Source organism: Priestia sp. YIM B13551, assembly GCF_042787905.1.
In the GTDB taxonomy this organism is placed as follows: domain Bacteria; phylum Bacillota; class Bacilli; order Bacillales; family Bacillaceae_H; genus Priestia.
In genome coordinates, this window is record NZ_JBHZOX010000009.1 from 1 (window position 1) to 115,343 (window position 115,343).

At 34.1% G+C, this 115,343-nt stretch carries 111 protein-coding genes, 7 pseudogenes and 2 riboswitches (1 of these 120 running past the window's edge); of the genes and pseudogenes, 51 read left to right on the forward strand and 67 right to left on the reverse strand.

Annotated features, from left to right (window positions below; all coding sequences use genetic code 11):
• Nucleotides 1-381 precede the first annotated feature (381 nt).
• Nucleotides 382-1,230, reverse strand: a complete 849-nt coding sequence (locus ACFX4N_RS26375; protein ID WP_199866544.1) for a pentapeptide repeat-containing protein — start codon at nucleotides 1,228-1,230, stop codon at nucleotides 382-384.
• 362 nt (nucleotides 1,231-1,592) lie between these two features.
• On the opposite strand from ACFX4N_RS26375, the gene ACFX4N_RS26380 reads away from it, so the two are divergent.
• The gene (locus ACFX4N_RS26380; protein WP_098278165.1) at nucleotides 1,593-1,958 is read left to right on the forward strand and encodes a DUF3888 domain-containing protein; all 366 of its coding nucleotides are present in this window, start codon (nucleotides 1,593-1,595) and stop codon (nucleotides 1,956-1,958) included.
• Between the two features lie 172 nt (nucleotides 1,959-2,130).
• Here the strand turns inward: ACFX4N_RS26380 and ACFX4N_RS26385 are convergent, their stop codons facing one another.
• Nucleotides 2,131-2,487, reverse strand: a complete 357-nt coding sequence (locus tag ACFX4N_RS26385) for a hypothetical protein (protein ID WP_199866543.1) — start codon at nucleotides 2,485-2,487, stop codon at nucleotides 2,131-2,133.
• A 709-nt stretch (nucleotides 2,488-3,196) separates the two neighbouring features.
• Between ACFX4N_RS26385 and ACFX4N_RS26390 the strand changes: the two genes are divergently transcribed.
• The 4 genes and pseudogenes from ACFX4N_RS26390 (at nucleotide 3,197) to ACFX4N_RS26410 (ending at nucleotide 7,150) form a co-directional block, all read left to right on the forward strand.
• Entirely contained in the window at nucleotides 3,197-4,378 is a 1,182-nt protein-coding gene (locus ACFX4N_RS26390) for an Alp7A family actin-like protein (protein WP_057274227.1), read from the forward strand.
• A 17-nt stretch (nucleotides 4,379-4,395) separates the two neighbouring features.
• Nucleotides 4,396-4,770 (forward strand): hypothetical protein, encoded by a 375-nt coding sequence (locus tag ACFX4N_RS26395; RefSeq protein ID WP_053488554.1) that lies wholly within the window; start codon nucleotides 4,396-4,398, stop codon nucleotides 4,768-4,770.
• Nucleotides 4,771-5,088: 318 nt separating this feature from the next.
• Nucleotides 5,089-5,990, forward strand: a pseudogene (locus ACFX4N_RS26405) (Rpn family recombination-promoting nuclease/putative transposase).
• Between the two features lie 515 nt (nucleotides 5,991-6,505).
• Entirely contained in the window at nucleotides 6,506-7,150 is a 645-nt protein-coding gene (locus ACFX4N_RS26410) for a hypothetical protein (protein WP_029320968.1), read from the forward strand.
• A 21-nt stretch (nucleotides 7,151-7,171) separates the two neighbouring features.
• Here ACFX4N_RS26410 and ACFX4N_RS26415 read toward each other — a convergent pair whose 3' ends face one another.
• The 4 genes from ACFX4N_RS26415 to ACFX4N_RS26430 form a co-directional block, all read right to left on the reverse strand.
• Entirely contained in the window at nucleotides 7,172-7,456 is a 285-nt protein-coding gene (locus tag ACFX4N_RS26415) for an AbrB/MazE/SpoVT family DNA-binding domain-containing protein (RefSeq protein WP_013060057.1), read from the reverse strand.
• Nucleotides 7,457-7,560: 104 nt separating this feature from the next.
• Nucleotides 7,561-7,773 (reverse strand): hypothetical protein, encoded by a 213-nt coding sequence (locus tag ACFX4N_RS26420; protein WP_013060056.1) that lies wholly within the window; start codon nucleotides 7,771-7,773, stop codon nucleotides 7,561-7,563.
• Between the two features lie 241 nt (nucleotides 7,774-8,014).
• Entirely contained in the window at nucleotides 8,015-8,215 is a 201-nt protein-coding gene (locus ACFX4N_RS26425; protein ID WP_013056497.1) for a cold-shock protein, read from the reverse strand.
• 1,236 nt (nucleotides 8,216-9,451) lie between these two features.
• Entirely contained in the window at nucleotides 9,452-10,354 is a 903-nt protein-coding gene (locus ACFX4N_RS26430) for an AraC family transcriptional regulator (protein WP_098197472.1), read from the reverse strand.
• A gap of 240 nt (nucleotides 10,355-10,594) precedes the next feature.
• On the opposite strand from ACFX4N_RS26430, the gene ACFX4N_RS26435 reads away from it, so the two are divergent.
• The 3 genes from ACFX4N_RS26435 to ACFX4N_RS26445 all read left to right on the forward strand — a co-directional run bounded on the left by ACFX4N_RS26435 (nucleotide 10,595) and on the right by ACFX4N_RS26445 (nucleotide 12,414).
• A complete protein-coding gene (locus ACFX4N_RS26435) occupies nucleotides 10,595-11,068 on the forward strand; it encodes a carboxymuconolactone decarboxylase family protein (protein WP_244659773.1) in 474 nt (157 codons plus the stop codon).
• Entirely contained in the window at nucleotides 11,047-11,349 is a 303-nt protein-coding gene (locus ACFX4N_RS26440; protein ID WP_244659772.1) for a carboxymuconolactone decarboxylase family protein, read from the forward strand. The genes ACFX4N_RS26435 and ACFX4N_RS26440 overlap by 22 nt, the downstream gene beginning before the upstream one ends.
• An 84-nt stretch (nucleotides 11,350-11,433) precedes the next feature.
• Nucleotides 11,434-12,414: an aldo/keto reductase gene (locus ACFX4N_RS26445; RefSeq protein WP_098278898.1), complete on the forward strand. Its 981-nt coding sequence runs from the start codon at nucleotides 11,434-11,436 to the stop codon at nucleotides 12,412-12,414.
• A 254-nt stretch (nucleotides 12,415-12,668) separates the two neighbouring features.
• Here ACFX4N_RS26445 and ACFX4N_RS26450 read toward each other — a convergent pair.
• Nucleotides 12,669-13,934 (reverse strand): annotated as a pseudogene (locus ACFX4N_RS26450) (Y-family DNA polymerase).
• A 156-nt stretch (nucleotides 13,935-14,090) separates the two neighbouring features.
• Between ACFX4N_RS26450 and ACFX4N_RS26455 the strand changes: the two are divergent.
• Entirely contained in the window at nucleotides 14,091-14,333 is a 243-nt protein-coding gene (locus ACFX4N_RS26455; RefSeq protein ID WP_098547516.1) for a hypothetical protein, read from the forward strand.
• Between the two features lie 273 nt (nucleotides 14,334-14,606).
• Here the strand turns inward: ACFX4N_RS26455 and fabF are convergent, their stop codons facing one another.
• Nucleotides 14,607-15,842, reverse strand: a complete 1,236-nt coding sequence (gene fabF, locus ACFX4N_RS26460) for a beta-ketoacyl-ACP synthase II (RefSeq protein WP_029320986.1) — start codon at nucleotides 15,840-15,842, stop codon at nucleotides 14,607-14,609.
• 121 nt (nucleotides 15,843-15,963) lie between these two features.
• Between fabF and ACFX4N_RS26465 the strand changes: the two genes are divergently transcribed.
• On the forward strand, nucleotides 15,964-16,818 hold the full coding sequence (locus ACFX4N_RS26465) for a helix-turn-helix transcriptional regulator (RefSeq protein ID WP_029320988.1): 855 nt from the start codon (nucleotides 15,964-15,966) through the stop codon (nucleotides 16,816-16,818).
• Between the two features lie 742 nt (nucleotides 16,819-17,560).
• On the opposite strand, the gene ACFX4N_RS26470 is transcribed toward ACFX4N_RS26465, so the two are convergent.
• The 6 genes from ACFX4N_RS26470 to ACFX4N_RS26495 form a co-directional block, all read right to left on the reverse strand.
• Nucleotides 17,561-17,785, reverse strand: a complete 225-nt coding sequence (locus ACFX4N_RS26470; protein ID WP_011106165.1) for a hypothetical protein — start codon at nucleotides 17,783-17,785, stop codon at nucleotides 17,561-17,563.
• Between the two features lie 65 nt (nucleotides 17,786-17,850).
• Nucleotides 17,851-18,441 carry an HMA2 domain-containing protein gene (locus tag ACFX4N_RS26475; RefSeq protein WP_011106164.1) on the reverse strand — a complete coding sequence of 197 codons (591 nt, stop codon included), beginning with the start codon at nucleotides 18,439-18,441 and terminating at the stop codon, nucleotides 17,851-17,853.
• Nucleotides 18,413-20,527 (reverse strand): heavy metal translocating P-type ATPase, encoded by a 2,115-nt coding sequence (locus ACFX4N_RS26480; RefSeq protein WP_194719283.1) that lies wholly within the window; start codon nucleotides 20,525-20,527, stop codon nucleotides 18,413-18,415. The genes ACFX4N_RS26475 and ACFX4N_RS26480 overlap by 29 nt, the downstream gene beginning before the upstream one ends.
• On the reverse strand, nucleotides 20,527-21,060 hold the full coding sequence (locus ACFX4N_RS26485; protein WP_011106162.1) for an HMA2 domain-containing protein: 534 nt from the start codon (nucleotides 21,058-21,060) through the stop codon (nucleotides 20,527-20,529). The genes ACFX4N_RS26480 and ACFX4N_RS26485 overlap by 1 nt, the downstream gene beginning before the upstream one ends.
• A gap of 18 nt (nucleotides 21,061-21,078) precedes the next feature.
• On the reverse strand, nucleotides 21,079-21,387 hold the full coding sequence (locus ACFX4N_RS26490) for an HMA2 domain-containing protein (protein ID WP_102055962.1): 309 nt from the start codon (nucleotides 21,385-21,387) through the stop codon (nucleotides 21,079-21,081).
• Nucleotides 21,388-21,704: 317 nt separating this feature from the next.
• Nucleotides 21,705-21,995, reverse strand: a complete 291-nt coding sequence (locus tag ACFX4N_RS26495; protein WP_240530883.1) for a hypothetical protein — start codon at nucleotides 21,993-21,995, stop codon at nucleotides 21,705-21,707.
• Nucleotides 21,996-22,727: 732 nt separating this feature from the next.
• Between ACFX4N_RS26495 and ACFX4N_RS26500 the strand changes: the two genes are divergently transcribed.
• The 4 genes from ACFX4N_RS26500 (at nucleotide 22,728) to ACFX4N_RS26515 (ending at nucleotide 26,941) form a co-directional block, all read left to right on the forward strand.
• Nucleotides 22,728-23,714 (forward strand): permease, encoded by a 987-nt coding sequence (locus ACFX4N_RS26500; RefSeq protein ID WP_057275065.1) that lies wholly within the window; start codon nucleotides 22,728-22,730, stop codon nucleotides 23,712-23,714.
• 10 nt (nucleotides 23,715-23,724) lie between these two features.
• Nucleotides 23,725-24,687, forward strand: a complete 963-nt coding sequence (locus tag ACFX4N_RS26505; RefSeq protein ID WP_057275066.1) for a TIGR03943 family putative permease subunit — start codon at nucleotides 23,725-23,727, stop codon at nucleotides 24,685-24,687.
• A 517-nt stretch (nucleotides 24,688-25,204) separates the two neighbouring features.
• The gene (locus tag ACFX4N_RS26510; protein ID WP_057275067.1) at nucleotides 25,205-26,074 is read left to right on the forward strand and encodes a permease; all 870 of its coding nucleotides are present in this window, start codon (nucleotides 25,205-25,207) and stop codon (nucleotides 26,072-26,074) included.
• 15 nt (nucleotides 26,075-26,089) lie between these two features.
• Entirely contained in the window at nucleotides 26,090-26,941 is an 852-nt protein-coding gene (locus tag ACFX4N_RS26515) for a TIGR03943 family putative permease subunit (RefSeq protein ID WP_057275068.1), read from the forward strand.
• Nucleotides 26,942-27,672: 731 nt separating this feature from the next.
• Here ACFX4N_RS26515 and ftsW read toward each other — a convergent pair.
• Nucleotides 27,673-28,863, reverse strand: coding sequence for a putative lipid II flippase FtsW (ftsW, locus tag ACFX4N_RS26520; protein ID WP_192101085.1), 1,191 nt, complete (start codon nucleotides 28,861-28,863; stop codon nucleotides 27,673-27,675).
• Nucleotides 28,864-29,745: 882 nt separating this feature from the next.
• Here ftsW and corA point away from each other — a divergent pair.
• Nucleotides 29,746-30,705, forward strand: a complete 960-nt coding sequence (corA, locus tag ACFX4N_RS26525) for a magnesium/cobalt transporter CorA (RefSeq protein WP_057275072.1) — start codon at nucleotides 29,746-29,748, stop codon at nucleotides 30,703-30,705.
• A 347-nt stretch (nucleotides 30,706-31,052) separates the two neighbouring features.
• Here corA and ACFX4N_RS26530 read toward each other — a convergent pair whose 3' ends face one another.
• From ACFX4N_RS26530 to ACFX4N_RS26555, 6 genes are all read right to left on the reverse strand, one after another.
• The gene (locus ACFX4N_RS26530; RefSeq protein ID WP_082611984.1) at nucleotides 31,053-31,253 is read right to left on the reverse strand and encodes a hypothetical protein; all 201 of its coding nucleotides are present in this window, start codon (nucleotides 31,251-31,253) and stop codon (nucleotides 31,053-31,055) included.
• Nucleotides 31,254-31,922: 669 nt separating this feature from the next.
• A complete protein-coding gene (locus ACFX4N_RS26535) occupies nucleotides 31,923-33,023 on the reverse strand; it encodes a GerAB/ArcD/ProY family transporter (RefSeq protein ID WP_057275073.1) in 1,101 nt (366 codons plus the stop codon).
• Nucleotides 33,024-33,044: 21 nt separating this feature from the next.
• A complete protein-coding gene (locus ACFX4N_RS26540) occupies nucleotides 33,045-34,271 on the reverse strand; it encodes a Ger(x)C family spore germination protein (protein ID WP_328126445.1) in 1,227 nt (408 codons plus the stop codon).
• Between the two features lie 1,107 nt (nucleotides 34,272-35,378).
• Entirely contained in the window at nucleotides 35,379-36,734 is a 1,356-nt protein-coding gene (locus tag ACFX4N_RS26545; RefSeq protein ID WP_192101083.1) for a TrkH family potassium uptake protein, read from the reverse strand.
• 258 nt (nucleotides 36,735-36,992) lie between these two features.
• Complete coding sequence (locus ACFX4N_RS26550; RefSeq protein WP_192101082.1) at nucleotides 36,993-37,925, reverse strand: alpha/beta hydrolase; 933 nt, start codon at nucleotides 37,923-37,925, stop codon at nucleotides 36,993-36,995.
• Between the two features lie 364 nt (nucleotides 37,926-38,289).
• A complete protein-coding gene (locus tag ACFX4N_RS26555) occupies nucleotides 38,290-38,505 on the reverse strand; it encodes a hypothetical protein (RefSeq protein ID WP_057275077.1) in 216 nt (71 codons plus the stop codon).
• 193 nt (nucleotides 38,506-38,698) lie between these two features.
• Between ACFX4N_RS26555 and ACFX4N_RS26560 the strand changes: the two genes are divergently transcribed.
• A complete protein-coding gene (locus tag ACFX4N_RS26560; protein WP_057275078.1) occupies nucleotides 38,699-39,250 on the forward strand; it encodes a YhcN/YlaJ family sporulation lipoprotein in 552 nt (183 codons plus the stop codon).
• A 340-nt stretch (nucleotides 39,251-39,590) separates the two neighbouring features.
• Entirely contained in the window at nucleotides 39,591-40,016 is a 426-nt protein-coding gene (locus ACFX4N_RS26565) for a phosphatase PAP2 family protein (RefSeq protein ID WP_321175227.1), read from the forward strand.
• A gap of 226 nt (nucleotides 40,017-40,242) precedes the next feature.
• Here ACFX4N_RS26565 and ACFX4N_RS26570 read toward each other — a convergent pair whose 3' ends face one another.
• Nucleotides 40,243-41,049 (reverse strand): alpha/beta fold hydrolase, encoded by an 807-nt coding sequence (locus tag ACFX4N_RS26570; protein ID WP_057275079.1) that lies wholly within the window; start codon nucleotides 41,047-41,049, stop codon nucleotides 40,243-40,245.
• A gap of 450 nt (nucleotides 41,050-41,499) precedes the next feature.
• Here ACFX4N_RS26570 and ACFX4N_RS26575 point away from each other — a divergent pair, with 450 nt between their 5' ends.
• The gene (locus ACFX4N_RS26575) at nucleotides 41,500-42,084 is read left to right on the forward strand and encodes a YitT family protein (RefSeq protein WP_082611985.1); all 585 of its coding nucleotides are present in this window, start codon (nucleotides 41,500-41,502) and stop codon (nucleotides 42,082-42,084) included.
• A gap of 55 nt (nucleotides 42,085-42,139) precedes the next feature.
• Nucleotides 42,140-42,218, forward strand: a riboswitch (ZMP/ZTP riboswitch).
• A 48-nt stretch (nucleotides 42,219-42,266) separates the two neighbouring features.
• Nucleotides 42,267-43,433, forward strand: coding sequence for a phosphoribosylaminoimidazolecarboxamide formyltransferase (locus tag ACFX4N_RS26580; protein ID WP_192101081.1), 1,167 nt, complete (start codon nucleotides 42,267-42,269; stop codon nucleotides 43,431-43,433).
• Nucleotides 43,434-43,562: 129 nt separating this feature from the next.
• Here the strand turns inward: ACFX4N_RS26580 and ACFX4N_RS26585 are convergent, their stop codons facing one another.
• A complete protein-coding gene (locus ACFX4N_RS26585; RefSeq protein WP_055991461.1) occupies nucleotides 43,563-44,141 on the reverse strand; it encodes a cysteine hydrolase family protein in 579 nt (192 codons plus the stop codon).
• A gap of 248 nt (nucleotides 44,142-44,389) precedes the next feature.
• Here ACFX4N_RS26585 and ACFX4N_RS26590 point away from each other — a divergent pair, with 248 nt between their 5' ends.
• Nucleotides 44,390-44,926 (forward strand): cysteine hydrolase family protein, encoded by a 537-nt coding sequence (locus ACFX4N_RS26590; RefSeq protein WP_057275081.1) that lies wholly within the window; start codon nucleotides 44,390-44,392, stop codon nucleotides 44,924-44,926.
• Nucleotides 44,927-45,276: 350 nt separating this feature from the next.
• Here the strand turns inward: ACFX4N_RS26590 and ACFX4N_RS26595 are convergent, their stop codons facing one another.
• Together ACFX4N_RS26595 and ACFX4N_RS26600 are read right to left on the reverse strand one after the other, a co-directional pair.
• Nucleotides 45,277-45,885: a class I SAM-dependent methyltransferase gene (locus tag ACFX4N_RS26595; protein WP_057275082.1), complete on the reverse strand. Its 609-nt coding sequence runs from the start codon at nucleotides 45,883-45,885 to the stop codon at nucleotides 45,277-45,279.
• A gap of 10 nt (nucleotides 45,886-45,895) precedes the next feature.
• A complete protein-coding gene (locus tag ACFX4N_RS26600; protein ID WP_328251839.1) occupies nucleotides 45,896-46,483 on the reverse strand; it encodes a GNAT family N-acetyltransferase in 588 nt (195 codons plus the stop codon).
• Between the two features lie 385 nt (nucleotides 46,484-46,868).
• On the opposite strand from ACFX4N_RS26600, the gene ACFX4N_RS26605 reads away from it, so the two are divergent.
• Both ACFX4N_RS26605 and ACFX4N_RS26610 read left to right on the forward strand, forming a co-directional pair.
• A complete protein-coding gene (locus ACFX4N_RS26605) occupies nucleotides 46,869-47,693 on the forward strand; it encodes an MBL fold metallo-hydrolase (RefSeq protein ID WP_192101080.1) in 825 nt (274 codons plus the stop codon).
• Between the two features lie 48 nt (nucleotides 47,694-47,741).
• Nucleotides 47,742-48,254, forward strand: a complete 513-nt coding sequence (locus ACFX4N_RS26610) for a DMT family transporter (protein ID WP_098278619.1) — start codon at nucleotides 47,742-47,744, stop codon at nucleotides 48,252-48,254.
• A gap of 382 nt (nucleotides 48,255-48,636) precedes the next feature.
• Here the strand turns inward: ACFX4N_RS26610 and ACFX4N_RS26615 are convergent, their stop codons facing one another.
• Complete coding sequence (locus ACFX4N_RS26615; RefSeq protein WP_057275084.1) at nucleotides 48,637-48,930, reverse strand: hypothetical protein; 294 nt, start codon at nucleotides 48,928-48,930, stop codon at nucleotides 48,637-48,639.
• Between the two features lie 469 nt (nucleotides 48,931-49,399).
• Between ACFX4N_RS26615 and ACFX4N_RS26620 the strand changes: the two genes are divergently transcribed.
• Nucleotides 49,400-51,085 carry a NucA/NucB deoxyribonuclease domain-containing protein gene (locus ACFX4N_RS26620; protein ID WP_192101079.1) on the forward strand — a complete coding sequence of 562 codons (1,686 nt, stop codon included), beginning with the start codon at nucleotides 49,400-49,402 and terminating at the stop codon, nucleotides 51,083-51,085.
• Nucleotides 51,086-51,394: 309 nt separating this feature from the next.
• Here the strand turns inward: ACFX4N_RS26620 and ACFX4N_RS26625 are convergent, their stop codons facing one another.
• A complete protein-coding gene (locus ACFX4N_RS26625) occupies nucleotides 51,395-52,315 on the reverse strand; it encodes a DMT family transporter (protein ID WP_057275085.1) in 921 nt (306 codons plus the stop codon).
• Between the two features lie 120 nt (nucleotides 52,316-52,435).
• On the opposite strand from ACFX4N_RS26625, the gene ACFX4N_RS26630 reads away from it, so the two are divergent.
• Both ACFX4N_RS26630 and ACFX4N_RS26635 read left to right on the forward strand, forming a co-directional pair.
• Nucleotides 52,436-53,776: an aminotransferase-like domain-containing protein gene (locus ACFX4N_RS26630; RefSeq protein WP_057275086.1), complete on the forward strand. Its 1,341-nt coding sequence runs from the start codon at nucleotides 52,436-52,438 to the stop codon at nucleotides 53,774-53,776.
• Nucleotides 53,777-54,104: 328 nt separating this feature from the next.
• Entirely contained in the window at nucleotides 54,105-54,221 is a 117-nt protein-coding gene (locus ACFX4N_RS26635) for a hypothetical protein (RefSeq protein ID WP_274588453.1), read from the forward strand.
• Between the two features lie 210 nt (nucleotides 54,222-54,431).
• Here ACFX4N_RS26635 and ACFX4N_RS26640 read toward each other — a convergent pair whose 3' ends face one another.
• Entirely contained in the window at nucleotides 54,432-54,854 is a 423-nt protein-coding gene (locus tag ACFX4N_RS26640; protein ID WP_057275087.1) for a hypothetical protein, read from the reverse strand.
• Nucleotides 54,855-55,750: 896 nt separating this feature from the next.
• Nucleotides 55,751-55,972 carry a DUF3006 domain-containing protein gene (locus ACFX4N_RS26645; RefSeq protein ID WP_057275088.1) on the reverse strand — a complete coding sequence of 74 codons (222 nt, stop codon included), beginning with the start codon at nucleotides 55,970-55,972 and terminating at the stop codon, nucleotides 55,751-55,753.
• 131 nt (nucleotides 55,973-56,103) lie between these two features.
• On the opposite strand from ACFX4N_RS26645, the gene ACFX4N_RS26650 reads away from it, so the two are divergent.
• Nucleotides 56,104-56,448, forward strand: a complete 345-nt coding sequence (locus ACFX4N_RS26650; RefSeq protein WP_192101078.1) for a hypothetical protein — start codon at nucleotides 56,104-56,106, stop codon at nucleotides 56,446-56,448.
• Between the two features lie 184 nt (nucleotides 56,449-56,632).
• Here ACFX4N_RS26650 and ACFX4N_RS26655 read toward each other — a convergent pair whose 3' ends face one another.
• Nucleotides 56,633-56,860, reverse strand: a complete 228-nt coding sequence (locus tag ACFX4N_RS26655; protein WP_053488564.1) for a helix-turn-helix domain-containing protein — start codon at nucleotides 56,858-56,860, stop codon at nucleotides 56,633-56,635.
• A 259-nt stretch (nucleotides 56,861-57,119) separates the two neighbouring features.
• Here ACFX4N_RS26655 and ACFX4N_RS26660 point away from each other — a divergent pair, with 259 nt between their 5' ends.
• A complete protein-coding gene (locus ACFX4N_RS26660) occupies nucleotides 57,120-57,641 on the forward strand; it encodes a hypothetical protein (RefSeq protein ID WP_053488460.1) in 522 nt (173 codons plus the stop codon).
• Nucleotides 57,628-57,792, forward strand: coding sequence for a hypothetical protein (locus ACFX4N_RS26665; RefSeq protein ID WP_156322662.1), 165 nt, complete (start codon nucleotides 57,628-57,630; stop codon nucleotides 57,790-57,792). The genes ACFX4N_RS26660 and ACFX4N_RS26665 overlap by 14 nt, the downstream gene beginning before the upstream one ends.
• A 637-nt stretch (nucleotides 57,793-58,429) precedes the next feature.
• Here ACFX4N_RS26665 and ACFX4N_RS26670 read toward each other — a convergent pair.
• The 5 genes from ACFX4N_RS26670 to ACFX4N_RS26690 all read right to left on the reverse strand — a co-directional run bounded on the left by ACFX4N_RS26670 (nucleotide 58,430) and on the right by ACFX4N_RS26690 (nucleotide 61,479).
• The gene (locus ACFX4N_RS26670; protein WP_192101077.1) at nucleotides 58,430-58,876 is read right to left on the reverse strand and encodes an RDD family protein; all 447 of its coding nucleotides are present in this window, start codon (nucleotides 58,874-58,876) and stop codon (nucleotides 58,430-58,432) included.
• 185 nt (nucleotides 58,877-59,061) lie between these two features.
• The gene (locus ACFX4N_RS26675; RefSeq protein ID WP_053488462.1) at nucleotides 59,062-59,409 is read right to left on the reverse strand and encodes a hypothetical protein; all 348 of its coding nucleotides are present in this window, start codon (nucleotides 59,407-59,409) and stop codon (nucleotides 59,062-59,064) included.
• 273 nt (nucleotides 59,410-59,682) lie between these two features.
• Entirely contained in the window at nucleotides 59,683-60,102 is a 420-nt protein-coding gene (locus tag ACFX4N_RS26680) for a hypothetical protein (RefSeq protein ID WP_057275091.1), read from the reverse strand.
• A gap of 71 nt (nucleotides 60,103-60,173) precedes the next feature.
• Nucleotides 60,174-60,617 carry an SMI1/KNR4 family protein gene (locus tag ACFX4N_RS26685; RefSeq protein WP_098548922.1) on the reverse strand — a complete coding sequence of 148 codons (444 nt, stop codon included), beginning with the start codon at nucleotides 60,615-60,617 and terminating at the stop codon, nucleotides 60,174-60,176.
• A gap of 79 nt (nucleotides 60,618-60,696) precedes the next feature.
• Complete coding sequence (locus tag ACFX4N_RS26690) at nucleotides 60,697-61,479, reverse strand: ParB N-terminal domain-containing protein (protein ID WP_053488464.1); 783 nt, start codon at nucleotides 61,477-61,479, stop codon at nucleotides 60,697-60,699.
• 160 nt (nucleotides 61,480-61,639) lie between these two features.
• On the opposite strand from ACFX4N_RS26690, the pseudogene ACFX4N_RS26695 reads away from it, so the two are divergent.
• A pseudogene (locus ACFX4N_RS26695) lies at nucleotides 61,640-61,724 on the forward strand.
• Between the two features lie 66 nt (nucleotides 61,725-61,790).
• Here the strand turns inward: ACFX4N_RS26695 and ACFX4N_RS26700 are convergent.
• From ACFX4N_RS26700 to ACFX4N_RS26710, 3 genes are all read right to left on the reverse strand, one after another.
• Nucleotides 61,791-63,092 (reverse strand): replication protein, encoded by a 1,302-nt coding sequence (locus tag ACFX4N_RS26700; RefSeq protein WP_192101076.1) that lies wholly within the window; start codon nucleotides 63,090-63,092, stop codon nucleotides 61,791-61,793.
• Nucleotides 63,093-63,574: 482 nt separating this feature from the next.
• Nucleotides 63,575-64,150, reverse strand: a complete 576-nt coding sequence (locus ACFX4N_RS26705; protein ID WP_029321043.1) for a MerR family transcriptional regulator — start codon at nucleotides 64,148-64,150, stop codon at nucleotides 63,575-63,577.
• 1,076 nt (nucleotides 64,151-65,226) lie between these two features.
• Entirely contained in the window at nucleotides 65,227-65,355 is a 129-nt protein-coding gene (locus ACFX4N_RS26710) for a hypothetical protein (protein WP_255260822.1), read from the reverse strand.
• Between the two features lie 1,008 nt (nucleotides 65,356-66,363).
• On the opposite strand from ACFX4N_RS26710, the pseudogene ACFX4N_RS26715 reads away from it, so the two are divergent.
• The 3 genes and pseudogenes from ACFX4N_RS26715 to ACFX4N_RS26725 form a co-directional block, all read left to right on the forward strand.
• A pseudogene (locus tag ACFX4N_RS26715) lies at nucleotides 66,364-66,742 on the forward strand (L,D-transpeptidase); the annotation flags it as partial.
• Nucleotides 66,743-66,888: 146 nt separating this feature from the next.
• On the forward strand, nucleotides 66,889-67,101 hold the full coding sequence (locus ACFX4N_RS26720; RefSeq protein ID WP_029325149.1) for a hypothetical protein: 213 nt from the start codon (nucleotides 66,889-66,891) through the stop codon (nucleotides 67,099-67,101).
• A gap of 477 nt (nucleotides 67,102-67,578) precedes the next feature.
• The gene (locus ACFX4N_RS26725; RefSeq protein ID WP_053488467.1) at nucleotides 67,579-67,860 is read left to right on the forward strand and encodes an AbrB/MazE/SpoVT family DNA-binding domain-containing protein; all 282 of its coding nucleotides are present in this window, start codon (nucleotides 67,579-67,581) and stop codon (nucleotides 67,858-67,860) included.
• Nucleotides 67,861-68,007: 147 nt separating this feature from the next.
• Here the strand turns inward: ACFX4N_RS26725 and ACFX4N_RS26730 are convergent, their stop codons facing one another.
• Both ACFX4N_RS26730 and ACFX4N_RS26735 read right to left on the reverse strand, forming a co-directional pair.
• Entirely contained in the window at nucleotides 68,008-68,280 is a 273-nt protein-coding gene (locus tag ACFX4N_RS26730) for an HU family DNA-binding protein (RefSeq protein ID WP_029325150.1), read from the reverse strand.
• 178 nt (nucleotides 68,281-68,458) lie between these two features.
• Nucleotides 68,459-68,671, reverse strand: coding sequence for an alpha/beta-type small acid-soluble spore protein (locus tag ACFX4N_RS26735; RefSeq protein ID WP_025753343.1), 213 nt, complete (start codon nucleotides 68,669-68,671; stop codon nucleotides 68,459-68,461).
• Nucleotides 68,672-69,261: 590 nt separating this feature from the next.
• On the opposite strand from ACFX4N_RS26735, the gene ACFX4N_RS26740 reads away from it, so the two are divergent.
• Entirely contained in the window at nucleotides 69,262-70,446 is a 1,185-nt protein-coding gene (locus tag ACFX4N_RS26740; RefSeq protein WP_192101075.1) for an Alp7A family actin-like protein, read from the forward strand.
• Between the two features lie 17 nt (nucleotides 70,447-70,463).
• On the forward strand, nucleotides 70,464-70,841 hold the full coding sequence (locus ACFX4N_RS26745; RefSeq protein ID WP_057275097.1) for a hypothetical protein: 378 nt from the start codon (nucleotides 70,464-70,466) through the stop codon (nucleotides 70,839-70,841).
• A 126-nt stretch (nucleotides 70,842-70,967) separates the two neighbouring features.
• Here ACFX4N_RS26745 and ACFX4N_RS26750 read toward each other — a convergent pair whose 3' ends face one another.
• Nucleotides 70,968-71,399, reverse strand: coding sequence for a VOC family protein (locus ACFX4N_RS26750; protein ID WP_029325153.1), 432 nt, complete (start codon nucleotides 71,397-71,399; stop codon nucleotides 70,968-70,970).
• Nucleotides 71,400-71,820: 421 nt separating this feature from the next.
• Between ACFX4N_RS26750 and ACFX4N_RS26755 the strand changes: the two genes are divergently transcribed.
• Nucleotides 71,821-72,699 carry an Rpn family recombination-promoting nuclease/putative transposase gene (locus ACFX4N_RS26755; RefSeq protein ID WP_053488471.1) on the forward strand — a complete coding sequence of 293 codons (879 nt, stop codon included), beginning with the start codon at nucleotides 71,821-71,823 and terminating at the stop codon, nucleotides 72,697-72,699.
• 560 nt (nucleotides 72,700-73,259) lie between these two features.
• Here the strand turns inward: ACFX4N_RS26755 and ACFX4N_RS26760 are convergent.
• From ACFX4N_RS26760 to ACFX4N_RS26770, 3 genes are read right to left on the reverse strand one after another with little or no spacing between them, the layout of a single operon-like run.
• Nucleotides 73,260-74,420: a Ger(x)C family spore germination protein gene (locus tag ACFX4N_RS26760; RefSeq protein WP_377263341.1), complete on the reverse strand. Its 1,161-nt coding sequence runs from the start codon at nucleotides 74,418-74,420 to the stop codon at nucleotides 73,260-73,262.
• Nucleotides 74,396-74,749, reverse strand: coding sequence for a DinB family protein (locus ACFX4N_RS26765; RefSeq protein ID WP_274598761.1), 354 nt, complete (start codon nucleotides 74,747-74,749; stop codon nucleotides 74,396-74,398). The genes ACFX4N_RS26760 and ACFX4N_RS26765 overlap by 25 nt, the downstream gene beginning before the upstream one ends.
• The gene (locus ACFX4N_RS26770) at nucleotides 74,700-74,900 is read right to left on the reverse strand and encodes a DinB family protein (RefSeq protein ID WP_274598762.1); all 201 of its coding nucleotides are present in this window, start codon (nucleotides 74,898-74,900) and stop codon (nucleotides 74,700-74,702) included. Before ACFX4N_RS26770 ends, ACFX4N_RS26765 begins: the two co-directional genes overlap by 50 nt.
• Before the next feature lie 430 nt (nucleotides 74,901-75,330).
• Here ACFX4N_RS26770 and ACFX4N_RS26775 point away from each other — a divergent pair, with 430 nt between their 5' ends.
• A complete protein-coding gene (locus ACFX4N_RS26775; RefSeq protein WP_192101073.1) occupies nucleotides 75,331-76,164 on the forward strand; it encodes an STAS domain-containing protein in 834 nt (277 codons plus the stop codon).
• Between the two features lie 370 nt (nucleotides 76,165-76,534).
• Here the strand turns inward: ACFX4N_RS26775 and ACFX4N_RS26780 are convergent, their stop codons facing one another.
• Nucleotides 76,535-77,653, reverse strand: a complete 1,119-nt coding sequence (locus tag ACFX4N_RS26780) for a GerAB/ArcD/ProY family transporter (protein WP_029325179.1) — start codon at nucleotides 77,651-77,653, stop codon at nucleotides 76,535-76,537.
• 753 nt (nucleotides 77,654-78,406) lie between these two features.
• Between ACFX4N_RS26780 and csaA the strand changes: the two genes are divergently transcribed.
• Nucleotides 78,407-78,736 carry a chaperone CsaA gene (csaA, locus tag ACFX4N_RS26785; RefSeq protein ID WP_053488567.1) on the forward strand — a complete coding sequence of 110 codons (330 nt, stop codon included), beginning with the start codon at nucleotides 78,407-78,409 and terminating at the stop codon, nucleotides 78,734-78,736.
• 353 nt (nucleotides 78,737-79,089) lie between these two features.
• On the opposite strand, the gene ACFX4N_RS26790 is transcribed toward csaA, so the two are convergent.
• The 4 genes and pseudogenes from ACFX4N_RS26790 to ACFX4N_RS26805 form a co-directional block, all read right to left on the reverse strand.
• Complete coding sequence (locus ACFX4N_RS26790; protein ID WP_053488483.1) at nucleotides 79,090-80,190, reverse strand: GerAB/ArcD/ProY family transporter; 1,101 nt, start codon at nucleotides 80,188-80,190, stop codon at nucleotides 79,090-79,092.
• Between the two features lie 208 nt (nucleotides 80,191-80,398).
• Nucleotides 80,399-81,511 (reverse strand): GerAB/ArcD/ProY family transporter, encoded by a 1,113-nt coding sequence (locus tag ACFX4N_RS26795; RefSeq protein ID WP_301264887.1) that lies wholly within the window; start codon nucleotides 81,509-81,511, stop codon nucleotides 80,399-80,401.
• 21 nt (nucleotides 81,512-81,532) lie between these two features.
• A pseudogene (locus ACFX4N_RS26800) lies at nucleotides 81,533-82,761 on the reverse strand (Ger(x)C family spore germination protein).
• Nucleotides 82,751-84,373, reverse strand: coding sequence for a spore germination protein (locus tag ACFX4N_RS26805; RefSeq protein ID WP_192101107.1), 1,623 nt, complete (start codon nucleotides 84,371-84,373; stop codon nucleotides 82,751-82,753). The pseudogene ACFX4N_RS26800 and the gene ACFX4N_RS26805 overlap by 11 nt, the downstream one beginning before the upstream one ends.
• A 132-nt stretch (nucleotides 84,374-84,505) precedes the next feature.
• Between ACFX4N_RS26805 and ACFX4N_RS31120 the strand changes: the two genes are divergently transcribed.
• Nucleotides 84,506-84,730, forward strand: a complete 225-nt coding sequence (locus tag ACFX4N_RS31120) for a YczF family membrane protein (RefSeq protein WP_057275101.1) — start codon at nucleotides 84,506-84,508, stop codon at nucleotides 84,728-84,730.
• A gap of 92 nt (nucleotides 84,731-84,822) precedes the next feature.
• Here the strand turns inward: ACFX4N_RS31120 and ACFX4N_RS26810 are convergent, their stop codons facing one another.
• Nucleotides 84,823-85,596 (reverse strand): DUF4046 domain-containing protein, encoded by a 774-nt coding sequence (locus ACFX4N_RS26810; protein ID WP_192101106.1) that lies wholly within the window; start codon nucleotides 85,594-85,596, stop codon nucleotides 84,823-84,825.
• 722 nt (nucleotides 85,597-86,318) lie between these two features.
• Here ACFX4N_RS26810 and ACFX4N_RS26815 point away from each other — a divergent pair.
• Nucleotides 86,319-86,639, forward strand: coding sequence for a hypothetical protein (locus ACFX4N_RS26815; protein WP_029325499.1), 321 nt, complete (start codon nucleotides 86,319-86,321; stop codon nucleotides 86,637-86,639).
• Between the two features lie 637 nt (nucleotides 86,640-87,276).
• Here the strand turns inward: ACFX4N_RS26815 and ACFX4N_RS26820 are convergent.
• Complete coding sequence (locus tag ACFX4N_RS26820) at nucleotides 87,277-87,525, reverse strand: DUF5412 family protein (RefSeq protein ID WP_053488492.1); 249 nt, start codon at nucleotides 87,523-87,525, stop codon at nucleotides 87,277-87,279.
• 300 nt (nucleotides 87,526-87,825) lie between these two features.
• Here ACFX4N_RS26820 and ACFX4N_RS26825 point away from each other — a divergent pair, with 300 nt between their 5' ends.
• Together ACFX4N_RS26825 and ACFX4N_RS26830 are read left to right on the forward strand one after the other, a co-directional pair.
• Nucleotides 87,826-88,305: a site-2 protease family protein gene (locus tag ACFX4N_RS26825; protein WP_192101105.1), complete on the forward strand. Its 480-nt coding sequence runs from the start codon at nucleotides 87,826-87,828 to the stop codon at nucleotides 88,303-88,305.
• A gap of 286 nt (nucleotides 88,306-88,591) precedes the next feature.
• A riboswitch (SAM riboswitch) is annotated at nucleotides 88,592-88,692 on the forward strand.
• 81 nt (nucleotides 88,693-88,773) lie between these two features.
• On the forward strand, nucleotides 88,774-89,901 hold the full coding sequence (locus ACFX4N_RS26830) for a 5-methyltetrahydropteroyltriglutamate--homocysteine S-methyltransferase (RefSeq protein ID WP_192101104.1): 1,128 nt from the start codon (nucleotides 88,774-88,776) through the stop codon (nucleotides 89,899-89,901).
• A gap of 389 nt (nucleotides 89,902-90,290) precedes the next feature.
• Here the strand turns inward: ACFX4N_RS26830 and ACFX4N_RS26835 are convergent, their stop codons facing one another.
• Genes ACFX4N_RS26835 through ACFX4N_RS26845 form a run of 3 tightly spaced genes read right to left on the reverse strand, consistent with a single transcriptional unit; the run spans nucleotide 90,291 to nucleotide 92,707 of the window.
• Entirely contained in the window at nucleotides 90,291-91,082 is a 792-nt protein-coding gene (locus tag ACFX4N_RS26835; protein WP_098548887.1) for an amidohydrolase family protein, read from the reverse strand.
• Nucleotide 91,083: 1 nt separating this feature from the next.
• Nucleotides 91,084-91,497 (reverse strand): carboxymuconolactone decarboxylase family protein, encoded by a 414-nt coding sequence (locus ACFX4N_RS26840; protein ID WP_098548888.1) that lies wholly within the window; start codon nucleotides 91,495-91,497, stop codon nucleotides 91,084-91,086.
• Nucleotides 91,498-91,510: 13 nt separating this feature from the next.
• Complete coding sequence (locus ACFX4N_RS26845; protein ID WP_098907239.1) at nucleotides 91,511-92,707, reverse strand: MFS transporter; 1,197 nt, start codon at nucleotides 92,705-92,707, stop codon at nucleotides 91,511-91,513.
• Nucleotides 92,708-93,132: 425 nt separating this feature from the next.
• On the opposite strand from ACFX4N_RS26845, the gene ACFX4N_RS26850 reads away from it, so the two are divergent.
• A complete protein-coding gene (locus ACFX4N_RS26850; RefSeq protein WP_244659774.1) occupies nucleotides 93,133-93,378 on the forward strand; it encodes an endonuclease domain-containing protein in 246 nt (81 codons plus the stop codon).
• A gap of 50 nt (nucleotides 93,379-93,428) precedes the next feature.
• Here the strand turns inward: ACFX4N_RS26850 and ACFX4N_RS26855 are convergent, their stop codons facing one another.
• The 3 genes from ACFX4N_RS26855 to ACFX4N_RS26865 form a co-directional block, all read right to left on the reverse strand.
• Nucleotides 93,429-93,614 carry a DUF8096 family protein gene (locus ACFX4N_RS26855; RefSeq protein WP_098901371.1) on the reverse strand — a complete coding sequence of 62 codons (186 nt, stop codon included), beginning with the start codon at nucleotides 93,612-93,614 and terminating at the stop codon, nucleotides 93,429-93,431.
• A 63-nt stretch (nucleotides 93,615-93,677) separates the two neighbouring features.
• Nucleotides 93,678-93,974: a hypothetical protein gene (locus tag ACFX4N_RS26860; protein WP_192101103.1), complete on the reverse strand. Its 297-nt coding sequence runs from the start codon at nucleotides 93,972-93,974 to the stop codon at nucleotides 93,678-93,680.
• Between the two features lie 185 nt (nucleotides 93,975-94,159).
• Nucleotides 94,160-95,308 (reverse strand): tyrosine-type recombinase/integrase, encoded by a 1,149-nt coding sequence (locus tag ACFX4N_RS26865; protein ID WP_192101102.1) that lies wholly within the window; start codon nucleotides 95,306-95,308, stop codon nucleotides 94,160-94,162.
• 479 nt (nucleotides 95,309-95,787) lie between these two features.
• On the opposite strand from ACFX4N_RS26865, the gene ACFX4N_RS26870 reads away from it, so the two are divergent.
• Nucleotides 95,788-96,759 carry a helix-turn-helix domain-containing protein gene (locus ACFX4N_RS26870; RefSeq protein ID WP_057274223.1) on the forward strand — a complete coding sequence of 324 codons (972 nt, stop codon included), beginning with the start codon at nucleotides 95,788-95,790 and terminating at the stop codon, nucleotides 96,757-96,759.
• 162 nt (nucleotides 96,760-96,921) lie between these two features.
• On the opposite strand, the gene ACFX4N_RS26875 is transcribed toward ACFX4N_RS26870, so the two are convergent.
• Entirely contained in the window at nucleotides 96,922-98,202 is a 1,281-nt protein-coding gene (locus ACFX4N_RS26875) for a uracil/xanthine transporter (RefSeq protein WP_301264886.1), read from the reverse strand.
• A gap of 582 nt (nucleotides 98,203-98,784) precedes the next feature.
• On the opposite strand from ACFX4N_RS26875, the gene ACFX4N_RS26880 reads away from it, so the two are divergent.
• From ACFX4N_RS26880 to ACFX4N_RS26895, 4 genes are all read left to right on the forward strand, one after another.
• Nucleotides 98,785-100,005 (forward strand): amidohydrolase, encoded by a 1,221-nt coding sequence (locus ACFX4N_RS26880; RefSeq protein ID WP_244659775.1) that lies wholly within the window; start codon nucleotides 98,785-98,787, stop codon nucleotides 100,003-100,005.
• A 25-nt stretch (nucleotides 100,006-100,030) separates the two neighbouring features.
• On the forward strand, nucleotides 100,031-100,213 hold the full coding sequence (gene tatA / locus ACFX4N_RS26885) for a twin-arginine translocase TatA/TatE family subunit (RefSeq protein WP_192101100.1): 183 nt from the start codon (nucleotides 100,031-100,033) through the stop codon (nucleotides 100,211-100,213).
• 61 nt (nucleotides 100,214-100,274) lie between these two features.
• A complete protein-coding gene (gene tatC / locus ACFX4N_RS26890; protein WP_053488543.1) occupies nucleotides 100,275-101,015 on the forward strand; it encodes a twin-arginine translocase subunit TatC in 741 nt (246 codons plus the stop codon).
• An 86-nt stretch (nucleotides 101,016-101,101) separates the two neighbouring features.
• Complete coding sequence (locus ACFX4N_RS26895; protein ID WP_192101099.1) at nucleotides 101,102-101,890, forward strand: DeoR/GlpR family DNA-binding transcription regulator; 789 nt, start codon at nucleotides 101,102-101,104, stop codon at nucleotides 101,888-101,890.
• Nucleotides 101,891-102,095: 205 nt separating this feature from the next.
• Here ACFX4N_RS26895 and anmK read toward each other — a convergent pair whose 3' ends face one another.
• A complete protein-coding gene (gene anmK / locus ACFX4N_RS26900; RefSeq protein WP_192101098.1) occupies nucleotides 102,096-103,253 on the reverse strand; it encodes an anhydro-N-acetylmuramic acid kinase AnmK in 1,158 nt (385 codons plus the stop codon).
• A 237-nt stretch (nucleotides 103,254-103,490) separates the two neighbouring features.
• On the opposite strand from anmK, the gene murQ reads away from it, so the two are divergent.
• The 3 genes and pseudogenes from murQ to ACFX4N_RS26915 form a co-directional block, all read left to right on the forward strand.
• On the forward strand, nucleotides 103,491-104,381 hold the full coding sequence (gene murQ, locus ACFX4N_RS26905; RefSeq protein WP_029320913.1) for an N-acetylmuramic acid 6-phosphate etherase: 891 nt from the start codon (nucleotides 103,491-103,493) through the stop codon (nucleotides 104,379-104,381).
• A 32-nt stretch (nucleotides 104,382-104,413) separates the two neighbouring features.
• Nucleotides 104,414-105,820, forward strand: a pseudogene (locus tag ACFX4N_RS26910) (PTS transporter subunit EIIC); the annotation flags it as partial.
• 120 nt (nucleotides 105,821-105,940) lie between these two features.
• Nucleotides 105,941-106,366 (forward strand): annotated as a pseudogene (locus ACFX4N_RS26915) (PTS sugar transporter subunit IIA); the annotation flags it as partial.
• Between the two features lie 62 nt (nucleotides 106,367-106,428).
• On the opposite strand, the gene ACFX4N_RS26920 reads toward ACFX4N_RS26915, so the two are convergent.
• The 8 genes from ACFX4N_RS26920 to ACFX4N_RS26955 all read right to left on the reverse strand — a co-directional run bounded on the left by ACFX4N_RS26920 (nucleotide 106,429) and on the right by ACFX4N_RS26955 (nucleotide 114,044).
• Nucleotides 106,429-107,181 carry a GntR family transcriptional regulator gene (locus ACFX4N_RS26920; protein ID WP_192101096.1) on the reverse strand — a complete coding sequence of 251 codons (753 nt, stop codon included), beginning with the start codon at nucleotides 107,179-107,181 and terminating at the stop codon, nucleotides 106,429-106,431.
• Between the two features lie 87 nt (nucleotides 107,182-107,268).
• Nucleotides 107,269-108,126: a MurR/RpiR family transcriptional regulator gene (locus tag ACFX4N_RS26925; protein ID WP_192101095.1), complete on the reverse strand. Its 858-nt coding sequence runs from the start codon at nucleotides 108,124-108,126 to the stop codon at nucleotides 107,269-107,271.
• 14 nt (nucleotides 108,127-108,140) lie between these two features.
• Nucleotides 108,141-109,046 carry a BadF/BadG/BcrA/BcrD ATPase family protein gene (locus tag ACFX4N_RS26930; RefSeq protein ID WP_377263350.1) on the reverse strand — a complete coding sequence of 302 codons (906 nt, stop codon included), beginning with the start codon at nucleotides 109,044-109,046 and terminating at the stop codon, nucleotides 108,141-108,143.
• An 88-nt stretch (nucleotides 109,047-109,134) separates the two neighbouring features.
• Nucleotides 109,135-110,220: a DUF871 domain-containing protein gene (locus tag ACFX4N_RS26935; protein ID WP_377263351.1), complete on the reverse strand. Its 1,086-nt coding sequence runs from the start codon at nucleotides 110,218-110,220 to the stop codon at nucleotides 109,135-109,137.
• A 31-nt stretch (nucleotides 110,221-110,251) separates the two neighbouring features.
• On the reverse strand, nucleotides 110,252-110,581 hold the full coding sequence (locus ACFX4N_RS26940; RefSeq protein ID WP_029320926.1) for a PTS lactose/cellobiose transporter subunit IIA: 330 nt from the start codon (nucleotides 110,579-110,581) through the stop codon (nucleotides 110,252-110,254).
• A gap of 104 nt (nucleotides 110,582-110,685) precedes the next feature.
• A complete protein-coding gene (locus ACFX4N_RS26945; protein ID WP_192101093.1) occupies nucleotides 110,686-112,005 on the reverse strand; it encodes a 6-phospho-beta-glucosidase in 1,320 nt (439 codons plus the stop codon).
• A 392-nt stretch (nucleotides 112,006-112,397) separates the two neighbouring features.
• Entirely contained in the window at nucleotides 112,398-113,687 is a 1,290-nt protein-coding gene (locus ACFX4N_RS26950; RefSeq protein WP_053488548.1) for a PTS sugar transporter subunit IIC, read from the reverse strand.
• Between the two features lie 48 nt (nucleotides 113,688-113,735).
• Nucleotides 113,736-114,044: a PTS sugar transporter subunit IIB gene (locus tag ACFX4N_RS26955; RefSeq protein ID WP_192101092.1), complete on the reverse strand. Its 309-nt coding sequence runs from the start codon at nucleotides 114,042-114,044 to the stop codon at nucleotides 113,736-113,738.
• 605 nt (nucleotides 114,045-114,649) lie between these two features.
• Between ACFX4N_RS26955 and ACFX4N_RS26960 the strand changes: the two genes are divergently transcribed.
• Nucleotides 114,650-115,343: the 5' end (the start) of a glycoside hydrolase family 10-like protein gene (locus ACFX4N_RS26960; protein ID WP_192101111.1), read on the forward strand. Its footprint extends 836 nt past the window's final position; only the first 694 of its 1,530 coding nucleotides appear in the window; its start codon is at nucleotides 114,650-114,652; its stop codon lies off the right edge, out of view.

A 115,343-nucleotide genomic window follows, 5' to 3' on the forward strand; every position in this document is an offset into this window, starting at 1 on the left:
TCACCCCAAGTGCAAGTGCACACAAAAATGGGTCCCCCACTCCTTAGTGGATTAAGCGATAAAAGGTATGAAAATAGCAAGATTATATATGTATGTTAGGTACTATACGCCTGAATATGACGTTTGTAAAGAGAGATTCCAATTAAAATTAATATTTAATATAATTCGTTTTTTTCTTTTATGTAAATAAATAAATTTTGATATCTTGAGCAAACTATTTAAGGTCCAACAAAGCGTCAACACAACATTTTAATCACTGTACAGAAAGTGACTGCCTCTTCTTAGTGAAAAGAGACAGTCTTTTTCTATTTTCCGACTGTATAGAGTCTGTATTTTTAGTTACCATAATCATCATTATAGGGACGAAAAGGAGCTCAAGAACTAGTTTACTAGTCCTTGAGCTCCTTTTCTCCAGTGTCCTGGGATAGTTAAAGCAGAGGGCAACTTTGTGTGTAAATCACCTTTTGCTGCATTCACCTGAGCTTGAGTAAGAAAAATACTTCCTGTAAGATCAGCACCACTTAAGTCAGCATCTCTGAAGTCTGCTCCAATAAGATCCGTTAATCTAAGGTCAGCCTCTCTAAGATCAGCAGCTATAAATAATGCTCCCTTTAAATTAGCTCTTCTTAACTTAGCTCCAATATAATCACTACTACGCTTAAATTTCTTTCCCAACTTTTTACTAGATGTTTTGGGACGGATCAATTCACTTGTATGTAAAAGTAATTCTCTAACTTTCATTCGATGTTCGTGCACATCAATTTTTAAAATGTTTTCTGGTGTTTGTCTAATTAAACGTTCCGTTTCTTCAAAGGAAATCCTTAAATCGTTATGAATGGAATTCGTAGCTTGGAATTCAAGTGCCTCGCTTAAATACCAAAGCATTTCATGCAATTGCTGAACAATTGGAAACACATTAAACATTTCTTTAGCTCTTGTTTTGTTATGTCTCCAATCATTTCCTCCATAAATCATTTGAGAAACCCTTTGGCCAGCGCCAAAACATTCATATCTCACACAGCCTTTGAATCCCGTAGTGATAAGATTTTCGTGAATGGAACATGAATAGTTTGACTGTAAATGACGGCAAGGAGTTCCACCATCTTTGTCAAAGGCAAAATCAGCAGATTTTGCGTAAGGTAAAGCTACGCAGCACAAACCAAAACAATTTGAGCAGTTCGAACGTAAATTTTCTCGAACTTTATTATCTATTTCTAGTTTGTTAGGCAAAACAATACATTCCTCCCCTATAAATTTCTATAATTTTATAATAATAAGAATTATAAGAAAAATAAAGGTTGTTAGTGGTTTGGATTTATTATTGTATATGATATACAAAGCTAGTTTACATAAAGTCTCTTTCCGGTACACACGCAAAAAACAAGCTCTTGGTACACAAGGGCTTGTTTGCTTATTCGTTTTGTCATTTATGCAGAATTTTATACATCGTTGTTACAGCAATGCTTTAGGAGGCACTGAACGCGCGTATAGTTGCATAAAAGTAAGCTTCCAATATCGTTTTTTCACCCTCTGTATCGTCCATCTTCATATGGAGAAACTAACTAAAACAAATACTAACAGGAGGATAACGGATGAAACGATTCATCGTCGCCACAGCTCTTGTCCTATGCTTAACAGGAAGAATGGCCACTTGTACAGAAGCTGCTCCCAAACCGTCCATCACACAAAAGCATACGGATTTCTATGATGCCTTTTTGATGCTGCTGAACCCCTATGCAGAGAAAGCGATTCGAACGAAATACCCTGATCGTAGTTATAGTTTATGGAATGCAAATATTTTGAGTTTGAAGCGTGTATCGGGTGGGTTTTCGAACTATGATTTCGTGGTGAAGGTGAAATACCATACGTTTACAGGTCCACACAACCCACCTGAAGGACCTTTGGTAATCACATTTTCGGTGAGCAATGAAGTCAAGATTCTGAAGGTTGAAGGATAATGGGTAAATAAAAAGCGTTAGAAACGTTTCTGACGCTTTTTTCTTATATTTATTGAAGTGAATAGAAAAGGAATATGAGATTTTAACTGTCATTGTTGTTCCCATAAAACCATATTTCCTACATCAATGCTAAAAAAAGTTATTTTTCTTCAATGAAGGAATGGGAAAAGCTTTACGTGAAGTTTACCATATTCGGATTTATAGCTATGTAATGAGGCATCCAGCAATCTGAATTCTCAGTACCAATTTCATGGTCATTTAAACAGACTCTGTTCATACCGTCTAAGCCATCTAAACCGCAGCATCCGTTTAAACGATCTCCATCTGGATGATGCTTAGAATTGATTAGGTCCTTCATATTTATAATAATTGTACCTTTTTCATCGACTTTATCTTCTTCATTCACAATTAAGAAATAACCTTGAGGAATATAATCTTCCTCCATTTCCTCTTTGATCAGGCTTATGTCATTTAGTTCTGTTAATACGTTAGAAATTTCTATTTCGCAACTTTTACAAACTAACTTCAATATAGTAAAACCCCTTTGACTAGTTTATATTCAAACACAACACTTATAAATATGATGCTTTTTCAATAATTTGTCTAGTTAAGTGGTTTACTATTTGGGAATTCATACTGCTTTGTTTCCTATATAAAACTCCTGTTTAGTTTACCTTACCTTGTACTACTTTCACCTCAAATAACAATGATTATCGGTTCTTTAACCTTAAGGAAATATTCATAGACCTATAACATTATCCTAAAGTTGAAAAAGCGTTCAAAAAAGTATACGTTCACAAACTTTTATTTTTTATAAGTAATCTATTGTATTGATTGTTCGCTTTATCATGGAATTAAAACCCAAAAGTTTTTATATAACCACTTTTTATATTTTAAAATATAGTGTAGAAAATTTATTTTTCTAGTTAAGAATTGTTTTTGTGTGCCCTCTTATTTTCCTTTTGAAGCTTTAAAACTATCTACTTGTTTTATGTGAAATTCATATTCCCCTTATACTTTCTTTTTCATTATAAATTACTTATCATCTTTTCATTTTATGAGAACCACTCCCTAACCTTTATCTCTTAACTTTATAATAAGTTCAACTAATCAAATTTAATTGTTGATATATGTAAGTTTTTGATGATAAATAAGTTCAACTTAAGGATTGAACATTACCCCTTTTTTGTGTATAATGAGTTCAATAGAAGTTCAACTTAAAAACGAGGTGTATAGAGATGAAAATTTCACGTTTTAACAAGGACTGTGGGAACTCAGTCGATATGAATATTATGGATGGATACCTATTTGACTTTCCAACCAACGTAGTAGAACTCCAAAAAGAAGCTGCTGATTCATTCTTTACAGATGCGGTAACTGCACCAGAAGAATTTAAAAAGCGTATCCTATTATCTACAACAATTGGTGACGAAGAGACAGAGCGTTATTTCCTAGTGGGTGACATTGCAGCAAGTCAACAACTTGCCAACAATCACATCAATCGTTTACATAACAAAATTACAAGCCATATTCCTTATGTGACATTTTTGGCTGCCATTGCATACTACCATGCGTTGCATGCAAAAGATCAGAAGGATAACAACATTGCAATTGACTATTTCTCTACGATGTTACCAATCTGGTTACTAAAAAAAGAAAGTACCTTCGGTGAAGCGCAAAAAGCCATGGCCACTCGCTTCTTAGGTAATCATACATTCCGTATTCATACTCCAGGGTTTGAAAAAGAATTAAAAGTAGCTGTGGACGAAAGTGCTTGCCTAAAAGAAGGCGAAATTGCGCGCTTTGCGTTAAAGAAAGACCTAACACTTCAAGACCGCGAAGACGCCAATGAATATGTAGAATGTGAAACTGTGATGGTTGATATCGGTGGGGGATCAATTGATGTCGTTATTTTACCAGAAGGATTAAAGGCTGCGAACAGCCGTGAATCATTCCAAAGTATTGAAGGTATTCCCTATTTAGCTCATATTGATAAATTGCGCAAAGAGAAGTTCCCTGAGCTGTTTACAGATTTACGTGCTTTTGATCAATTTATTTTAGATAACTACAGTAAACAAAAATTCGAGTTAAAAAATGAAAACACAGGTGCATCCATTGATTTAACAGCTCAAATTACATCTTCTTTGAAAGAATATGTAGAGATTTTACTAGCGAAGTTAAATGATGTGGCCCCACCACCGGCAAATAAAATCCGTAAATACGTATATAGTGGTGGTGTTGCTCCGACACTAAAAGTAGCCATTATGACAAGCATGATCGAAAAGATTGGTGAAGAACGTACAGAGAAATATCATAAAGTACCAGAAGATAGCCGTCATTTGAACTTATTTGGCTTAGAAATCCGAAGCATCGGTTACCTTCAAAAGAAACAAGCTGAAAAGAAAGCCGTTAAATCCTAACAGCGTAGGTGATAACCATGTCAGAGCGTCAAAACGCCTTTACAATTAAGACCAACCAGTTGAGTGATGAAGTCTATGACATACTTGCAAAATATGCGAAGTCTCGAAAATTAGGAGACTATATTTCATCTTTAATTGTTCGGGACCTTCATCGTTCATCTAACGACCAAGTAGATTCAGGTCACAGAACAGAAGAACTTCTTGAACATATCAATTCAGAACTGAAGGAATTAAAACAATTAGCTAAGGCTAATGGCTTTGTAGTCAAGCAAGAGGATATAGAAGACAAGCCTTCAGAAAGTCAAACCTTAAAAGAAGGTAAGATTGCAGATTTAGAACAGGTATCTGGCTCTCTAGATGATGATGATTTAGAGGAATATAGCGATTTTTAAGTAAAAAGCTACTAGGAATACTAGTAGCTTTTTTGCTTTCAGTCGTTTATTGGTTTTAAATGTATTCTCATATGTACAAAGAACGTCCTCGAATTAAAAGAATAATGGCAAAGAGGATTTTATTTATTAGCAATAGCAATCAGCACGAGTACTTCTATTTATTCTAAATACTCTTCTTGCTTCTTTGTCCGAAGAACATTCATAATTAGGTGTGATAAATACCGTATTGATACTCAATTTGTTCCTAAAGTGTTAGATAGAAGGAATCAGTACAGTCATGGTATACTAATAACAAACATGGAAATGATGGAGGGTATTATGAAAAAACGATTAGACTTGCGTGTCGACTTTGCATTTAAATCACTATTTGGCACACATGGGAATGAATCTATTTTAGCTGCTTTTTTAAACGCAGCACTCCGTTTTCCAGTTGATAAAAAATTCAGACGGTGCAGTTATTAGACCCACATTTTAATAAAGAAAACCAAGAAGATAAACGCTCTATTTTAGACGTACACGCACAGTTAGAGGATGGAAGCCGCGTCAATATTGAAATTCAGCTTAATAACAAACATGACATGGAAAAACGAACACTCTATTACTGGTCTAAAATGTATAGTAGTCAAATGAAAGAAGGCATGGACTACGGAGAGCTTTGTAAAACGATTACCATTAATATTGTGAACTTCCGTTATTTATCTCATATTCATAATTATCACTCGACCTTTCAGTTATATGAGCGAGAGCAGAAATTACTCTTAACAGATATGCTAGAAATTCATTTTATGGAGTTACCTAAGTTACTCATTAAATGGCGTAACAGAGAGGTAGATCCACGAGAAGATCAACTTGTGCGATGGTTATTATTACTTGAAGCATCCGAAGATGAAGAAATCACTCAGGTATTGGAGGAGATTGCGATGCAAGAAGATCAAGTATTAAAGAAAGCGATGGATGAATGGGAACGTGTTAGCCAAGATCCAGAAGTGCTATTAGCATATGAAGCACGAAGAAAAGCATTGTTAGATGAAAAGTCAGCGTTAAAAAGAGCTGAAAAACTTGGAGAAGAAAAAGGAAAACAGATAGGTGAAGAAATAGGCGAAAAGAAAGGAATCATAAAAGTAGCTTTAAGTATGATTCAAAAGGGTTTAGATAACCAAACAATCGCTGAATTTACAAACCTTACACCAGAAGAAATTGATAAATTACGTCGCCAATAATCATATTTTGAAAAGGTACTGCCTGATAAATTACTTTTATCAGGCAGTATCTTTTTTAACTTTTCTCTATCGACACATCTAATTTGAAGCTATGGTATTTGTAATATTAAGGAAGTCATTTCTTTTTTATAAGATTTACCCACATTTATCGTATCTTCATTACACAGTGGAATAAATGTTATTGCGTACTATAGTAGAAAAATATAAGTCTTCTATTTTTTATTAAATTGAAGACTTTTTCTTATATATCCGGCTTTAGGTTGCGCTAGCATTTTTCTTTTTTTTTACAGGCAATCCGTACTTATTAGAGTTTTCTTTTATTTTTTTTGCGATCTCTTGTGCTTCTTCCTTCGTCATTTTCATACAAAAGACTCCTCTCATGTTCTAGTATTATAAGTTTTTTCCACTATCTCAAAAAAATATACATGCTCCTCCCTCCCCTGCCATATACATGTTTTAGGTATGTACAAAAAGTCATTGTCCTAGAGATAATTTTAGATTTTAGGAGTGATTATGTGAGAGTAGAAGAGAAGAAAAGAAAAATCCGAAGTGACAAAAAACGAGATGTAAAACCGTCACTTCCAATTGATCTTAAAGAATGTATTTATCGATTGTCTTATATTACGAATACACCTGTAAAAAGTGTAGTTGAGTCAATTTGTATATCAGGCCTTGCTTCTTCAAAAGTGATGGACTATTTATCAAATTATTTTAGAAGAGGATTTAGTTTTGGCAGCACTGTGTATATGGGCGATATGTCTAAAGAGCCAATTAGACACTTATATAGAAATATAGAAAAAGAGCGTGTTTCTACTCGCTTAAAGGATGGACATGGAGAAACGTATGATGTTCTAAAACGCTTAGCTTACGCTTTAGATTGTTCTCCAGCATTAGCAGCATCTTTCTTAATTGAGGCTAGCATTAGAAATTCTGATTTTGTTGATGAATACATGACTCGCCATTTAGAAGAAGAATTGGACCAGGGAAGAATAAAGGAATTAAAAGAGGTTTTAAAATTCATCAATAAAAATAATCCTTATAAAGAAGAGTACAGTCTACACAATTTGATTTCTTATATTATGGATGAATTAAAAGTAGGAGCAACTAGTTTGGGATCTTCTGTCCAAAATTGGTTAGAGAGTATACAACATAAAAAATAATTCAATAAAAAACCTTTGAATTTATGATTCAAAGGTTTTTTGCTTGTCTTTTATTTCGTTATATAAAATTTTTGCACCTAATGGACTTAGAACTAAGTTATTTGCATATCTACGGCTTTGAGGCGTTATCTCACCTGTGATTAGACATTCATTAGATTCTTTGTATTTTTTTATCTCTATATGATCATCTTCCAATATAATCTCTACTTCATCATCTTTACCTATATCTAGTAGCTTTCTTAGCTCAATAGGAATCACTATACGACCCACTGCATCTATCTTTCTCAACGTACTTAGTCCCTTCATGCTGACTCTCCTTTTATACGTTCACAACTACAACTTTAATATTATACTATAAATGTATAAATTAACCAATAATAAATTTACAAACTCGGTTTTAGGATACAGTTTTAGAACTTTATCTTAGATTGCTCTTGTACGTAAGTACACGTACGCGCATGATCATGCGAAAAGAAATGGTCTTGTTTATGATAAACTTTTACTCCACAAGAGGGGCAAGCAAAGAAACCCACTTTAGGACCTTGAGTCACTTCGTGTGCATAAAACTCACCAGTTGTTTCAAACATCACTACATGGTTCGCTTTCTCAATCTTAGCTCTCATACAAGCATCTCCCACCTTATTTTGAGTTTAATTCCATAATAAGGTTTAATATGTTGAATTGTAAAAGAAAATGTATAGGTATAACCTATATCTGCAGAAAAAAGAAGCATGCCTATGCCATTTACGCATAAGAATGCTTCTTTTTCTACATCTATTTCTTTATAGGTAAATAAAGGTTTTCTAATCATAAAACCATAAAAAAAGACTCCTTTACAGGAGTCCTTTTTTTAATTACTTTTGATTATGCTTTGTGAACGTTAGCAGCTTGTGCTCCGCGTTGACCTTGCTCGATATCGAAAGTAACTTTTTGACCTTCTTCTAATGATTTGAAACCTTCACCTTGAATAGCACTGAAATGAACGAATACATCGTCTCCGCCTTCGATTTCAATGAAACCGAAACCTTTGTCTGCATTAAACCATTTTACTGTACCTTGTGTCATAATGTTGCCTCCTGCTGTGGAATACTCCACAAATGTATTACCACTCTTGCCCAAACATACTATTTCAAGATAAAAACTTCTAATTAGGGTTTTTTCTTTTCTCAATATACCGAACAAAAATAAGTTATCTGCAGTGTAACATGTAGTAGGATTGATAGCAAATAAGGAAAACAATACCTTTAACAATTTCATCTATTCATCTTTCCCCTATCAAAAACTTATGATACGGCATAAATGGCATGGCTTTTCGATGCTCGAATACATCGAATAAAATGAATCGATACATACATATCTCTGTTTATTTTAGCTATCCATAATAAGACTTCGTTATTTAATCTATCTTATAGATGAAGGATACATGTAATCCAAAAAACACCTGTTAGCTTTACTGAATTATAAATAGGCTATTGGGATATTCTATTTAGGGAAGAAGGAAAACAAGTTATTGATTACAACTAATCATTACAAAGCTTCTTACATTTGGGATGAGGTGTCTACAGCAGGTATATTTCAGAAAACCTTATTGTAAATCGATGTATGTTTGATTCATAAGGGGATGGTAGTCATGAACGTAGTAAGAATATATATAATGGGTAGACAATAATATTCATTTATAATTATACAAATGAGGTGTTTGTCCCAGACCAAGAACGATTTCGTTCACATTGTATATTTTTTTAGCTCAATGCTTAAATGAGGTGTTTGTTAAAGAGAATATACTTTTTCAAGTTACTGTTTCATTAGGCAATGCAATTACGTAAATGAGGTGTTCCTTAAAGATCATATGCTGCATTAAAAGCTACTTTTTCCTTCTTCACATGACGGGATGCATAATCGTTTGCATCCCGTTTTTGTTATATATAATATGTACAGTATACTTATTTATTTGTATGTAAGGCTTCAATAAAGGTGAAATTGATTTGTTCTATTTGCTCTTCTGTTAAAACAGGTTGAGCTACTTCTACTTGCTTATTTATTCATTTCTTTTAACTCTCTGTATTACTCTGGCATAGTGGCGAATGGACGCCATTTTTCATTTTATCAAGATTCAATAAAAAAATCTTTTGTTTTAATTGTTTTTACTCATTTAGCTATGTGTACATGGATAATTATTTTTTTAATCTTTCTTCCATTAAAAATCCAGATTGTTGAAAATCTTAAAATTACTATTTTTTATCGAACTAAAGTACCCTTTAATTTAAGTACCACCTTTTACAATCTGCAATCTTTCTTTATTTAAACGTAGTGTTCTCTCATTCGCTTTATATCTACTCTAGGTGGAAAGCCAAACATTCGGGAATATTCTCGACTAAATTGCGATTGACTTTCGTATCCCACCCTGAATGCGACATCAGCTACATCTAATGACTCAGCTAATAGCAAGCGCCTTGCTTCCTGCAATCTCAGTCGTTTTTGAAACTGAATGGGACTCATTGCCGTTACATCTTTAAAATGTCGATGTAGCGATGAAACACTCATATTCGCTATTTCAGCAAGCTCTTCAATACGAAAAGACTCTTCGTAATTATTGATGATATGATCTATAACCTCTCTTATTCTAGAGGCATTGCTACCTTCTAATGCCATTTGTTCAAGCGCTTCGCCATGTGGACCTTGCAAAATCCAATAAAGAATTTCTTTTTTTAATAATGGAGCAAGAACAGGGATATGTTTTGGAGTGCCTAGCAAAGATGCTAACCTTACTACGGCGTTCAACAAAGATGGCTCTATTTCGCTAACGTACATAGCTCGTTTTGCGTTCTTTCCCTGCCCCGTTTTAAAATCTGTGCCATTCAAAACCTCTAAAACTTGGCTAGAGGTAAATTCAAGTTTGAAGGCTAAATATGGGGCATCGGCTGAGGCTTTGATGACTTGACCTGTAACTGGTAAGTCAACTGATGCCACAATATAATGGCCAGGACCGTATAAAAATCTTTCCTCTCCCAATAATACCTCCTTCTCTCCTTGGAGGATAATGCAAAAAGATGGCTCGTTAACCCTAGAAATAGGTTCAGTAATAATGGATTCGCGGATGAGAAATAAAGATGGAATGGTAGTAGGATGAACACCGTCCTGCTTGCAAAGGCGTTCAATGAGTCTAGAAAGTTCATATTGCTGCTTATAGGGTGTGTTAGACATAACTTATTCTCCTTTTCTTTATTTTCGGTTCATTATACCTGATAGTCATAGATTTTGTAAGAAAGTTTGAGAGGATTAGGCAAAAACTTGATAATAATAGGCTAAGGCTTTTTTGATATTTATGACATAATTAAAAGCGTTAAGGAAAAAGGATTTCAAAGAAGCTCACAACCAATCAACTGTAATAAAAGTAGCTAATATAAATGTGAACTTGTCTATTTTTTATCAGGAGGCTTGTTTATGAATCGTATCGAAAAGAGCGAAGAAAAATTCAAACAGCTATTTGGTGAAGGAGTACCTGGTACACATGCCACTGATCCTGATTTCCAGGACATTCTGAGCTATTTTATTTTTGGGGAAGTTTTTTATCAAGGTAATCTGGATGACAAACAGCGTGAGTTAATTACCTTGGTGGTTCTTTCTACTAACCAGACGTTACCTCAATTAAAAGCATATGTTAGTGCAGCATTGAATGTTGGGCTAACACCTGTAGAAATCAAAGAGGCGGTTTACCAATGTGCTCCGTATATTGGATTTCCGAAAACGTTAAATGCTATCAATGAAGTTAATGAGGTATTCAAAGCAAAGAATATCGCTTTACCGGTTGAAAGCCAAAAGACGGTCGATGAAGATAATCGCTTTCAAAAGGGGCTTGCAACTCAAGGAGAGATTTTTAGAGATGGCATAAAAAAATGCAGGAGAGTGCTCCATTAAATCAAAAGCATATGCAGGAATTTCTTTCTGCTTTTTGCTTCGGAGATTTTTATACTCGTAACGGACTCGATTTGAAAACCCGAGAGCTATTAACGCTCTGTATTATAAGCGCGTTGGGCGGCGCTGAAGGTCAAGTGAAAGCACATGTGCAGGGTAACATAAATGTGGGCAATGACAAGGAAACAGTAATCACTGCTATCACTCACTGCCTACCATATATGGGCTTTCCTAGAACACTTAACACATTAGCATGTGTCAATGAAATTATTCCTAAAAATTAAGAGACCTTGCTGAAAAAAGTTGTTACCGTTAAGGTCTTTTTTTAAAAAAGTGTATGACTCATTAGAAAAGTAGGAGGCAATTAAATGAAGTATGTAAAACTTGGTAATACAGGCTTAGATGTATCTCGACTTTGTCTTGGATGTATGGGTTTTGGGGACGCCAACAAATGGCTTCACCAATGGGTGCTTAATGAAGATGACTCTCGCATTGTTATAAAAGAAGCCCTGGACTTAGGGATTAATTTTTTTGATACAGCAAATGTATACTCACTGGGTACAAGTGAGGAATATCTTGGACGAGCTCTTAAGGATTATGCTAATCGTGATGAAGTTGTCATAGCAACTAAAGTACATGGACAAATGCATAAAGGTCCAAATGGCTCTGGTCTTTCCCGAAAAGCAATTATGAGTGAAATAGATAAAAGTCTTAAGAGACTGGAAACTGATTATGTAGATCTTTATATCATTCATCGCTGGGATTACGATACTCCTATTGAAGAAACGATGGAAGCATTACATGACGTAGTGAAGGCTGGAAAAGCAAGATACATTGGTGCTTCTGCCATGTACGCTTGGCAGTTCCAAAAGGCATTACATGTGGCTGAAAAAAATGGTTGGACTAAGTTTGTGTCCATGCAGAACCATTTAAATCTAATATACCGTGAAGAGGAACGAGAAATGTTACCTCTTTGTAAGGAAGAGAAAATTGGTGTCACTCCATATAGCCCTCTTGCATCAGGGAGATTAACCCGTGACTGGTCAGTAACAACACATCGTTCCGAGACAGATCAAATTCAAAAATCTAAATACGATGCGACTGCGGACTCAGATCGATTGGTTGTAGAACGGGTAGCATCCATCGCAGAAAAACATGGTATTCCTCGTACACACATTGCACTTGCCTGGTTACTACAGAAAGAACCAGTAACAGCTCCTATAATTGGTGCTACGAAAACATCACATCTTGAAAATGCAGTAGATGCTTTATCGATTAAGTTAACACCTGAAGAAATTGCGTTTCTTGAAGATCCATATGTACCACACCCAATAGTTGGTCATAACTAAGTGTTTTGCTGATAAATAGGAGGAAACCCAATCTTCTGTAATGGTAAGATTGGGTTTTTCCTTACTTTAACCTTTGATTTCGTCTCCTAATATTTATTTCTATGAATACTATAGATACTGCATATTTTTATTATTGTTATCTACCTTATAAAGAAACAATAATAGGTGAATGACAATCTTTGTATACTTTATATTCACACTTATAATATACTGTTGTTACTTTCATTCCTCTATGTTCCATCTCTTTTTCCTACTTAAGCTTTATGGCCACCCATAAGGCCGTTTCGATAACGAGCTGTTGAATAAGGAAGGTGACTAGACGCACGTAGTACACTATTCTTGCCATAACGCAGTCGAATGTCATCAATCGTTTTGGCAAGAGCATAGGCTCTTTCACGCTGATCGATGTCATCAAATAAGCTCATTTGCTCCTCTTCTTCAATGCTTGTGTTTGATAAGGGGATCCCAATGGAGCGAATCGGCATTCCATTATCATATGTATGTAAGATGGTTAAGCAATACGGGAAAATATCTTGGCTTAAGTTTGAAGCTCTTCCCATTTTCTTTTGTCTGGAGAAGCCTCCACCTGTTTGTTTGCTATAGCCAATGGATAAATGAATCGTTTGAGCCACCACTTAATGCATGCGTAAACGGAAACACACATCATCCAATAGCTCCAACAGCAATAACTCCACTTCTTTTCGGTTTGTATAATCACGGAATAGAATTTGACTCTTTCCAAAGGAACGAGAGCTAGGAATATATACATCAGAAATGCGACTGTAATTAATCCCGTTCGAATGTTGGTGTAACTCTTCGCCTAGTATGCCAAATTCTTTTTGTAACATCTCTTTTGAAGAAAGAGCGAGTTCTTTGATAGAGTGAATGCCCAAACGATTTAAGCGTCTTTCCGTAGCAGACGAGATCCCCCAGAAATCCTTCATCGGATGAATGGACCACAACGTAAAGGGAATATCCTCATATCGCCAATACGCAACTCCTGTTGGGCTATTCTTGGCTTCATGATCTAAGCTCACCTTCGCCAGTAAGAGATTCGGACCGATACCTGCGGTAGCTGTCAGCCATGTCTTGCGATAAATCTCGTTGATGATTTTATGGGCCAGTTCTTCTGGTGTTTTAGCGAATAAATGCAAAGAAGCTGTCGCATCAATAAATAACTCATCAATGCTATACGCATGAAAGTCTTCAGGAGCTACATACTGTAACACCAAACTCGAAATATAGTTCGAAGCCTTGATATATCTCTCCATGGATGGATTCACCACATGGATATCTTTCCTTTTAGGAATGTCAAAGAGGCGACTTCCTGTTTTGATTCCTTCTTTCTTTAATAAAGGTGTGGCAGCTAACACAACCGATCCTGACCGTTTGATATCTCCTACCACCGCAAGCCTTGTTTTCAACGGATTTAAGCCCCGTATGACAGAAGAAACCGAAGCAAAAAACGATTTCATGTCTATACAAATAATCACTCTGTTTGGTAGCTGCCCATAATCCATTGAAAGAACTCCTTAAATAAAAGAACGTTCGTTCTCAATATTATATACGGACAAAAGTTCTTTATTCAATAAAAACTCTAAAGTTTTCCCGATTATTGTTACTATAATAAGAGAGAAGAATATTGTAGATGAATTGAGAAGACGGAGGATTGAGCAATGGTTAAAAAACGCTCTAATTATATTATCTTTTTTTCATGGTTTTTAGTTTTGGTTCTTTTATGGATCGTCATTTCATTCTTTGAAGGTGTAAATGGACAGTGGTGGTCTATGTATCGTTTGAATCCACATAAATACGGTCCGTGGGCCTTAGAACTTTCTTACATAAAGGTTAGTATTGCTACTGTTATCTCCTTGGTAATAGCTTATATGGTGAGTTTTGGCTTCAAAAGACATAAATAAAAAAAGCAAACTCCTTGTCACTAGAGTTTGCTCTTTTACTTTAATGCTTGCTTGTCACTTCTCAACATTTCTTTTAGTATTTTGAAAATATAGTTTAGGGTGGCAGTTAGGATATAAAAGGACATTAATCTGGCTCTTCAGCGAGTACCTAAGGAACTTCTATAATTAGGGCATGGTTTGCCAGATGGATTCGATTTTGGGTATCTTTACTCCAACTTAAATAGCAATTTGCAATTATATTTTATCAAGGATTTAAACTCCCTAAAAATATAGTCACTCGTATTTCTTTAAAACAATAGCTGCATTATGACCTCCAAACCCAAATGAATTAGATACACCAGTATTTATTTTTACTTGGCGAGCAATACCTGGTACATAATCTAAATCGCATAATGGATCCGGATTTTCTAAGTTTATTGTTGGAGGAATTATGCCTTCCTTAAGGCTCATTGCCAAAGCAATTGCTTCAACCCCCCCAGCTGCTCCTAACATGTGACCAATCATAGATTTATTAGCTGTTATTGGAATCTGATAAGCTTGTTTTCCAAACAGTTCCTTGATAGCCTTGGTTTCAGAGATGTCACCCACTTTTGTACTTGTTGCATGAGCACTAATAACATCAATCTCTTCAAGGGGTATGTTTGCATTTTTTAAAGCTGCTTTCATTGCAAGATAAGCACCTTTACCCTCTGGATGTGTAGCAACCATATGGTGTGCATCTGAACTTGCACCGTATCCAATGACTTCTGCATAAATTTTTGCTCCTCTACGCAAAGCATGAGACAGAGATTCTAAGATTAGAATTCCAGCTCCTTCTGACATGACAAATCCATCACGGTCTTCATCGAAAGGACGGCTAGCTTGAGTAGGAGCGTCATTTCTTGTTGATAATGCGGTAGCATTCCCAAAACTGGCTACTGACAAGTCAGTTATAGCAGCCTCTGTTCCACCCGCAAACACAGCATCAACTTCTCCAGAACGAATAAGTCTAAAAGCTTCGCCAATAGCAGTATTTCCAATGGCACAGGCAGAAACTGGTGACATAGAAGGGCCCATTGCATTCCACTTGATGCTAATTTGTGCTGCAGCAGCATTAGAAATCATACCCGGCACGAGAGTTGGACTGACTCTCCTTGGCCCTTTCTGTCTAAGTGCATCAATATTTTCAATTAAGGTTTCAATGCCGCCTATACCTGAACCTACGTATACGCCTAACCTTTCTGGATCTATATGATTGAGATCTAACTTAGAATCTGCCCAGGCTTGTTCAGCTGCAGCTATAGCAAATTGGGAAAAGCGATCTAAACGCCTTGCTTCTTTCTTTCCTAAAATTTCATCTGCATCAAAATCCCGAACAATTCCTGCAATTTTTGCCTTATGGTCAGTAATATCAAATGTATCTATAGAGGAGATGCCGGACTCTCCTTTAATTAGGTTGTTCCAAAATGTTCTGATGTTATTTCCTATAGGAGAGACTACTCCCATACCTGTAATCACAACTCTTTCCACTTTTCATCACTCCAAATCAATAATATACTTGTATTTTACAGTCCTTTTATCCTATTACAAGGGATTGTTTATCCTGGTATAACTACTACTAGGGTAAATTGTATGATGAGGAGTTTTAAAAATGAACGATAAAACTAGGCTTGAGGCCCTGTCTACATTCCTAAAAGCTAAACGTGCTCAAATTAAGCCAGAGTCTATTGGGTTACCAGCTGGAACCCGAAGAAGGACACCCGGATTACGACGAGAAGAAGTTGCACAATTAGCAGGGGTAAGTACCACTTGGTACACATGGTTAGAGCAAGGAAGAGATATAAAAGTTTCTTCTATTGTGCTTGATTGTATTTCTACAGCTCTACAACTAAATAGCGATGAAAGAGACTATTTATATGATCTAGCATTAGAAACAAAGTTAGAAATTGTTCATCCAAAAAAAGATCAATTAGAGCTTAGCCCTTCTCTAAAGCGAATACTAGCTGAATTAACCTATTGTCCGACTATCGTGACAGATCGCCATTGCCATATTGTAGGATGGAACCCCGCAGCAGCTCATGTTTTTCTAGATTTCGAACAAATTCCAAATGATCAAAGAAATCTAATTCAATTAGTGTTCGCCCGAAAAGAATTGAAAGCATTAGCTGTCAATTGGGAGCATTTTGCGAAAGGTTTTCTTGCTATTTTCCGTACCTATTATGGACACTATTTAGGTGATGAATGGTACAACCAGTTTATTAGTCAGATGAGTCATTTACATCCAGAATTCCAAGCCTTATGGAATGAAAGCCAAGTAAGTAAAGCTCCCGAAATGGTTATTGAATTTAGACATGCCAAAGCAGGGAAAATGTTATTTAATTTAACTTCCCTCCAAGTTCAAGGGGATATGGATTTGCGGTGTAGTATCTACACACCGGTAGAGGAAACGGATACGGAAAATAAGTTAAAACGGCTAATGAAAAGAGCTTCTATAGAGAAATTATAAAGAAATCTTATTATAGTAAGCAGATTAAGATGACAGTCTCTTACTTCGAGACTGTTTTTTATGCAAATCAATTGCAAAAATTTGCGATATGATGAAGGCTTGTTATTATTCCTTTGGTGTTCTCTTTTTTACTTAAAATAAAAGAATAAAATGCAACTTCTAGAGCAAACTAAGAGGATAGGAACCCCAATTCCTACTATTCTTCATGTATGATGTTCTAAGGAAAAGCTACTTCCATGGGTAAGGGAGTAGCTTTTTTCTTTAGAGTTTACATAAGTTTGATTATAGGAAGTAGACTTTTCAATCTATTACTTTGCTAAAAACGTTCGTAAAACTACATGTATTTTAAAGAACGTTCGTAAATTATTTTTAAATTTAAACGAACGTCGAGAATGATAAATTTTTTATACAAACTCAACGTCCGTAAAAGTATACTTTTACGGTCGGTACGTTCAATTTTCTTCAAAAATTATAGAGGTAAAGTCAAGAGTTTTATTTGTAATTTTTTAACGCTGTTTAAATAAAAAGTAAATTACTCCTTCTGCTCATTTGTAAAATTAGAACATTTTCCTCTATAATTATTGATAATTTTCAAATTGCAGAATATAATAATAACAAGAGTTTACCACAGGAAACTTTTTAGCATACGGTAAATAAGCGTTTCATCATTTAAAAATGATTCCCTCATTATGAATAAAAAGAGTGAGAGGTAGCCTGGAACTATCTCTCACTCTTTTTATCATTATTTTACTTGTAATTCAGCAATCATATCTTCTAGACGCTCTTTCTGTGCTTGAAGCTCTTCCATAGAAGGTTGATAAGATGAAATAGTTTGTTGTCCACCATATGCCTGTTTAGGTTGAACCAAACGTTGTAATTGCCCACCATTCTGTTCATATAAACGGTAGCCTACTGCGCCTACCACTGTTCCTGATACAAATCCCATTAGAAAATCGCGATTAATCATTATAAAACTCCCCCATAATCCTAAGTTTTTTATATCAATTCATACAAAAGGTATGAATGAATATCTTACGTAATTGTAGATAACTTTTGTGATTGCACTTTCTGCTTTTCATGTAACAATTCCAACACATTCACAATCCATGTAATCATCGCTACATATAGCATATTTGATGGCCCTAGAGATAACATCGTAACAATTCCAGTTAAAATATCTGGGTGCCTCATTTTATTGCTCGTACCATGGGATAAGACCGTATAGCCTGTTGCGACTACTGCTCCATATACGAGTGCATCTGGTTTATAAAAAGAGGATTTTCGAATACCTGCTAGTAGAAGTAATCCCCCAGAAAACAATGTACGTAGCCAATCATTTCGTGTGGCAGGATCCATTTGAATCATAATATCATCTAGTGGATCTAAACGCGTTTGCTGAAAAAAGATAGATATATAACGAAAAATGGTATTGCGAGAAAGTTGTGAAACATCATAGTGAATAAGCATGGTTTGAATGGTGGGTTCTATTCTCACACTTGTTATACCTTTTAAAGCAGAAAACATATGCTCAATCTCCACATGATTTTTCTTATCTCTCAATGCTGGGATATGAAATCGAATACGACCTGGTATATCATGCAGAACGTAGAATTTGGGATTCATTGGTTTCCCTCCCTAACCATAAAATTCTTGCACTATTTATTACTACACCAATAGTGGCCGCATTATGAATAGCTGCTCCCACAATTGGAGAGAAGATACCTAAAGCACCGAATAATATTGCAATACCATTAATAGCAAACGTGGCAATAAAGTTTTGTTTAATAATGTTCATGGTCTTTTTAGATAGTCCAACTAACTCAGAAAGCATTTCTGGGTTATCAGACGTAATAATAACGTCACTGGCTTCTGAAGCAATGTCTGTTCGTTTAGCACCCATCGTTACACCTACATGAGCATGAGCTAAAGCTGGTGCATCGTTAATGCCGTCACCTACCATCATGACAGCTCCCGTTCTTCCATACTTCTTCACATAAAAGGCTTTATCATCTGGCAAAGCCTCTGCATGATACCAGTTCAGTTTTAAGCGACGCGCCATCTCTCTTGCAACCGTTCTCTTGTCTCCAGTAAGCATAATGATGTCGTTAATACCTTGATGTCGAAGATTGTTCACTGCGCGGTGCATACCAGAACGTATTTTGTCAAAAATGCTAACTACTCCTACAAGTGTTTGATCATAAGCTACATAAATCACATTTTCGTCGTTTTGCATGTGTTGAAGTAAGTTGGTTGTTTTAACTTTTAATTCATTCATAAAGCGTAAACTTCCAACAATAACTCTTTTACCATTTAACCAAGTGGAAATTCCTTTTCCTACCGTTGTTTCTACCTGAGCATTATTGTCTCTAATAGGAATTAAAATGTTCCAATCTTTCGCTTGCTTCATAATTGCATCAGCAATAGGATGGGTAGAATTTTTCTCAGCTGCTGCAGCTAAACGAATGACATCTTCTTGATTAAAGCCTTCAGCAGCAATTACTTGCTGAACCACAGGCGTTCCTTCTGTAATAGTTCCAGTCTTATCAAGAATAACTGTATTTAGTTTAGACATCTTTTCAATATGATCACTGCCTTTAACAATAGCCCCTTCTTTTGCAGCACGTCCAATGGATGCGTATAAAGCTGTGGCCGTTGATAATTTAATTCCGCAAATAAAATCAATAACTAACATACTCATCGCTCTGTTAAGGTTTCGAGTGAAAAAAAATGTAAGCAGTGCCAAACCAAAAGAAACAGGAACCATTTTTTCAGCTACTGTATCGGCTATATTTTGAATAGGAGCGCGCTTATCTTGTGCTTCCTCCAATAGTTTCACAATTTTAGAGAGGGATGTATCTTCTCCTACTTTTTCAACTGTTACAGTAACGTGTCCACTCTGCAAAACACTTCCAGCGTACACATTATCTCCACCACTTACCTCTCGTGGCATATACTCCCCAGTAATTGAAGCTTCATCTGCTGTACCATTCCCCTCTATTATGATTCCATCCACGGGAATTTTTTCTCCAGTGAAAACTACAACCTTATCACCAACTTCAATATCCTCGACTAAAACCTTTTCTTCAACGCCCTTTTCCTTTACTCTCCAAGCATATGAGACATCTAATTTTAGGACGGAGTGAATATAATGCTTGGTTTGTTCAGACGTATAGTCTGTTAGCAGCTCACTAATAGTAGACATCAAAGTGATAATTAAAGCCGATCCTGGATTCTTCATATACAAAGAAGCGAATATAGAAGCAGCTGTTAATGTATTAGCATTACCTTTTCGTTCTTTTAGGACATGAATAACACCATCTTTAATTACCTCATAGGAAGTACCAATAGCAGTAAAGGTGCTAACCCAATAGGATAGTGCTTTTACTATAGCAGGATACGAAGAACGTTGAAGGTACCAGTTAACTAAAAAAATAGTTCCACAAGCTATGATAGGTATAGCCTTTTTCCATGAACATGCTGCTTGCTTGAGTGTATGTTTATATTTATGGATGAACGATTTTAGACTGTATAAAGAGAGAGTAATATGATGATAAATGAGTAGACTTCCGGTTACTTGATTATAGCTTGCAGAATATACCCCTGGAAAAGAGCGTAACCAAGTTTCAATATGGTTTGTCTCTAGCTGTTTAGGTATATAAAATCGGGTTCTTCCAGGGAGAGAATGAGCTACCTTTACCCCGAACATCATCACCTATTCTTTTCCCCCTTATCCTTAATGATGTTGTATGACCAATAAAGTAAGCTTGCAGAGAAAGCAGGCGCACTTCCAAACGTCTGAATTCCTTTTCCTAATAAAAATAGAACAAATAAACTATCAAAGTCAGCAAAGCCATTAGTTTGCTTTTTAATCCCTTTATCTATAAATCCAAGTGTGTTAGTCATGCCATTCATCAATGTAGCATCTTTGTTTAAAATGGCGTTAGCTGCTATTTGTACGATATAATTCATCAGTTCATCTAGCTCTTCCTGGTTAATATGAGGTACAACAAATTGAAGCACTAAACTTCCGGTTAGTTCTGAAGCTTCCGATGTTAAAATAAGAGGATGTTTTTTTACTTCTTCCGTTAGAGCATGTGCAATGATACGGTGCTTCCAACTGTCACATTGTATACGCAGTCGCCCCGGCATCGCATGCACTACTTTTATTTTTTGATCACGGAATTGAGACATAATTTTTGGAGCAATAAAAGAGGCACCTAAACCAATTACAGTAGGAAGCATGCTCATCCCTCCCTTTCCTTAAGCTCTATATTCTTCTTGATATATTTGTTCAATAAGTTGAAACCACTCTTCAAGTTCTTTGTTATTTGTCATATAAGAAGCCTTATATGTAATAAGTAAACTCCCGGTATCTGGTGTAAATACTGCGTCATAAACAAGGGGTTGAGACTTCAAATTTAAAATAATTAATTCAACTAGTTTTTCATTCTCTTTCCAAACAGTTGAACGAAGTCTAATTCTTCCTGGAATAAAATGCACAAGATCAATTTGTAACTTATGTAGTTTTCTTTCTGCATGTTTCATTAGTATCTTTTCTTTAATACTCATTAATATCTAGATACCACCAATCATTTTTCTTCATTTTACCAACTTATATATTTTATAACAATATAAGTATTAAAATAATGTAAATTTTATTACGCGCAAGTAAGCAATAAAATTATCTCTTTTTTAAGATAATGATAGATATATTTTTTATAAAAAGAATTAATCTATATAAAAAAGAATGAAAGGTGTTATTCTTTCATTCTTTTTCTTTACTGTAGATGTTTAAAGTCTCTTTGTTTGATAGGTAAAGAATATTTTATTGATTTTTTATAATACCTCTTTCTTTTTAATTAGTTTATACTGAATTGTCACCCTCTCTACTTCATTTTAGAAATAACTACCCCTATAACTATAATAAAAATTCCTAGTAAGGTTTTCCACGTAGGAGCTTCTTTAAAGAAAAGGTAACCCATTAACACGGCAATTATTACTTCCATCCCTTTCGATGTCAGTAAAACAAATGTTAAGTTATGAATAGCTTTAAATCCAAATTTGATTCCATATCCAATTAACATATTAGCGATTAAGAATAACGGGAAAGCATAAATTTGGTATTTTAATGTAGTCCCAAAATCTGGATCAATATGCTTATTTTGATACGAAAACAAAACATTGATTAAAAATAGGCCAACAAACAGGAAGGTTCCACCATACAAATAATTCATATATCCACTCTCACTATATTCATATTTAGTATTAGAATAAACCAAATATTTTTCTTTATACCATTAAATTTTCCTTAAGGAAAATTATTGTCTCGAAAGCAATAAATATGGGTGGTAATGAAGATATAGCTATTCCAAAACGAATCATAAAGAGCAATGTTTATAAGAAATTCTATATACTGTCTCGGTCAGTCTTTCTCTTAATTTAGTTTAGTGTGCAGTTTGCCGTACTAATTTTAGTTTCTTTTATGTTAACGTTAAGGACAACTTTCGCATGGGTTTCTTTAAGCAGAGCTATCCATTTATTTAAGTCCAATCCTTCAAAATGTGTTTTGTAATATTCACCAATTAAATGAAGAGATTACAGAAAGCCAAATCTCCAATTAGTAACTATGTTCTTGAAAAACCCACTATATTCTAGTGCTGAATTCAATGATGCTAAGATAAGAAATGGAAAAACTAAATGTATTAATTTTTCTCAGTTCTATATCTTATAATTTTCACATAATATATATATCAAATCGTAAACATTACGTTTTAACCAAGGGATATAATCATTATTTTAGAGGTTTTTATCTTTTAAATAAATTTTTTATATTAGCTCTTTTTATTAGGTGCATAACTTGTTCAAACTCTATCATATAGTTCTAGTAATTGGAGGTGAAACGATAGATTATGACGACTCTATCACAGTTAAGTAAAGACCTAATTGGTGTGCTGTTACTAATGCTTTTTGGTTACTGTTTTTTCTTTGTTGATATAAATACAAATGATTTAGCCATTCCAGCATCTTTATTAAATGTAAACTCCATTTTTTTAAGCATTGTACTTGAAGCTATCCCCTTTATCTTGCTGGGAGTATTTGCATCTGCCCTTATTCAAGTATTTGTCTCAGAAGAATTCATTCAACGTCTGATTCCAAAAAATCCGTATATAGCTCTTTTACCAGCTGTTCTAGTAAGTGCTCTTTTACCGGTTTGTGAATGTGCCATTATTCCAGTTATAAGGCGGTTATTAAAAAAAGGAATGCCTCTTCATATCGGCATTGTCATTCTAGTTGGGGCACCCATTTTAAATCCCGTTGTCTTTGCTGCTACTTTTTATGCATTCCAGTCAAATACATCCATCGTCTACAGTCGTATGGGCCTGGCTGTTGTGGCTTGTCTGTTAATTGGTTTATCCGTTTATTTCTTTTTTAAAAATTCAAATCAGCTACGACATGTACACGTTCACGAACACGAAGAAGCAAACGTAGGCAATAAATTAAAACAAACGTTATATCATGCCGGTGATGAATTTTTCGACATGGGCAAATACTTATTATTTGGTGCACTCGTAGCAAGCCTGTTTCAAACCTTTTTAGATAGACAATTAGTAACAAGCCTTGCCAGCAATGATTACACGTCTTCTGCCGTTATGATGGGATTTGCCTATGTACTGTCACTTTGTTCAGAAGCAGATGCTTTTGTTGCTTCATCTTTTTCTCATACATTTTCACCTACGGCTCTTCTTGCCTTTCTGCTATATGGGCCTATGATGGATTTTAAAAACACAATTATGCTATTGTCTTTTTTTAAAAAACGTTTCGCATTTAGCCTTATTTTTATCATCACTGTGATTGTGTATCTCGTCGTCATGACTTATGGAATAGTTAGTAGATAGGAGAAGTGGTATGAAAAAAATTGATCAGCAGTTTGTTGTCTATATAAGGGGGATATTACTAATTGGCTTTTCACTACTTATGTTTAAACTCATATTAACGGGTAAAATCGTTCAATATATCGCGCCTAAAATGATGCCTTTTATATTATTTTCTTCTGGCACCTTTTTTTTGTTGGGAATTATACAAATTTGGCGAAGTAGCGTAAATAAGGATCTAACTTGTGAATGCAGTCATGATCATATGGAAAAAGGAAAAATCCGAACAACGTTTATTTACTCTTTATTTCTATTACCTATTATGAGTGGCTTTTTATTTTCAAATCACACACTTGATAGTTCCGTTGCAGTAAAAAGAGGGTTAAGTTTTTCAGTTAATACATCTGATAATCAGCAACAACCCGCAGATGATGAAAAAATTGAAGTCACTAATTCAGAACTGGAAAAAGATACGAATGATTTATTGTCTGGAGATTCAGATGAAACGCCAAAGAATGTTCCAACCACACATCAAAATAGTATTGCTGCTAAAGTGGCCCCTAAAGGTTTCTATGAATTACTCGAAAAGAAGCTAGTCAAACAACCAAAGATTTCTATAAATGACACCGACTATATTCCAGTCATGAACATTATTGAAAACAACACAAATCAGTTTATTGGAAAGAAAATTGAGGTCAACGGCTTTGTATATCGTGAAAAAGGATTTAAAGATAATCAATTTGTTGTTGCTCGTTTTGGGATATCCTGTTGTGTAGCAGATGCATCTGTATACGGCTTATTGTCTACACTAGAAAATGCCTCAGCATTAAAAAAAGATACTTGGGTTCATATAAAAGGAGTACTCAAAAAAACTACGTACAACGGAGAAAGTGTCCCCTATGTTCAGGTTCAACAGATTGAGTCCATTCATCAACCTAATAACCCATACGTATATGAACTTTATCAGGGTGAACAGCTCATAGGTCCTGGTGAATAGATATATTCTAAGATAGATCTACTTCATTAATGATAAGCTATACGCATTCAAAATAGTTATATTCTCCGATTATTATGTTAAAGTACTGCAAAACGTATGATTAGAAATGAAGGTGAAAAATATTAGATGACTTTTCACCATTCTTTCATTTTTCTATGATAAAGTACAAATGTAAAAAGAAATGTTCATGTAAATATTAAAGGATCTTTGTATAAAAAGAATATGATATCCAAAGATTTGTTTGAATTTGCATTTTTAAATAATATGGTCTTTATGGTTTTGATTAAGCTCACTTTCCTTGAGACTACTATTTGTTTATGTTATAAAGATAATTTTTTGTTACGACTATTGTATATATGTATTTTATTGTGAGATTGTCCCCTTTAGGTAAATAGTGTAATATCAATGTTTGTACGTGATATTACTCTCTATTTAAAGGGGCTTTTTTTATGTTTAGAAACAAATAGAAAATTTAAATATAAAGCACCATGATTATTTCTTAGTTGGAGTGAGTATAATGAGTTCATCTCTTTTACAAATGAACACCATTTTTATTAGTATTCTAATTGAAGCTTTACCATTCATATTATTAGGTGTAATTATTTCTGGTATTATTCAAATTTTTGTAACGGACGAAATGATGGCAAAAGCTATCCCTAAAAATAAGTTTGGGGCAATTGTTCTGGCAAGTGTAATTGGAGCTTTATTTCCAGCTTGTGAATGTGGAATCGTTCCTATTACAAGACGTTTAATGGCAAAAGGTGTTCCCTTATATGCTGCTATTCCGTTCATGTTAACAGGGCCTATTATTAATCCTGTTGTCCTATTTGCGACATTTGTGGCTTTCGGTAATGATTGGAAAATCATGATTGAACGTGGTGTTGTTGCCTTTCTTGTATCTTTAATAGTAGGTTTAATTTTAGCCTTTCAATTTAAAACGCCACAAGTTAAAAATGAAATACATGTACACACTGCTTCCAAGAAGATGAGTGAAAAAATAGGAGATGCTCTTAAACATACTATTGATGAATTCTTTTCTGTTGGAAAATTTGTCATTATCGGGGGGTTAATCGCAGCTGCCATGCAAACTTATGTGAAGACCTCTACCCTGATGGATCTCGGGCACGGCGTAGTATCTTCAAATTTAGTAATGATGGGCCTCTCTTATATTTTATCGCTATGTTCTTCAGCTGATGCTTTTATTGCTTCATCGTTTCGAAGTACATTTAATGATAGTGCAATTATAGCCTTTCTAGTATTTGGTCCTATGTTCGATATAAAAAATACATTAATGATGTTGAGCCAATTTAAGACAAAATTTGTTTTCTCACTATTTGTATACGTGTTTATTCTAGTATTAGTTCTATCTCTACTAATCATTCATTAAAAAGGAGGGATATTAATGTTTAGAGTTTTAATTTTGTTAGGCTTTACTATGATCTTTATGCACCTTCATGCAACTGGAGATATTTCAAAATATATTAACATGAAATATTCATGGATTTCATATGGAACAATTTTTTTACTGTGGTTTTTAACTATTGCAGAGCTAGTTTTTTATATGACAGGATCTGATGAGAAAGAGCAAAGTCATGACCATAATTGTGACTGCGGATGCGGTCATAGTCATGAATCACCGAACAAGTGGAAAAGACGGGCATGGTACCCTCTTTATTTCTTACCTGTTTTAACCGTCTTCTTTTTGCCTGTAGCTACACTTGATTCAAATATTGTTGAAGCAAAAGGATTTCATTTTCCTATTTATGATAAAAAAGATCCTTACTCCTCACATCAGTTTCTACAACCAGATACGAGTTCTTTTTATGGAGAAGATGCATACGATAAAATGATTCATAAAGATTTAAAAAAGTTTTCAAAAGGGAAAACCATTAATTTAGAAGATGAAGAATTTTTAAATGCGATGGAAACCATTTATCGATATCCTGGTGAGTTTACTGGAAAACAAATTAAGTTTAAGGGATTTATGTACCACACCAAAGAATTAAAAGACAATCAGTACTTTTTATTTCGTTTTGGAATTATTCATTGTATAGCTGATTCAGGTGTGTTTGGTATGTTAGTTCAATTTCCGGATGATGTATCATTTAAAAATGATGATTGGGTAATGGTAACTGGTGAAGTAAGTACGATGTATTATCAACCATTTAAAAAGACAATCCCCATTGTAAAAGTAACAAAAATAAAACGTGAAGAAAAACCAGATGATCCTTATGTATATCGTAATAATCAATAAATAAGAATAGAAAACGCAGGCTAACAAATGTTAACCTGCGTTTTTAGATTACTGTATAATTAGATCTTTAATAAAAATAATTAGCTCTGCTTCTTTCTTCTTAAACTGAAAATCAATGAAATAATGCCTAATACTAATGCAATAATGGAGAAGACAAATCCGATATTTTTCTATATTAAGTGTCAAAAGTATTGTAGAGGTAAAGCAATAGAATCGAATAGAGAATTTAAGCAGCTTATTTTTCTTACTTATAACGTATGTTTTTTTCTTTACCCTTTCCCAAACTATTTCATTCGATATATGTACCATTATAGGCGTCATTTTTTTGCGCAAAAAAGGCAATCCACCACGTTTTCATGAATATAGATAGGAGAATAATGAAGAAAAGGAAGATGTGAATGATAAAAAAGTCATCTATTCCTATTTTAATTTTAGTGATCCTATGGACAATTATTCTTTGCCTAGAAAAACAAGTTATTGTGGCCTGCTTTTTATGGATCGTTTATAGCGCCTTGCAGTTTTTTGGAAGGAAATAGTCTTCTAAAGATTTTTAGGAAAGTATATGAATAGTACATAAGAGGATTTCTAATAGACCTTTAAATTTCTTTAGCAATACTACGAACTTAATCTCCTTACATAAACAAAAGACACTGGCTCTTAACCAGTGTCTTTTGTTTGTAATTTTATTTTGCCCTCAATAAATTTTATAGAAAAGTCATTCAAGTAAATCATTAGACGCTTTTCAGTTCCCTTGGATCCGTTACTTTGTTTTTGTATTTCTTTTCATATTTATTAAACATGGATATATTCGCTAGTACTCCTACAGCAAACAGAAGCAATGTAAGAGAAGAACCACCATAACTTACAAAAGGTAATGTTACACCTGTGATAGGAAGAAGGCCTGTTACTGCTCCTAAGTTAACAAATGCTTGAATGCCAATCATGACCGAAATACCGATAGCTAACAAGGCACCAAAAGGATCGTTGCATCTTCTTGCTATTTTTAAGCCTTGAAAAATAATAAAAAATAGCAATCCTAATACAAGCAGAACTCCCCAAAAACCTAATTCCTCAGCAATAACTGCCATAATAAAGTCTGTATGAGACTCAGGTAGATATCCAGCCTTTTGAATGCCTTGTCCTAATCCTTCACCTGATAGTCCCCCAGTACCTATAGCTAGGTAGGAGTTAACCAATTGGTAGCCATCTCCTTGCTGATTCGCAAAAGGATGGAGAAAACCAGTAAAACGAGCTAAACGAACGGGAGAAAAAACGGTAGCCATCTGTCCTGTTACTAATAAAACGATGAGCATAATGATCACACCTACTACTCCCAGTAAAGCAATCTTTAGCATGGATTTTCTAGAGATGCCTGAACATAAAACTATCGCTGAAACTGTTCCTAAAATAAGGAGAATTCCACCGTAATCGGGTTGTAAAGCAATTAAGAAACAAATAAAAAACACGATAAGGATAGGTGGAATAATAGCGCGCTTTAAATCGTTGATATACTCTTGTTTATTCGCAAAAACAGCCGATAGATATACAATGATCGTTAGTTTCGTAAATTCTAGTGGTTGTATTCTAATCGGACCCAGTATAAGCCAACTCTGTGCATTCCCGGCGGTATGCCCAAAAATAAGGACCAAAGCAAGAAGCATAATTACTGTTATTAATAAGATTTTTAATACTTTTTTTTCTCGATAAATTTTATAGGGAATAAAAGCAGAAACACAGAAAAAGAAGAATCCTGCTATCAGAGCAAGTTTTTGCTTTTGATAAAAATAATCCCCTTCTACACCATAACGACTAACAGCCGTTACCATACTAGCACTGTAAACCATGACTAAACCGATAAGGCTTAGAACGATTAAGGCTACAATAAATTTGTAATCATAACATTTTACTATTTTCTTAAACATAAAAACTCCTCGTTCCTTGCAAGTATAAGATTCTTATTTTCATTAGAAAAAAAAGATTCTTAGTAAATTATATAAAGTAAAAAGAACACTCAATAGTATCATAACAGTTCCCTGTATTTTGTTCTTTCCTACGATATAATCATTTACCCCATGTAGGATAAAAGATATTGAAACCACAAAAATGGCTACATTGTACCAATAATAGCTATCTAGTACCCAAGCTATGTTCATACAAATAAGTAATACAATTAAAGTTGTGTTTCGGATTCGATTTTGAGTAAAAATTTGTTGGTATTTCATAAAGATCTCCCATTACGATGTCTTTTTAGTATATCGACATTTACCTTCTATCTTCGATACTTCATATCACCTTATTGACCCATATTTACCTTCCAAATTGTCAAGATAGGTATCTTCTTATTTTGCAATGAATTAGGAAGTACATGAATTTTGGTATATAATAAGGTGTTTTTCATGTTTTAATTATAATCATTAGGAGAAAGAAAACAATAAATTACTAATCTTTTCTTAATTTCTTTCTACACTATTAATCATTAAACTTATAAATGAATGTGATTATAAAGAAAGGCTTACCTAGCCTCATTACAGTTAACAGTGAACAATAAGAAGAGGTGATATATCCTTGGGTGACGTAAATAATTTCTTTCATTTCTTACTACTAGACATCATCCTAAGTTTTCTCCTCCTTTATTGCTTTATTTTCATAGATAAATATGGTCGTGAAAAATAAAGGGACAAAAAAAGAAAAAAGGGAAAAATATCAAAAAGATTTTATTATCTTATTAGCAGTGGGATTAATTGTTTATTTTATGTAAAATAATATACAGTACAGAAACTTTAATCATATGGAGGAGCAGCATCATGATTAGAACATTGGCTATTACACAAGATTTACATATAAAGCAAGATGTACCTCTTAATCACTTATCTCATCCTTCAATTAAATGGTTCTGGGTAGATTTTGCCTCTCCATCTGAAGAAGAAGGAAAAATGTTAGAGACATTTTTTCATTTTCATCCTTTAGCTATCGAAGATTGCTTTCATTTTTTACAACGACCTAAACTTGATTATTATGAAGAGTACAGTTTTTTGGTTCTTCATTATTTAAATAGTAAAACACTAGATATTGAAGAATTAGACTTATTTATTGGAGAAAATTATTTAGTCACGTTTCACTACAAACCATTACCAAGTGTAGAAACAGTTTGGCAACGCCTTTTACAAAATCCAAATGGATTTAACAAAGGCGTATCTTATATCGCTTATGCCATCTTAGATCAATTAGTAGATGATTACTTTCCTATTGTCTACGAAATCGAGGATCAGCTAAATGAAATTGAAAGTAGAGACGCCAAAAAGTCAATTGCTGTACTAATGGATGATGTTTTTGATATCCGAAGCGATTTATTAAAGCTCAGAAAAACTATTCTCCCTATGCGTGATCTACTCTATCGAATTATTAATTCTGAACGTTTAAATATACCTGCAGAGCAGAAAGTCTATTTTAATGACATTTATGATCATTTGTTAAAATTAACGAACATGGTGGAAGCCAATCGAGATATGACATCAGATATGAGAGATAATTATCTTTCCATTAATGCTAATCGGATGAACTCCATTATGATGACATTAACAATTATCTCCTCTATTTTCATCCCCCTTACATTTGTTGTAGGGTTATATGGGATGAACTTTGATCATATGCCTGAACTTCACTGGCACTATGGGTATTATATTGTTTTAGGAATTATGGCTTTAATGACTATCGGTATGATTTTTTGGTTTAGACGAAAAGGCTGGTTTAAAGTCAATAAGTAGAATGCTTTTCTCTTTACTATACATAAGTTTTTCGTACGTTGAGTAAACTACTCAAGATGCCTGAACGGTGTCTTCCATTGCAACCTTGTATTAAGAAAGAAGGCTGTTCTCCCTGGCAGCTTTCTTTCTTGTTTTCTTAACATATACACCCCACAAAAGCATAAGCTGTTGGAATAAAAGTCTCTGTTGCTAGTCTAGAAATAGTTTTGCCAACCTCTAATGGAAATTACAGAAAATAAACTGGGATATTAAGTACATCGTGAAAATAGAGAAAAAGGTTCTGGTACAAAAACTCCAAATTACTCTGAAGTTTTTGTACCAGAACCGAATAAGGTTACCTTTTTTATTTAACTACTAAAGAAACTTCCACTTTTTCTTTTTCTCTTATAATGATGATGTCCGTAGCTTCCGTGATGGTCACGGCTTTTTCTATAATCATCACTACTGCTATAACTCTTAAAGGGCTTTGATCTTCCTCTTTTGTAATCACTACTACTATAATGCTTATGTTTGTTATTCGTTAGTGAATCAAACAGTTTCTTGAACATGGTTTAATCACTCCTCATAATTAGTTTAAATCTATAAAAAACAAAAAACGCTTTTATCTTTTTAGTAGATAAAAGCGCTTGATGTATAAACACAGACTTCACCTAACTAAAAATGTAGGCAAAGGTCTTGCTAACAATTAAGATTGCCAACAAAGCCGGAAACATTCTGTTTCGTAGTGACGACTTTTGTTGTACAGCTACTCCCCTTTGGAGTATTAAGTTTGTTCAATGGTAACGTAAATCAATTGTATAAGTCAATTGATAACTAATGAGTAATTATCTTTTAGAATCTTATTCTTACCGTTTATCTCAACCTAAAATCCTTCTAAAAAGCCACTCTTTTAGAGTGACTTACATTACACAAATATTAATATGTTATTATATAATTATGTGAATTTGTTGTTTTATTACAAAAATAAAACCCTTAAACATTATTTTAGTGTTACACTTGAGAGTTGTGTAACTAACTTATCTAGATAATCCATATACTTTTTAAAACATTTAAGTACAAGTGCCATGACGTTACGATTTTCTACACCTCGTTAAAACCAAGTATACATAAATATCACCTCAAATAGCTTAAATTCACATTGATAAGCACTATCTTATAGGAATTCACCGGATTGTAAGAACCACTTCATCCTTTGAAAAGTAATTTGCCCAAACCTGTTATCCTCTCTGCTTCTTTCTGTTTTTCAAGAAAGCAACAAGAAGAAGCAGAGGAGGAATAATTGCGTAGAGTGGAATATTCAGAACAACTGGTGCTATCTTTAGCCCTTCATGGAGATGTTCTTGAAAATTACTCGCAATTGTAACAGACAAAAATAGAATAATGAGACCCATTGGATACGCCAGTCGTGAAGGTGATTTAATCTTAAATAGGTTAGCCGTGCCTATGACGGCCGCATAGAACAACACGCTTACCTTAAAGAAACCACAGATTATCAAGGCTAGCATAAAAAACACATCAAGACGTTCTAAGAAATCAGCTACTTGAATGCTCTGTACTGTACTAAGAAGAGGGAACTGTGAACGTGCAGTCAGGTTAACGCCAAGTACACTAATATTAATGAGCATCGTAATAACCAAATTGATTCCACTTAATCCCGTTGCACATAACATGGTTACCTTTGCCTTTTTAGGGTTATTTAGGTAAGGTAAAATCATTGTAAACACAATGGCTTCTGCAAAAGGGAAATACATGGTTTGAGTAAATACAACTTTTAGGACGGGTAACATGCCCTCTTCAAGTACCGGTTGTAATTTCGTAACATCAATTAAACCAGAACTCACAATCAAAATAAATCCAGTGACGGCAAGTACATACATAAAAATGAAAAAAAGCTCCCCTGATCTCGCTATGACCTCGATTCCTTTGCGGACCGTATAAATAATAACCAACATCAATAAGGCATTCGCGATGAATAAAGGCGTGTCCGGATAGGCAAAGGTTAGCAGCATTTCACCAAAATCACGTAGAACTCTTGCAGCATCATACATAAAGTAAAGGAGGTAGACAAAGGCAAGTACAGTTCCCATCACTTTACCTAGAATATTTTGCATATACTCCGTAGGCAAGAGATCAGGATAATACGAATAAAGCCTATAATAGACTAATAATAGAACAAAACTGCATCCCATTCCAAGTAGAATCGCAAGCCAAGCGTCCTGTTTGGCTCCCATAGCAAGAGGTACCAGTAAAGCACTTCCCAGTTCGAACAGAACCATTAAAATAAAGAGCTGACTGGCACTAATTTTTGCTTTCTCCATTTAACTGGCACCTCCTTTTCTTCACTTTTGATTCTCTTTTATCCCTGAAAGAAACGACTTATTTCGTAAGCCAGCTCGACGTACATAAGCTTCCACAGTAATATCTACGTTTAATTTTGGAAAGTACAAATTACTCCATTCTACTTCTAGTTTTTTCCATTGATTTGGCCTAGTACGGTGAACGACTTCGCCGAATCCAAAGATATCAGCTTTGTCTTTCTGAGCATGTTCAATGGCTTTTTGCAGCTCTTTTTTAATTTCTTTTCTCAATGCTTGTTCGATCTTTGTAATGACTTTTGGATTGGTTATATCTACAGGTACCTCCATTTCACCAATGTCTCCTTCAACACGCGCATGAACGGAAATATGAGGTTGACCATTCTTCACTTGGGCAGATACACTTGTTTTTTGACGTACGGTTTGATAGGCAATAGCTTCTTTTTTTCCATCCCAATCGATGTTGATATCTGTTCCTTGTATTTCATCTAGAATCCACACCGTTCCTCTTGCTGTGCCTCCGTAAAGCCAATCTATTAATTTTCCTTTTCTTAAAACGGCGAGTCCCGAAGCTCGAAGTGTTGCTTCAGGCGCACTTTCTTGAAGGTTCTCCAGCTTTTGTGCTTTCTGTGGATTCCCAACCAGACGAAATCCTGATACGACGGCTTCTTCTCCAGGAGATTGGAGTCCATTCATTACGTCTTGGAGCGAAATTTTTACAGTCTCTCCCCATTTTCTTTGGGCGAATTCTAATGTTTTCATCACTTTATTCGCTGGAATCTTATCAACGGGTGTTAATGCTTTAACCAAATCTGCGGCAGTTGAATGATTCGCAATCACCATGGTTGAAGTATTCCGAAACTCAGGGTCACGGTCAAGAGCATCTATTAATGGGTTAACCCCATCTTCTCTTACCATCCTCTCACCAATAACGATTAAGTTTGCATGGGCATAATACAGCCTCCGGGAAATCCTACTTGAAGCCCGTCTACTTGCTTCGACTAAATTGTTTCCTGAAGCTGAATAGATAGTAACAGGTGGACTTTGCGTACCACCTCCACCTTGTATGCCTCCTGCTACGTTCCCTGGATTAATAATTTGGAGCGTTAGATGATAGCTTCCACCTTTGGTTTTGTCCACACCCATTGCTGATACAATGGCAAGGTCCGTTAACTCCTTTTTACTCCAACAACTGGAGAGCAAGACAGTAATCATCGTCATCAATAAAAGAAAAGCCCCTTTACGTTTCATTATTGTCACCTTCTTCGCGGTCTTTGTTTGAACGCATAAAAAATGAATCCTTTAACACCACAACTTCTCCCCACTTTCACTTGACGAACGACGAAATCTGAACTGTTTCCTGTTTAATGATGTTAAGATTCGTTCATGGTAAATCCTGTATATGTTCTACTGTATAATCCGTACATTGATTTGTATTATCATGGTGACATTTCTTTATTATGTTTTGATCTTCAAAGGATAAAGACATAGTTCCAGCGCTTTCTTACCTTTGGATATTTTAACCATATATAGAATTTTTATGTGAAAGTAAACAAAAGTGTTTCTACGTTATACTAGAAGAAAGAAAAGAAGAGGATGGTTGGGATAACATAGTATAAAATAGATAAAAAAGCCCATCGACCTAAGTGGATGGGCTTTACCTTTCCTATATGAATTATTAAACTAACTAACGTGTTTTTTAATTTTGGGTTCAGGCTTTATTAGTAACGAGGATAAAAATTCATAAATAATTGCGAATACCAAGGATTGTTTACGCTCCTTCAGTCTATATTTAATTTGACTTACATGTAATCATAAAAATAAAAAGTAAAAACTGATTTGTATTACATGGATCAAGTGGGAAATTTGCATCATAAGATCATAAAGATAGATTATAGTAAAAAAAGATAATTTCTCATAGTCCTATTTTAAAAAAATTATTATATGTTTTTTTCCTTTTTTTCTCTACTCGAAATGCTTTTGAACTTAAATGTAATTAGTTATAGATTAGAAATGTATCGTTCAAAAATACGTATACTTTTCCCTATTTGTAAAAGTATAGATTCACAAATAAAAAGCTCCTTATCATAGAAGAAATAGAGCCTTTTACCATATTGTTTCCGACAACAGTGATTATGTTAACTGGATTGTTATACCATGTACAGACTAAAAACAGAAAAAACTACCTGCACGGTGACATAAGGTAGTTTTTTCTAGTCGTAAAATATAGATGTTCAGCTGATGCTCTATTGCATCTTGAGTAGTTTGTTCATAATAGAAGAAGGTATTCATGATTTGGACTACTTGTGCCTATAACGGCGAATAGGTTGACCAAAGTATATATTTAAAGTAGATTTTTTAACCAATAAGAATCTTTTCTTCTGCATACCGAATTTTAGCTTGTTTATTTGAACGAATCGCAAGTACAAAACCAATGGTAAGAGGACCCACTCTGCCAATAAACATCATAATCGTAATGAGAATTCGTCCGATAGGACTTAAGTCGCCTGTAAAGTTAGCACTTAATCCAACTGTTCCAGAAGCAGAAAACGTTTCAAACAAAAGAGTAGACATATCTACACCTTTTTCTGTAATTGTAAGTAGAAAGAAAATAATAGAAACAAAAATAATTCCAGAAGTAGCAATAGAAAAAGCTCTATAAACAAGCGATTTAGGAATTCGGCGTCGAAAAACATTAATCTCTTCTTTATTTGTCAATACCGACCATAAAGCAAACAATATTAAGACAAACGTAGTTATTTTAATTCCACCGCCTGTTGAACCTGGGGCTGCTCCAATAAACATAAGACCCATCATATACACTTTTGAAGGTAAGGTGAGCGCTCCGATATCCAAGGTATTAAAACCAGCAGTACGAGGAACTACACCCTGAAAGTAAGCTGCCCACCATTTATCACTCATGCTTAATTCACCCAAAGTATGAGGGTTATGATATTCTAAAGCGAAAATAATGAGTGTGCTCACCACATTTAGTGCAATCGTTGAAACTAATACAATTTTAGTATGAAGAGAAAACTTCCTTATGTTTCGCTTCTGAAAAATATCTGCAATGACAAAAAATCCAGTTCCTCCTATTATGAAAAGTAACGTAATCATAATATTTACGGTTGGATCTCCTACCCACTTACTTAAATTATCTGGTTCCAAACCAAATCCTGCATTGTTAAAAGCAGATATAGAATGAAATATTCCATAATAAATAGCCTTTCCCCAGCTCATTTCTTGAGACCAACGAATAGCTAGGATAAGCGCTCCAATACCTTCCACAGCCAATGTAATTAGCACAACACGTTGGACTAATGCAATAACGCCTTGTAGCGAAAAAGCATTTAGAGATTCCTTAAGTATTAACCTTTGTTGTAATCCAATTTTTTTTCCTAGTACAATAAACATGAGTATACCGATAGTCATGAATCCCCAGCCACCAGCTTGGATAAGCACAAGCAGAATGAGCTGTCCAAATAAAGTAAATGTAGTACCGGTATCTACCACAGCCAGTCCTGTTACACATACAGCAGAAGTGGCTTCAAAGAGAGCATCAATAAAGCTTAAATGGTGTCTATCGCTTGTAGCAGCAGGAATCATTAATAAACCGGTGCCGAGCAATATTAATCCTAAAAATCCTACGAACAAGATACTTGCAGGTTCTAGGTGCTTCACTTTATGTTTTTTACGTGGCTTAGAAATTAGCATATTACATTTCCCTTCAGAATGTTTTGAATAAAGGTTCATTATATAATATACCCATTTATTTCAAAAGATGGTCATTACTTTTATTCCCCTCATAGTTTCCGATAATATCCATTATGGTAACTAAAAATGTATACTTTTACGGACGATATATTTAAACCTATTACAAGATGTTAGAGTAATTATTATCGATAACAAAATAAAAAACCCTTATTTTCAATAATATACAGATATTGCATTCATTGTTCTCGGAATCATCGTTTACACATCATCTGTTAAGTAGCGATGGATAGAAGAAAACACTTTATCTCGTATCAGCTCTTCTTCATTTAATAAATGATGTTTTCCATTCTCTATAAGTTCAACCTCTATATTTGGAAACTTCTTTAGTAAGAAACCAACATTATATCTCCAATCCACTGTTGTGTCCTTTTTTCCCTGGAGGATGAGAACAGGGACAGAACTGGAATTCCCCTTCTTAATCAATTCATTCCATCTTATCAATGCTTCTACCCAACTGAGAGGGACCTGATCATGCTGTAACGGATCATTCTTCACAAAACGCAAAAACTTTGCATCTGATGAATTGTTTCGAAGCATCCTTTTCAAATTCCTGGTGAACGTTTTTAAAGGCTTTATCAAAATGGTGATTGCATTCCAGCGATAAGGCCGAACGAGGGGCGAGACAAGCACTGCTTTTCGAACCTGAGACGTTTCAGGGTTATTCAATATATAATCGACTGCAGCAGCAGCGCCCGTACTATGAGCCACGATATAGACGGGCAGAGAGCTTGAAGACAGGTGTCTACGCACAACTTCTCGAATACTTTCTGTATAGAGAGAAAACTCCGAAATGGCTCCCCGTTCTCCTGTTGACAATCCATGTCCCGGTAAATCAAATGTCAACACATGAAACCCTTGTTGAATCAAGAAACGAATGACAGTACTTAGTACTCCAGCATGATCATAATAACCGTGAAGAAGAAGAATATGAGCTTTTACCGGTAAGGGACGAAAAGATTGGATAAACAGCCGTTCATGGACAAACGATTCAAACCCGTAACGATACATTATGTTCTCTGTTGGGAGATTGTAAAACTCACTGTAACGTTTCATGTTTTCATTCATAGGGCGTGAATCGTATGTAAAGCGAAAATGCTGATCATTTTGAATACTTTTAATAACTTGTTTCATATTCGACCTCTGTGTCTCCGTAATTTATTTATGTCATTTAATAATGAAAAATGAAGAACCAAAAGAAAAATTTATGGTGCAAAGATTGGATTCGTTTAAAAAAGATATATGGATTTTTACTGAAATCTAGTCTTATGCAACTAGTTAATAGGTGAGCTTCGCTTGATTAACAATATATCGATTAATAATAGGTTGTACTCATATTTTGTAAATAGAAGATGGTCATATCACTTCTATGTAATTAAGTCATCGATGTTTATTTTTTTGATTATTAAAAGCTCTATGCAGTAAAAACTGCATAAAGCTTTTAATAATCAACGGTAACTCAATTGCTATACAAAACATACTATTGTAAATGCAGTTTTTATTGCTTGGATAAACCGTTTTTCATCTGGTTTCTACTGCTCATTGTTTGCATAGTTGGTGACCCTGTTTTATTTCCATTTCCTCTTATTATCCAAATAACTAAAGTCCCAATTCCTATGCTTAAAAGTGACAGTAGCATGCCTCTGTTATTATTTTTCTTCCCAAATAGGCCATTAACATTAAATAAAGAAGTTAGCTGCTGTACATTATTCATTATGCAAATCCCTCTTTGATAAGTGTTTGAAAGAAAGCCCTCTTCCAACATCTTTATTTTTTACCGACGCTACATATATATACTGGGAAAATGATGCTATCATTACTTGGATTTTCAAATTATTTCCTGTGATTATTTTAAAAGCAATGTGAACCTTAATACATATATGACTATTAGAAGGAGTGAAAAAGGAATGAAGACAAAAAAATATTTATTGGGACTCTTATCAACTATTTTATCAGTAGGGTTTCTTTTTGGTTGTAATGATAAAAAGGATGAAGCTGAGCCTGATCCAACTGAAGAACCGTCTGAACAAAAAGCTCAGAATAATCGTGACAACAATAATCTACAAGACGTGGGATTTCAACCTGACGGTGTTCAAAATAATAATGTAAATAATAATAATCAGACACAATTAGAGGTAGCCGATGAAGCTGCGGATCGTATTGCTAAATTAAATGAAGTAGACACTGCAAATGTGATTGTTACAAACCGAAATGCATACGTGGCTGTTGTTTTAAAGAATGAAGCAAACGGGGAGGTAACCGACCGTTTAAAAAAGAAGATTTCGGATCAAGTAAAAGCTACAGATAAAGATATTCGAAATGTGTATGTGTCATCCGATCCTGATTTTGTGAATCGTATGGAAGGGTACGGAAATCGAATTAATGAAGGTTCGACAAGAAATGGCCTATTTGAAGATTTTACTGAAACCGTTAAAAGAGTATTCCCTAACAATCGTTAAATAAAAATGATGAGATATAACAAAGCAATTTTTTATGTTTTAAAAAGAGAGACCTCCTTATAGATTAAGGAGGTTTCATATATGCTTCTCTCTATTATACGAAATGACTTAATAGTTATTTTTGGTTCGGTTTTTGCTATCATAGGAGTATTGATCATGTAATGGATTCTTCATTAGGAGAGAAGAGTCTGTCTATCTAAAATTGAAGGAGAAAATCGGGATAGATTATAAAATATTCAGGATAATTAATCAACTGGCAGGTCGCTATTCTGTATTAGATATGCTGATGATATTGATTTCAAATAAGGTACGTTATCTATTCGTTTTTGTATTAATGTTAATGTGGTTTCGGGGCTATTCACAAAGAAAAGTGACCGTATATGCCGTCATATCTTCGACTTTTACGTGGTTGATTAACATGTTAATTCAATGTTTTTATTTTAAGCCTCGTCCATTTATGAAGCGTCGTGCCGGCATCCTTATTCCTTCAAAGATGAACTCCTCATTCTTAAGTATACATACGTTGCTTACAACTGCGGTATCCACTTCTATTTTTCTACGTGAACGTATTCTTGGGTCAGTTATGTGGATATTATCCTTGTTAACAGGATTCTCAAGGATTTTGGTAGGGCATCATTATCCCTCTGATATTATCCGAAGCCTCTTTATTGGTAGCTTGACAAGTATTATCGTTGAGAAAGTCTTTGGTTCTCTAAAAATAATGAACCGAAAATCAAAAAAGTATTATGCGCAAATACGTAAATGAAGCATTTTCATTAGCTAATAATGTCTCGATTCTGTACTTGCTTTAATAATTGGTTAAAGCAGTTGCTATAGCGAAGGCTTCTACTAATAACGATAAGATAAAGCGCTCAAGGAAAAAATCACCTAAGTGCCTCATTTTCAGTTATAAAATATGTATTTAGGCTGATGAGCTAAACAATCTTACCGATCTCCTGTAGTTTATCATCGAGTTTTATACATATGAGATTTTAAAAGTATTCATTGCTTAAGTCTCTTTTTGTTTTATAACTAGATCTATTTAAGACAAATCCTGTAATTAGTTCATTAAATTGAACCCACTTTTTTGTAGGCAGTTGGTGACCCTGTTGTGGTAAAACAAAGAATTCAGCATGCTTACATTTATTTTTATACTCTTTCATATAGTGAGTAGTCCAATCCTTTTTCCCACCATATATAAACAACAAAGGCATAGTTAAATGATGAAGTTTGTCTAAACAGTTATAGTGTAATGAATGATTATAATACTGATACCATGATTCTTGATCTGCTTTTTTCATATAACTAACTAGGCTCTTTCTTAGTGTCTTGTCCCGAGTATGACTCATAGCAAGGCTTTTTATTAATATATTTAGGTGTTCTTTTACCATATACATTCCCATTTTATGTAATAGTTGTCCAGGTATATCTCTTACTATAGGGTAAGTTCCTGAGAAAACTAATAATTCGATTCTATCGGGATGAGAAATAGCCAGCTCTTGAGCAATTAGACAGCCAGCAGAATAACCACATATAATAGCCTTATCTAAATGCAGCGCATCCATAAAACGTAATACTTCGTTTGCATAGAAGGAAATTGATACAGTTTGTTTAGCTTTGGGGCTTCGTCCATGACCACTTAAATCTGGAAAGATGACTCTCATGTGTTTGGATAAATTGTATTGATAATGGAAGACTTTATTTCCCATGCCAGGTGGATGAATAAAGATGACTGGCATACCCTGTCCACGCTCTTCATAATACAAGTATTTATTAGTGTCTATTTCAATAAAAGGCATGATTATTTCTCACTCCAAAATCAATTAATAATTACTTTTTAGTTAAGGTTAATCTAGTTTATGAAAACCAAGGTCTTTTTTTATCTTACATTTAACTCAATATAATTAATTATTTGTGCTGTATTGTTTAAAATCAAAGAACTTTTTTATTATTTATTATGAGGTGATTATAGGGAGACTATACAGACTAAAAAGGGGGAGATTTTAGAATTGTTAATAGGATTCTGATAATGCTGATTATGTGAACTAAACATGTATAAGATACACAGCTTAAAAAGCAGAAAACCTCCCATCGGTTGGAAGGGAGGTTTTCTGCTTTTTAGGAGTTTGCTATAGTATGATAATTTATCCATCTTGAGTAGTTTGCTTAAAAGATAAACTTTTATTCATTTACATAAAAAAAACATTCATGACAGGTAGCTAAAGCTTATACATATAGTAAGAGATAAATTGACTAAAAAGGTGATTATTATATTTCGAAAAATACCGGTTGTTCTTGTCGGAAGCTTATTATTAAGTATAGGAATTAATGGATTTTTAGTTCCTCATTATTTGTTGGATGGAGGAACAATTGGAATTGCTCTCATCCTTCACTATTATTTTGAATTTCCTACAGGTGTAACGATGATTATTTTGGGTTTTCCATTATGTTGGTTTGCTTGGGTTTATGAAAGAACTTATTTTTATAATAGTTTTTATGGGTTAGTTATTTCTTCTTTATTGATTGATTGGCTAGAACCTATTAAAGACCAGTTTCAACTTCCTGTTTTTCCTAGTGTAATCCTTGGAGGAGTGTGTATTGGGACAGGGATTGGTCTTATGCTTCGATATGAGACAAGCACTGGAGGAACAGATTTACTAGCACAACTTATATCAAAAGCTTTTTCTTTAAACATAGGGATGGTTATTTTAATTATAGATGGTTTTATCATAACAGCAGGGCTTCCTTTGTTAGGACCTAAAACGTTTCTTTTTTCATGTTCGACAATTTTTATAGGTGGAATGACGACTTCGTTAATTACTAAAAAAGAATAATTTGGATAAAAGTATTGTTAAAATTACTTTTATTATGTAAAATTTTCTTATAAAACAGACTATGTGTTACTGGCGTAAACATGGAGAACCATGAGGAAGCACATAGGTAACGGCCGTACGCCTGGGCAGAGTATTTGAACATGAGTTCAAATACTTTTTTTATTTTGAAGGGAGATTTTTAAGTGAATGAAATTTGTTTACGATATGGGATGAATCCAAATCAAAGTAAAGCTAAAGTTCAGAATGCTGAGAACACGCCTATTAAAATCTTAAATGGAGAGGCGAGTTATATTAACTTTCTAGATGCATTAAATGCTTTTCAACTGGTCCGAGAGCTTCGACAGGCGACTGGTCAACCTGCAGCTGCATCTTTTAAACACGTAAGTCCAGCAGGTGCAGCTGTGTACTCTCCACTAAATAAGACACTTAGTGAATCCTATTTTATTGAAGGCGTAGATTTGTCTCCTTTAGCTATTGCTTATGCAAGAGCGCGTGGGACAGATAGGATGTCTTCATTTGGAGATTGTGCTGCTTTTAGTGATGAAGTGGATATAACTGTAGCTAGTCTCCTCAAAACAGAGGTTTCTGATATGATTGTTGCACCACGCTACACTCAAGAAGCATTAGAGAATTTGAAACAGAAAAAGAAAGGAAAATATCTAATTTTAGAGATTGACCCAAACTATGTGCCTGATCCAATTGAAAAAAGAACGGTATTTGGCATTACTCTAGAGCAACAAAGAAATGATGTACAGATTGGGAAAGAAGTTTTTAATCATATTGTTACGACTCAATGTGATATTCCTGATAATGCAAAGAGAGACCTTCTTGTTGCTCTTATTACATTGAAATATACACAATCAAACTCTATTTGTTTCGCTTTAGATGGCCAAACGATTGGAATTGGTGCTGGACAACAGTCTCGTATTCATTGTACAAGGTTGGCAGCTGAAAAAGCTGACAACTGGTGGCTAAGACAACATCCAAGGGCTCTTAACATGAAGTTCAGAGAAGGCATTTCTCGTGTAGAAGTGAATAATGCAATTGATGGATGGCTGAATGATGATATTACTGAGGTAGAAAATGAACAATGGAAACAGTGTTTTGAAGAAGTCCCTACTAGGCTAAGTAAGAGTGAAAAACGAGAATGGCTAAAAAGTTTAAAAGGCGTTTCCTATGCATCCGACGCTTTTTTACCTTTCCGTGATAATATCGATCGTGCGGCTCAAAGTGGCGTTAAATATGTGGTTCAAACAGGAAATTCTTTACGAGATGAACAAGTTACACAGGCAGCAAATGAATACGGAATGATCATGGCACATTCAGGTATACGTGTATTCCATCATTGAGATATGAATTAAATATATTAGCCCAATAGAGCCAAGACCTTATAAGGGAACTGGCTCTTTTATGACCTTTCCAATAATTTGTGTTTCGTTAACTAACTCCGTATATTGTATATAGTTAAAACAAAAGTATTAAGCCTTTATTTCTTCGCCTAAGTTTTGGATTAATTCTTTTGTGGTTAAAACTGTAGCAAACTCATTGTCTAAAGTAGCTAATGACACATTATGTATTTGTTCAGCTGAATAATACGTATTGTCTGCCCCTTTTATTGCAAATGCAGCTGTTGCATCTGATACTAAGTACGTTTCAAATCCTAAATTACCACTCATTCGAGTAGTAGTTGAGACACAATGTGGAGTTGTTAAACCTACTATTACAACCTTTTCTATTTGGTTTTCTTTTAAATGTTTTTCAAGTCCAGTTCCTATGAATGCACTATTTACTTTCTTTTTAAAAATCGGTTCATTTTCAGCTGGGACTGCAATATCTTTAAAATCTGAACTTGGTTTACTAGGATGAAAAATCGAATGGTCGTTATCAGATATATGCTTAATATGTATAATTGGGTATTTCTTTTCTCTCCATGTCTTTAACAGAACTTGAATATTGTCTTCAGCATTGAGATTATTTCTTATCCCCCACTTTTCATCTTCAAAAGCCCTTTGAACATCGATAATAATTAAAGCCGTATTGCTGAAATCTTTTCTCATATGTAATTCTCCTCCACTCTTTTCTACATATTTTAACATTTATGTTAGATTGGTGAATTAAAAATAAGAATTTTATTTAAGTATATAAACTTCCTAGAACCAGTATTATATTGGCTATTGGTGCATATTATATACACTTCGAAGAAGGATAGATTTCGTAAGTTCATGCTATATAATATAAGATTTTAATTTGATATAATATTATTTTGAATTTTTTACCACAAAAATCAATAGGGGGATACAATGAAATGAGTAAAAAAACAGCTTTGTTGCTTATAGATGTTCAAAACATCATGTTTTCTTATGAAGGTGGATCTTTATGGAATGAACAGCAAGTACTTAAAAATATTATTTATCTAAGGGAAAACGCGCACAAATCTAATATACCAATTATCTATATACAGCATACAGACTCCAGTTCCGATAGTATGCTTAGCGAAGGAAAAGTCACATGGGAAATCCATCGGGATGTTCGCCCCCTACCAACAGACACAGTTATTCAAAAGTCTTCTTGGGACGCATTTTATCAAACAACTTTACATAAAAAACTTCAGGAACTTGAAATCGGAAAATTAGTCATTGCAGGTATGCAAACTGAATTTTGTTTGGATACTACTTGTAGAAGAGCATATAGCTTAGGGTACAAAGAGAATATCTTAGTAAAAGATGCCCATAGCACATTTGATACGGCTGTGCTTTCAGCTTCTAAAATAGTAGAACATCATAATAATATGCTAGGTGGCAGATTCGTTACACTAAAACAAGTAAATGAAATTATATTTTAAGCTAAAAAATAACTTATCACATGAACAAAAGCAGCCATTTAAAGGCTGTTTTTTGTTCTTAGAACGGTGATTATGTTAACTAACTTTTATAAGATATATAGCTTTTAAAAAAAATGCTTAACAACAAGAAACCCCCCTACACATTTGAGGAGGGTTCTTGTTGCTAATATTAAGGGTGTAATTGCTTGTTGCTTACATATCATTTAATATTTTTGTAGATATTTATTATAACCCAGTAAACCATTTTGAAAAAGAAGAAAATGAAAACGATTACTTTTTATTTAAATTAAAATGTACCTTTTCTATTTCAAGCCTGTAGGCAACACTGTAGTAAGTAAAAATGGGAGCATTTATTCTTTTATCGCTGATATACAACAGAACGGTTTTTGGACACTTATTTTCACTTGTCTAAAGCCCTCTTCTCCTAATAAACTTTGAATATATTTAGGCGAATAATGAAGAAATTCCTTAGTATGCCTCATTCTATCCAGTTCCTCACTTAAAGTAAATGTGATGAATACCTCACCTTCAGGCTTTAATACTCTTTGAATTTCCTGTAGTCCTTTTACTAAATCGGACCAAAAGTATACTGTATGAATAGTATATACTTTGGTGAAATATTCTGCAGCAAAAGGAATATGTTCAACGTTTCCTTCAGTAATCTCTGCCTTATGACTTGCTATAAAGCCTCTATTTACTTGTTTAGCCTTGTTCACCATAGATAAAGAGATATCGATTCCACATATCTTTTCAATATCTTCATACTCGTTTAGAAGTCTATTCAACGTTGTACCAGTTCCCATTCCAATTTCAAGAATACGATCGCCAGACGACGGCTTTATAAGCTCAACTGTCCACCCATTAGCTTTTTTATTGCCCTTTTCCATATAAGAACCTATCCATTTTGCCAAAATACCTCTAGGGTTACTTAACTGTTTACCTAGCCACTGGTTAAACATATTTCCCCCCCTAACTTTGAGCAAGGGAATAAGTTATATAAGACTCTAACTTTTCTTTTACTACATTCCACTCTCTATCAAGTATGCTATAGACAACTGCGTCGCGAACTAGGCCGTTATATAAAAGGCGTTCGTTTCTCAATATTCCTTCTTTAACTGCGCCTAGTCGTTCAATAGCTTTTTGAGCTGTATTATTCCGTAAATCGGTTTTGATTTGTACTCGTTTCACTCCTAATGTTTCAAAAGCGTATTGTAATAATAAAAACTTACTTTCTGTATTAATACTTGTACGTTGAGCATCAGGTGAAAAGAAAGTATACCCCATTTCTAGAGTTTTTGAAGATAAAGATATGTCATATAGTCTAGTACTACCAACAATCTTATTATTCCAAATATCTTCCACGATAAAAGGAACTATCTCCCCTGTTTTTTTCTTTTGTAGACACTCATCTATTATATTTTTCATATCTAATAAGCTATCCATTTTAACAGGCATATAAGTCCAAATATCTGGATTTTGTTTAACAATATTATATAAGTCCTCTGCATCTTCTATTTTCATTATTCCTAATCTTACACGTTGTTTACTTAATTCCACTTGTTTCACCCATCCCTTTGTGCATATTTTGGAAATTATTTAATTTTACACTATATGGAAGTAAATATCGAACTGTTTTTCATCAATAAATCAATAATTTAAAAATTATTATTTCTTCCTATAAGCCACATTATGTTAACTAAAGATGTATACACACGCATGTAGCCAAACTTCATATTAATCCTCTCCTCTACCGAATATTGTTACAAATATTATTGTTGTTATAGCTACTATGCAAGTTTACTAAGTTAAAAGCATATCATTAATCAACCTAACAAAAACGCACATTTTTGTTAAGGCAGTTATAAAAAAGTCTACTTTATAAAAATTAGCGATTATTTATGGTGTCATTTGAATTAAAAATAAAGAAAGGGAGTGTAAACATATGCCAAATTATATTTGTACTACATGCGGTGTCCAATATCCTCAAAGACAAGAAGCTCCAGTAGATTGTCTGATTTGTAATGAGGAGAGACAATACGTAAATCCTTTAGGACAATCATGGACAACATTAGAAGCTATGCAACAAGGTAACTCTTTTAAAAATGAAATTCTTCAGGAAGAGGAAAATTTATATAGTATTACAACAAATCCTGAATTCGCAATTGGTCAAACAGCTTTTCTCATCCAAAATCAAGGCTTTAATATGTTATGGGACTGTATTACATATTTAGATGAGAAAACTATCAAGAAAATTAATAATTTGGGTGGAATCCAAGCAATTGCTCTTTCTCATCCACATTATTACTCTACACAAGTTGAATGGGCAGAGACATTTAATGCCCCTATCTACATCCATGAGGATGATAAGGAGTGGATAGTGCGACAAAGTGGTAAAATTAAATTTTGGTCAGGCGAATCCCTTGAATTAACAAATGGTATAACCCTATACCGACTGGGCGGTCATTTTAAAGGAGGAGCTGTCTTACATTGGAAAAATGGAGACAATAATAAAGGAATTTTATTTACTGGTGATATTATGCAAGTAGCTGCCGACCGTCAGTGGGTAAGCTTTATGTACAGTTACCCAAATTTCATTCCACTTCCAGCAAGCAAAGTAAGAGAGATGGCAGATAAAGTTAAAGATTTATCGTTTAACCGTATTTATAATGCATTTAATCGAGTAGTAATGGAAAATGCAGAACAAGCTGTTCAGAAATCAGCAGATCGGTATATCAAAGCAATAGAGGGGACACTGTTTAATACATGAGATATAAATGTTCTAGATTCTTTATCAGTAATTGGAGTTATTTACTTGATGATGATGAGTGGATCAGGGGCTGAAACAGCGAATTTAGTCGGTAGTGCATTTATTATCATATCTGCCATCACAAATGCTTTGTATAATGTTCTAGCAAGAAAGCTTACACAACGCTATTCCTTATTAACCATAACATATATCATGACATTGTTTGGATTTATAGCGTTTAATGTTATAGCAATTGGAAACCATGTGATTGAAGGAACAACAGGAGAGTTTTTTCAACCATTTTCAAACATAAAATTTTTATTAGCTATTTTATATCTAGGGATATTGTCATCACTTGGGACCTCATACCTTTCAAACTATGCTTTGTCTAAAATAGCAGCAGCTCAAATGAGTGTTTTCAGTAACGTTGCTACGCTAATTACCATTATTGCCGGTGTTTTATTCTTAAACGAGGCGTTTCATTTTTATCACTTAATTGGTGGAATTATGATTATCATTGGTGTAATTGGGACAAACTTCGCCGGTAAAAAAAGTAAAAAGGATTCAAAAGAAGACCTATAAAAGTTGTACAAGTAATGATTGAAGAGATAAGCATCAATCATTTCAGTGGCGGTGAGACGCTACTCAACAACAAGTAAATTAATGCAAAAAAGCAATCAAATTAGACTATAATTATTTGATTGCTTTTTTCTTTTTTTGTTATTAGTTAAATAAAACCAAAGATGTTGTTCTTTTATAAACTGTTCTTATACATAAAAAATTTAAAAATAAATATTGTAATTGATTCTACTCATAAAAAAATATAACTTACTCATAATTTCTATAATTTAATAGGTAAATGATAAAGTACTTTATATATTATTAAAGTTTTACTATTTACACTAAGTGACGACAAATATATAGTTTTTCTTCAAAATAAATAGTAGTTAAAAGGTTTTATCATTCAATTAATGATATAGATTCTCCATATGTTCTTCTTTTTGCTATCTATAAAATTACTCCATCTTTCTCCTTGGCTGATATAATCATTAAACGTAGCATTCTTCATTACAATATGACCTCCACATTCATCTGCCACTTGTTTAGCAGAATCTTCATCAATGGGAAATGCTAACGATTCCTCATTAGTAAATTCGTAACTGGATACCTCTTTCCTTTTTACGTTCTTATACGAATGATATACGTAATATAATTTACCTACCTTTATAAAATAGTATGGATACTCGCTGTTAGGCAACTTTACTTCCCTCCATTTCTGCATCCTTCAATTGCTTTATAAGTCACTATTACTATCTTACTTGGACTTAAAAAGGTAAAATCCTTCTACGCCAAAGGGTTTCCTTCTTCATGTGTTCCGGAAAGCTGTTTTATGTTAAGTAAATCATAAAGTATTTCATAAAAATCCACAATTTAACTATTTACCTTAATGACGACAAGTGGCGCCCGATTGTGGAGAACCTTTATAAATAAAGGGATTTTTTATATGACCCATTTTTCCTAGCACGTTAATTAATATGGTAATTATTGTAGGTTTTTGGTTTCATTTTCCTTATAGTGTATTGTGGGAAAATTTTTTTTGTAGTATTCTATCATCGATTTGGATGCCATCGAAGTAATGAATCTAGTTTATTGTCTGCAAAGATAATTCCTCTATATGTTTCTAAGACTACATTTTATTCCAAATCAAAAAATAAGGGAGGGATAGGATGTCCAGGTTTTATAGACGTATCGTTTTATCTGTATTTTTTTTGTTTTTGGTCACAGGAATGATTTCACCGGCACAAGCGCAGTCTGATTCAAATGGCGGAGGTTATTGGCTCCCACACAACAAGGAGAAGATTGAAAAGGCAACTAAACTTATGAAGCAAGGCAAGTCAGTTGAAGAGATTGGGATTAAGCAAGATCAGATCCAGAAAAAAGAAGGCATCCAGACATTAGATAAATTGATGGAAGAAGACCAGCAAAGTGACACAACATACAGAGCGAACATGGATCCTCCTATCAAGACGGCAGACGGATGGACACCCCCTGACTTCGACTATGACCATATCCTAACTACAGAAGAATGCCAGAGAAGTCCAGACAGCAGTTCAGAAACAGGGTATATTAAGAACCGGTATTCCTTCTGTTGGTCCCACGTCGCAACATATCAAGTCCCTGTAAAATGCATTGGGGGGTTCTGTTTTTACGAAGGCGTTCAATTTCAATTCACTGAAATAGGTTATGGCTCCAACCAAAGCCGGAAAATGAGGGTCTATTATACACTTGATGATATCCTCGTCACCCATCCATCCTTGAATGGAGCCAAGTTGAAAATTGATATGGTATGTGAATCCAAGGTGAACCCAGGTGACTGTAAAGAGGATCCGGACTTTCCGCCGACGGAACGAACAATCGCCCAATGGAAAAACACGAACTTCAGTACAGAAATTTTCACATCAGAAGCACCCCCACCAACTGACGCAAACCCTGATCAGTTAGGGTACATGGAATTTTGGCCAAAACTTACCCTTACACATGCACCAAGGAAATTCAAAAAGAGCATTGATGGTATTAAACAGACCGTTCGTTACGATTCTGCAAAATATATGTTTGCTTTCCCTAATCAATATTTCTGGCAAGGAGCCGTATTCAGTAAAGCCACACCAATCTTTAATGTTCCGGTCACAAAGCCAGAATTTTCGATGTTAGCCGAAGCTGGACAGCATTGGAAGTTTGCGATGGATCATCCAGATCAGACGAAGCCTCAAATGGATGGAAAGAAAATACCGGGAGCTGTGGGAGACAGCACGCTGACACGGATGTATCCGAAACGTCATCAGGATGAATATAATCGCAATAGGAACAAGACAAGAAGGACTTGTGACAGGGAATTCAGAGATGAGGATCGGACCGGCAAGCAGTGTGACGAATATCCGTTTGCTTCCACCTGGGAAGGTTCGGCGACCAATGGATCGGATAATTTTTCAGTAAGAATGATTTCAAGCGAATCGAACGGTGCTGCAGGGACATGGCTCGGTGCCTGGTACGCCTATGATAGGATTCTGGATGGGGATACTTTCAATGTGCAGGTCGAAGCCCCTGAGAAAATAGCTACGATCAGATCGGAAGGTCAGCCTCAGGACGGACAGGATAACCGATCAAGTGATAACTTCACGATCGGGAATATCCCTTCTTACGCGACCAAGTTACAATGGAAAATCGTCGACGGCCCTACTAATGCGAAATTCGATGTCATGAAAGACATCAGCTTCGGCATCGACGAAACGATCTTCAATGACCTTACAGACGGATCCGAGACAGAAATCAAAAAGAGCGAAGATTTTTACATTGCCAGACCGGAAGACACCGATGGAGAAAGCTTCACTGTTGAAGTTTATGCAATCCCATAGTAATAACTTAGAGGCTGTTCTTTAAGTATGTGACACTTAAAGGCCAGCCCCTTTTAAACCATTAGATAGCTTCCATATCTAATGGTTTTTGTTATCACTAAATTTATTTATTACCTAAGAATGCTGTTTAAACAGGAAATTTTGTGCGTTTGGATAGTAAAAGCTTTTGTATCAATAATGTATAAGAAGCTGCATATTGAAAAATACCTATCATCTCAAGAGTCCTTGTCCTCCAAGGGTTCTTTTTTAGTGTGGGTTCCGGAAAAATCCATTATGGTAACTAGACTTGTATATATTCTAAAAAAGAAATTAGGCTTTTTCACTGTGTTTACCTTTTGTACCAAAGTAATTTGTCCCAATAACTCCTGTAATAATGATAATTGACCCGACTAGATGATAAAGATGAAATTGTTCTTTCAAAAAAATTACTCCTGCTAAGATTGTAATGAGTGTAGCAAAATTACTGAAGACACTCATTTTAGATGCTTCTATTTTTGATAAGGCGTAATTAGAAAGATAGGACGTAACTAAAGATGATAATAAACCTAGATAGGCAATTGCAATTACAAAATCCAGATGAACAAAAGGCTCCATAAATTGATGGATAGTGTTATTCATTAGATGATTTGTCAATGCCAAACCATTAAATGTAATAAAACCAAATAAAGTCATTATATATGTGATAGTGAATAAGGAATATCGTTGAGTTAAATTTCTAGCACATACATTGTATAGGGACGATACAAGTGCGGAAATTAAAATCAAACCACTTCCTAGTAGACTAGTATTTTTATTTTCTATATCGTTCATATACATAATATATATCACACCTACTACCGAGAAAATAATAGCTATCTTTTGACCAGATGTAGATGTTTCTTTTAAAAATATGCTCGCAAAGATTAAGGTGAAAATTGGGATTGTTGCTTGGATAATTCCAGCTTGAGATGATGATACATTTACTAGTCCAAATACCTGAAAAGCAAAAAAGAGAGTGGGGTATAAAATAGCTAACAAAGCAATAATCCCTATATCCTTTTTAGTTACTTTTAATGATTTTTTCGTTAATACTTTTAAGGTTGTAACCCCTATAAAAGCAATAGTAAATCGATGTGCTAATGCATCAAAAGGTGTAGCAATAGTTAATGCAACTTTGACAAACATAAATGACAATCCGATAATAATGGCATAAGTAAGCGCAGCTATATATGCTTTTTTCTTTTCAATCATGTGAATGACCTCCTTTAGATTTATCCGGCCGGTTATCACTATAGTAAGAGAAACTAACAATATCTACGATATGAAAAATACACATCTGTATCGGTACAGATGTGTATTTGGAGGAATACTATGCTTAAATATGAAACAATTTATCAATCTCTACTTCAAAAGATACAGTCTGGGGACTTTCCAGCAGGGGCAAAATTACCCTCAATTAGAGGCTTATCGCAACAATATATTTGTAGTAAAAGTACAATAATATCTGCCTTAAAACGATTGGAAGAGCAACATATTATTTATTCCATTCCAAAGAGTGGTTATTACGTCGTGGAACATCAGGTTTTTGAGGAACCCACATCTACTGAAGGCGTTGATTTTGCAACATCATCTCCAACATGGCATGCATTTCCTTATAAAGATTTTCAACAGTGTATTAACAAAGCGATTGATACATATCAAGAAGAATTGTTTCGTTATGGAACACCAAAAGGTTTATCTTTATTAATTATAGAAGCTAAGAAGCTCTTAGAATCTTATCAAGTATTTACGAAACCTGAACAGATTTTCATCACTTCAGGGGTTCAACAGGCACTCGCTATACTGAGCATGATGCCATTTCCAAATAACGGATCTACTATTTTAGTTGAACAACCTAGTTACCATTTGTATATGGATATGTTGAAAACATATGGAATTCGTGCAATAGGAATTCAACGTACAGCGCAAGGTATTGATCTAAAGCAACTAGAAAAAATATTCAATGAAGAAGAGATTAAATTTTTTTATACAATGCCACGCTTCCATAATCCTTTAGGAACGTCATATAGCAAAAAAGACAAAGAAACTATTTTACAGTTAGCTTATAAATACAATGTGTATATTATAGAAGATGACTATTTAGCAGATTTTGAATATAACACTAAGAATGATCCTCTTTTTGCAGAGGATATTAAAGAACAGGTTATCTACTTAAAGAGCTTTTCAAAAATCATGTTTCCAGGTTTAAGAATTGGTCTAGCCGTTCTTCCTCCCCCTATTCTTAGCACCTTTCAAAAATTTAGAATGACCATAGATATAGATAGCTCTATGATTTCACAAGCTGCACTATATCTTTATATAAAAAGTGGTATGTTTGAACATAATAAATTAAAAGTAAGTAGTATTTACCATAAACGTGCACAAATTCTTCATCAATCGCTGCAAAATCATCTGGCTAATTACGAATCATCGTCAGAAATAGTTATGCATGGTCATATTTTGTTACCTAGACAAGTAAATATGAAGTTATTTATTCGTTATTTATATGACCAGCATGTATATCTGGATTCAGTTGAAAGTAATTATCTAGCCAACTTTCACAAAGAACGGGTTTTAAAGTTAAATGTTTCAAATGTTGAAAATCACCGAGTTGAAGAAGGAGTCAAAAAAATTGCAAGTGCTTTAAAAAAAAGAGATAACTATTTCTTTTAATTACTTAATGTAATTAAGGCCTTTAACACTGTTTAAGAAGAAGAGACTTAAAAGTATTATTCTTGTAATGATGTACATTTTTCTCACGTGCCTTTTATATTTATTCCTACCGGTAATTAACATTATGTTAACTATGGGTGTATATATTATTCATTAATGTTTAAGCTTTAACGGCATGTTAAAATGTAATTATAAGGAAATTAAAACATGTCAGAACTTATAAGGGGAAAATAATTGAATTCATTATTGTATCTTACAATGTTATTTATAGTAATACTTACAGTGGTTCCTATCATGATTGTAATCATCAAAACGGTTTTCAGAAAAAATACCAAGCAATTATTATACTCCATTTGATTATATTTCTGCCCAAACTACTGAGGAATTCCATGAGGAAAAAGAAGAAATAAAAAAAGAAGATGAAAATGGAGATAGTAAAAATTGAGTAAGGGTATTTATTGTGGTGCCGAGAACTAGTTTTATGTTAACTAAAGATGTATATCTTATACACCTTAAAAATACAAAAAAACCTATCTCTTTCCAATCCAAAGAGGTAGGTTTTTTCTGCTCTATTGCTGTAAGGATTTTCGCTGATGCCTCACAGCGTCTCGTGTAGTTTGCTCAGAACAGAAAGATTCATGTAAAAAAGAAAAACTTAGTGTTTTCTTATATCCAATATCTTAATAACGTTGTTTAAATGCTTTTCTGATTCTTCTAAACGTTTTTGAGTATTTACTAAAGATTTTTGAACAGATAAAACAGAGGGAACTTTGATATTTTTGGCTTCTGTGCATACTAGATGACCTATACTGTCCTTCCATTGGATCGTACATTTGAAATTCATAAATAACTTGTTGCTTGTTTGCAAAATGAGATATTGGGTTACAGGGTAAGAATTTGTAATCTGTGACAGCATTAATATTGCTTTATTTCGGTCTTCTTTATAAATAATATTCCATATGCTAGAGGTAGATTGAAAATATGAATGAGTTATATTTGAAGAATTTAGAATTGTACCATCTTGCCTAATTTGAAAATAAGGAACAGGAATCCATTTAGCTATATTACTCATATCCATGTTCTAACTCCTTTAAATTAATGAATTTTTTCACTTGGGACAATATGTTTCTAGAGCAGTGACCATGGTAAATTAAGATGTATATAATATACATCTTAATTATCAAAAAAACTACCCTATCTAAAGGTATTCCGAAAATTTTTTTATGTTAACTAAAGTTGTAGACGATATTCATTTCATATGATTAGCTTTTTATAAACAATAAAATATAAACCGCCATGTATATTAATCTATAAATACGGTTAGACTAGTAACGTATTCCCCCTATTCCGTTATAGTTGAAAACCCTTTGCTATTTTATAGCAAAGGGTTCTTTTTTTGCCCTTGATAATACTCATAATGAAATTAGCTCAGGTAGCAAATGTGAATATCATGACGTAAGGTTAATGAAAAATGAAAATAGCTGTTCCTATAAAATATGTTGTTAATTTAGATGTATAAGAGATTACTAGTTGGGGGACAATAAAAAATAGAAACTTACATATAGGAGGTAAAACTAGTGAGCGAACATAAAAACATTTTTTCTACGTTTGTTAATGAAAATCAATTTGACTTACATTCATACCTTACTTATTTATTCATCAATGAATGCCAGGAAGGTGTAGTAAACGAATTAGAACAGAACCATATAAACCAATAAATTTATAAATAAAAATGTGAAATGAGAGGGTAAATCATAGTGAATGAAAAAATGGTGTAGACGACTTTATCTTTCTGGGAAGAAGGAATAAGTCGTCTATTATACTTGCCCAATCAGGTACGCATAAAACAAGGTATCAGTGAAAATTCTCCTTCTAGTTCCATAACATATCATAATAAAAAAGCCGAAAAGGTAACCCTCGGCTTTTTGAATCACGCGGTATCTATATAATGTTGTATATTATTAGTAATGGACCTTAATCTTCCCAAACTTCATTCATTAAATCTTCAATTTCTTTTGCCAGTTTTTTTGTTTCAGTTTTATCAATCGTCACTTTATCCCCTGTAATATAAACGACATCTCCAACTTGTGTTTCTTTGGGGAAAATACTCTTAGGGTAATCCTTTGTCGTTCCTTCAATTTCAACAACAGCAAAGCCCTCTTCAAATCGATCAATAATACCTTTTATCTTTTTCATAATTACCTCGATTTTTTAACAGAATAAGATGTTCCATCACCTGTGATAATAATTGTACCACTTTGGTCTGTTCGTAGAATACTTGCTTTAGAGTTTTTTAGTAAGTTCACAACTTGAGAAGTAGCATGTGAATGAAGAAAGAGATCTTATTTGAATCGTATGTCTTGCTGTTTGATATTGAAATAACAATTGTCAGTATAATAGAAAAAGAAATGACCACACATTATGGACATTTATGGCGACAAATTTTTTTCGCTGAAGGTGGAACTCAACTCTGCGATAATCTCCCCTTATTATTCCGATTAAATCTTCTTCAAGATATCTTCACTGATCATGAATTACGCGACCTATTTATATTAGTAAATATAAAAAACACTTTGAATCAACAATCAACTATTTCTCAGGATGATTTTGACCACCTTAAGTATTTCTCTCACCAACTAAACAAAAAGAAATTCCTCTCATTATCTATCTAACTTTATTCACAGTGAAAAATCTTAAAAACACTTAAGCATAATAAGAAGTAAATAGGAGTTATATTTTTAAGAACTTAATGAATATGAAAAGCCTACTTGTATAAGAACAAGTAGGCTTTTCTGCTACGTTAAAGTCTATAAAACATTTACGTATCATTCCCAAGATAATTATAGCATTTCCTATTTATATTTGTAGAAAATCTTCTACTTTTACATCCTTCTTTAACTTTCGCAATCCTTTATTTATTCTATAGATTGTGGAGTATTTAGGTATGTAGTCTCTATCGTTACAAAGCCTAGATATAGTTGGGCGACTTAACTTTGTTGCCTTTTCGAGTTCTAATTGATTAATATCTTCTTGATTATCTAACCATCTTCCAAATCTTGTTCGCTTCTTTCCTAAGCCTAGAATCATACAGCCATCTCCTTTAAGAAGAAGTATGGACATTATGTAACTTTTTTAATCATTAGAAAAAAAGTTACATATAGGACAAGCAGTAGTTCATATCATAAATTAAGACGTCAGAAAGAGACGTCAACTTAAACTATTAGGAATGGAGCGAATCAAATGACAAAAGAATTAGCAATCTCGCTACTAAGTCGAAAAGACGTCTATTTAACGCTAGAAGGAAAACAGATGTTAGAGGTCATCTTGAAAGAGAAAAACGCGTATGAAGAGAAATAAGAAGTCGAAAAATCAAGTTGACACCTATCGACCAACCGTGCGTTACCATTCTATGTATCGTACATATGTAGATAGTCTGTTTCAATCTACAGAATTAGATCGAAATCAAATTATGAGGTGTGCGCTTTTTACTGCAGCGCACAATCCTGTTTTCTTAGCATTAATGAATCAGTATAAAATGAATGACGTCCCTCTCCCCTCCTCTCCATGGCAGCCTTCTTCCCACCAGTTATGGATGGAACAAGAGCCCAACATCGAAGAGAAAGGAGGAGGAGAACATGATGACCTTGAGCGAAAAGGAACGGCTACAAACACTTCTACGATACTTAGAACATCAACAGATGGCCAATCAATGTCAGAAGCAACTATTCAATCCAAACAGCAGCCTTCTACCAGTGAAAAGGCAGCAGGGCCTGCAAGACGTCAGCAACCGATTGAGAGACGAACAAGGACGTTTCCTACCTTACAATTATCGAACAATGGAGGAATCAAACTTGATTTCAGGTAAAGAAGTAGCATTACAACGAAAACTAAAAATAGAACCGATTGAAGGTTCTTATAATAGTTATGCGGTAAATGAAAAGGAAAAGAGGGATTGGAGTGGGAATATCTATTTAGCTTGTGTGGCAGCGATTTTAGCGATCGCCTTTTTTACCTGACGTCTTTTTAGAATAGTGTCGATATTTTGGTCATAAACATATAGCATGAATACAGTTAAGACCGCCTTATAAACTGATACGTAATGGGCGGTCTTTGTTGTAAATATGATTAAAAACTCCTGGGAAGTGGAAAAACAAGTATAAAGATTCATATAAAATATATCTTTTATATCTTATAATATGGATGACACAGGAGGTATGTAGATGGAAAATAGTCCTCGTTTCGCAGAATTAGTCTCTGATTTTGAAAAACGGTTAGGTGGACATTTAAATGCCAAAGAAAAAGAACTACTTGTATGGATATAAAACAGAAAGTAATAAGTATGTTCAATAATCGACATTTATCCTCTTCACCTTTTTAGAAATTTTCTTATATGTTGCGTAGAATTACCTATACACGATAGGTGACAAACAGAAAAAATCCTACACACTGAGGTGTAGGATTTTTAAATCGTCCCGAATATTAGATTAGAAACAGAGGGTATTCGGTATTGCAAACGAAATGAAAGTTTAACTTTCCATATTATTCTATCAAAAGTATCTTTACTATTGAATATGGCAACATTCTCAATTTGCTACCTGTATCTGGAACAACAAAAGGTAATAAGTTACAATTCACCCTATTGTAGATTAAGTATTAATCGACAAATGCTTGTTTATCCTCTATTTCACCTAGTTTTGAATATGTAACATACGTGCCTGCCATCATGTCATGAAGACTTCTTTTATCTTTACGGAAAACCACCATGAATACACTCACAATTAGCGCAATACCTAATGTAAGACCGTAAACAATGCCGGCTACAAGAACTCGTAATAGCATTGCTCCAATTCCAAGTTTCTTTCCATTGACTTTGACAATTCTAACTCCAACAATTCGTTTCCCTATAGTATATCCATACCATAATATAGGTACAGCAACCGCATAGATGAAACCTATGAGTGATGTAATGGGATCTTCACCATCAAAGTCTCCTGTAATAAGAAAGCCAATAAGCCCCAAAGGAATACTTACAATAATGCCATCTAACAGATTTCCTAATAGGCGTATCCAAAATCCTGCTGGTTTTGTTACTTGATCCACTTTATATTTCTTCCCTTCTTGTAAATTAACACTTTATCTATCTAAATATCTCCTCAAATGATGATAACATGATTGAAGAGGAAGGTAAAAAGTATAAAATATTTTAAATTTATCCACTAATAATAAAATACATGTCTCTAGTATTGATATTACTAAAGAGATATTCATAGAAAAGAGATAAAAGATTAATTAGGTTTTTTTAATTGTAAATTTCCCTTATTAAAGATAATAACAGCATTATAAGCTTCATATAAGGCATACAAAGGGTAACAAAAAGCCATAAATACAATCATAGTTGGTACCTTTTCAACAACACGAAAATGGCCGGACATGAAACTTTTAACCGCAATTCCTAGGTAAACCAATAAAGGAATGATAATAACAGCTAATAACAATAACCACGGGGTCATTTTGGTTTCCTTCAGTTTTTCTCGACAATGTGGGCATTTCATTGTAAAAGGACTTGAAAAATCTTCGAAATGCTCAACCGTAATAGGTTTTTGACACCCTGGACAAGGTGTTGATTTTTTCATATAAGCTTCTCCTTTTTGAAATGTAAAAGAGTAGAAATAATAGGGTTATTGAATATATAACATTGCTCTTTTAAAAAAAGCTTTAAATAAGTTTAGAGCTCTCTACTTTGATAGGCTCTACACGTTTCATATAGGTAGCTGCCATCAAATCGTGTAAACTTCGCTTATCCTGGCGGAAAACCACCATAAAAAAGCTAATGATAGCAACTATTCCTCTTGTAAGACCATACATAAGACATGGAATGAAGACATGTAAAACCATAGATCCAAAGCCTACATCTCGTTAAGGTTATAGTTAAATCGCTTATATACCTTGTTTTTATGTTGGTGATTCGTTTTCATAATATTGATGATGACATGTTGCTCACTTTTCCAATGTACATCAACGTCATGAATCATAAAAGGTTGAACTCCTTGAAGCTCTTTATATTGATTAAGAGTGCTTCCAGGTTGTCCGTAGTACATTCTAAGAGAATCAGCCTTTTGTTTTTGCTCATAATCAAAGTAATCAGTGGTTTGTTTATACATCTTTTTTACTTCAACAATGTTTTGTTGATTAGGAGATGTGCTGGTTGTAAGTGAGACGCTACGTATCATGTTTGGTTGCTGTTGGCTTTTATCCAAGAAATGGTTCATCACAAATACAAGAAAAATTACTCCAAAGGATAACATGATCCAAAGCCACTTTTTCATGTCGACACTTCCTCTTTTATGATTGAAAATCAAAATGAGTAGATGATCTCATTACAAAATAGCATTTTCTGCTATTTCGTATTCTTAGATAATAACATACTCAAAAACTCTTGGAAGGTCTCAGCAATCTTTGATGTAGCTGGATCACACTCATATGATTCTTCGTAATCTAGAAAATCAACAGACGGATTGTTTTTATCATAGTGAAAGTTCAAACATAAATAATCTCCCCATGCTAGCTTCGCAATTGGAATTAATTCAGATCCAATGAGATCTTCATCATAAAAATTCCGGCCTTGTTCTCCTAAAGAAGTTTCGCAGCAACCAATGTCATACACACCATAAGGATGCTCACTGAAGTTTTTAATAATGCCTAAAAAACGTTCAATTTGACATCTCTTATTGATGATTGTTAATGGTGTAGAATCTATTACTGTACATGCGTTATAGTGTTTCAAGAATTCTTTATAGGCATTGGGCAATTGGATGCGAAAAGAAGCCTCTATTTCTGCAATGTCTTGATCCTATGGTAATGGATAAATGATGCTTTCCTTCACAAATCTCCTTGCAATAGGTCATCTTCAAGGAAATACATTACGACTTTTGATATTCATACATAACTGGAACTTTATCCATTTTAACGGTTTTAGCTACAACATAACGACGGTAACCGTCTTTTAAGACATTCGATCCTTTTTCAATCGTCAATGGCTCATCTAAGCGTCCTGTACGTTTCACAAAATCAATGACCTTTTGTGTTTTTTCAGCGTTTGGACGTGTCTTTAAGAATGCTTCAGGTACGATAATGTCATCAAAGTTCAACAGATCCTGTGTTCCTTTAGGTTGGTTCGGTAGTGTTTTCTTTTTAGGCTCAGCCTTTTTTTCTTCTGTAGGCTCTTGCTTTACTTCCAGCTGAACAGCTTTTGTTTCTTTCTTTTCTTCTTTTGGTGCAGGTTGAGAAGTAGTTACCGGTTTTTCTTCCTGTTTAGTAGCAGCAACTTCTTGTTGCGCTGCAAAAGCCTCTTGTTTGGCCTCTTTTTTATCGTTTGATTCATTGCCTTCTTTGTCTTTCTTATTCGGGAGAACGGTAATCTGGAAGCAGATTACGCCTACTTCACCAGGGCATTCATCAATCGGAATGTCTAATGTCGGTTCTCCTTGAATTAAGATTTTTTCATGCATAATACTTTTTTTCGTGAGACCTGTTTTGTTAAAAGCCTTCTTTGCAACAAATACCGTATACGAAATAAACGTACTCTTCTTCAACCCTTTAGGCGCAGATGGTGACCCTTTTTCACGCATATCAAAGGCAACATAGCGATCGTATTCTCGTAATGGTCCTGTGGCTGATCCGGTTAACGTAATTTTATGTGGCATAATGTTCTCCTCCTGCGTAGATATAGATTTATTTATTATTTAGAACAGTGTTCTAAATAAACATGTCCTAATAATAATTCAGCTTATAAGGGGTTTCTTTACTCTTTGCATTTACTCTTATCGTACATATAAACAGAGACTATGCGCATACTTTGAGTATGGACTTGTAGCTCAATGGCAGAGCAGCCAGTCGTATTACACTATACAACTTTGGCGTCTTGCGGGTTCAAATCCTGCCAAGTCCTCTCTTAAAACACTGAATACGTTAGAAATAGTGAAAGTCCTCGCTATACTTTAACTATTTTTAAACATTAAGAAGCTGGTTCCTTTAATTTAGCATGTTGATGCAATAATTTTTGCTCCTCAGGTGTTAATGCTTGTCCTAAATCTTGTTTCAGTTCCACCATCTCTAATGAACTGTACGTAGAGCAGTGTTCCTGCAGCAAGCATTCCTCTTCTGGTGTAAGCTCTTGTTCTAAGTCTTGCTTTAACTGAATCATTTCAAGCTGTTGTTCTAAAGATATTTCTACTTTTTTTGTACCCTTCTCTTGATCCTGCTCAGCCTTTAACCAATCCGGTAAGATTTCTTTACGGATAATATGTTTTGGTATAAACAATTTTGTTGATGACTCTTCTTTATGTATAACTTCCTCATGAGTTGGATATACTGATGAATAATCCTCGTTTTTATGATTAACCAACTGATAGAATTGGTTTTTAGCAATCTTATAGAGTAATTGGCACATATTATCTAGGGACAAAGGCTTTCCTTTATGATTAGCTTCATGTACATATTTGTCTAATCCAATAATAGATGTATACGCAATTTCATGTACTTGCCCTTTGGTAATATCAATCTCTGTATCTCGTTTGACCGTTTTTGCAGCATTTTGAATGCGAGCATAAAAGTCTTTTAATTGATGACCATACTTACCTGCGTAGACTTGATTGACTTTCTTAGGAACACCTTTGATATAAGTAAATGACTGTGAAGCAGACATTAAATGATTATTTATATGATTTACAGGTAAATCAGGGTTAATAAAGGCATCAGGTGATTTATCGGCCTTTAAGCTTGTTGTATCAACGTTTTCAGCAATTTTAGGATACATCACAGGAAGCGTCACAGGAGTTGTCATTTCTTCTTGTTGGACCGTTTGTATACCTGTTGTATCATGGGCAAAAAAGATTTCTTCGCAAATGTGATTAAAGTTCTTATGGCTTTTAAGAATAAATACATAGCTATCAGGATGAGTACCTGTTGCATCCTCTTTAATGTATCGTGCTACAAGCACAAACGGTGTCGCTTTTAACGAACGTACAAAACGAGAAACCGTACTTTTAGAAACTTTAAATTTCTTCATGAGCGTTTCAGAACGAATGGCTTGGATACCTGTAGCCACTAGGTTATAGATGACATGGTCGAGCATTTCCATTCTTTTTTTAGGAAATTCTTTATGTATGGCTGATTGGTTCTGTTTATAATGAGTACGAATAATTTCTAAAAACTCTTCTTTCTTTTTCCGAAGTGTGGATTTGTTCTTCCATAACCACTTAAACCGTCCGTTGAAGGTGTCTACATCTTTTAAATAGCAGGTCAATATTTTTGTCATTTGTTCATTATCTCCTTTAAGGAACAAAAAAAGACACTGTTTCCCTGGAAAAAGGAAAACAATGTCGTGATTTTGATGAACTAAGCCCTTGAAATAGAAAGCTATTTCATATAAAATAAAACCATAAGTTTTATTTTATAGAAAAACTAACTCTATTAACAAGAGACTTCGACAAGTGTTTTCCCTACTGTTACTAGGGGGAACGGTTTAAGAGTGCTACCAACACGTCTTAAACAGTTGAAGTCTTTTTTCTATTCCGGTCATTTTTGTTAGCTTTATTATAGCGTTAATTAATCTCATAATTCAATAAGAATTAGTAATATATCTCAAAAGATTTAGTTTTACATCTTTTATGAGGTGAAAATCCTATCTATATTTAAATGAATTTATTGTTGAAGGTATTAAGAAAACTCTCTCTGACAACTGCTACAAAAACAATAAAACAGCTTCTAATTACTGGTCAGTAATTAGAAGCTGTTTTATTATTTTGTGAACATTCTTTTCCATATGCTTTTTCCTTGTTCTTTTTGAATTTCGGTCATAGCTGAATGGATAGAATCTAATTTTTTAAGTAATTGATCATTCACTTCTTTTAAACGCTGATTGTCTTGTTCAAGTTTATTCATCTGTTCTTTTATCTCTATAACATCTTTTTTTTCTGCCAAATTTTCAGATGGAAGCGTTAGTTGTTCTTTCTTTTCCATTTTTTTATCCATTTCTTCTATTTTTTTAGCAAGTAATAAAAATGCTTCTTTAAAGGAGTTTTCGTTTGTATCTTCTTCCTCTAAATCCTTGTTAATAATTTTTGTTTGTTCTTCGCTCATTAAATTTGCTTTAATTAATTCTTCACGAATCATTTCATTTGGTGCATGTTTTCCGAATTTCTCTTTTAGTTCAATAATCTTCTCAATTTTTTTATCTTCATCAGTAAATATGTATCTTATTCTTCCAATTCTTTTATGTCGTACTAACCCGACTTCGCACCAGTCCCGTAATTGATGATTTTCTATATTAAATTTTCTAGCAACTTCTGAAATAACCATTGTTTCTTCGCTCATAATTGTACCTCCTTCACAAACGAATTAATCTAACTGAGTTAGTATCCTCTTATATGGAATATTTTTAATAACTTAATTAAGTCTAACTTAATTGGTCCTAACTAATTAAATGCTACTTATTTTGAAGCTTGTCTTTATTATTCTAGCAGATTTTACACTTAACTGAATTAGATTTATTATATTTTACGTTATGTAGTTCAATTAAATTTGAACTGAATCCTTTAAAAAACTATAAATTCATTTATAGTTTTTTAAAATATTACAATAAGTTTAATTAAAATGCAATTAAGTTCAACTAAGTGCGACTTAATTGCATTTTAATTAAACGGCTCTTTAGTGCCCTTTTAATTTAGTTTGACTTATTTTATTATAAGTTCAACTAAATTAGAGTTGTGTGCAACGAGATGGTTTTAAGTTAACCTTAAGTTTAACTATTGGATTTAAATCAATAATTTAGAAGCAAAAAAGTTATGTGTTAAGTTATTTTTCTCATTTGATCCTCAATCTATTGAGGAGTTTAATAGCTGAGACTACTGTCGATTCTGTTTAGATAATACACTTCTTCTGTAATATGGTGTGAAACATATCTATGGAGGCATCATCATAAAAGCAGTCTTTTTGGCTGAAAAGATGCTTTATCTCGTATTTGTGTACATGCTGAGTAAACTCACCACTTATGTATTGTGAACCGAAATCGTTACGAAGAGGTAATCCCCTTTCAGGGCTTTTGGGCAGTGTAAGCTTTTTGAAGTGCTTCAATGATCAACTCTGATGTGATTAAACGAGAAAAAAATAGCACACAATTTCTTTAGTGTGAATTTAATGAAGATGTTAAACAGCACCAACCGCCTCATATCATAGGGACATACTTAATTTCAGGCACCCATTGTTTAGAGAGGTTTGATAAATTTTTGAAACGCTAGAATGTGTTTTACTTTTTCGTGAATATGACCATAGTCTTTTTTTTGAATATCTAGCTCTTGTTTTAGCCAGAGGTTTTCTAATGAATCTTAGCTAATTCTCTAGGTATTAGAGAGCATTCCTCTGTATTAAAATATGTTAATACATTCACGCAATTATAAATTGTTACTTCTGATCACCATATTCGCTGCTTGATTCTTTAACCAAGTTTCCAGCATGATATAAATACATAATCGTTTTCTTAAAGTCATCATTTTATTTTCTGCTTGTCCACTTATGTTCATTTCCCACACCTCCTCTCAAAGATTATTAAAGGGACTCAATTAAATCGTGTCCACGAAACTATAATAAATCCAGTATAGGGCTTTATCCTCCCTATACTCAGGGAATGATCTTTTCTTAAGGAGAGATTTCCCTAATTTTGTCCAATAGTGATAACTAATCCAGACTCAATTGAATCTGGATTAGTTATTTTATTTGAATGAACATTACTTTAGTAGAGTCAGCTTTTATTGGTGCATTTAGTCTGTATATACCTAATTGGAATTAGTTTAAATTAATTAATTACTAATTGAATGTAAAAGAATATAGACTCGGTAGCTTTTAATCAGACAAGTTAATATGCTGTATTTTAATTAAATTAAACTTCTTTTTTATTGAATTAATTTTAATTTATTTTAGTCTAAATTAGTGATAATTAACTTGGGTTTTAAAAGAATTAGAGTTAGATTCTTGCAGCAGAAAAAAGAAAATCTAATTGTTTAATTGTATATTAGGATGATCATAAAATTTTAAAAAGTTATTTAGTGAATTAATGAAATGTTTTCAATTTGAAAAGTACATGCCTTTAATTTGTATCAAAAGAATAGAGAAACAGAAACAGGGATATAAAAGATTCACTTTGAGGGTCAAAGCATTCAGCTTCATGAATATAAGCAGAAAACTTTACGTGAAAAGATGAAAAAAATGAATGAAAAGCAACAAGATTTAGCCATGAAGTGAAAAAACACATGTTAACAGTAGGTCAACATGTGTTTTTTTTGAGGTTCACAGCAGGTTCACATCACTGTTTTTTTATGTTCACAGTAGGTTCACAAAGGAGAGTTTAGGTCAACAGTAGGTTCACACTTTAGAGGTTTTCGCGATATCACGGTTTTGCTAGGCTCTGCCTAGCCTATCACCCCGTGTGATAGCAAAAACCCCTTATGCTCTTCTCTCTTTTTAGGGGAAAGAGCATTACTACAAAAGAGAGGTCGGATAAAATGGAAATTAAAATTCGATATGTTGATCCAGTAGTAACGGGAAAAACATGGGATAAAACACCCGTTGGCTTTTTTAAAGTAGTGAACAAGATTAAAAATCGTCCTTATTATATAGGACATATTCCTGACGGCGACCCTCGCAATCCGTTAGGAAAACGTTGGTTAGGGTTAAATGCGAACGGTACGTATGGTGGATACATACGGCATTCACGGCAATAACAATGAAAGCAGCATTGGAAAATACGTGAGCCGAGGTTGCGTGAGAATGCACAATGCAGATATTGAAAAGCTTTATGATAAAATTCAAGTTGGTACACCAGTTGCGATTACGTATTCTTATAAAAGCTTTGTGGATCTTACGAACGTATACGGATATAAATTCAAAGGCTACAAGATAAAAAATAATTAATATCTGAGCAACATTCTCATGAGCAAATACCATGGGAATGTTGCTTTTTATGCGAATAAAAGAATCACTCTGCTCGTTTTCTTTTACACCGGTGCATTTAACCCCTTATTATGGAAGTATAATAAAAATAAGGAGGATCTACCAAGATGAGAGCAAAAACTGAGAAGGCAAACCGTGTGGTCATGTTTAAATCGATTGGTGAGGTTTATGCACATGAAGTTACGGAGGATATTAAGGTTGGTTTTTTTGCTTGTCCTTCTTGCGGAGTGAAAGTGTATTATCAACAAAATCATTTCTTTTCTCGTGACCATGAACGGAGTTGTGAGTACGTCCAAGAACAAATTAGAAGAAAAGCTTAAAGAGAAAGGGATGACGTGTTGTGAAGAATCATGTGTATGAAAATGGGCGACTGATCCAAACCAATAAGAAATTTTCTGCATTAAAACAAAAGCAAAAGAAGGGATTACGAATGAATTAAGGCAACGTTATATAAGTGCTATTAATTACCCTTATACTAAATTACGTCCTAAGAAACGAGACCAAATCTTAGATGAGGTATATGACCTTATTCAGAAAAAAGAAATTTGGGTACCTTATGATGAATTAGAAAAATACTACTTTAGCAAAATCCCTTCATTTATTCGTAAGAATAAGAAAATGAAGGAAGAAATGATAACAGGTGGGTCACAAGATGAACAGGGGTTATAACCGGTAGTCTTAGGGTTACATAAATACGATGGAGACTGTTTGTTTTCACGCAAACTGCTAGGATGTAGGAATATTTGGATAATGAAGCATAACTAGTCAAGATAGAGGAGATAGAGGAGACGAATAGTATGAAATCAACAGGTATTGTACGAAAAGTAGATGAATTAGGACGTATCGTTATTCCAGTGGAGCTTAGAAAGGTGCTGTCTATTAAAGAAAAAGATCCTATAGAAATTTTTGTTGATGGAGACCACATTATTTTGAAGAATTACATCCCCCATAATGAATGCATTATTACAGGTGAAGTAAGTCCACATAATTGTGAATACGCAAAAGGAGTTGTGTTAAGCCCAAGAGGTGCAGAAATTCTCAAGCATGAGATAGAATGTAGATTTGGTAGTAAGGCTTAATTTACATAGAAATTCATACGTTTTTATTTGATTCCTAGATGTGTTGCTTATGTAAACAAGGTAAGAACCTATAGATTTAATATGAGTAAGGTAAACATCATGTAAAACCTCCAGAATGGATTTCTGGAGATTTTATATAAGTGCTCTTTATTTAACAGCTTCTTTAAATTCTTTTCCTGCTTTAAAACCTGGGACCTTTGTTGCTGGAATCGTCATTTCTTCCCCTGTTTGAGGATTACGTCCTGTACGCTCTGAACGTTCACGCACTTCGAATGTTCCCAATCCTACCAGTTGAACTTTTTCGCCTTTTGCAAGGGTTGTAGAAATCGTTTCAAATAACGAGTCTACAGCTTTTTTTGCATCTTGTTTTGTTAACTCTGACTTTGAAGCAACTGCCTCAATGAATTCAGCTTTTTTCATATGTAACTACCTCATCTCTTTTTATAGGGTATGTAGATTAAGAATATATCATATGTGTTGAGAAAAGTTCGAACGTATGTTCTTTTTAGGTGGAAGTAGAGGGAAATACATAACAATAAAAAAGAAGAAATGGAAACCCATTTCTTCTTTACATACACGGTTAGCTAGAATGATTACATTATCGGATGTTACTGCCACCAAGTTGTTGTTCTGCCATTTGCACAAGGCGTTTTGTAATCTCTCCACCTACTGATCCGTTTGCACGCGCAGTTGTATCAGGTCCAAGGTTTACACCAAATTCACTAGCAATTTCATATTTCATTTGATCGATTGCTTGTTGAGCACCATATACTAACAATTCATTTGTGTTGCTATTTTTATTGTTTGCCATTGTATTCAACTCCTTATAGTTTATAACATTAAAATGTGTAGAAGAAAGATCGTTTATTCATAAGATGGAAAATTTTTAAAAAAAGTTGTTTTAGAATATATATATGTGGTAAACAGATAGTACAGAGCCAATATAAGAATTTTAGAGGCTACTGTAAAAGGTTAAATACTTAACTTGATGAAGGGACTGGTTCGGTTTTGAAAGACGTAACAGCGACTTCAGCAAATGTATTACCCAAATTGACAAGTAGGTATTGTGATTTAACGAACGGCACTCTCGTTATGAATCGATATACGTAACGAAAGAGCCTCACAAGGGCAAATGAACATGAGAATTATTTTGTTGTAAGAGAGAGCAGCCTGCATCATTTTTTGATGCAGGCTCTTTTTATGTTGAAGCTATAAAGTAAGGTACATAAGGTATTGAATCTGAATATTGTTTGTAGATAAACGTTCTACTTAATTTAAATAATTGTTGATAGATGTAAGGTTTTGTAGATAACTAAGTTGCTCCCACATATTGAATATTTATCCTATATCAAGTACAATAAGTTGAATATAAGTTCAACTTAAAAGATGAGGTGTTTATAAATGAAAATTTCACGCTTTAATAAAGACTGCGGGAACTCTGTTGATATGAACATTATGGATGGATATCTATTTGATTTCCCAACGAACGTAGTCGAACTGCAAAAAGAAGCCGCAGACTCCTTTTTCACAGATGCTGTTACAGCTCCAGAAGAATTTAAGAAGCGCATTTTACTTTCTACAACCATTGAGGGGGAAGAGAAAGAGCGTTATTTCTTAGTAGGTGACATTGCAGCTAGTCAATTGCTGGCTAATAATCACATTAATAAATTACATAATAAAATTACGAGTCATATTCCATACATCACTTTTTTAGCTGCGATTGCTTATTACCATGCGTTACATGCGAAAGATAAAAAAGACAATACAATTGAAATTGACTATTTTTCTACCATGTTACCAATCTGGCTTCTTAAGAAAGAGAGCACATTTGGGGCGGCTCAAAAAGCCATGGCCAATCGTTTCTTAGGTGACCATACGTTCACCGTGCATACGCCTGGTTTTGAGAATACTTTAAAAGTATTAGTAGAAGAAAGTGCATGCTTAAAAGAGGGAGAAAGTGCACGTTTTGCGTTAAAAAAAGACTTAACACTTCAAGACCGTGAAGATGCGAATGAGTATGTAGAATGTGAAACAGTCATGGTGGACATAGGCGGTGGTTCCATTGATGTGGTTATTCTACCAGAAGGTTTGAAAGCAGCCAATAGTCGTGAATCGTTCCAAAGCATTGAAGGCATTCCTTATTTAGCGCATATTGATAAATTGCGTAAAGAGAAATTCCTAGAATTATTTACAGACTTACGTGCCTTTGATCAATTTATTCTCGATAACTACAGCAAGCAAAAGTTTGTATTAAAAAACGAGAATACAGGTGAATCCATTGATTTAACAAGTACAATCAAATCTTCATTACGAGAATATGTGGAGATTTTATTGGCTAAATTAAATGATGTCGCACCGCCACCAGCGAATAAACTACGTAAGTATGTATACTGCGGCGGGGTAGCTCCTACTTTAGAAGTCGCTATCATGAATAGTATGCGTGAAAAAATTGGAGAAGAACGTACAGAGAAGTATCATAAGGTTCCTCAAGATAGCCGCCATTTAAATTTATTTGGCTTAGAGATTCGTAGTATTGGTTACATTCAAAAGAAGCAAGAAGCAGTGAAGAAAGCCGTTAAATCCTAACAACGTAGGTGATAGGGATGTCAGAGCGTCAAAATGCGTTTACGATTAAGACAAATCGATTGAGTGATGAAGTTTATAATAAACTAGCTACATACGCTAAATCGCGTAAGTTAGGGGATTATATTTCATCTTTAATTCTACGTGATCTAGATGATTCATCTACTGAAAGAAAAGCAATGAAAGACACAAAAATCTACGAAATGCTTGAACATATCAAGAATGAATTAGCTGATTTAAAAACATTAGCAAAAACAACAGGTTTTGTAGGAAACGATTCCTTCAAAGAAGAAGAGCCTTCAAAGGTTCTCCAACTGAAAGAAGGAAAGATTGCAGATTTAGAAAACATATCCGGCTCATTAGACGATGACGATCTAGAAGAATATAACGATTTTTAAACAGAAAAACTACTAGAATTGCACTGCACCCCAATCCTAGTGGTTTTTCTGTTTTTAAGCTTTATATTGTATACATCTTTAGTCCAATAAATAATGGATTTAGTTAAACAACTAACTTTTCATCCATTACTCATTATCGTCAATATGTGTTGAAATTTGCCAAGTAACACCGAATTTGTCTGTTACTTGGCCATATGATGGACTCCAAAAAGTTTCTTGAAGTGGCATTTCTATTTGCCCACCTTCTTTTAGTTTTTCGAACACTTCTTTTGATTTTTCTACGCTGCCTATGGTGATAGCTATCGTCACTTGTGATCCAATTTGGTATGGTTGGCCTGGGAATGTATCAGAAAGCATTAAATCCGTATCACCAACTTTTAAATGCGCATTCATTACACGATCTATTGCTTCTATAGGAGTAGGGAATTCTGGATTTCCGGGCATTTCTCCGAAAGTCTGAACACCAATAACTTTTGCATTCAATGCCCTCTCGTAAAATTTAACAGCTTCTTGTCCATTACCGTTCATAACTAAATAAGGATAAATTCCTAAAACCATGAAAAACACCTCTTTTAAAATTTTATTTAGATTTCAATAAATTATAGCTAATCAAATTAAAGAACGTAGGTTCGTTTTCGGCGTAACACTTACTACGTATCTATACAACAAATTTATTGTGTTATCCTGCACAGTTAGTTTGATAAGAAAAAAATTGTTTTAAAAAGGTATGTAATAAAGGATTTAATAAAAAGCAATCTCAAACATTGCTTTCTGTTAACGTTCATGGGTAAGCCAGAGCTAACGCTGTACCTTGTTTACCATGAATACCATAGTAACCTAATTGAGACTATATCAATCCACAATAACTTCTAGTTTGATGATCATGACGACTAGTTAGTTTTCTTTTCAACATTTGCAAACACATCCTGCTATCTTATAAAATAAGGGTAAGAAATAAGAAAGATAGGAAGAGGAATTCATGTCCACAAAATTAGTGAATTTACGAATTGATTTTGCTTTTAAACAATTATTTGGTACCAAAGGTAGCGAGGACATCTTAACAGGTTTTTTAAACGCTGTTTTAGAAAAGTCTCTAGAAGCACCCATTACGTCTCTTCAATTGGAAGACCCACACCTTCACAAGGCTTACGAAGATGACAAGTTATCTATCTTAGATTTACTAGCCACATTGAGTAACGGAACACAGGTGAATATCGAGATTCAACTTCGTAATACGCATGATATGGTCAAGCGTTCTTTGTATTATTGGAGTAAATTATATACGTCACAAATGCAAGAGGGGATGCCTTATCGTGCTTTACGAAAAACCATCACCATTAATTTATTGGATTTCATTTTATTCTCTTCAGATGAAGAATTTCAGACGACAGGTCAACTGTGGGACACAACAAAGCAACGTGTTTTAAGCGATGATATTGAAATTCATTTTGTGGAAATTCCAAAGCTTGTGAAACAGTGGCGGGAAGAAAAAGTCAACCCGTGGGAAAATGCATTCGTTCGTTGGATATTATTATTACCAGCTCATGAAGATGAACATTTAACTCAAACATTGGAGGAGATTGCTATGAATCAAGATCCAATTCTACAAAAAGCGATGCATAAATGGGAAAATATGAGTCATGATTCTTCATTCCGAAGCGCATATGAAGCCCGTGAGAAATTGCTACTTGATGAACAAGCTAAACTAGCCCATGCTCGTGAGGAAGGATTAGAAGAAGGGGTAGAAAAAGGGAAACTTCAATTGATTCGTAGCATGTATGAGAATGGTATGACTTTGGATGATATTGCAAAGTTTACGGGATTAAATATAGAAGAAATAAGAAGAGTAATCGGATAATATAGAGGGTTACAAAAGCTTTGCGACAGGTTTCGTAAAGCTTTTTTATTTTATAATTGGCTCACAATAAAATAGTCTAAAAATGCACACCTTTTTAGACGCAGAAAAAACTAATGATAAAAGGTCTATTTAAATCTCTAAACAGACCTTTTTAAACCTATAAAAAAGCATTGAAATTATTGTATATTTTGTTATATACCAAACTATCTAATAAAAAGGGGAACCCGTTCTTTTATTGTTATTTCGCAACTAAAAAAGTACAAACCATATATAAGGGTTTGCGCTTTTTGGTTTTATAGCTATCGGTAAGCCAATTTACGATAATTGATGTACCCGGTAGCAACTAAGGGTTGCATTGTAGTGCAAATAAAGCTGTGCTACAACATTTGTACAAAAGATAAGGCGTAGCCCGGATCAACATACCAAGTATCATAGTGAATCAAGAATCTTAATTTGCCCGGATGGCTAAAGGAACTAATAAAATATCAACTATTACAAAAGGTCTGTCAGGGTAAATGATTAATTGGCACTCTTTTTTATCTCTATAAATAATCCCCTCTCTATTTATAAGCGCTGGTATTTACTAAGGTGACCTTTACCTTAATAGAGTCAATGGAGTCTGAAGTTAATTCATTAAGCTCTTGGATAGTCCAATGATATCGGTCAAAGCGATAAGCTTTTTCAGATAGGTTAAGTACATCAGTATGCAGATCAAGACCTTTTTGAAACGTTCGCTTAATCTGTTTCTGGACTTGGGCTGCGACGATATGTTTTATCTCTGTTTGGGATATTTCTTTTAAGTTTTCTTGAATCGTTACAGGAACTTTTACCGATATCCTATAATGAGGGGTCAATTCGGCTCCCATGACTTTAATTTTAACCCGTGGTCTTTTAACTTTCACGCCTATTTTTTTCTCATTATAGACTAAATAAAGTCTTGTTGTATCCTTATCAAGCCAATTTATTCCTTCTAGTTCGTTTATGTTTAACCAGCCTGTTATTTTCTTGTGAGCGAGAAGGTATCCTCCTGAAATCTTGACAATTGATTTAGGTTTTTCACCTTCTTGCCATTGGCTTTCTTCTACTTTTATAGATGGAAGTAACATGGAGCCTACTGGTTGTCTGTATCGTTGAATAAGGTTTTGGTACGTAATGGTTGGAATAAAAGAATCATTTTCCAAAACTTCTCCAGGATTAAACGTAAATGAAAAAGCAGGAGATTTTCCGAAAAAACCATTTAAAGACATGGCTTCTTTTATGTCTTTTTTTATACTGAAAACACCCGTATTGTAACGGATTACTTCCGTACGCCCTGCGTAATCAAGAAATTCATTTAGATGGTGCTTTAACATTGAAGGAGTAAAATAGAGTGTACTGATATGACCAAAGTATAACGGAGAAGGAGAACTCCTTTGAATGTAATCAAAAGCTTCTTCTAGGGTATCTCCTTTTCCCGTGCCTACTAAAACAGGAGGTTCTTCAGAAGAAGAAGAACCTCCTTCTTGTCTAGCTACATTTGAAAAGCTAAGTGCTTGAAAATAAACATAATATTGTCCCTTTTTAAAGTCTAACCCTAACGCTGTGATATAAATTTGATGTTGTACTTCTTTCATTCCCCAGCACCCAGATAAACAGAGTAGAAAAACACAACTTGTAATTAACAAAAATTTTTTCATTAAATTACTCCTTTTGACGATCAGGATCGACTGGGGAATAGGCATGATTTCGTTCCTAATATATCTGTATTTGGAGGCTCATATCCCATCATTCGTAACTTGGATACAATTTGTCCTTTATGATGAAATTCATGAGTAATCGTGTGCATAAGCAACTTATTAGGCGTAATTGATATTATTTCCGGTTCTTCTCTCCAAGGGATCTTTCTTTCGATTCGTTCATTTAATTGGTTCCCATATAGTTTATATACCTCATTTACAATAGAATCCACCTGTTCAAATCGTCCTTTTATTTTGTTGAAATTGAAATTATGTAGTTCCTTTCTAGGTGTAAGAGGTTTCTCTGTCTTTAATAAAACAAATGAGCCAAGCATAATAACAATCTGCTATATGTACCAATGTGTTCCTTACACTTTGCCAAGCAAATCTGTTTTGTTGATTCAAACCATTTGGTTCTAACTCCTTACAAAAGTCTAACAGCGTTCCTCGAGTCTTTCGAACCCACGTATATTCATATTGATGCATCAATACACCTACCTTCAAAGAATAAATATCACCTATTCTATATCGCTTAAGTCAAAGTTAAAAAGTTGAAGCTAAACGCAAAGTGGCAACTTCTCTCTTTATTTTATGCATAGTTTTTAATATTGAGGACTTTAATTTTTGAATTTACATCTATTAGGCGTTCAGCTGCAAACTCTTGGCAAGAAGGCGATTTTTCTGAACGTAAACATAACCACAATGTAAAAAAGTTTAATTTTATACATATGTTGTAACTTGTCTGAAATAGTCCTGTCATAAAGATATGTTATGATTTAGGGGCACTATACAACTAAATAAAGAATATAAGTAACTTACCATTTCATCAATATCTATATTTTTTTCAACATGTTTAGTCCTCTAATCCTCATCTATTAGAGGGCTTTTACTTTTTTGGATAAAAGGAGGGAAATCCTTGCCATATATACAACAAGAAAAACTACATGCAATTAAAGAAACAATTTTACAACGAAAAGAAAAGTTAGCTGAAAATAAAAGACTAGATCTTGCAACGTCTCATAATATCTATACAGAGTTGACTACTTTTCGCTTGGACCTTCTTACAACTTATGCCGGTTCTCTTTTGATGGAAAAAGAGGCAGCAAATGAAGTCATGGAACAGTGGGGAAACAATATGGCTAATTTATTAGTCAATAATGGACTACCATTAAACCTAGCTTTAGAGGAGATTAGCTATTACCGAGATGTAATCGGAGAAATAATAAAAGAAGAAGCAAAGAATAATGATTTTTCCCTCGATGCTTTTTACCAAATCATTTCTCACTTTAATAGCATTGTAGATAATGCCATCCAATTCGTAAGTAAGTCGTATGTAAAAGATTACACTGAAAAAATAAATTATGCTCAATATGCCATTGATGAATTATCTGTTCCCGTTGTTCGTATGACAGAAGATATAGGCATCCTTCCTTTAGTAGGTGATTTAGATACCAAACGGGCACAATATTTGATGGAGAGTGCCTTAGAGAAAGGAAGCCAATATAAATTAGAATGGCTTATTATTGATTTATCAGCAGTTCCTATTATTGATACGATGGTAGCAGATCAATTATTTAAAGTAATAGCTGGGCTACAGTTATTAGGAATTGAAGTCGTCATCAGTGGGATACGTCCAGAAATCGCTCAAACCATGGTGAACTTAGGAATAAAAGTTGAGGAAGTTAGAAGTTTCTCTAGTTTACATCAAGCTGTTCAGTATACGAATTCATTTACAGGATCTTTAATGTGAATATTTTTATGGATTATGAGCAAACTACTCAAGATGCTGAGAAGTATCTCCAATCTATAATCTCATTAACCTACAGAAAGACTCCTTAAGGAAATAGGGAGTTTTTCTGCTTTTCAATTTGTATATCGTAACTGCTTAAAAAGAGAAAAAACCTACTGCGGAAGAAAGTAGGTTTTTTCTGTTACATAATTAAATTTTATGAGTGATGCCCCATTGATCCTGAGTAGTTTACTCAATATGTAAAAAAATTAATCACTTATATAAAAAGGGAGAAAACAATCCGTGGGAGTTAGATTGTTTTTTTAAAAGAAAAGATCAGGCCGGTAGCTCCTTAGTGTATTTTATGTTTCTTACTTTCTATTCTTTAAGCCTAGAGTTGATGTAGGTTGACATCAGATTTCTTAAGCTTTGCTCTATTTTTGAAGAAAGCTACAGTAAGGAGCAAAAGAGGAAGTATGACTTGAAAATGTATATTTAAAGAAAATGGTAGTATTTTAAGCGCGTCTTGTATAAGTTCCTCATAATTATTTGCTAAGCTTAGAGAATAAAGTAGAAGAACAAGTCCTAAGGGAAAGCATATCTTAGATGGAGATTTAATTTTGAATAAATTTGCTGTACCTATTACAGTAGCATAGAAAAACAAACTTATTTTAAAAAATCCTCCAATAACTGCTGTGAGCATGAAAAACACGTCAAGACGCTCTAAAAAATCAGCCACCTGAATACTTTCTACTGTACTTAGAAGAGGAAACTGTGAGCGAGCAGTAAGACTTACTCCCAATACACTGACATTTATAATCATGGTAATCATTAAATTGATGCCTGTTAATCCAATAGCGCTTAATCCAATTCCTTTTCTCATATTTTTCACGTATGGTAAAATCATCAAGAATACAACCGTTTCTCCAAATGGAAAATATATATTTTGAGTCAGAGCAACTTTTAGAGGAAGCCAAATCCCTTCTTCTAATACAGGTTGTAAATTTGTAAAATCAATTATACCGGCACATACAATAAGAATAAATCCAGAAATAGAAGATAGGTAGAACAAAATAAACAGAAGTTGACTGGATCTTGCCAAAACTTCGATTCCTTTGCTCACGGTATAGATAACAACAAGCACCAGTAAGGCATTTACAATAAATAAAGGAGTATCTGGATAGGCAAATGTCAATAACATGTCCCCAAAATCTCGGATTACTCTGGAAGCAATGTTTGCAAAGTAAAAAATATAAAGAAATGAAATAAAACGACCAATCCATTTTCCCATGATTTTTTGTGTGAATTCGACAAGTAATAAGTCAGGATAGTAACGATAGAGTTGATAGTAGACTAAAAATAAAAGTAAACCGCCTATCATCCCAAACATAATGGAAAGCCAAGCATCTTGCTTAGCATCTATAGCAATAGGAAGAATAAAGGCACTTCCAAATTCAAACAATATCATTAAGGTAAATAGTTGACTTCCACTAATCTTTGCTTTCTCCACTAAATAATTACCTCTTTCCGATGGCTATCTTATTAACTAGAAGTTACTTTGATAACATTTCTTTTCCTCATTAGGTTTATATAAAAATTGGTTCTATGTGTCTAAGATACCCAAAAATGATTTTTTCTTGCACAATTTGCAAGTATGTAAATCTTCATCTATATACTTGAATGAATGATAAAACATTTAATATAAATAATTAATTTTATTACTTATAAATAAGGACACCAAATGGAGAATCATTTTGCATACTCAAAGCTGAAAATCCTCTTGATATACGTGGGGGTTGGTTCCTCTAAGGCGCATTATGGTAACTTAAGTTATATATGATATGCAGTCTAAAAAACAAAAAAACACTGGACCTATACAGTGTTTTTTTTTGTTCGCCTAATGCAGAAAATAAACAAAATATATTGCGTATACAATGTTTTGTCATTGTTCGATAGTATACCATGGGAACTATGTTTTATATGGTTCGATACATTTACGTATAGAAGATGAAACATCTTGTAGCATTATTGACAAATTGTTTCTCAAAAATAGGATTAATTTTGTTTTAATCTAAGGTTATTACTTCTTATAATTAACGTTATGTAAATTAGTTTTATATATCATATATCTTATAATTAAACAAAACATCCTTAAGATTGGACAAAAACAACTCTTTTCTTTCTGCTATTATCAATAAGATAACATTTAATGCAACACATTAATGAAAGTTAGACTAACTTATAAAGATGGCGAGGAATGATTGTGGCAATAATTGAAGATTTTTTGAAGTTAGATATAAGGATTGGTACTATTATTAAAGCAGAACTATTTTCTGAAACACGAAAGCCTGCAATAAAGTTAGCAATTGATTTTGGAGAGATTGGAATCAAACATTCTTCAGCCCAAATTACGCGCAGATATGAGACAGAACAACTTATAGGTCGTCAAGTAGTAGCAGTAGTAAACTTTCCTCCTATGCGTATTGCAGGCTTTAAATCGGAAGTGTTGGTAGTTGGTGGCGTTTCAGAAGAAGGGGATGTCGTCCTATTAAAGCCCGATGAACCTGTTAAAAATGGTACGCCAGTTGCTTAGTGTGAGGTTTGTATACATTCCTCGCACGCTCTTTTAAACAAGAGACGTTAGGTTTTAACTGTGTATTTTAAAAGAGAAAGATCCATAATAGAAATTAATAAACACTAGAGACTATTAATTATTAGTTTTTTTAAATTTAAAGTACGCATATGTACTTAATATGACAGCTACCATCACTATACAAGCAAGAGGAAATAGAATTGTATTGATAAAATGATCATAAAACCAATTATACAGAAAAATCACCTCACATAATTTCAATCTATTACGATAAATAAGTACTAAGCTTATAACTATTCAATGAGTGGAAAAATTTATATCACCCAAAAGTGAGCAAACGAACTTGTCGTGTATCATGCTTTCTGTTGCTTTCTATTTTTAAAGAATGCAACAAGAAAAAGCAGAACAGGAATAATCGCGAGGAAGGGAATTTGTAAAAAAAACATCTCTACTCCTATTCCTTCATGAAGGTGCTCTTGAAAATTTCTAGAAATCATTAGAGACATAAAAAGAACAATTAATCCAATAGGATAGGACAATCGTGAAGGTGATTTAATTTTAAATAAGGTGGCTGTAGCTATCATAGAAGCATAGAACAGTACACTAATTTTAGAGAAACCACCAATGACTAAAGCAAGCATAAAAAACACATCAAGACGTTCTAAAAAATCTGCTACTTGGATGCTTTGTACAGTGCTAAGAAGAGGAAACTGTGAACGTGCAGTCAAATCAACTCCTAGTACACTAATGTTAATAAGCATGGTAATGGTTAGATTGATTCCACTTAATCCTGTGGCACATAACATGGTTACTTTAGCCTTTTTAGGATTGTTCAAATAAGGTAAAATCATTGTAAACACAATTGCTTCACCAAAAGGGAAATACAAAGTTTGAATAAAAACAACTTTTAAAACTGGTAAAATTCCGTCTTCAAGTACTGGTTGTAAGTTTTTAAAGTCAATTAATCCTGAACACACAATTAGGAGAAAACCTGTGACAGCAAGGACGTACATAAATATAAAAAATAACTCTCCTGATCGAGCTACTACTTCTATCCCTTTTTGAACCGTATAAATGATAACTAGAATCAGTAAAGCATTCGCAATGAATAAAGGAGTATCAGAGTAGGAAAATGTCAACAACATCTCACCAATGTCACGTAAAACCCTTGCCACATCATAGATAAAATAGGAGATATAAAGAAAGGCTAGTACGCTTCCTATTGCTTTACCTAAGATTTTTTGCATATATTCTGTAGGCAAAAGATCTGGATAATACGAGTAAAGTTTATAATAAATTACAAATAGAACTAAGCTACCAAGCATTCCAAGTAAGATAGCTAACCATGCGTCCTGTTTTGCTTCCATTGCCACAGGTAACAATAAGGAAGTGCCTAGTTCAAACAAAACCATTAAGATAAAAAGTTGACTAGCACTAATTTTGGCTTTTTCCATTCAACTGCCTCCTTTTGGATTTTATTAAAGCTATCTCCTGTTTTTTTGAATTGTTCTTTAACCTTTTTGGCACTTAAAATCTTTTGAACATTATGTAGTAGAAATTTGATTGGTTTTAGGGGTCATTCTGGACTAAAAGTGTTATTTGTACAGGCAAGGTTTTACTAGGTTTTTCACTGATAATGCAAATATTCCATATAAAAATTAACTAGTTCAATGTTTTTTTTCCATACTTTTTCCTATTTTTAATGAAAGCTACAAGAAGAAGAAAAAGGGGAACGATTCCAAGAAGAGGGATATGTATAACACGCATTGCTACCTTTAGTCCTTCATAGTTATGTTCTTGTAGGTTACTCGCGATGGTAATGGACAAAAAGAGAACAATTAGACCTAAAGGATACGATAACTGTGAAGGTGATTTAACCTTGAATAAATGTGCTGTTCCTATGACAGCTGCGTAAAATAATACACAGATTTTAAAAAAGATAGTGATGATTAAGGCAAGCATAAAAAATACATCAAGCCGTTCTAAAAAATTAGCTACTTGGATGCTCTCAATTGTGCTAAGAAGTGGGTATTGTGAACGTGCAGTTAAATCAACACCCAGTACAGAGACATTAATAAGCATGGTAATAATTAAATTGATTCCACTTAATCCTGATGCACATAACATGGTCACCTTTGCCTTCTTAGGGTTATTCAAATATGGAAAAATCATCGTAAATACAATGACCTCTGTAAATGGGAAATACAACGTTTGAGTAAATACCACTTTTAGAACAGGGGATAAGCCCTCTTCCAATATAGGTTGTAAATTTTTAAAATGAATTAAACCAGAAGAAACAATTAAGATAAAGCCAGCAACCGCAAGGACATACATAAATATAAAAAGTAGTTCTCCTGATCGAGCTATGACCTCAATTCCTTTTCTGATTGTATAAATAATGACAAGCATCAATAAAGCATTCGCGATGAATAAAGGTGTGTCAGGATAGGCAAAGGTTAGCAGCATCTCACCAAAATCACGTAGAACCCTTGAGGCATCATACATAAAGTAAAGAATGTAAACAAAAGCTAGTACGGTTCCAAGTACTCTCCCTAGAATCCTTTGCATATATTCTGTAGGCAAGAGGTTGGGATAATAGGTATAAAGCTTATGATACACTAACAACAATGCGAAACTGCATACCATTCCAAGCAAAATAGCAAGCCATGCATCTTGTTTCGCATCTATCGCAAGAGGTACCAATAAAGCACTCCCCAGTTCAAATAGGACCATTATAATAAAGAGTTGAACGGCACTAATCTTTGCTTTTTCCATTTACCTGGAACCTCCTTTTCTTTACTTTTGATTCTCTTTTAAACCTGAAAGAAACGATTTGTTTCGTAAGCCAGCCCGACGTACGTAGGCTTCTACAGTGATATCGACATTTAGTTTTGGAAAGTAGACATCATTCCATTCCTGTTTTAATCTTTTAAATTGCTTTGGTCTAGAACGGTGAATTACTTCCCCGAATCCTAAGATATCTGTTTTATTTTTTTGTGCACGTTCAACAGCTGTCCCTAGCTCTTTTTTTATTTCTTTACTTACAGACTTTTCAATTTCTGTAATGACCTTTGGATTAGTGATATCAACAGGTACCTCAATTTCCCCTAAATCTCCTTCAACACGCGTATGCACAAAAATATGAGGTTGGCCATTTTTCACTTGATAAGAAATACTGGTTTTTTGACGAACGGTTTGATAAGCAATGGCTTCCTTTTTTCCTTCCCAATTAATATTGATATCGGTTCCCTGGATTTTATTGAGAATCCACACGGTTCCTCTGGCTGGTTTTCCATATAGCCAATCTATTAACTTTCCTTGTTTTAAAACAGCAATTCCGGAAGCTCTAAGTGTTGCTGCAGGTGCACTTTCCTGAAGGTTATCCAACTTTTGAGCTTGCTGAGGATTCCCAACTAGACGGAACCCTGAAACCACAGTTCCTCTTCCAGGAGATTCAATGCTTGTCATCACATCTTGAAGTGATGTTTTTACATTCTCTCCCCATTTCCTTTGTGTGAATTCCAATGTTTTTAATATTTTATTGGCTGGAATTTTATCAACAGGTGTTAACGTTTTAACCAGATCAGCTGCGGTTGAATGGTTCGCAATCACAATGGTTGAAGTATTTCGAAATTCTGGATCACGATCTAAACCATCAATTAATGTATCAAGCCCTTCTTCTTTAGCCAACTTTTCTCCAACTACCACCAAGTTTGTATGCGCATAATACAATCGTCGAGAAATTCTGCCTGAAGCCCGTCTACTTGCTTCGACTATATTATTTCCTGAAGCCGAGTAAATGGTAATAGGAGGGCTCTGAGTACCACCGCCGCCGCCTTGCATACCTCCTGCTACATTTCCAGGATTTATAATTTGGAGCGTTATGTGAACCTTCCGTCTTTTGTCTTATCCAAACCCATGGCTGCGACAATAGCAAGGTCAGTTAATTCTTTTTTACTCCAACAACTTGTAAGAAACAAGGTCATTGTCAATATTAGTAAAAGAAAAACTCCTTTACGCTTCATTATTGTCACCTTCCTCGAAATCTCGATTCACCATACCACGAGATGTAGGAGGCTGTGGGCCTCTATTTTTACCTTCTCGAATTGTATTGGCAGTAATTAATCGAGGTCGTTGTCTCAATGTCCACCATGGTAATCTTACAACAGTATCTCCATTATTTACTGGAATGAAGGGAGCAAATGGAGCCATGTAGGGTACCCCAAAGGAACGTAAACTGCATAGATGGACAACCATCATTAAAAGGCACAGAATGATGCCGTAGAAACCAAATGTTGCTGCACCAATCATAAATAAAAAACGAATTAAGCGAGCTGAAATTGCCATATCGAAAGAAGGTGTAGCAAAACTAGCAATAGCTGTGATTGATACAATGATAACCATTGCTGGTGACACAATACTTGCTTGAACGGCTGCTTGACCAATTACAAGGGCCCCGACAATAGATACAGCTGAGCCAACAGCCTTGGGTAATCGTATCCCTGCTTCTCGTAAAATTTCAAAAGTTAATTCCATGAGAAGAGCTTCCACAAATGCCGGAAAGGGAACAGCTTCCCTTTGTGCCGCAATGGCTACGATGAGTGTAGTTGGCACCATTTCCTGATGGAAGGTTGTAACAGCGACATAGGTAGCAGGCGCGATAAGCGAAATCATAAACATAAAAATACGTAAAAGACGAATTGAGGTTGCAATGTCGAACCGGGCATAATAATCTTCAGCCGATTGGAAAAATTGCATAAATACAGCAGGCGCAATAAGTGCAAAAGGGGTCCCATCCACAAATATAGCAATCCGCCCTTCTAACAAGTTTCCAGCTACAACATCAGGTCTTTCCGTATTGTAGATAGTGGGAAAAGGGGTGAATGTTTGATCCTCTATTAGTTGTTCAATATAACCTGATTCCAAAATGCTATCAATATCAATTCGATTTAATCGCTGACGAATTTCTTTAACAACTTTATCATTGGCAATGCCATGTATGTACATAAATGTCACATCTGTCTTTGTTACACGTCCAATTTTTAAAGATTCCATCCACAAATCGGGGGTCTTAATGATGCGACGTACCATAGCTGTATTGGTTCCAAGAGACTCTGTAAACGCTCCTTTTGGTCCTCGTACGACCATCTCGGTAGTGGATTCCACAATGGAACGTTTTTCTCCACCTTTGGTGCTAGCACTCAGTGCTTGTTTTACTCCATCCACTAGGATAAGAGTATCTCCTGCCATTAAAGATGCAAATAAATCATCCAAGTTAGTGATGGAGGATATGTTTCCAATTGTCATTATATCTTTAGAAAGGAGGTCTATCGCATTGTGCTGATTTATTTCTTCTTTATGATCATCCTTCATCATGGATTGCAGTAGATAATCTTGAATTGACTGATTGTCTACAATTCCCTCTATATAGACAATCGCCGTTTTAATGTCAGAAGCCCCTCCCATTTTTATCTCACGAATAACAACATCTGAACTATTTCCAGTCTTTCGCTTAATCATGTTAAGATTGCCCGATAATGAAACTTGTATTTGTTCTATTGGTTGATCAGTAGTTTGATTCTCGTCATCTTGTGCTGATTTCTTTTTTGGTTTGCGATCTTTAAAAAACGAAGGCATAGATTTGAGCACCCTTCTTTCAGTTTTTATTACTTTGACCATATAAGAGTTTTTTATGTAAAAATTAACAATAAATATTTATGTATCATCATAGAAAAAAGAGAAGAACCTATTAAATGGAGCGTGATTCACATGAAAATTATAGGTATTAGCCTTTTAATAGTGTGGTGCTTATTGGTTTTTTCTTTAGGCATCGATATGCTACAAGGATTTGATGTTTCTCAGGCATTGTATAACGCTGTGAGTCCTTTTCAGGTAATGGAGGTTGCCGAATTATTTGTACTCTTTTTGCTTATTTTTCTTTTTTTTGTTGAAACTGCATATCTTTTTATAAAGAAAAGGAATCAAAGCAAGTAGCTACGCAGCTATAAGTTTCTATTTTTAAATGTATGAAATAAAATAATAGAAATTTAGCTCAGGCTATTCGTTTCAACCCTTTCTTTCATTAATCAATGGTTCACATAAAATATTTCATCATCTAGATTATTTAGTTGGTTTTTTATCCATTTCTTTACGTTGTTCATTCTGGAACCAAAAGCCATTTGAAAAAGACCTGTTAACTGAAAATTATTAAAATGGCTTCCCTTTAATTGGATAAAAGCCTCGTTGTAAGAAGAAAAGCGTAGCTGTTTGAAAAGGAAATCATCCATTGCCTCTCGAATATATTCTTCATTTTTCCAACAATTCATGGGAACATGAGAAAATTGCCACGGCCTAAAGACACCAGGATAAATCGCTTCAACTATTTGAAAAGGAGAATAGCCTAGAAGGGTAAATGCGCCACCTAAACCATGTTGTTTAAAAAAATGAAAATTAATTTGAGAGGGTATTTCTTTCATGGGAATCTTCATTTTTTCCTCTATTACATATCTTACCGCCTCAATGGCCCTTCTCTTTCCTTCTTCTCCGTCCCAATATTTATCAGGAGTTTGTTGAAACTCCCAAGGTTTAAATTTTCCTGGGTAAGCATTATCTATGACTTCATAATAATTCCATCCATATAGCATGGCAGGGGGTCTAAGACGATGAGACCATAATGTATTTGCTCCTACTTGAAAAGGGATTTCAACGATGGAGATCGATAAGTGTTGTTCAAGTAAGTAGCATGTCATGTAGCGCATATATTTTTTCCCTTCATTACCTACAAAAAAATAATTAGGAAATCGTTTTCTCCTCTTCTCTAGAACATCTTTATAAACTTCAATGACTTGTTCTCTTTTCACTATCGAAAGCCCCTTTTAAGAAATTATATTTTATTATTATTGTGTATAATAATGGAATTTATATGCAAGTAAGGCTAAATCTCTATGAAATACATATTAAAAAGACAAGAAAAGCTACTGATTCTTTATCAGTAGCTTTCCTTGATATATGTTGTCAACTCGCAACAATGAGGATTTCCAAATAGACGCTTTATAGCGTCTTGAGTAGTTTCCTCCACTTATCGAGTGTTTATTCTTCATGAAGGAAACATTCCTTCTAATTACAAGAGTTTCCGCCTTTATATAGAAAATAACCTTAAGGTTTCATTAAAAATATGATACTGACTTCTAGAGAACTTATTTATAAAAGTTTTACTAGACGGTCAGGCCTTCAGGACTGGTCCCTCCTTGTTACCTAGCGTAATTTCCGCACCGTCTTTTGTTTACTGTTTTCGTTTTTGCTACAGACGTTATAGGTCGTGCATTTTTTAGTGTAAAACTTCTTTCTCCTTACACTCGTTGTAAGCCTTCGACAATGATAATTAGAGAGACAGTTTAGAAAATTTAACAAAAGAAGAATTGCACAGCTTAAATAAGGTCGAATCAATTAAGCATCTTCAGGAGAAGAAACTGTTATACGCTAAGAAGTTAATGTATTTGCGGACTGGTATCAAGAGGAATTAATTCGTATAATAAAAGAAAATTAGTAGCAATACCATGGCGAGTGAGGGGGTGAGCGAATTATGAGTCTACGAGAAGAACTATTGGCACAGGAATATGACGAAAGAACAAAGCCGAGAGGATTCGTATACTTTACAGACGCTGACGGCCAAGTTGTCGCTAAGACTTGCCGTAAATGCCGCGAATTAAAACAGGCCGAGAACTATCATTATAAAAGCGATGGATTCGGTCAACTTGGTCCATACTGCAAGGTTTGCGTTTCGGATCGCGATCGAGAGTATTACGTTACAAATAGAGAGCGAGTAAAACGAGTTAAAAATGCTTATTACCATAGAAAAAGGTCCAAGCAACTTTCTCTGAATTTATTCAGGAATAGCGAGTAGGGTAATGGCGGCCAACAAGGTCGCTTTTTGTTTATATACTGATAAATCGTTTGAAATCTCCTTGTTGATCAAGTCTAAAATTTCCTAGCGTTGTCATTAACGGTAGCACTATCGATAATGATTCTATAGAGTAGAAGAATAATGGCGTCTTTTTCATCGTTAAGCTATCATTTATGACTATGTTATTTAATACAGATATTGTTCAGTTATAATGAAGTAACATAAACAGATTCGTTGTAGTCATATTACTTCCATTTAGAATAAACGTAGATGGTATTACATAAGAATAAGGCATGAACTCTACTGAAATAGCAAGATTAACAGGAATTCCAGAAGAAATAATTTAAAAGCTACTTCAGCAGGAATCAATTTACTAATCCATGATAAAGCTTAAGCAGTGTAATTTTTTTTATAATCAGCGAGTTTATTCTTTATTTCTGGTTAAAAAAGCGATATAAATTGAACATACATAGAGATGCCTAAATCTAAAAAGTAGACAATTGACCGTATATATTCTATAAAAATGTAGTTAACTTAATAAGTTACCAAACTCAATTTATAATCTCCTTTTAGGGTTATTGACGTCTTTTCACAAATAAAAGCAAGCTTCTTCAAAGTAAGCTTGCTTTGCTTATCCTTATTCTCTTCTAAAATCATACTTGTCTTTCTCAACATCCAATGTATGACCATTTATAGTTACTGTACGATTATTTTCCCACGATACTGTATCTTTTTCTTCGTCATATCCCCAGTAAATATTTTTTGATTCCTTATTTTTATTATTACTGACTTCTCCTCTAAGAGTATAACTCGTAGTAGCACCACCATTGGCTCTGTAAAGCTCTACTTTATACGTATTATTTGGTGAATTAAGTGAATAGAACAAAAGAACGAAAGCGCTTTATTTATATTTTTATCATGTTAAAATACTTAAATTGTTTTAACCCGATTAACATATGTAATTTCTTTCTTGAGTAGAGCAAGCTACCTTTTTCTATTTGGAGGTAGCTCTTTTTATTGTAAAGAAAGTCCGGTTTAATTATTTACTTGACCTAATGGAAATCATAAACACAAAGCATAGAAAAGCAACGTTCTCTTATACAGCCTTCATAAAATTACCGGTTTTGATAGATGAAAATGTGGAATATCAAACGTAAGATTATTTTAAAATGAAGGGAAGACAGGTATGTTTGGATGGAGTGATATGCCGAAATTATTATTTTCTTTTTTAATTGTCATTCCACTTGTGTCTGTTATTCACCAACTGGGGCACTCACTTATGGCTATTATTTTAGGAGGAAGGATCGATTTTACCATTGGACAAGGGAAAACAATTTTTAAGTGGAAAAAAATTAAAATAAAATCTATTTATTTTTTGCACTCCTTTTGTATTTACGAAAAATTAAAGTATGATAACAGGTTTACTCATGCTTGTGTTTATGCTGGAGGTACCATAGCTAATTTAGCGTCTATCCTTCTTGTGTATGGTTTAATTATGTTGGGTGTTCTCCCAAAGAATCTCTTTTCTTACCAATTTGTTTATTTCTCTGTTTATTATATTGTTTTCTCGCTCTTACCCTTTGAATATTCAGAAACGAGTTTAAGTGATGGGCGAGCTATCTATGATGCATTGAGATATGGAAAGATAACGTGTAATCCGGATTAATAAAGGAAAAGAGGCTAATTAAAACTGTACGTCCACAACGTGTGTTAACGCGGCAACGGTACTGAAATAGATACTGATTAGTAATCAAGTCGTAATTCTTTAGATACTATGATGTAGCTACTGCAGTAAACTTACCTGTCCAACAAAAAATAAATAAGAACTCTTACTGCATTAAATAATGCGTAAGTTGTGAGATAAAAGATGTTTTGTTTCTGATTTTTCAATCTTTTTATTGACAAGTTAAGAAAACAAGTGTAACCTTTTTCCTAGTTAATTAAATTAAATATTCTTATCTCGAGAGGTGGAGGGACTGGCCCTAGGAAGCCTCGGCAACAGACTTTTAAGGTACTGTGCCAATTCCAGTAGCAATTTGCTTGAAGATAAGAAGAGAGCTCATAACGATTATTAACCTCTTCTTATTTTTAAGAAGAGGTTTTTTATTTTGAACAGAAAGAAGGAAACAAAACCATGACAAAGACATTAGTGAAAGCTCCATTTAAAGCTGATCACGTAGGCAGCTTTTTACGAACAACTCCCCTTAAAGAAGCAAGAGAAGCGTATGCGAACGGGGTAATCAATAAGACCAATTTAAAATCTGTAGAGGACAAAGAAATTGAAAAACTTGTTCAGAAACAAATTGAGGTAGGGCTTAAATCTATCACTGATGGTGAATTTAGACGTTCTTGGTGGCATTTGGACTTCTTATCAGGCTTAGAAGGCATAGAGGAGTTCGAAACACAATATATCAGTCAATTCAAAGGTGCAAAAACAAAAAATAAAGCGATTAAGGTAGTAGGTAAAGTAGACTTCAATCATCATTATATGCTGGAACACTTCACTTTCTTAAAAGAAGCTGTTGAACGGTATGGTGATGGAAGCCAAGTTGCTAAATTCTCAATTCCAAGCCCCAACATGTTATTTACTCGAATTCAAGAAGATACATATTACAACGGAAACAGAACGCAGTTTTATCATGATACTGTAGCTGCTTATCAAAAAGCCATTCAAGCTTTTTATGATGCAGGCTGCCGTTACCTACAATTAGATGATACTTCTTGGATTGATTTTGTTTCTGAAGAACGTATAGATGCAGTTGTTGAGAAGCTTGGTATGGATGTAAAGGACGTTATTGATACGCGAGTAAGTTGCTTAAATGATGCTATTTCTAAAAAGCCTGAAGATATGCTCATTACGATGCATATTTGTCGTGGAAACTTCAGGTCTACGTATATCACAAGTGGCGGCTACGATACTATATCTGATGCAATCTTTGCTAACTTACATGTAGATGGACTTTTCCTTGAATATGATGATAACCGTTCAGGAGATTTTGGACCGTTAAAAAGCTTTACACGTAACAACCAAACCGTTGTATTAGGATTAGTAACATCTAAGTTCCCTACATTAGAAGAAGCTGAGATTATTAAGCAAAGAATAAAAGAAGCAAGCGAATATATTCCTCTGGAAAACTTGTCATTGAGTCCTCAATGTGGATTTGCAAGTACAGAAGAAGGAAATGAATTAACAGAAGAGGAGCAATGGAATAAAATTAAACATGTAATTCAAATTGCCCAAGATGTCTGGGAAGCTAACTAAAGAGCGATATTTGATGTTTTATTTTACATAAGAAGTATCCTGGACATGTAGAAGAATGTAAATTGGCTACTAACTACACGCTTTTTGTAGTTGGCAGCCAATTTGCAGACTGTTATTTGCTTGTAATTTAGGTAGTATGAGCTCCCGTTGGTAGTTAGTCAGCGTTTAGTGCCGGCTTACTAACTTGTGAGAAGACTCTTTAGGCCAACTCGTCTAAAAAAAGCTTTAAGTTCGTTATTTTGTTATTTATTTAGTTGGCAAATTAAAATCTAATATAAAAAGCTATACAAAAGAAATCAAGTCCTTTTATACACTGAATACCATTAGAATATCAAAAAACAAAAAGAGTGGAAATTATTCCACCCCTTCCAATTTAAGCTATTTAATAATTAAGCTATATTATCTAACAGTTTCCTGAAATTTTCTCCTAAAACTTTTCTCTCAACTTCTGCATTAGGTGCATAACGCTTAATTGCCTCTATAGTAATGTAAGGATCTCCATATGGATAATCAGCTCCAAATATAGTTCTATCTGGAATCTCGTTCATCGCTAAGGTTAAAGCAAAGGTAGTATAAAAAGCTGAAGTATCAATATAAGCATTAGGAGTGTTTTTAACAAGTTCAATCGTTTGAAGCCAGTTTATACCCCCTAAATGTCCAAAAATTACTGGAATCTCAGGATATTGTTTTGCTAGCTCTATTAATTCTACAATGTCATCTAATTGCAGAGGAGCAAAAGTATGAATCCAGATTGACAAACCTTTAAATTCTTTTAATGCCTCAAAGATTGGTTTTAAGAAAGCAATTTGGCCACTTCCTAAAGTGAACTCACCTATCCCTTTTAAGTTATTGGCTACAATGTATTCCTTAATCCATTTTTTTGTCTCTTCGACTTCTAATCCTAAAGGGACAGAACCAAAACCAATGTACTTATCTGGATATTGGTTAACAACTTCTACCAGTTCCTTCATAGAATTCTTTCTAGCACTTATACTATTGACATTATTATTAAGAATTTGATTTAAGGCTTCCATTTCTTGTTTAAATGAATTTAATTTTATAGCTTTTTCCGGGTGGATTAATGTAGAAAATAATATAGTCTTATTAATTCCTAAGTCATCCATAAGTTGAATATGCTTAGAAACAGGAAATGTTACATGTGAATGACTATCTATAATCAAGTTATTCACCTACTTTAGTTAAAGAATTTTTATTTTTTCTTTCTTCAATAACTTCTGTAGCCACTCCTAAGATAGTATTTAATCCATTAGGAAACCCAGAATAGATAATCATTTGTAACATTGCTTCGATAACTTCTTCTTCAGTCCAACCTACATTTAATGCTCCATTAATATAAAATTTTAATTGTTCAGTATTTCCAAGCGCTGTCAAGCCTGCAACAGTAGCAAGAAGACGTGATTTCAAATCTAAACCCGGTCTAGAAAATATTTGACCATAATTGAATGACACTGCTAATGTTCCTAAGTCGGGTGAAATGGAGTCTTTAAAACTATTTACGATTTCCTCATAGTTGTCAGCATCAATTTGTTTTAAAATTTCTAAACCTTTTTTGAAATTTTCATCTTGTTTTAACATAATATCTTCTCCCTCAATTAATTTTCACTTGTTGAATTGAATTTAATTTCTTCTTTACACCGATGATTGAAGTGAAGGCAAAAAGAACCATAATAAAACCTACAGAACAAACTCCCATCCATTTAAAGTGGCTCCAGGCGAGCGTACCTAAGTATGATCCTAATGCTCCTCCTAAAAAAGTAGAAACCATATAAATACCGTTTAGACGGCTTCTTTTTTCTTCAGATAATTGAAAAATTTTGGCTTGACAAGCTACCTGATTAGCTTGAGTTCCCATTGTTACTAATAAACTTCCTATGATAATGGCCGTTAGAGACGAACCTGACAAGATAAAAATCAAGAATGAAACCAATGAAAGATTCATACAAAGTATACTTGCAAGATTAGCCCCTTTTTTATCAATTATTCTGCCAATAATGGGTGTAGCAAATGCTCCACCTATTCCCACTAAACCTATTGTCCCTGCAACACTGCTCGCATAGTGAAAAGGAGAATTACTTAGTCGAAAAACCAATGTAGTCCAGAACAAACTAAAAGCTCCAAACATCATTCCTTGGCTAATACATGCTCTTCGTAATATGTTTTCCTTAATAAAAAGTGGCCAAAGTGAAGCAAGTAATTCTCCATACTTCATTGTTTGTTTACCTTTACTTTGTGGAAGGTAAATTCTAATGAGTAGAATTACTAACAAAGTAAATGCGAATGAAATCCAATACATTGCCCTCCAACCCAAGTAAGTATCTACAATTCCACTGATAAAACGTGCCCCTAAGATTCCACAAACTAAACCTATAGCTACATTACCTAAGATTTTCCCTCTTTCTTTATCGCTAGCAAGACCAGCAGCTATAGGTACTATAATCTGTGGAACAATAGTAAAGAATCCTAATAATAAATTGGATATTATTAACCAAATAAAACTAGTTGATATAGCAGAAGCAATAAGGCTTAAACAAACTAGTATCAGGAGCGATAAGATGATTTTACGTCTCTCAAATAAATCACCTAGTGGCACTAAAGTTAGATTCCCAATAGCATATCCAACTTGAGTTAAAGTAGCTATAATTCCTATTTGATTTGAAGATATGTGAAACGAGTCTGCCATACTTAATAATAAATTTTGATTTAAATATACATTTGAAACTGTAAAACCACAGGTTAGAGCCATCAGTAACACAATACCTTTATTAATTTTATTTTGTTGTTCCATATTCTCACCTCCCTTTCTGAATTTAGGATACAAAAAATATAATCCTAGTAATAGGAGTGAGTTTATACTGTTATAAAAAGTACCAGTCTTACTTTCAATATTTATTATTCTGTTTTAAACAGACTAACTTTGATGATTGATTTTCTTCTAAATATTTCCAATATACGTATAAGGCTTGTATTAATGCGGTAATAATACTTAAATAGATTACTGGTAAGGAATGATTGGTTTATCAGGTAATATTTAGACATCACAGTAGGTGATTAGTAGATGATAATGGAATATCTCCTCTTCTTTGGACTGCTCGGGGTTGGACTATTGATCTTTATTTTTCATGAAATGGGTGAGAAGCCGAAAGATGTCCTACCAACTGAATACAGCAAATTAGAATCCCCAATTGAAAGAGCTTATATAATGCCTTAGTGATGAATGGCTATTCGGTACGAGCGCAAGTAAAGTGTGGTCCTTATCGAATTGACCTTGTTATAGGGAGGCTTGCGATTGAGTGCGACGGAAAAGCCTATCATTCTTCACCAGCGCAAAAGGCACATGATCGGAAGAAAGATGCTTATTTGAGGAAACAGGGATATAAAGTCATGAGAGTTAGTGGCAGTAGCATTGTAAAACGTATGCCCCACGTTCTAAAAAGAGTAAAGACAAGGTTGAATTAAAAAAAGAGAAGGCTAAAAACCTTCTCTTTTTTATATATAATCATCTATGCTTATATACTTTTCTTCATGACGCAATCCCGGCATTCACACAAGAAAACGCCACCTTTTACCGAACTTTTGAAGTAAGCTGAGTTGCAGTTACCGCACCGGCCACTAATCTTATCCGGAAATTCAACATAATCATACACTTTATCGAGATTAATTTCTTGCTCTTTTATTTCTTTTAGGTTAATCACTCTTTTCTATTTGTCTTTCCTTAGATTAACACACCCCTTCCTTAAGTAAAAAGGGCATATCTGCTACAGATCTAACTTATCAACTAACCAATCTTGAATCTCATCTTTCAAATCAATTCCTACTGCTAGGGTTCCCAGTACTGTCCCCTTGCCAATAATCTGAAGATCAACGGACATAGATGGCTTGGTAGCATTAATCATATATGTAACAGTATCAATATGTTTGATAGGAATCCGGACTATATTAATAAGTCCTTCACTTTGTAGGTAACCATTCTTAATACTAATCTTATTCTTTTTCCATGAGAATTCTGAATCTGTAGCAATCTTCCCATCGGTTTTCGATCCAAATAACGCCATTTTAATCTCTCCTTAAAAATTCTTCTTTCTCATTGCATCATGCACTAATAGCAAACAGTTTGTAAAAATAACTTTTATTTGATTTAAAACCCTTCTTTTTCTTGTTTCCCTAAAATTTCAACTATCAATCCTTCAAGGTTTGGAGGCTTAATTCCCAACTTTAAAATTTCTTTTTGATGACAATATTAGAATTCCTCTTCCTTCCACATGAGTCCAATTTCTTGCTCTCGCTGCAAAACCTTCTCCAGATAACGTTCTGTTGTCTTACGATCACTGTGACCTAGTTCTTTTTGAATAAGAAAGATATCTGCTCCCTGCTGCCTACTATAAATCGCATAAAAGTGACGAAAATAATGGGGCGTAATCTTGTCAGTCCGTTCTTTTATAAAAGGTAACTCCGTTCGTTCAATAATACGGACAATATAATTACTTAAATTTTTGTATTGATAATATCCTCCGTCTTTGGTTGGAAATAATGGTCCTTGATTACTCGTGTTTAAGGTTGTACTCACGTGGCGACGTTCTCTAAAAGCAAGAATTCGTTCATATAGTGATGGGTGAAGTAACTTATCAAATTTCTTCCCACCTTTACCTACTCCTCTTAATCGATAATGGCCACTTAAACTGTCTAGATATACGTCTCCCCACGAAGCTTTAGCTATTTCTTGTACACGAAGACCTGTCATGGCCAGCATCGTTAACAATCCATAATTAATAGGATGGTCTTTGTAGTAGTCTAGAAGCTGTTTGACTTCATGGTAATACAAATCTCGATTAGGAATTTCTTGCTCAGATAGTGACGTACTTAAGATTTCTTTGTGTAATGGATGCTGAATATACTTCGTTTCATGTAGCCATTTCATAAAACTTTTTAAAATCGTCATTTTGGCATCTAAAGTTGCGGGTGAATAAGGTTTACCTCCCTTTCCCAATAATGCTGTGCTTAAATAGGTCTGGTAGTTCCGTATATGCCAAGGTCTTAGGTTTTTAAAAATTGTTTCTTCTATATAATTGTCTACATCTTGCCGTAAGAATGACTGACTTTCCACCGCGTACTGATAAAACTGCAACAAAATCCGTAAGTATTCGGTTTTTGTATTTTCTTTTCGTTCTCGGTCCTTTCGAATATGCTTTCGTTGGTGGACATAGTAGTACATCATTTCTTCATCTGTAAAGTCCCTGAACATATCTTCGTTTTTTCGCTGGTGATGCTCATTTCTTTCTTCTAATGCATCATAATACGTACTATCTAGCATCAATGAAACGATTTTATTGAAATCCCCTTTTCTTTCCCTTACTTCCGTTCCTATATGTACTAATGAGAAATCTTGCATAAAACCTCTCCTTTCACAAAACATGTCTTCTTATTTATAAATCTTCCTTGCATTAAGATATTTTCTTCTTCATGTAAAGGTTAAATTTGTATTTATATGTATATAGATAATAAAAAACCTTTAAATCGTAATAATAGTACTACTAACAATAATTAAACTGCTAATTTTCTTAAATAAATATCTAATATTTCCTTAATTAAATATTTATTTAAAGTTATCGATTATATTTATTACTTATTAATTGTAACCTATTTAAGAGTAAAAGTATAAACTTACTTTTTATAAAAATAGTTTACTATTTATATAGTTTGTAGAAAAATCTCCTATTTGTCATCATTAAGAGTAAATGATAAAACATATATTTTTATAAATTAGTTATAGAATTTACATATATATAAAAATAACTTTTAAACTATAACTTTATATAATTATGGTATAATATATTATTAACTAGAAGAAAGATAAAAGGAGTGTATATCATGATTGATAACCCTACTAAAATTATTACTATTGAAGATGTGATGGAGATGTTAGCTATTTCATCGAAGAAAACCATTTATACATATATCCAACAAGGAAAATTAAATCCAATTAATAAAGATGACTGGCATATCGAAGGACGTTATGAATTTGATATCGAAGATGTCGTTCGTTTGCAAGAAGAGTTAAAAAAGCCTGGACTTACAACAAAAGAGGTAGCGCAGCAACTAGATATCTCAGTTACAACAGTCAATAAGTATATTAAACAAGAATTGTTACCGGCGTTCCAAGAAGAATACAGAGGAATCAATTGTTATTTTGTGAATGAGGAAGATCTAGACGCGTTTAAGCGTACGCATGAAGTGGGGCGCAAGCCAAGTAAACGTCATTTCTATCATGCTGAACAAAATATTGCGCTATTTCAGCTTTTTGTGAAGAAAAGCGAAGAAAAAGAGCAGTTTGCTCGTATCATCTCGGTAGAAGATCCAATTATGGCGGTTACAGAACAACATGAAGAGATAACATTAGAAGAGTTACTTCACCGAGGCTTTGAAGCAGCCTATGAGATTGAATCAAAAAAAACGATTACTAAAGAAGGCTATGCTACATTTGCTTTCAAGCAAACAGCCTATGCTAAATCACAGCTTTATAAGCTCATGGATTTATTTTATCAGTACCTAAGCCCGACCAATATGAGAATTACGCCACAAGAAGAGAAAGAGCAATTCATCATTGAAATCAAACCTGTATTATTAACAGAATCAACACAAGAGCTCGTTGAGTTATTAGAGTCTGTTCTTATCTCAGGGAAAATTAACAAGCGCACCCGTGGCATTTATATTGATAGCGATTTAGAAGTTGTACGAGTGAAAGTAACAAGTGATTTGAAGGAAGAATTGCAGCAAAAAGCGAAGGAATTAGGCAAAAAGAATGTGGAAGAATTGTTACTATATGCTGTACAAAAATTATAGATGGATTAATAAATTTTAAATCTTAAAACCAACGAAAAGGGATTATATATATAAAAGAAATTCATCTAATTGAAAAGGAGCCTTTGCTTTATTTAACAAGCAAAGGCTCCGAGCTTTTATTATCTTATATTGGTAAGCTTATTCATAGGAGAAGTTAGCTTGTCATTCATATTTAGACCATTTAATTAGTCTTTCTAACAGAATAGATATTAATATACCGGTTAGTAATCCGTTACTAATTAGTGGGCGAACGTAAAAAGAAATGTTTTTGAAAACGTTGGGTGACATATTCATTAAAGATACACCAATTAAAACTGGAAAAGCAATACGATAGATAGTCCTTGAATTAAATGAATAACTTTGGATACTTCTTAATGCTGTCCCAAATAGTTGCAAATAAGCCACAAATAGAACAGCATTTCCTACAGCGACTGGTAACGTTGAAAAGAATGCTCCTAATGGAGCAATAACCCCCAATAGAGCAAATAGACCGCCACTAATAATAAAAGGTTTTTTACTCAAGATTTTTGTACTTTCTAAAAAACCAATAGTAGATGTAAAAGGAGCATAAGGAACAAGCCCAAACATGGCACCTAAACAAGTAAAGATTCCTGTAACGGTAAATGAAAAACGGTATTGTTTGCTATGTGTCTTTATTCCATGTAAATTTTCAGATGCTTTAAGTGACGCAATTGTATTGCTAGCGTTCAGTATACCTGCTAAACAAGCAGTAATGGCTATGCCCATTTGTAAATGGGGCTTTCCCCATGGGAAAATGGAAAAATGGAAATTTGTATAGTTAACTGATGGATTACTAGGAAATAGCCATACATAAAAGATCCATCCTACTATCATTCCTATTAGAATTGCAAAGTTACTAAAGATGCCTTTTCCTTTAATACTAATAATACTTACTAGAATAACCAGACCTATGGAAAAGGTACTGACAGATATATCAAGTGAACCATTCGGTGTTAATTTTAGCATTCCTTTAAAAAAAATTAAGATAAGCTGAATGGTTAATAAAAATAAGTATATACTCATCACCATCGGTGTAAAAATTTTTTGTAAAAGAGGAACAAGGTTAAATGCTCCTACTATTATAGTTATTATACCTGCAAGAAAAATTCCTAATGCAAGACTGCCCCCGAGTTCTACGTATGTCATGCCTACCGAAGAAGCTGAGGTACACAAACTAAGTATAAGTCCCCACCACATACCTGAATGACCTTCTAACAGAGGATAACGGTGTCCAATCCAGGCCTGTAATATACAAGCAATTCCTGTAAGGAAAAATGAACTTCGGATAGTCATAATTATTTGATCAGAACTTAATTGAAATGCATCTCCAATTGAAATTGGAACGACCACTGTATTAGCAAAAATAAAGAAAAACCATTGAACGGAAGCTAATATAGTTGTCGATGAAGATAATTTACTCACACTTTCTCCTTCTTTCGCTATATTTAACAATCTGTTGTAACATATTTCTTTTTTAATTTAGATGATTATTATTAACGATAAGAATATTACCTTGATGAGAAAACCGGGTAATGAACTGGATAATAATACTCGTTTCTTGGTACTTATATATATGTTCTATATATAACACTCGCTCAAAAAAACTTATTTAAACTTACAAAAACTTATTATACATTAATTTTTGTTGATTAAAAACTTATTATTACTTATAATAAGGAATATAAGTTTTTGATATATCAGTTTTCTTATCTCAGTGAAAAATAACATCTGTATTTTTCTGAATAATTGCTCTAGAAAGAAAATTTTAGATTGAATTTTCATTAATATGTTTGCAGGAGAGGTGGGTTTAAGGTGGAGCAAAAAAATAATGAATTATCACGAAGAAGTTTTATTGGCAAGGCTTCCAAGATTGGAGGAGCTTCCGCAGTTTTAGGGATGTCAGGAGCTATGGGACTTTTTATGGAAGACGATAGGGAACATGTAGAGGCTAAGCAAATAGACAAACAAAAACATCAAAAAAGCCCAAAAAAAGGCGATACATATATGCTATTGAATGTTCGCTTAGAAAGTGGATACGAATATGAAAATGGAAATGTAGTTGCTACTCGCTCTACAATTCGAAATCTAGAGATAAAAAAGGGTATTATATCAAAAATACTAGATACCAAGGAAGCTTACCGTAGAGACATAGACTGTTATGATGTTCAAGGTATGCTATTACTTCCAGGATTTAAGGATATGCACATTCATTTAGATAAAACTTTCTATGGAGGACCATGGAGAGGAGCAGTACATAGAAAAAATATTTTTGACATTATTGAAGTAGAAAAAAAGCTTCTTTTAGAGTTATTGCCCACTGCCCAGGAAAGGGCGGAAAAATTGATTGAGCTTATTATGAGTTTTGGATCTACTTATGTTAGAAGTCACTGTAATATAGATCGAACTGTTGGTCTTCGTAATCTTGAAAAACTAAAAAAAGCCCTAGCAAACTATTCAGATAAGATTTCACACGAGATCGTTGCTTTCCCACAACATGGACTGCTCCTCTCAAACTCTGAGTCACTCTTACGAGAAGCAATGCAGTTAGGCGCTACTCATGTTGGAGGACTAGATCCTACCCTAGTTGATGGAAATATGGAAAAATCTCTACAAACTATGGTACAGATTGCCGTTGATAATAATGCAGGCATTGACATTCATCTTCATGAAGGTGGAGAAACAGGTTTAAAAGCAGTAAATCGCCTTGCAGATTTAACTGAGGAGGCTGGACTTCAAGGAAAAGTAACAATTAGCCATGCCTTCTCACTTGCTTCGTTATCCCCAGATCAGGCTAATGAAACGGCAAACCGTTTAGCTTCCCTGGGGATTTCTATCGCTTCAACCATTCCAATTGGAAAAAACGCTATGCCTATTCCAATTCTACAGAAGCAAAAAGTAAACGTTATGCTTGGAAACGATAGTATCATGGATCATTGGTCTTCCCTTGGAATTGGTGACACCCTAGAAAAAGTACACCTTGCCGCAGATTTATACGGTTGGTCTTATGAATATGAATTATCTCAAGCGCTTTCACTTGCTACAGGAGGCATTACACCGTTAGATAAAGCAGGAAAGCAAGTGTGGCCAAAAGTAGGAGACGAGGCTTCGGTAGTTATTGTTTCTGCAACCTGTTCAGCAGAGGCTGTAGCTCGTTTGCCGAAACGCGCGGCGGTTCTTCATAAAGGTGTATTGTCATCTGGTGAGCTTAGCCACGTAAAAAAATAGACATTACATGTGAGGGGATAATAGAATGCTTCAAAACATTGGAATGCCAGGTTTAATTATTATTTTAGTTATCGCACTTATTATTTTTGGACCTTCAAAGCTTCCCGAAATAGGAAGAGCATTTGGATCAACTTTACGTGAATTCAAAAAATCTACTCGAGATTTAGTACGAGAAGACATAGAAAAAAAAGAGAAAGAAATAAAATAAAACAAAAAGAAGGTGTAGACTAATAGTCTTACACTTTCTTTTTTTACGGAGTGATAGGAACATGTCTGAAAAACAAAACATGAGTGCAATTCAACATCTTGAAGAATTACGAAGACGAATTATTATTATTTTAGCTTTTTTTATAGTTTTTCTACTTATAGCCTTTTTATATGTGCAGGATATCTATCGTTCCCTAGTAAACGATTTACCGTTTAAGCTTGCTTTATTAGGTCCTACAGATATATTATTCGTCTATTTGATGATTGCCACAGTCATAGCAATCGCGGCCACATTGCCTTTCGCATCCTACCAGCTATGGCTTTTTGTAAAACCTGCTTTAACAAAGAGAGAAAGGCAAACAGCTTTAGCTTATATACCAGCTTTATTTCTCTTATTCTTAGGAGGGATTAGCTTTGGATACTTTATCTTATTTCCAATGGTATTAAAGTTTTTAATGTCATTATCCGACGAAATGTTTGCAACTCTTTTTACTACCGAGAAATACTTTAGATTTTTACTTCATATGACATTGCCTTTTGGCTTGTTATTTGAACTTCCAGCTGTTGTGATGTTTCTGACTAGCCTAGGGTTTATTAACCCTCATCGTTTGCAAAAGGTTAGAAAATACGCTTATTTTTTATTAATTATTATATCAATTTTAATAACCCCACCTGACTTTTTATCAGATGTTCTTGTAACAATTCCATTGTTGCTTCTATACGAAGCTAGTATTACATTATCTAAAATTGTATATAGAAAAAAATTAAGGGTTAAAGGAAATACAAGCCACTCTTTTAAATAAACTAAAAATTGATCAGTTCCAATTTTCTATCCTCATGTTGTAACGAATCAAAGTTGAATCTATAATTAGGGGTATGAGGTGAACTTATGTTACAAGATGAACGATTAGAAGCTATTCTTCTCTATCTAAAAGATCATGAACGGATCACGATAGAAACTGTATGTGAAATAAATAATGTATCTAAAGATACTGCACGAAGATATTTGATTAAATTAGAAGAATTAGGAAAGATTGTACGAATAAGAGGAGGAGCTAAAAAGTTATCTTATTCTAATGAACTGTATGATTACAGTCAAAGACTACATATGTCCTCTACAGTTAAAGACAGAATAGGTGAATATGCAGCAACTTTAATTAAGGATGGAGAAAGTTTAATACTAGACGCTTCTACCACCGTACAGTGTGCGGCTAAATATTTGAAAACAAACAATCACACTGTAATTACAAATTCTATAAATGTAGTAAATGAATTAGTGAGGAAAGATCGCATAAAAATAAACATACTTGGAGGGACCCTAGACCCACAGCATCAAGCTATATATGGATCAAGAGCTATTAAGGATATTCAACAATATAAAGTAGACAAATGTATCATCGGTACTTGCGGAATCTCTGAAGAAGGTATATCAACTTCGATAGAAGAAGAAGGCCTTTTGCTTAGAGAAATGATTATGCGTTCACAACAAACTATTTTACTGGCGGATTCAACCAAATTTAATAAATTATTTTTCCAAAAGGTCTGTGGTTTAGAATTGATTGATACGCTTATTACCAACGAAAAACTTCCAAGTAATTTAAAAAAAGAATTAAGCAGGCATTCAGTTGAGGTAATTGATATAACTGACCATTCTTTAAGTCCCCAAATAAAAAAATAAGGATTTTAGAGATAATTCAGTAAATAGACTTCTTGAATATTGTTGTAATGAGGATGAAGCCAGGAGACACTGTTATACAGTACACCCTGGCTTTTAAGTTTCCTTAATACAATAACTTATATAATGAAACGATTATACATGCAGAATTTTGGGTTACTTCTTACTTCGTCCACTACATACGTCAGTATTATTCAAAAGTGAGTATCTATATTTTTGATTTACAAGGTGCCGGAGTAATATTTCCTAGAACAACAGAATATTTAGCTCCAGTTGCTTTTAAAACATTGCTACTTTTTCCATGATATGTTTCATTAGCTAAAAGTGCAAATGCCACAGCTTCCTTCGCTTCAGACGAATAACCAATTTCCTCCTGAGTAAGAACAGAAATAGAATTCCCAATAAGCATTTTAATCATTTTCATTAATGTGAGATTGTAACTTCCTCCTCCTCCTACTATAATTTCGTCAATATCAGTCTTTGGTAAGATAAATTTACGATAGCTATCTACGATAGAACTTGCTGTAAACATAGTGGCAGTGGCTAGAATATCTTCCTTAGATAAATAAGAGAATTTTCTTAGTAGAGTTTCCACATATTGTTTGCCAAACATCTCTCTTCCAGTTGTTTTAGGAGGAGAAGCTGCAATGTAGGAGTGTGACATGCAATAATCCAATAAATCTTTATTTACGTTTCCTTTAGCAGCGAATCGCCCCTCTGTATCATAAGGAATGTCAAATAGTTGTTGACATACTTCATCAATAATCATATTGCCTGGTCCTGTGTCAAAAGCATACATATCATTCAATAGTGCTTCCTTAGGCAACACAGTTACATTTCCAATTCCCCCTATATTTTGAAGCAGTCTTCCCTTTTGTTTATCCTTGTATAGAATATATTCTGTATAAGGTACTAAAGGAGCCCCTTGACCTCCTGCTGCCATGTCCATCGTACGAAAATTTGATATGACTGTTGTATTTGTTTCGTATGCAATAACTGCAGGTTCACCAATTTGAAGCGTTGAAGGAACAAAATTAGCTTCTTTCATAGGCTGATGATAAATAGTCTGTCCGTGAGATCCTATTAAATCTAATTTTTCTAGAGGGAATTTTGCCTTTTCACATACTTTTTTTACTGCCTCTGCAAATAATTTTCCTAATTTAAAATTCAGGCTGCAAATTAACTGGACATTTGATTTTTCTAATGATAAGGCAAGTTTAATCTCATTCTCTATTTCTTTTGAAAATGGATATGTAATAAATTCAATTACCTTTAATTTCGTATCTGTACCACTATTCTCCACAATAATAAGCGCAGCATCAATTCCATCTAGTGATGTACCAGACATTAAACCCACAATATACATAATACTCTTCCCCTTTATGAGTAGATATGTGAATTTTATTTTTCACATCCCCTTGCGAATAACTGCTGTTTACGGAAGTTATTCTCGTTAATAAACGTACAATTAAAATAGATTATTATCAATATTTTATAAAAAAAAATTTTAATTTAATTTAAATATATTGAAATTTAATTTTAAATAAGTTATTCTGTACGTGAGAACGATTTCATAATAAATGAAAAGATAGGATGGTCAATGATGTTAGAACATTTAACTACTGAGACTCGCAATGAAAAAACAATGAATCTGGATGAAATGTCTATTTTAGATTTTCTTACAACCATGAATGAAGAAGATGAAAAAGTTGCGAGTGCGATTAAAAAAGAACTTCCTTCTATTGCGAAAGCTGTAGAAGCTATTATAAAAGCTAAAAAACAAGGTGGTCGTCTTATTTATATAGGAGCAGGAACCAGTGGCCGCATCGGCTTGCTAGATGCTGTTGAGTGTCCACCTACATTTGGTACGAACCCAGATGAAGTAATAGGCTTAATTGCTGGCGGGGAAAAAGCCTTTATCAAAGCAGTAGAAGGAGCAGAAGATAGTAAAGAGTTAGGCATGGAAGACTTACAAAACATTCGACTTACTAAGATGGACATTGTTGTGGGGATTGCAGCAAGTGGTCGTACACCTTATGTCATTGGAGCATTAGAATATGCTAACTCAATTGAAGCTCAAACAGTAGCAGTTAGTTGCAATAAAGATTCTGATATTGGAAAAGTAGCAAACATTGCAATTGAAGTTGTAAACGGTCCTGAAGTATTAACAGGTTCTACTCGTTTGAAAGCTGGAACAGCACAAAAACTGATTTGTAATATGCTTTCGACAGCTTCTATGGTAGGTATCGGAAAAGTGTATGGAAATCTAATGGTAGACGTTCAGCTGACGAATGAAAAGCTTGTAGAGCGCGCAAAACGAATTGTGATGGAAGCAACTTCATGCACGTATGATACGGCAGAAGAGTACTTAGCAAAAGCAAATTGTAATTCTAAGCTTGCTATAGTCATGATTTTAACAGGCCTTTCATACGAGGAATCTTTACATCGTTTAGAACAAACACAAGGATTTATCCGTCAAGCAATCGTTAATTAAGTAGCGAAAATATAAGGGAGATGGGAACAACTATGAGTAAACATCATCAAACAGCTAAAGAACTGCTTCAAGCTCTTGGAGGCAGTTCTAATATAGCTAATTATACACACTGTATGACAAGACTCCGAGTCACCCCAGTGAATCATAATAGAATTGATGAAGCCAGTATAAAACAAGTGAAAGGAGTGGTAGGGGTTGTCGATGATGATACGTATCAAATTATTTTAGGACCAGGAGTAGTTACTAAAGTTGCTGAACAATTTGGTATTGTACTCCAAGAAGATTCTGCAGCTCCTTCACAAGAAGAAGCTTCATCTGAAGATTTGACGTCAAAAGGTGCAGATATGAAATCTGAGCTAAAAAAGAAAAACAATACACCATTTAAAAATTTTTTACGAAAAGTTGGAAGCATTTTCATACCTCTCATTCCAGCATTCGTAGGTGCAGGTTTAATAGCTGGTATTGCCTCTATTTTAGCTAATAGCATAACCGCGGGAGACCTTGATAAAGATACTTGGCAACAATACGTTACGATTCTTAATGTTATTAAAAATGCAATTTTCAGCTATTTAGTTATTTATGTAGGTATTAACGCAGCAAAAGAGTTTGGCGCTACTCCGGCCCTAGGTGGAGTTATCGGGGGTATTACCCTTTTAACGGGAGTTACAGAAGAGTTTCCTATTATGAATATCTTTACTGATCAGCCCTTAACTGCTGGGCAAGGCGGGGTAATCGGCGTTTTAATTGCTGTATGGTTACTCTCATTTTTAGAAAAATTCTTACGTAGATTTATTCCTGATGCAATCGATATTATTGTAACGCCTACAATTGCTCTTCTGATTGTCGGATTGCTAACGATTTTCTTTATTATGCCTTTTGCAGGTCTCATTTCTAGTAATTTAATTGGTGGAATAGATTGGACACTTGAACGTGGAGGGATTTTTGCAGGTTTTGTACTAGGAGTGGCATTTTTACCATTGGTAATGCTAGGTCTGCATCAAGTATTGATCCCTATTCATATTGAAATGATTAATACAGCTGGTATGACCATCTTGCTTCCGATTCTTGCAATGTCTGGTGCTGGACAAGTAGGTGCAACTTTAGCGCTTTGGGTTCGTTGTCGTAAAAATAAATCACTTGTTACGATTATTAAAGGGGCTCTTCCTGTCGGAATATTAGGTATTGGAGAACCACTTATTTACGGAGTTATTCTTCCATTAGGACGCCCATTCATTACTGCTTGTATCGGTGGAGGAATTGGAGGAGCTGTAATTGGAATGTTCGGAAATGTTGGTTCCATTGCTATCGGTCCATCCGGTCTAGCTTTAATTCCATTAATTGCTCACGGGTTATGGCTGAAATATATCATCGGCTTACTTGCAGGATATGCTGGAGGGTTCATCTGCACATATTTATTTGGCATACCAAAAGAGGCTATTACAGAAGGATCTAATAATGAAGAAGTACCTGAAACAAAAGCAAAAACTGAAGTTGCTCCAACAGCTGAAATAGAAGGTACAAATTACACAATTTCAGAAAGCGCCTTCATCCTTCCGTTTGATGGATACGTTATGCCTCTAGAAGATGTTCCTGATACTGTGTTCTCTTCAAAGATGATGGGAGATGGTTTTGCCATCGAACCAACTAATAATACTCTTGTTTCTCCTATCAATGGGGAGGTCGTTAGTATCTTTCCTACAAAACATGCCATAGGTTTGAAAACAGATGAAGGATTAGAAATATTAATTCATGTCGGAATCGAAACTGTAGCTCTAAAAGGACAAGGATTTACATGTCTAGTGGAAGATGGACAAAAAATTAAACAAGGAACGCCTCTTCTAAAGTTAGAGTTAGATTATATTAAAGAGAATGCAAAGTCGATTATAACGCCAGTTATTTTCACAAATTCACCTAAGGAAACGAAGGTAGAGCTAAATAAAACGGGCTATTTTAATCAAGGAACAAATAATATTTTTACATTTTAAATCCGAAAAAGCTGTTCAGTTAGTGAACAGCTTTTTTATATTATTACCTTTATAAATGGTGTTTAATAAATACTTAACATGCCATTTATTTTGGGATTTTCTAATTCTGAAGATAACTTAAACCGATCTCCTGCATAAGCTAAGGTAACATATACAAATGGTCTTTTATTCGTGAGATATAGAACATCCTTAATAACTAATAGTGGGGCATTTTTTTTCAATTGCAAGCACTCTGCGTCTTTTTTGCTTGCAATACTTGCCTCTATAGACTGTTTTCCATGCCCGATCTGAACATTAAAGTTTTCTTCAATAAATCGATGTAAAGAGCAGTTAATATTTTTATCTATTATATGCCCTTTGTATTCTGTAGGAAGAAAAATAGTTTCGACTGCTAGAGGAGTATCATCGGCAAAACGGATACGTTTAATGCATAAGACCTCTGAATGTTCGCTAAGATAAAGGATTCTTTGTACAGTTTTAGGAGGAGAAATTTTTTCAATAGAAAGGATTTCATTTCTAGGAACTTTCCCCTGCTCTTCCATTAGAGATGTAAAACTAGTAGTTGTTAATAATTTTTGTTCAATTTTCTTTTCTAGGATAAAGGTTCCTCGTCCTCTTTGTTTTGATAAGTAACCTTCATCTACTAATTCTTGTATAGATTGTCTTACAGTTAACCTGCTGACTGAAAATAACTCACAGAGCTTCTTTTCAGACGGTATTGTACTTCCAACTACCCATTCTTTTAATTCAATTCTTTGCTTTATGTTTTCTTTAATTTGATAGTAAAGGGGGATGGAAGAATTTTTATTAATCATAAATTTACACCCTTTATCTAAATAATAATTATACGGAATAACTGTATTAAAAAATTTTGCTAAGTAAAATTTCATTTATTTAAGCTTTTATTTCTTTTCCGTTAACTTAGATATAGACTCTCTTGAGCGCGCTATTTCCTTAATGTTCTCGTCAAAATAATTAGAAACATATGTGTAAAATAAAATATCTATCGTCAAAAATTGTGCAAATAATGACGTAGTAGCTGCACTACGATGCTTAGCTTCAGGCGCACGCACATGATGAAGAGAAATATCTACCTTATTTGATAGGCTATTGTTTCCTAAGCGTGACAATCCAATGGTTTTAATTCCAGATGACTTAGCAATATCCACCAACTGTAAGACCTCTTTTGTCTCTCCACTATTAGAAATACAAAAGAAAAGTGCATCCTTATGAGATGAAGCAAGAGCTGTAGCAGTAATATGTGAATCTTGATAAGCACTTATTATTTTTCCTACACGCAGCCACTTATGAGAGATATCTTCTGCTACCAACCAAGATGCTCCCACACCATATACATAAATAACAGGTGTGTCTTTGATAATTTTAATTGTTTGAAGAATAATATCTTCATCTAAGTTTAAGGCTGTTTCCTGAATCACTTGGACGGAGTTAGAAACGATCTTATCTTTAATTGATGCAATTGTTTCATTAGGTTCAATATCATAAAAACCTGCTTTTTCAGGTCGTGAGATATGTGAAGACAATGATACTTTCAATTCAGAAAAGCTACCTACCTCTAGAGATCGACACAGCCTTGTCACAGCTGAACTACTAGCGTTAGCTTGTGCAGCTAGTTCATGTATAGTCATCCGAACCACTTGTTCAGGATGTTCTAAAATGTATTGAGCTACCTTTCTCTCTGATTTTGGTAGTTCGTATAATGAGCTTTCAATTCTTAGTAATACATTTACAGCGTTCATCGTAAATCACTTCCTCAACTTTCTTTATTCATGCTTTTTAAGGCCAAATAATAGCAACCTAATGTTGACGATGTATCTTTTAAAATAAATGTTGTATCAGGCTTATATTTTTTAATCGTCTTAACAAATGTATCTCGAACGAGAGGAATATTTGTTAAAATACTACCTTTAGCAGCAACTTTTATATTATCATGAAAGTGACCTTTCTTATAAACGGAAAGTGTAGTTTGAGCTAAATGCTCTCCTGCCTTTATTAAAATAATTTGAGCTAGCTCATTTCCTTTTGAGGCTTGATCTACCACTATAGGTACAAAAGAGGCGATCTCCCCTTTAGATGCACTGTAAACGAACTTTTTAATTTCTGGTATGTTATAATAATGAAGTTTTTCTAGGATTTCTTTACTTAACGGACTAACAGGTAAACCATAATCTTCCTCCCGGCACATTTGAATAAAAGCTTGTAAAGCAATCCAATACCCACTTCCTTCATCTCCGAGAATGTGTCCCCATCCACCACACGCACATTGAAGGTCTTTATTAATTCCTACGCTAATAGAACCCGTTCCTGAAATAGTTAAGATTCCATCCTCGCCTTTTAAAAGGGCTGCATGTGCAATCACCGCATCACTTACAATTTTAAAGGGAACATTAAATGAGTTTAATAAGGAGTTTTTTAAAAACTCTTTATCTGAAACTCCTTCGTACCCTGCTAAACCCATATAAATATACCTACATCCTTTTAGAGGCAGGGCATTTATACATTGCTTAATAGCATCCAGAATATTGTAAGTAGCCTGTTTTTTATCTACCAGTAAATTTCCATACCCTGCTTTACCTTGACTTAGTATATTCCCATCTAAATCATAAGCAATTGCCTCCGTTTTTGTCCCCCCACCATCTACTCCAATAATATAATTCATTTAACTTTCTCCTTCTTTTTTATATTAAAAAACGGAAGGGACCTCACATCTACCCCCTCCGTATCATTTAGTTAGACAATTTTTTATCTCATTTAATTAAGAAAGCAAATTTCCCCCAAGGTTCTAGATAGTCAAGCAAAAAGATTTCTTCTTTCACTATGTGTCCGACTACATTTATTTTCCCCGAATTCTCCATATCTCTTAAAGCAATTTGCAATTCGCCTTTATATTGTCCGTAAAGTTCATTCTCAATGAGTATATCCCCACGTCTAATATTTGGAGTATAAGTAGGTTTGAATTCTTCTTGCTTATATTTTACACGTGATTGAGTAGAGCGAATAAGGTAATCTGAAACATCCCCCCGGTAAAAATGGGGCTCTTCTAATACGATTTTTCTTTCTAACTCCGATATAGTATTATACAACTCTACATTAAACGTAAGTTTTTCGCTATTTAGCATACTTAGTTGTTTTAACTCTTCCTCAGATGCGTAAGCATTAGCAATAATCACTTCATCGATTAGTTCTGTAGCAAATAAATGTTTTGCTTGAGTTTCAATAGGTAATGCCCTGTGCATTTCCAAAGTACATAAACCCTCTGTGACTGGCCAAGGGCCAAATGTTGCGTCGTTTGAACTAATAAAAGCTGCAGTAGGAATGCCATGCTTCTTGAATTGTTTGGTGCATTTTACAAAATGATCATAGCTGAGTCCTGCATAACGATGAGGATAAAAATTATGCGACCCTACTAAGTTACTTATTTTGGGTTTATACGCCATGATATTATCTAAATAGCTTGTGGCGTTACTCATTGTAATCTCAATTTTTAAATTATACGGGTTATACGTCATCAGAGACTCTTCATTACCTGTAAATCCCATATCAAGTCGAATACCATAAACGCCCAAATCTCCAAAGAATGATAAATCATCATATGAAATGCCTAATTTATTAAAAATACGAGGTGTGATATCCACCATGACTTCCATTCCTAATTCATTGGCAAATTGAATTGACTCTTTAAATTCTCTAATAATAGTTTCTTTATCGCCTTCCACTGAGAGCAAACAGGTAAAGATTTTTTTAAATCCGTATTTATGTGCTAGTGCGATATATGCTTTATCCTTCTCTACTGTAGAATGCTCAGGGTAGATTGAAATACCTAACTTTTTCATAACTTTATTTACCTCTCTTTAAAATTCTACATCATTGTTTAGGAGCTAGTTTTTTAATAATACGAATCATATGTTCAATTAATTTTTGCTCACTAATAGCCGTCATAAGGTGATCTTGCGCATGAATCATTAATAAAGTTTTTTCTGCAGCTTCACCATTAAGCTCAGCTTGAATTAATTTGGTTTGAGTTTTGTGAGCTAGACCTAACTCTTCTGCAGCTTGTTTAATTAGATCTTCTGCTTTCTCAAAATCAAATTCTTCTGCAGCTTGTAAGGCTTCATAAGCTAAACCTCTAGCATTGCCACCATGAGAGATTATCTCAAATATTTCCATTTCATTTTTAGTAGTACCTTCTGTCATATTTTAACACTCCTAAACTTCTATATATTTCAAGTGTAATTTCTTTAAAATTTAAAACTATGATATCTAGAAGAATAAACGTAATTTACCTTCTAATTTATTAATTATTGCTTAAAAAACAACGGTAAATATTCCTTATGTGCTTCTAACAAAGCTTGTAAAACATCTTCAGCTAAATCATCACTAGGAATTAATGGATTAATCGTTAATGCTACTAACGCTTTTTCGAAAGAACCTGTAACAGCTGCTTCAGCACCTAATATTTCAAAAGATTTAATTTGTTGTACAAGCCCTTTAATTTGAACAGGGAGTTTCCCTACCGTAAGTGGAATAGGTCCATTTTTAGTAACCATACAGTTTACCTCTACTGCTGACTCATAATCAATGTCTGCTATAGCACCTTTGTTTTGCACATTTAATACTTGGATATCTTTTTTATCGTTGTAAATAGAAGAAATAACATTACATGCTGCATCGCTATAGTAAGCTCCCCCACGTTTCTCTAATTGAGGAGGTTTAATGTCTAACATCTCATCTTCATATAGTTTAAAGAGCTCTTCTTCTAACTTTTTTACAACCTCAGCTCTTGTTTTTCCTGTTTTATACGCTTCTAATTCTTCTTCTAAAATATCTTTTGTCTTATAAAAATATCGATGATATGGACAAGGAACAACGCCTAGCCCTTTTAAAAATTGCGTGTTCCATGGTAAAGGCGCAATATTTTTCATATTCATTTGAATATCTGGATCTCCAAGCATTTCAAGCACTTTTTGAGTTACTTCTTGATCATCGACGTAAACGTGTAACCCAAACAACATATGATTTAATCCAGCAAACTCAATATATACACGTTTCATTTCTACACCTAGCATCTTAGAGATAGATAGATGCATATTAAATGGTACATTGCACACGCCAATGACATTTTTATGATTGCTATAACGAAGTAACGCTTCCGTTACCATTCCAGCAGGATTAGTAAAATTAATTAACCAGGCATTTGGACAGAGTTCTTGCATTTCTTCTGTGATTTCTAAAAGAACGGGGATAGTTCGCAATCCTTTAAACAAGCCCCCTGCGCCATTTGTTTCTTGTCCAATCATACCCATTTCTAATGGAATACGTTCATCCTTGACTCTAGCATCCAATAATCCTACACGCATTTGAGTTGTTACAAAGTCAGCATCTTTTAAAGCTTGACGACGATCCAATGTTAGGTGGATTTCTATAGGAACCCCTGCTTTTTCAACCATTCGTTTAGCTAAGTTTCCTACTATCTCTAACTTTTCTCTGCCTGCTTCAATATCTACAAGCCATAATTCTCGCACCGGTAATTCGTAGTAACGTTTAATAAAGCCTTCAATCAGCTCTGGTGTATAACTAGAGCCTCCTCCAATTGTAACAATTTTAATTCCCTTCCCCATGTTGCTAACACCTCATTCTAACTTCTTCTAATTTCCTTACGCGTATACAATGAAATAACAAGCTATAGAGCTTAAAAGCAATAAAGACAAGAATAGAATGTAACCTTGTTTCTTGTTCTTAAGCTTACCTTCAACGAAAACAATAAGAATTGTTAGTCCTACACTAATAGCAAATGTATTACCTATATAAAGAGACAATTGCTTATCGATTCCTACAATATTCATTAGAGAGTTAAAGATAAGATTAAAAATAAGAATAAAACTGAAAAACAAAAATGCGCCCTTATAACTAAAAAAATGAAATCTAGATGTTTTGCTCACTCTTCTTCCTCCTAGACTATTATTAATAAAGGAAGTCTGAAGCCACTGTTTCAAACTTCCTTTCATTTACCTTATAGTGCTATATTTGTATCTTCCGATGTTTCAATATTTCCTTCTTGTGCTAATAATTTGCGATCGTACATCTTAAAGAATGGAAGATACACAAAGAAAGAAATCGCAATATTTACAAGTACAAGAATTATGGCTCTCCAATCTCCTCCGGTAGATAGATATGCACCTATAGGAGCTGGTAACGTCCACGGGACCATTACGTATGTTGGATTCACTAACCCTATCGTAGTTGCGATGTAAGCTAACGTTGCACCAATTAAAGGTGTTACAATAAACGGAATAATTAAGATTGGATTTAATACGATTGGCATTCCAAAAATAACAGGCTCATTAATATTAAAAATACTTGGAACAATTGTCGCTTTTGCCATTGTTTTGCTGTAACTTGATTTAGCTACTAGTAACATTGCGAGTACTAAACCTAATGTGGCACCAGAACCCCCAATCCAAATAAACCATTGAAAAAATGTTTCAGGCGCTACATGTGGAATAGCTTTTCCAGCTGCAACTGCTGCCGAATTGTTTGCTAAATATACTTCCCACACAGGACGTGCTACAGCACCTACAACTGATACACCGTGAATACCAAATGACCAGAAGAATGTAATTAAAAACACTGGAATTAATACTCCTGGAAGTGTGTCACCAGCCTTAATAAGTGGTGCCACTGCTTTATCTACAAGTGAATGCAAATCAATTCCAAGAACAACTGTGATGATTGTCATTACAATTAATACAATTGTTACCGGTATTAATGCTTCAAATGAACGTGCTACTGAAGTTGGCACAGAATCAGGCATTTTAATTGTCACATTCTTTGTTTTACAAAAACGTAAAATTTCAACTGCAAAAATAGAAACAATCATTCCTACAAATAAACCGTGTCCCCCTAGGTTTGTCATTGGTAGTACAAACCCTATTTTATCCATCATTTCAACACCTATTGTGAATAAAAAGGCAGCTAAAGATAAAAGTCCCCCCGATAACGGATCGAGCTTATAACTTTGAGATAAGCTATACCCAATCCCAAACGTAATATATAACGTCATGATAAACATTGTTAGACGGTAAGGTATTAAGATGTCTGCTATATGTTTTGCTGACCACTCACCAATTGCCGATTCGGCTGAAACAGGTGGAAATGCAATAATAAGAAATAGACTTCCAAAAATAATGAAAGGTAATGCAGAAACAACACCATCTCGTATTGCACGTAAATGTTTCTGCTCAGACAATTTAGCCATTGGTGTTGATAAATTATTTTCTAAAAAAGCAACAAACTTTTCCATTTATTGTTTTCCCCTTTGATTGGTTAATAGTTAAACTTATCTATTTCATTACTTTTCTAAAAGTTCGTTTACTAGTTTTAATAGTGTTGGACCACCAAGTGGACTGTAAGCTTGAGGTGGAATAACTTGACATGGAACTCCAACTTCATCTGCAGATTGCTTAAAACCATCAAATCGATGTTTTACTTGGGGTGCTACCATGGCTACATCCCAACCATTGCGAACTTCTGCATCAAATTCTTGAGTTCCTACTGCTAAGACCTCTAGATTTAGATTATGCTTTTGCCCTTCTTTTTTTAAAGCGTTTACAACAATAGCACTTGACATTCCACCTGCACATACAAATAAAACCTTCATCTTTTTTATTCCTCCCAATAGTATCTTTTGTTTTTTATGTAACTTTTCTTATAAAGTCTTCAGGGGGTTTTAAACACTCTAGCTCCTTCATACGAAAGACCTGTTAATGTGATCACTGTAGCGATTATAAGTTGAGCATATCCTTTAGTCAGATAATCTGCTTCTATTTATAGTTACATTCAGTATCCTCCATTTTTATAAAGTAAATGATCTTTGCACCGCCTTCATTACTCACCCCCAAAAACTGAAGTCTATCCTTCCCATTCAAACTCGTCGTTTTTTATTAGAGCATTCTGTCTTTAAATGCTCCAACATTACGACTATCCCTTATTTGTTGTAGAAATCAGAATTGAAACCGTTTTCTATAGAAAAGAATATATCACTTTTGAAATTAATTATCAATATTTATTTTATTTTTTGAAAACAAATTTTATTTTAGTCTATGCAACTAGTAATTCAGGAGGTATAATCTTAATTTGATAACGCTTACAAAAATATGAAATGAGGTTATGTGATTGTTTAAGAAACAAAGCAAGAATAAAAGAGCAAGTAAATTACTAGTTTCAACTTTTTTAGGAGGTTCACTCCTCTTATCACCTTCTGTAATGGGGCATGCACAAACATATTCTAAAAAAAGTTTTCAACAAACATCTTACTTAAAGCATGAGCTAAGAGCTACTTGGATGGCCAGTGTATTAAATATAGATTGGCCGTCTAAACCTGGTTTGTCGATAGCTCAACAAAAGTCTGAATTTATAAATTATTTAGAGGAACAAAAAAAGATGGGAATGAACGCGGTTGTTATGCAGATTAAGCCAACTGCAGATGCTTTTTATCCCTCTGAATATGGACTGTGGTCGGAATATTTAACTGGTACACAAGGAAAAGACCCAGGTTATGACCCTTTATCTTTTATGGTAAAAGAAGCTCACAAACGTAATATGGAATTTCATGCGTGGTTTAACCCTTACCGTATTACTATGCCTTTAGGAAAAGAAGCAGCTCTTTCGGACCTTGATAAATTACCAGAAAATCATCCGGCTCGGAAACATCCTGAATGGGTAGTGCCTTATGGACAACAACTTTACTTCAATCCGGGCATTCCCGAAGTACAAAATTTTGTAATCGAAGGTATTATGGAAGTGGTCAAAAACTATGATATAGATGCAGTTCATATGGATGACTATTTTTATCCCTATAAAATTACCGGAAAAAATTTTCCAGATCAGGAAGCATACCAAAGATATGGTGCAAGTAAATTTAACAACATAGAAGATTGGCGCCGCGATAACGTAAATA

What these genes read in the sequence shown, in the direction of transcription:
- ACFX4N_RS26380 (WP_098278165.1), top strand. Translation starts at nt 1,593, where the DNA reads ATGAAACGATTCATCGTCGCCACAGCTCTTGTCCTATGCTTAACAGGA.
- ACFX4N_RS26390 (WP_057274227.1), top strand. Translation starts at nt 3,197, where the DNA reads ATGAAAATTTCACGTTTTAACAAGGACTGTGGGAACTCAGTCGATATG.
- ACFX4N_RS26395 (WP_053488554.1), top strand. Translation starts at nt 4,396, where the DNA reads ATGTCAGAGCGTCAAAACGCCTTTACAATTAAGACCAACCAGTTGAGT.
- ACFX4N_RS26415 (WP_013060057.1), bottom strand. Translation starts at nt 7,456, where the DNA reads ATGAAGGGACTAAGTACGTTGAGAAAGATAGATGCAGTGGGTCGTATA.
- ACFX4N_RS26420 (WP_013060056.1), bottom strand. Translation starts at nt 7,773, where the DNA reads ATGAGAGCTAAGATTGAGAAAGCGAACCATGTAGTGATGTTTGAAACA.
- ACFX4N_RS26425 (WP_013056497.1), bottom strand. Translation starts at nt 8,215, where the DNA reads ATGACACAAGGTACAGTAAAATGGTTTAATGCAGACAAAGGTTTCGGT.
- ACFX4N_RS26430 (WP_098197472.1), bottom strand. Translation starts at nt 10,354, where the DNA reads ATGTCTAACACACCCTATAAGCAGCAATATGAACTTTCTAGACTCATT.
- ACFX4N_RS26435 (WP_244659773.1), top strand. Translation starts at nt 10,595, where the DNA reads ATGAATCGTATCGAAAAGAGCGAAGAAAAATTCAAACAGCTATTTGGT.
- ACFX4N_RS26440 (WP_244659772.1), top strand. Translation starts at nt 11,047, where the DNA reads ATGCAGGAGAGTGCTCCATTAAATCAAAAGCATATGCAGGAATTTCTT.
- ACFX4N_RS26445 (WP_098278898.1), top strand. Translation starts at nt 11,434, where the DNA reads ATGAAGTATGTAAAACTTGGTAATACAGGCTTAGATGTATCTCGACTT.
- ACFX4N_RS26455 (WP_098547516.1), top strand. Translation starts at nt 14,091, where the DNA reads ATGGTTAAAAAACGCTCTAATTATATTATCTTTTTTTCATGGTTTTTA.
- ACFX4N_RS26465 (WP_029320988.1), top strand. Translation starts at nt 15,964, where the DNA reads ATGAACGATAAAACTAGGCTTGAGGCCCTGTCTACATTCCTAAAAGCT.
- ACFX4N_RS26470 (WP_011106165.1), bottom strand. Translation starts at nt 17,785, where the DNA reads ATGATTAATCGCGATTTTCTAATGGGATTTGTATCAGGAACAGTGGTA.
- ACFX4N_RS26475 (WP_011106164.1), bottom strand. Translation starts at nt 18,441, where the DNA reads ATGAATCCCAAATTCTACGTTCTGCATGATATACCAGGTCGTATTCGA.
- ACFX4N_RS26480 (WP_194719283.1), bottom strand. Translation starts at nt 20,527, where the DNA reads ATGATGTTCGGGGTAAAGGTAGCTCATTCTCTCCCTGGAAGAACCCGA.
- ACFX4N_RS26485 (WP_011106162.1), bottom strand. Translation starts at nt 21,060, where the DNA reads ATGCTTCCTACTGTAATTGGTTTAGGTGCCTCTTTTATTGCTCCAAAA.
- ACFX4N_RS26490 (WP_102055962.1), bottom strand. Translation starts at nt 21,387, where the DNA reads ATGAGTATTAAAGAAAAGATACTAATGAAACATGCAGAAAGAAAACTA.
- ACFX4N_RS26500 (WP_057275065.1), top strand. Translation starts at nt 22,728, where the DNA reads ATGACGACTCTATCACAGTTAAGTAAAGACCTAATTGGTGTGCTGTTA.
- ACFX4N_RS26505 (WP_057275066.1), top strand. Translation starts at nt 23,725, where the DNA reads ATGAAAAAAATTGATCAGCAGTTTGTTGTCTATATAAGGGGGATATTA.
- ACFX4N_RS26510 (WP_057275067.1), top strand. Translation starts at nt 25,205, where the DNA reads ATGAGTTCATCTCTTTTACAAATGAACACCATTTTTATTAGTATTCTA.
- ACFX4N_RS26515 (WP_057275068.1), top strand. Translation starts at nt 26,090, where the DNA reads ATGTTTAGAGTTTTAATTTTGTTAGGCTTTACTATGATCTTTATGCAC.
- ftsW (WP_192101085.1), bottom strand. Translation starts at nt 28,863, where the DNA reads ATGTTTAAGAAAATAGTAAAATGTTATGATTACAAATTTATTGTAGCC.
- corA (WP_057275072.1), top strand. Translation starts at nt 29,746, where the DNA reads ATGATTAGAACATTGGCTATTACACAAGATTTACATATAAAGCAAGAT.
- ACFX4N_RS26530 (WP_082611984.1), bottom strand. Translation starts at nt 31,253, where the DNA reads ATGTTCAAGAAACTGTTTGATTCACTAACGAATAACAAACATAAGCAT.
- ACFX4N_RS26535 (WP_057275073.1), bottom strand. Translation starts at nt 33,023, where the DNA reads ATGGAGAAAGCAAAAATTAGTGCCAGTCAGCTCTTTATTTTAATGGTT.
- ACFX4N_RS26540 (WP_328126445.1), bottom strand. Translation starts at nt 34,271, where the DNA reads ATGAAACGTAAAGGGGCTTTTCTTTTATTGATGACGATGATTACTGTC.
- ACFX4N_RS26545 (WP_192101083.1), bottom strand. Translation starts at nt 36,734, where the DNA reads ATGCTAATTTCTAAGCCACGTAAAAAACATAAAGTGAAGCACCTAGAA.
- ACFX4N_RS26550 (WP_192101082.1), bottom strand. Translation starts at nt 37,925, where the DNA reads ATGAAACAAGTTATTAAAAGTATTCAAAATGATCAGCATTTTCGCTTT.
- ACFX4N_RS26555 (WP_057275077.1), bottom strand. Translation starts at nt 38,505, where the DNA reads ATGAATAATGTACAGCAGCTAACTTCTTTATTTAATGTTAATGGCCTA.
- ACFX4N_RS26560 (WP_057275078.1), top strand. Translation starts at nt 38,699, where the DNA reads ATGAAGACAAAAAAATATTTATTGGGACTCTTATCAACTATTTTATCA.
- ACFX4N_RS26565 (WP_321175227.1), top strand. Translation starts at nt 39,591, where the DNA reads ATGTGGTTTCGGGGCTATTCACAAAGAAAAGTGACCGTATATGCCGTC.
- ACFX4N_RS26570 (WP_057275079.1), bottom strand. Translation starts at nt 41,049, where the DNA reads ATGCCTTTTATTGAAATAGACACTAATAAATACTTGTATTATGAAGAG.
- ACFX4N_RS26585 (WP_055991461.1), bottom strand. Translation starts at nt 44,141, where the DNA reads ATGAGAAAAGATTTCAGCAATACGGCTTTAATTATTATCGATGTTCAA.
- ACFX4N_RS26590 (WP_057275081.1), top strand. Translation starts at nt 44,390, where the DNA reads ATGAGTAAAAAAACAGCTTTGTTGCTTATAGATGTTCAAAACATCATG.
- ACFX4N_RS26595 (WP_057275082.1), bottom strand. Translation starts at nt 45,885, where the DNA reads ATGTTTAACCAGTGGCTAGGTAAACAGTTAAGTAACCCTAGAGGTATT.
- ACFX4N_RS26605 (WP_192101080.1), top strand. Translation starts at nt 46,869, where the DNA reads ATGCCAAATTATATTTGTACTACATGCGGTGTCCAATATCCTCAAAGA.
- ACFX4N_RS26610 (WP_098278619.1), top strand. Translation starts at nt 47,742, where the DNA reads ATGATGATGAGTGGATCAGGGGCTGAAACAGCGAATTTAGTCGGTAGT.
- ACFX4N_RS26620 (WP_192101079.1), top strand. Translation starts at nt 49,400, where the DNA reads ATGTCCAGGTTTTATAGACGTATCGTTTTATCTGTATTTTTTTTGTTT.
- ACFX4N_RS26625 (WP_057275085.1), bottom strand. Translation starts at nt 52,315, where the DNA reads ATGATTGAAAAGAAAAAAGCATATATAGCTGCGCTTACTTATGCCATT.
- ACFX4N_RS26630 (WP_057275086.1), top strand. Translation starts at nt 52,436, where the DNA reads ATGCTTAAATATGAAACAATTTATCAATCTCTACTTCAAAAGATACAG.
- ACFX4N_RS26640 (WP_057275087.1), bottom strand. Translation starts at nt 54,854, where the DNA reads ATGGATATGAGTAATATAGCTAAATGGATTCCTGTTCCTTATTTTCAA.
- ACFX4N_RS26645 (WP_057275088.1), bottom strand. Translation starts at nt 55,972, where the DNA reads ATGAAAAAGATAAAAGGTATTATTGATCGATTTGAAGAGGGCTTTGCT.
- ACFX4N_RS26650 (WP_192101078.1), top strand. Translation starts at nt 56,104, where the DNA reads ATGAAGAAAGAGATCTTATTTGAATCGTATGTCTTGCTGTTTGATATT.
- ACFX4N_RS26660 (WP_053488460.1), top strand. Translation starts at nt 57,120, where the DNA reads ATGAAGAGAAATAAGAAGTCGAAAAATCAAGTTGACACCTATCGACCA.
- ACFX4N_RS26675 (WP_053488462.1), bottom strand. Translation starts at nt 59,409, where the DNA reads ATGAAAAAATCAACACCTTGTCCAGGGTGTCAAAAACCTATTACGGTT.
- ACFX4N_RS26680 (WP_057275091.1), bottom strand. Translation starts at nt 60,102, where the DNA reads ATGAAAAAGTGGCTTTGGATCATGTTATCCTTTGGAGTAATTTTTCTT.
- ACFX4N_RS26690 (WP_053488464.1), bottom strand. Translation starts at nt 61,479, where the DNA reads ATGCCACATAAAATTACGTTAACCGGATCAGCCACAGGACCATTACGA.
- ACFX4N_RS26700 (WP_192101076.1), bottom strand. Translation starts at nt 63,092, where the DNA reads ATGACAAAAATATTGACCTGCTATTTAAAAGATGTAGACACCTTCAAC.
- ACFX4N_RS26705 (WP_029321043.1), bottom strand. Translation starts at nt 64,150, where the DNA reads ATGAGCGAAGAAACAATGGTTATTTCAGAAGTTGCTAGAAAATTTAAT.
- ACFX4N_RS26710 (WP_255260822.1), bottom strand. Translation starts at nt 65,355, where the DNA reads ATGAACATAAGTGGACAAGCAGAAAATAAAATGATGACTTTAAGAAAA.
- ACFX4N_RS26720 (WP_029325149.1), top strand. Translation starts at nt 66,889, where the DNA reads ATGAGAGCAAAAACTGAGAAGGCAAACCGTGTGGTCATGTTTAAATCG.
- ACFX4N_RS26725 (WP_053488467.1), top strand. Translation starts at nt 67,579, where the DNA reads ATGAAATCAACAGGTATTGTACGAAAAGTAGATGAATTAGGACGTATC.
- ACFX4N_RS26730 (WP_029325150.1), bottom strand. Translation starts at nt 68,280, where the DNA reads ATGAAAAAAGCTGAATTCATTGAGGCAGTTGCTTCAAAGTCAGAGTTA.
- ACFX4N_RS26735 (WP_025753343.1), bottom strand. Translation starts at nt 68,671, where the DNA reads ATGGCAAACAATAAAAATAGCAACACAAATGAATTGTTAGTATATGGT.
- ACFX4N_RS26740 (WP_192101075.1), top strand. Translation starts at nt 69,262, where the DNA reads ATGAAAATTTCACGCTTTAATAAAGACTGCGGGAACTCTGTTGATATG.
- ACFX4N_RS26745 (WP_057275097.1), top strand. Translation starts at nt 70,464, where the DNA reads ATGTCAGAGCGTCAAAATGCGTTTACGATTAAGACAAATCGATTGAGT.
- ACFX4N_RS26750 (WP_029325153.1), bottom strand. Translation starts at nt 71,399, where the DNA reads ATGGTTTTAGGAATTTATCCTTATTTAGTTATGAACGGTAATGGACAA.
- ACFX4N_RS26755 (WP_053488471.1), top strand. Translation starts at nt 71,821, where the DNA reads ATGTCCACAAAATTAGTGAATTTACGAATTGATTTTGCTTTTAAACAA.
- ACFX4N_RS26760 (WP_377263341.1), bottom strand. Translation starts at nt 74,420, where the DNA reads ATGCCTATTCCCCAGTCGATCCTGATCGTCAAAAGGAGTAATTTAATG.
- ACFX4N_RS26765 (WP_274598761.1), bottom strand. Translation starts at nt 74,749, where the DNA reads ATGCTTGGCTCATTTGTTTTATTAAAGACAGAGAAACCTCTTACACCT.
- ACFX4N_RS26770 (WP_274598762.1), bottom strand. Translation starts at nt 74,900, where the DNA reads ATGCATCAATATGAATATACGTGGGTTCGAAAGACTCGAGGAACGCTG.
- ACFX4N_RS26790 (WP_053488483.1), bottom strand. Translation starts at nt 80,190, where the DNA reads ATGGAAAAAGCCAAAATTAGTGCTAGTCAACTTTTTATCTTAATGGTT.
- ACFX4N_RS26795 (WP_301264887.1), bottom strand. Translation starts at nt 81,511, where the DNA reads ATGGAAAAAGCAAAGATTAGTGCCGTTCAACTCTTTATTATAATGGTC.
- ACFX4N_RS26805 (WP_192101107.1), bottom strand. Translation starts at nt 84,373, where the DNA reads ATGCCTTCGTTTTTTAAAGATCGCAAACCAAAAAAGAAATCAGCACAA.
- ACFX4N_RS31120 (WP_057275101.1), top strand. Translation starts at nt 84,506, where the DNA reads ATGAAAATTATAGGTATTAGCCTTTTAATAGTGTGGTGCTTATTGGTT.
- ACFX4N_RS26815 (WP_029325499.1), top strand. Translation starts at nt 86,319, where the DNA reads ATGAGTCTACGAGAAGAACTATTGGCACAGGAATATGACGAAAGAACA.
- ACFX4N_RS26825 (WP_192101105.1), top strand. Translation starts at nt 87,826, where the DNA reads ATGTTTGGATGGAGTGATATGCCGAAATTATTATTTTCTTTTTTAATT.
- ACFX4N_RS26830 (WP_192101104.1), top strand. Translation starts at nt 88,774, where the DNA reads ATGACAAAGACATTAGTGAAAGCTCCATTTAAAGCTGATCACGTAGGC.
- ACFX4N_RS26840 (WP_098548888.1), bottom strand. Translation starts at nt 91,497, where the DNA reads ATGTTAAAACAAGATGAAAATTTCAAAAAAGGTTTAGAAATTTTAAAA.
- ACFX4N_RS26845 (WP_098907239.1), bottom strand. Translation starts at nt 92,707, where the DNA reads ATGGAACAACAAAATAAAATTAATAAAGGTATTGTGTTACTGATGGCT.
- ACFX4N_RS26850 (WP_244659774.1), top strand. Translation starts at nt 93,133, where the DNA reads ATGAATGGCTATTCGGTACGAGCGCAAGTAAAGTGTGGTCCTTATCGA.
- ACFX4N_RS26860 (WP_192101103.1), bottom strand. Translation starts at nt 93,974, where the DNA reads ATGGCGTTATTTGGATCGAAAACCGATGGGAAGATTGCTACAGATTCA.
- ACFX4N_RS26865 (WP_192101102.1), bottom strand. Translation starts at nt 95,308, where the DNA reads ATGCAAGATTTCTCATTAGTACATATAGGAACGGAAGTAAGGGAAAGA.
- ACFX4N_RS26870 (WP_057274223.1), top strand. Translation starts at nt 95,788, where the DNA reads ATGATTGATAACCCTACTAAAATTATTACTATTGAAGATGTGATGGAG.
- ACFX4N_RS26880 (WP_244659775.1), top strand. Translation starts at nt 98,785, where the DNA reads ATGCTATTGAATGTTCGCTTAGAAAGTGGATACGAATATGAAAATGGA.
- tatA (WP_192101100.1), top strand. Translation starts at nt 100,031, where the DNA reads ATGCTTCAAAACATTGGAATGCCAGGTTTAATTATTATTTTAGTTATC.
- tatC (WP_053488543.1), top strand. Translation starts at nt 100,275, where the DNA reads ATGTCTGAAAAACAAAACATGAGTGCAATTCAACATCTTGAAGAATTA.
- ACFX4N_RS26895 (WP_192101099.1), top strand. Translation starts at nt 101,102, where the DNA reads ATGTTACAAGATGAACGATTAGAAGCTATTCTTCTCTATCTAAAAGAT.
- anmK (WP_192101098.1), bottom strand. Translation starts at nt 103,253, where the DNA reads ATGTATATTGTGGGTTTAATGTCTGGTACATCACTAGATGGAATTGAT.
- murQ (WP_029320913.1), top strand. Translation starts at nt 103,491, where the DNA reads ATGTTAGAACATTTAACTACTGAGACTCGCAATGAAAAAACAATGAAT.
- ACFX4N_RS26920 (WP_192101096.1), bottom strand. Translation starts at nt 107,181, where the DNA reads ATGATTAATAAAAATTCTTCCATCCCCCTTTACTATCAAATTAAAGAA.
- ACFX4N_RS26925 (WP_192101095.1), bottom strand. Translation starts at nt 108,126, where the DNA reads ATGAACGCTGTAAATGTATTACTAAGAATTGAAAGCTCATTATACGAA.
- ACFX4N_RS26930 (WP_377263350.1), bottom strand. Translation starts at nt 109,046, where the DNA reads ATGAATTATATTATTGGAGTAGATGGTGGGGGGACAAAAACGGAGGCA.
- ACFX4N_RS26935 (WP_377263351.1), bottom strand. Translation starts at nt 110,220, where the DNA reads ATGAAAAAGTTAGGTATTTCAATCTACCCTGAGCATTCTACAGTAGAG.
- ACFX4N_RS26940 (WP_029320926.1), bottom strand. Translation starts at nt 110,581, where the DNA reads ATGACAGAAGGTACTACTAAAAATGAAATGGAAATATTTGAGATAATC.
- ACFX4N_RS26945 (WP_192101093.1), bottom strand. Translation starts at nt 112,005, where the DNA reads ATGGGGAAGGGAATTAAAATTGTTACAATTGGAGGAGGCTCTAGTTAT.
- ACFX4N_RS26950 (WP_053488548.1), bottom strand. Translation starts at nt 113,687, where the DNA reads ATGGAAAAGTTTGTTGCTTTTTTAGAAAATAATTTATCAACACCAATG.
- ACFX4N_RS26955 (WP_192101092.1), bottom strand. Translation starts at nt 114,044, where the DNA reads ATGAAGGTTTTATTTGTATGTGCAGGTGGAATGTCAAGTGCTATTGTT.